Annotated in this window: 86 protein-coding genes, 4 tRNA genes and 1 pseudogene (2 of these 91 running past the window's edge); 57 read left to right on the forward strand and 34 right to left on the reverse strand. The window is 50.5% G+C overall.

Going from position 1 to position 115,343, the window contains the following annotated elements:
- Together Dvar_RS39470 and Dvar_RS39475 are read right to left on the reverse strand one after the other, a co-directional pair.
- On the reverse strand, nucleotides 1-1,043 hold the 5' portion of the coding sequence (locus tag Dvar_RS39470; protein ID WP_419658947.1) for a glycosyltransferase. The gene continues 208 nt to the left of window position 1, outside the view; the window shows 1,043 of its 1,251 coding nt (coding positions 1-1,043); its start codon is at nucleotides 1,041-1,043; its stop codon lies off the left edge, out of view.
- Nucleotides 1,040-1,702: a DUF5752 family protein gene (locus tag Dvar_RS39475; protein WP_419658948.1), complete on the reverse strand. Its 663-nt coding sequence runs from the start codon at nucleotides 1,700-1,702 to the stop codon at nucleotides 1,040-1,042. Before Dvar_RS39475 ends, Dvar_RS39470 begins: the two co-directional genes overlap by 4 nt.
- A 315-nt stretch (nucleotides 1,703-2,017) precedes the next feature.
- On the opposite strand from Dvar_RS39475, the gene treZ reads away from it, so the two are divergent.
- Genes treZ through malQ form a run of 4 tightly spaced genes read left to right on the forward strand, consistent with a single transcriptional unit; the run spans nucleotide 2,018 to nucleotide 10,607 of the window.
- Complete coding sequence (gene treZ, locus Dvar_RS39480) at nucleotides 2,018-3,889, forward strand: malto-oligosyltrehalose trehalohydrolase (protein ID WP_419658949.1); 1,872 nt, start codon at nucleotides 2,018-2,020, stop codon at nucleotides 3,887-3,889.
- Entirely contained in the window at nucleotides 3,886-6,315 is a 2,430-nt protein-coding gene (locus tag Dvar_RS39485; protein ID WP_419658950.1) for a DUF3536 domain-containing protein, read from the forward strand. The genes treZ and Dvar_RS39485 overlap by 4 nt, the downstream gene beginning before the upstream one ends.
- Before the next feature lie 3 nt (nucleotides 6,316-6,318).
- On the forward strand, nucleotides 6,319-9,114 hold the full coding sequence (treY, locus tag Dvar_RS39490; RefSeq protein WP_419658951.1) for a malto-oligosyltrehalose synthase: 2,796 nt from the start codon (nucleotides 6,319-6,321) through the stop codon (nucleotides 9,112-9,114).
- Complete coding sequence (malQ, locus tag Dvar_RS39495) at nucleotides 9,111-10,607, forward strand: 4-alpha-glucanotransferase (RefSeq protein ID WP_419658952.1); 1,497 nt, start codon at nucleotides 9,111-9,113, stop codon at nucleotides 10,605-10,607. The genes treY and malQ overlap by 4 nt, the downstream gene beginning before the upstream one ends.
- Nucleotides 10,608-10,761: 154 nt before the next feature.
- On the opposite strand, the gene Dvar_RS39500 is transcribed toward malQ, so the two are convergent.
- The 6 genes from Dvar_RS39500 to Dvar_RS39525 form a co-directional block, all read right to left on the reverse strand.
- Entirely contained in the window at nucleotides 10,762-11,979 is a 1,218-nt protein-coding gene (locus tag Dvar_RS39500; protein WP_419658953.1) for a hypothetical protein, read from the reverse strand.
- Nucleotides 11,980-12,089: 110 nt separating this feature from the next.
- Complete coding sequence (locus Dvar_RS39505) at nucleotides 12,090-13,121, reverse strand: hypothetical protein (protein WP_419658954.1); 1,032 nt, start codon at nucleotides 13,119-13,121, stop codon at nucleotides 12,090-12,092.
- Nucleotides 13,122-13,552: 431 nt separating this feature from the next.
- A complete protein-coding gene (locus Dvar_RS39510; protein WP_419658955.1) occupies nucleotides 13,553-15,157 on the reverse strand; it encodes a hypothetical protein in 1,605 nt (534 codons plus the stop codon).
- 698 nt (nucleotides 15,158-15,855) lie between these two features.
- Complete coding sequence (locus Dvar_RS39515; RefSeq protein ID WP_419658956.1) at nucleotides 15,856-16,857, reverse strand: GNAT family N-acetyltransferase; 1,002 nt, start codon at nucleotides 16,855-16,857, stop codon at nucleotides 15,856-15,858.
- Between the two features lie 12 nt (nucleotides 16,858-16,869).
- On the reverse strand, nucleotides 16,870-18,222 hold the full coding sequence (purB, locus tag Dvar_RS39520) for an adenylosuccinate lyase (protein ID WP_419658957.1): 1,353 nt from the start codon (nucleotides 18,220-18,222) through the stop codon (nucleotides 16,870-16,872).
- A gap of 161 nt (nucleotides 18,223-18,383) precedes the next feature.
- The gene (locus Dvar_RS39525; RefSeq protein WP_419658958.1) at nucleotides 18,384-20,876 is read right to left on the reverse strand and encodes an AAA family ATPase; all 2,493 of its coding nucleotides are present in this window, start codon (nucleotides 20,874-20,876) and stop codon (nucleotides 18,384-18,386) included.
- A gap of 187 nt (nucleotides 20,877-21,063) precedes the next feature.
- Here Dvar_RS39525 and Dvar_RS39530 point away from each other — a divergent pair, with 187 nt between their 5' ends.
- The 9 genes and pseudogenes from Dvar_RS39530 (at nucleotide 21,064) to Dvar_RS39570 (ending at nucleotide 33,021) form a co-directional block, all read left to right on the forward strand.
- Complete coding sequence (locus tag Dvar_RS39530) at nucleotides 21,064-21,954, forward strand: class I SAM-dependent methyltransferase (RefSeq protein ID WP_419658959.1); 891 nt, start codon at nucleotides 21,064-21,066, stop codon at nucleotides 21,952-21,954.
- A gap of 130 nt (nucleotides 21,955-22,084) precedes the next feature.
- Nucleotides 22,085-23,098 (forward strand): AmmeMemoRadiSam system radical SAM enzyme, encoded by a 1,014-nt coding sequence (amrS, locus tag Dvar_RS39535; RefSeq protein ID WP_419658960.1) that lies wholly within the window; start codon nucleotides 22,085-22,087, stop codon nucleotides 23,096-23,098.
- Nucleotides 23,095-24,069 (forward strand): serine/threonine-protein kinase, encoded by a 975-nt coding sequence (locus Dvar_RS39540; protein ID WP_419658961.1) that lies wholly within the window; start codon nucleotides 23,095-23,097, stop codon nucleotides 24,067-24,069. The genes amrS (Dvar_RS39535) and Dvar_RS39540 overlap by 4 nt, the downstream gene beginning before the upstream one ends.
- A gap of 7 nt (nucleotides 24,070-24,076) precedes the next feature.
- Nucleotides 24,077-26,458, forward strand: a complete 2,382-nt coding sequence (locus Dvar_RS39545; protein ID WP_419658962.1) for a hypothetical protein — start codon at nucleotides 24,077-24,079, stop codon at nucleotides 26,456-26,458.
- Nucleotides 26,459-26,477: 19 nt separating this feature from the next.
- Nucleotides 26,478-27,470 carry a 4Fe-4S dicluster domain-containing protein gene (locus Dvar_RS39550; RefSeq protein WP_419658963.1) on the forward strand — a complete coding sequence of 331 codons (993 nt, stop codon included), beginning with the start codon at nucleotides 26,478-26,480 and terminating at the stop codon, nucleotides 27,468-27,470.
- Complete coding sequence (locus Dvar_RS39555) at nucleotides 27,457-27,918, forward strand: FeS-binding protein (RefSeq protein ID WP_419658964.1); 462 nt, start codon at nucleotides 27,457-27,459, stop codon at nucleotides 27,916-27,918. Before Dvar_RS39550 ends, Dvar_RS39555 begins: the two co-directional genes overlap by 14 nt.
- A gap of 206 nt (nucleotides 27,919-28,124) precedes the next feature.
- Nucleotides 28,125-29,794: pseudogene (locus tag Dvar_RS39560) on the forward strand (putative Na+/H+ antiporter).
- A 48-nt stretch (nucleotides 29,795-29,842) separates the two neighbouring features.
- Entirely contained in the window at nucleotides 29,843-30,280 is a 438-nt protein-coding gene (locus tag Dvar_RS39565) for a phosphate-starvation-inducible PsiE family protein (protein ID WP_419658965.1), read from the forward strand.
- 50 nt (nucleotides 30,281-30,330) lie between these two features.
- On the forward strand, nucleotides 30,331-33,021 hold the full coding sequence (locus Dvar_RS39570; RefSeq protein ID WP_419658966.1) for a UPF0182 family protein: 2,691 nt from the start codon (nucleotides 30,331-30,333) through the stop codon (nucleotides 33,019-33,021).
- 97 nt (nucleotides 33,022-33,118) lie between these two features.
- On the opposite strand, the gene Dvar_RS39575 is transcribed toward Dvar_RS39570, so the two are convergent.
- Complete coding sequence (locus tag Dvar_RS39575) at nucleotides 33,119-33,328, reverse strand: hypothetical protein (protein WP_419658967.1); 210 nt, start codon at nucleotides 33,326-33,328, stop codon at nucleotides 33,119-33,121.
- Between Dvar_RS39575 and Dvar_RS39580 the strand changes: the two genes are divergently transcribed.
- The 8 genes from Dvar_RS39580 to mnhG are packed head-to-tail and all read left to right on the forward strand — an operon-like array spanning nucleotide 33,327 to nucleotide 39,893.
- A complete protein-coding gene (locus Dvar_RS39580; RefSeq protein WP_419658968.1) occupies nucleotides 33,327-34,157 on the forward strand; it encodes a universal stress protein in 831 nt (276 codons plus the stop codon). The genes Dvar_RS39575 and Dvar_RS39580 overlap by 2 nt on opposite strands.
- 7 nt (nucleotides 34,158-34,164) lie before the next feature.
- On the forward strand, nucleotides 34,165-36,429 hold the full coding sequence (mbhE, locus tag Dvar_RS39585; protein ID WP_419658969.1) for a hydrogen gas-evolving membrane-bound hydrogenase subunit E: 2,265 nt from the start codon (nucleotides 34,165-34,167) through the stop codon (nucleotides 36,427-36,429).
- A 4-nt stretch (nucleotides 36,430-36,433) separates the two neighbouring features.
- On the forward strand, nucleotides 36,434-36,844 hold the full coding sequence (locus Dvar_RS39590) for an MnhB domain-containing protein (RefSeq protein ID WP_419658970.1): 411 nt from the start codon (nucleotides 36,434-36,436) through the stop codon (nucleotides 36,842-36,844).
- Nucleotides 36,845-36,846: 2 nt separating this feature from the next.
- Nucleotides 36,847-37,233, forward strand: a complete 387-nt coding sequence (locus Dvar_RS39595; protein ID WP_419658971.1) for a Na+/H+ antiporter subunit C — start codon at nucleotides 36,847-36,849, stop codon at nucleotides 37,231-37,233.
- Entirely contained in the window at nucleotides 37,230-38,726 is a 1,497-nt protein-coding gene (locus Dvar_RS39600; protein WP_419658972.1) for a Na+/H+ antiporter subunit D, read from the forward strand. Before Dvar_RS39595 ends, Dvar_RS39600 begins: the two co-directional genes overlap by 4 nt.
- The gene (locus Dvar_RS39605) at nucleotides 38,723-39,196 is read left to right on the forward strand and encodes a Na+/H+ antiporter subunit E (RefSeq protein ID WP_419658973.1); all 474 of its coding nucleotides are present in this window, start codon (nucleotides 38,723-38,725) and stop codon (nucleotides 39,194-39,196) included. Before Dvar_RS39600 ends, Dvar_RS39605 begins: the two co-directional genes overlap by 4 nt.
- Entirely contained in the window at nucleotides 39,193-39,513 is a 321-nt protein-coding gene (locus Dvar_RS39610; protein WP_419658974.1) for a monovalent cation/H+ antiporter complex subunit F, read from the forward strand. The genes Dvar_RS39605 and Dvar_RS39610 overlap by 4 nt, the downstream gene beginning before the upstream one ends.
- Nucleotides 39,510-39,893, forward strand: a complete 384-nt coding sequence (mnhG, locus tag Dvar_RS39615; protein WP_419658975.1) for a monovalent cation/H(+) antiporter subunit G — start codon at nucleotides 39,510-39,512, stop codon at nucleotides 39,891-39,893. Before Dvar_RS39610 ends, mnhG begins: the two co-directional genes overlap by 4 nt.
- Here the strand turns inward: mnhG and Dvar_RS39620 are convergent.
- From Dvar_RS39620 to Dvar_RS39635, 4 genes are all read right to left on the reverse strand, one after another.
- Nucleotides 39,857-40,789, reverse strand: a complete 933-nt coding sequence (locus Dvar_RS39620) for a universal stress protein (protein ID WP_419658976.1) — start codon at nucleotides 40,787-40,789, stop codon at nucleotides 39,857-39,859. The genes mnhG and Dvar_RS39620 overlap by 37 nt on opposite strands.
- 166 nt (nucleotides 40,790-40,955) lie before the next feature.
- Entirely contained in the window at nucleotides 40,956-41,510 is a 555-nt protein-coding gene (locus Dvar_RS39625) for a LemA family protein (RefSeq protein ID WP_419658977.1), read from the reverse strand.
- A gap of 553 nt (nucleotides 41,511-42,063) precedes the next feature.
- Nucleotides 42,064-43,329, reverse strand: coding sequence for an NAD(P)/FAD-dependent oxidoreductase (locus Dvar_RS39630; protein WP_419658978.1), 1,266 nt, complete (start codon nucleotides 43,327-43,329; stop codon nucleotides 42,064-42,066).
- Between the two features lie 85 nt (nucleotides 43,330-43,414).
- The gene (locus Dvar_RS39635; protein ID WP_419658979.1) at nucleotides 43,415-43,912 is read right to left on the reverse strand and encodes a 4Fe-4S dicluster domain-containing protein; all 498 of its coding nucleotides are present in this window, start codon (nucleotides 43,910-43,912) and stop codon (nucleotides 43,415-43,417) included.
- Nucleotides 43,913-44,190: 278 nt separating this feature from the next.
- On the opposite strand from Dvar_RS39635, the gene Dvar_RS39640 reads away from it, so the two are divergent.
- The 5 genes from Dvar_RS39640 to Dvar_RS39660 all read left to right on the forward strand — a co-directional run bounded on the left by Dvar_RS39640 (nucleotide 44,191) and on the right by Dvar_RS39660 (nucleotide 48,153).
- Complete coding sequence (locus Dvar_RS39640) at nucleotides 44,191-44,469, forward strand: hypothetical protein (RefSeq protein ID WP_419658980.1); 279 nt, start codon at nucleotides 44,191-44,193, stop codon at nucleotides 44,467-44,469.
- A gap of 18 nt (nucleotides 44,470-44,487) precedes the next feature.
- The gene (locus tag Dvar_RS39645) at nucleotides 44,488-46,428 is read left to right on the forward strand and encodes an aldehyde ferredoxin oxidoreductase family protein (RefSeq protein ID WP_419658981.1); all 1,941 of its coding nucleotides are present in this window, start codon (nucleotides 44,488-44,490) and stop codon (nucleotides 46,426-46,428) included.
- A gap of 63 nt (nucleotides 46,429-46,491) precedes the next feature.
- On the forward strand, nucleotides 46,492-46,977 hold the full coding sequence (locus tag Dvar_RS39650; protein ID WP_419658982.1) for a 4Fe-4S dicluster domain-containing protein: 486 nt from the start codon (nucleotides 46,492-46,494) through the stop codon (nucleotides 46,975-46,977).
- 145 nt (nucleotides 46,978-47,122) lie between these two features.
- Complete coding sequence (locus Dvar_RS39655; protein WP_419658983.1) at nucleotides 47,123-47,884, forward strand: HesA/MoeB/ThiF family protein; 762 nt, start codon at nucleotides 47,123-47,125, stop codon at nucleotides 47,882-47,884.
- Complete coding sequence (locus Dvar_RS39660) at nucleotides 47,881-48,153, forward strand: MoaD/ThiS family protein (RefSeq protein ID WP_419658984.1); 273 nt, start codon at nucleotides 47,881-47,883, stop codon at nucleotides 48,151-48,153. Before Dvar_RS39655 ends, Dvar_RS39660 begins: the two co-directional genes overlap by 4 nt.
- Nucleotides 48,154-48,319: 166 nt before the next feature.
- Here the strand turns inward: Dvar_RS39660 and Dvar_RS39665 are convergent, their stop codons facing one another.
- Nucleotides 48,320-49,201 carry an SGNH/GDSL hydrolase family protein gene (locus Dvar_RS39665; RefSeq protein WP_419658985.1) on the reverse strand — a complete coding sequence of 294 codons (882 nt, stop codon included), beginning with the start codon at nucleotides 49,199-49,201 and terminating at the stop codon, nucleotides 48,320-48,322.
- A 274-nt stretch (nucleotides 49,202-49,475) separates the two neighbouring features.
- Here Dvar_RS39665 and Dvar_RS39670 point away from each other — a divergent pair, with 274 nt between their 5' ends.
- The 4 genes from Dvar_RS39670 to Dvar_RS39685 all read left to right on the forward strand — a co-directional run bounded on the left by Dvar_RS39670 (nucleotide 49,476) and on the right by Dvar_RS39685 (nucleotide 50,983).
- Nucleotides 49,476-49,787: a UPF0175 family protein gene (locus tag Dvar_RS39670; protein WP_419658986.1), complete on the forward strand. Its 312-nt coding sequence runs from the start codon at nucleotides 49,476-49,478 to the stop codon at nucleotides 49,785-49,787.
- A complete protein-coding gene (locus Dvar_RS39675; protein WP_419658987.1) occupies nucleotides 49,780-50,277 on the forward strand; it encodes a hypothetical protein in 498 nt (165 codons plus the stop codon). Before Dvar_RS39670 ends, Dvar_RS39675 begins: the two co-directional genes overlap by 8 nt.
- A gap of 278 nt (nucleotides 50,278-50,555) precedes the next feature.
- On the forward strand, nucleotides 50,556-50,762 hold the full coding sequence (locus Dvar_RS39680; RefSeq protein WP_419658988.1) for an addiction module protein: 207 nt from the start codon (nucleotides 50,556-50,558) through the stop codon (nucleotides 50,760-50,762).
- Nucleotides 50,759-50,983, forward strand: coding sequence for a hypothetical protein (locus tag Dvar_RS39685; RefSeq protein WP_419658989.1), 225 nt, complete (start codon nucleotides 50,759-50,761; stop codon nucleotides 50,981-50,983). The genes Dvar_RS39680 and Dvar_RS39685 overlap by 4 nt, the downstream gene beginning before the upstream one ends.
- A gap of 663 nt (nucleotides 50,984-51,646) precedes the next feature.
- Here the strand turns inward: Dvar_RS39685 and Dvar_RS39690 are convergent.
- The 7 genes from Dvar_RS39690 to Dvar_RS39720 form a co-directional block, all read right to left on the reverse strand.
- Nucleotides 51,647-51,724: transfer RNA gene (locus Dvar_RS39690), tRNA-Asp, on the reverse strand.
- Between the two features lie 21 nt (nucleotides 51,725-51,745).
- Nucleotides 51,746-51,821 (reverse strand) — tRNA-Val (locus Dvar_RS39695).
- Between the two features lie 102 nt (nucleotides 51,822-51,923).
- Nucleotides 51,924-54,362: an endopeptidase La gene (lon, locus tag Dvar_RS39700; RefSeq protein WP_419658990.1), complete on the reverse strand. Its 2,439-nt coding sequence runs from the start codon at nucleotides 54,360-54,362 to the stop codon at nucleotides 51,924-51,926.
- A 63-nt stretch (nucleotides 54,363-54,425) separates the two neighbouring features.
- On the reverse strand, nucleotides 54,426-55,670 hold the full coding sequence (clpX, locus tag Dvar_RS39705) for an ATP-dependent Clp protease ATP-binding subunit ClpX (protein ID WP_419658991.1): 1,245 nt from the start codon (nucleotides 55,668-55,670) through the stop codon (nucleotides 54,426-54,428).
- A 1-nt stretch (nucleotide 55,671) separates the two neighbouring features.
- Nucleotides 55,672-56,271 (reverse strand): ATP-dependent Clp endopeptidase proteolytic subunit ClpP, encoded by a 600-nt coding sequence (clpP, locus tag Dvar_RS39710; RefSeq protein ID WP_419664229.1) that lies wholly within the window; start codon nucleotides 56,269-56,271, stop codon nucleotides 55,672-55,674.
- A gap of 159 nt (nucleotides 56,272-56,430) precedes the next feature.
- Nucleotides 56,431-57,753 (reverse strand): trigger factor, encoded by a 1,323-nt coding sequence (gene tig / locus Dvar_RS39715; protein WP_419658992.1) that lies wholly within the window; start codon nucleotides 57,751-57,753, stop codon nucleotides 56,431-56,433.
- 251 nt (nucleotides 57,754-58,004) lie between these two features.
- Nucleotides 58,005-58,091 (reverse strand) — tRNA-Leu (locus tag Dvar_RS39720).
- Nucleotides 58,092-58,289: 198 nt separating this feature from the next.
- Here Dvar_RS39720 and Dvar_RS39725 point away from each other — a divergent pair.
- The 3 genes from Dvar_RS39725 (at nucleotide 58,290) to Dvar_RS39735 (ending at nucleotide 60,022) form a co-directional block, all read left to right on the forward strand.
- Nucleotides 58,290-58,991 (forward strand): N-acetylmuramoyl-L-alanine amidase family protein, encoded by a 702-nt coding sequence (locus Dvar_RS39725; RefSeq protein ID WP_419658993.1) that lies wholly within the window; start codon nucleotides 58,290-58,292, stop codon nucleotides 58,989-58,991.
- A 55-nt stretch (nucleotides 58,992-59,046) separates the two neighbouring features.
- Nucleotides 59,047-59,123: transfer RNA gene (locus tag Dvar_RS39730), tRNA-Pro, on the forward strand.
- Between the two features lie 647 nt (nucleotides 59,124-59,770).
- Nucleotides 59,771-60,022, forward strand: coding sequence for a hypothetical protein (locus Dvar_RS39735; protein ID WP_419658994.1), 252 nt, complete (start codon nucleotides 59,771-59,773; stop codon nucleotides 60,020-60,022).
- Nucleotides 60,023-60,173: 151 nt separating this feature from the next.
- On the opposite strand, the gene valS is transcribed toward Dvar_RS39735, so the two are convergent.
- Together valS and Dvar_RS39745 are read right to left on the reverse strand one after the other, a co-directional pair.
- The gene (gene valS, locus Dvar_RS39740) at nucleotides 60,174-62,744 is read right to left on the reverse strand and encodes a valine--tRNA ligase (RefSeq protein WP_419658995.1); all 2,571 of its coding nucleotides are present in this window, start codon (nucleotides 62,742-62,744) and stop codon (nucleotides 60,174-60,176) included.
- Nucleotides 62,745-63,012: 268 nt separating this feature from the next.
- Nucleotides 63,013-70,791 (reverse strand): SDR family NAD(P)-dependent oxidoreductase, encoded by a 7,779-nt coding sequence (locus tag Dvar_RS39745; RefSeq protein ID WP_419658996.1) that lies wholly within the window; start codon nucleotides 70,789-70,791, stop codon nucleotides 63,013-63,015.
- Between the two features lie 280 nt (nucleotides 70,792-71,071).
- On the opposite strand from Dvar_RS39745, the gene Dvar_RS39750 reads away from it, so the two are divergent.
- Nucleotides 71,072-72,685 carry a hypothetical protein gene (locus Dvar_RS39750; RefSeq protein WP_419658997.1) on the forward strand — a complete coding sequence of 538 codons (1,614 nt, stop codon included), beginning with the start codon at nucleotides 71,072-71,074 and terminating at the stop codon, nucleotides 72,683-72,685.
- Nucleotides 72,686-73,001: 316 nt separating this feature from the next.
- The gene (gene mobB, locus Dvar_RS39755; protein WP_419658998.1) at nucleotides 73,002-73,499 is read left to right on the forward strand and encodes a molybdopterin-guanine dinucleotide biosynthesis protein B; all 498 of its coding nucleotides are present in this window, start codon (nucleotides 73,002-73,004) and stop codon (nucleotides 73,497-73,499) included.
- 117 nt (nucleotides 73,500-73,616) lie between these two features.
- Here the strand turns inward: mobB and Dvar_RS39760 are convergent, their stop codons facing one another.
- Entirely contained in the window at nucleotides 73,617-73,823 is a 207-nt protein-coding gene (locus Dvar_RS39760; protein ID WP_419658999.1) for a hypothetical protein, read from the reverse strand.
- 397 nt (nucleotides 73,824-74,220) lie between these two features.
- Here Dvar_RS39760 and Dvar_RS39765 point away from each other — a divergent pair, with 397 nt between their 5' ends.
- From Dvar_RS39765 to Dvar_RS39790, 6 genes are all read left to right on the forward strand, one after another.
- Nucleotides 74,221-75,690, forward strand: a complete 1,470-nt coding sequence (locus Dvar_RS39765; protein WP_419659000.1) for a sensor histidine kinase — start codon at nucleotides 74,221-74,223, stop codon at nucleotides 75,688-75,690.
- 148 nt (nucleotides 75,691-75,838) lie between these two features.
- Nucleotides 75,839-76,468, forward strand: a complete 630-nt coding sequence (locus Dvar_RS39770; protein WP_419659001.1) for a hypothetical protein — start codon at nucleotides 75,839-75,841, stop codon at nucleotides 76,466-76,468.
- A 1-nt stretch (nucleotide 76,469) separates the two neighbouring features.
- Nucleotides 76,470-77,843, forward strand: coding sequence for a sigma-54-dependent transcriptional regulator (locus Dvar_RS39775; protein WP_419659002.1), 1,374 nt, complete (start codon nucleotides 76,470-76,472; stop codon nucleotides 77,841-77,843).
- Nucleotides 77,844-78,121: 278 nt separating this feature from the next.
- Nucleotides 78,122-78,733 carry an RNA polymerase sigma factor gene (locus Dvar_RS39780; RefSeq protein WP_419659003.1) on the forward strand — a complete coding sequence of 204 codons (612 nt, stop codon included), beginning with the start codon at nucleotides 78,122-78,124 and terminating at the stop codon, nucleotides 78,731-78,733.
- Nucleotides 78,720-79,064, forward strand: coding sequence for an anti-sigma factor family protein (locus tag Dvar_RS39785; RefSeq protein WP_419659004.1), 345 nt, complete (start codon nucleotides 78,720-78,722; stop codon nucleotides 79,062-79,064). The genes Dvar_RS39780 and Dvar_RS39785 overlap by 14 nt, the downstream gene beginning before the upstream one ends.
- A gap of 774 nt (nucleotides 79,065-79,838) precedes the next feature.
- A complete protein-coding gene (locus Dvar_RS39790) occupies nucleotides 79,839-81,752 on the forward strand; it encodes a response regulator (RefSeq protein WP_419659005.1) in 1,914 nt (637 codons plus the stop codon).
- A 139-nt stretch (nucleotides 81,753-81,891) separates the two neighbouring features.
- Here Dvar_RS39790 and amrS (Dvar_RS39795) read toward each other — a convergent pair whose 3' ends face one another.
- The 5 genes from amrS (Dvar_RS39795) to Dvar_RS39815 form a co-directional block, all read right to left on the reverse strand.
- Nucleotides 81,892-83,091: an AmmeMemoRadiSam system radical SAM enzyme gene (amrS, locus tag Dvar_RS39795; RefSeq protein WP_419659006.1), complete on the reverse strand. Its 1,200-nt coding sequence runs from the start codon at nucleotides 83,089-83,091 to the stop codon at nucleotides 81,892-81,894.
- The gene (locus Dvar_RS39800; protein ID WP_419659007.1) at nucleotides 83,078-85,180 is read right to left on the reverse strand and encodes a hypothetical protein; all 2,103 of its coding nucleotides are present in this window, start codon (nucleotides 85,178-85,180) and stop codon (nucleotides 83,078-83,080) included. The genes amrS (Dvar_RS39795) and Dvar_RS39800 overlap by 14 nt, the downstream gene beginning before the upstream one ends.
- Entirely contained in the window at nucleotides 85,161-86,660 is a 1,500-nt protein-coding gene (amrB, locus tag Dvar_RS39805; protein WP_419659008.1) for an AmmeMemoRadiSam system protein B, read from the reverse strand. The genes Dvar_RS39800 and amrB overlap by 20 nt, the downstream gene beginning before the upstream one ends.
- 452 nt (nucleotides 86,661-87,112) lie before the next feature.
- Nucleotides 87,113-87,448, reverse strand: a complete 336-nt coding sequence (locus Dvar_RS39810) for a hypothetical protein (RefSeq protein WP_419659009.1) — start codon at nucleotides 87,446-87,448, stop codon at nucleotides 87,113-87,115.
- A 706-nt stretch (nucleotides 87,449-88,154) separates the two neighbouring features.
- On the reverse strand, nucleotides 88,155-89,213 hold the full coding sequence (locus Dvar_RS39815) for a zinc-dependent alcohol dehydrogenase family protein (RefSeq protein ID WP_419659010.1): 1,059 nt from the start codon (nucleotides 89,211-89,213) through the stop codon (nucleotides 88,155-88,157).
- A 394-nt stretch (nucleotides 89,214-89,607) separates the two neighbouring features.
- Between Dvar_RS39815 and Dvar_RS39820 the strand changes: the two genes are divergently transcribed.
- From Dvar_RS39820 to Dvar_RS39895, 16 genes are all read left to right on the forward strand, one after another.
- Complete coding sequence (locus Dvar_RS39820) at nucleotides 89,608-90,081, forward strand: hypothetical protein (RefSeq protein WP_419659011.1); 474 nt, start codon at nucleotides 89,608-89,610, stop codon at nucleotides 90,079-90,081.
- Nucleotides 90,082-90,355: 274 nt separating this feature from the next.
- Entirely contained in the window at nucleotides 90,356-91,063 is a 708-nt protein-coding gene (locus tag Dvar_RS39825; RefSeq protein WP_419659012.1) for a methyltransferase domain-containing protein, read from the forward strand.
- Nucleotides 91,064-91,074: 11 nt separating this feature from the next.
- Nucleotides 91,075-92,235: a hypothetical protein gene (locus Dvar_RS39830; RefSeq protein WP_419659013.1), complete on the forward strand. Its 1,161-nt coding sequence runs from the start codon at nucleotides 91,075-91,077 to the stop codon at nucleotides 92,233-92,235.
- A 42-nt stretch (nucleotides 92,236-92,277) separates the two neighbouring features.
- Nucleotides 92,278-93,951, forward strand: coding sequence for a cytidylyltransferase domain-containing protein (locus tag Dvar_RS39835; protein WP_419659014.1), 1,674 nt, complete (start codon nucleotides 92,278-92,280; stop codon nucleotides 93,949-93,951).
- Nucleotides 93,941-94,990 (forward strand): N-acetylneuraminate synthase family protein, encoded by a 1,050-nt coding sequence (locus tag Dvar_RS39840; protein WP_419659015.1) that lies wholly within the window; start codon nucleotides 93,941-93,943, stop codon nucleotides 94,988-94,990. Before Dvar_RS39835 ends, Dvar_RS39840 begins: the two co-directional genes overlap by 11 nt.
- Nucleotides 94,980-95,795, forward strand: coding sequence for a glycosyltransferase family 2 protein (locus tag Dvar_RS39845; protein ID WP_419659016.1), 816 nt, complete (start codon nucleotides 94,980-94,982; stop codon nucleotides 95,793-95,795). The genes Dvar_RS39840 and Dvar_RS39845 overlap by 11 nt, the downstream gene beginning before the upstream one ends.
- A 453-nt stretch (nucleotides 95,796-96,248) precedes the next feature.
- Complete coding sequence (locus Dvar_RS39850; protein ID WP_419664230.1) at nucleotides 96,249-97,091, forward strand: O-antigen ligase family protein; 843 nt, start codon at nucleotides 96,249-96,251, stop codon at nucleotides 97,089-97,091.
- 1,267 nt (nucleotides 97,092-98,358) lie between these two features.
- On the forward strand, nucleotides 98,359-99,723 hold the full coding sequence (locus Dvar_RS39855; RefSeq protein WP_419659017.1) for an undecaprenyl-phosphate glucose phosphotransferase: 1,365 nt from the start codon (nucleotides 98,359-98,361) through the stop codon (nucleotides 99,721-99,723).
- A 21-nt stretch (nucleotides 99,724-99,744) separates the two neighbouring features.
- Entirely contained in the window at nucleotides 99,745-101,133 is a 1,389-nt protein-coding gene (locus Dvar_RS39860; protein WP_419659018.1) for an O-antigen ligase family protein, read from the forward strand.
- A gap of 18 nt (nucleotides 101,134-101,151) precedes the next feature.
- Complete coding sequence (locus Dvar_RS39865) at nucleotides 101,152-101,937, forward strand: tyrosine-protein phosphatase (RefSeq protein WP_419659019.1); 786 nt, start codon at nucleotides 101,152-101,154, stop codon at nucleotides 101,935-101,937.
- Complete coding sequence (locus tag Dvar_RS39870) at nucleotides 101,931-103,193, forward strand: hypothetical protein (protein ID WP_419659020.1); 1,263 nt, start codon at nucleotides 101,931-101,933, stop codon at nucleotides 103,191-103,193. The genes Dvar_RS39865 and Dvar_RS39870 overlap by 7 nt, the downstream gene beginning before the upstream one ends.
- A 145-nt stretch (nucleotides 103,194-103,338) precedes the next feature.
- Nucleotides 103,339-105,645, forward strand: coding sequence for a GumC family protein (locus Dvar_RS39875; protein ID WP_419659021.1), 2,307 nt, complete (start codon nucleotides 103,339-103,341; stop codon nucleotides 105,643-105,645).
- Between the two features lie 17 nt (nucleotides 105,646-105,662).
- Entirely contained in the window at nucleotides 105,663-106,268 is a 606-nt protein-coding gene (locus tag Dvar_RS39880; RefSeq protein ID WP_419659022.1) for a J domain-containing protein, read from the forward strand.
- A gap of 72 nt (nucleotides 106,269-106,340) precedes the next feature.
- Complete coding sequence (locus Dvar_RS39885) at nucleotides 106,341-107,102, forward strand: hypothetical protein (protein ID WP_419659023.1); 762 nt, start codon at nucleotides 106,341-106,343, stop codon at nucleotides 107,100-107,102.
- Nucleotides 107,103-107,184: 82 nt separating this feature from the next.
- Nucleotides 107,185-108,258, forward strand: a complete 1,074-nt coding sequence (locus Dvar_RS39890) for a polysaccharide biosynthesis/export family protein (protein ID WP_419659024.1) — start codon at nucleotides 107,185-107,187, stop codon at nucleotides 108,256-108,258.
- Between the two features lie 345 nt (nucleotides 108,259-108,603).
- Nucleotides 108,604-110,886, forward strand: coding sequence for an AAA family ATPase (locus tag Dvar_RS39895; protein WP_419659025.1), 2,283 nt, complete (start codon nucleotides 108,604-108,606; stop codon nucleotides 110,884-110,886).
- A gap of 154 nt (nucleotides 110,887-111,040) precedes the next feature.
- On the opposite strand, the gene Dvar_RS39900 is transcribed toward Dvar_RS39895, so the two are convergent.
- The 5 genes from Dvar_RS39900 to nifE form a co-directional block, all read right to left on the reverse strand.
- Complete coding sequence (locus tag Dvar_RS39900; protein WP_419659026.1) at nucleotides 111,041-111,295, reverse strand: hypothetical protein; 255 nt, start codon at nucleotides 111,293-111,295, stop codon at nucleotides 111,041-111,043.
- 326 nt (nucleotides 111,296-111,621) lie between these two features.
- Nucleotides 111,622-111,924 carry a (2Fe-2S) ferredoxin domain-containing protein gene (locus Dvar_RS39905; RefSeq protein ID WP_419659027.1) on the reverse strand — a complete coding sequence of 101 codons (303 nt, stop codon included), beginning with the start codon at nucleotides 111,922-111,924 and terminating at the stop codon, nucleotides 111,622-111,624.
- 40 nt (nucleotides 111,925-111,964) lie between these two features.
- Nucleotides 111,965-113,227, reverse strand: a complete 1,263-nt coding sequence (locus tag Dvar_RS39910; protein ID WP_419659028.1) for a radical SAM protein — start codon at nucleotides 113,225-113,227, stop codon at nucleotides 111,965-111,967.
- A 16-nt stretch (nucleotides 113,228-113,243) separates the two neighbouring features.
- Nucleotides 113,244-114,608, reverse strand: coding sequence for a nitrogenase component 1 (locus Dvar_RS39915; protein WP_419659029.1), 1,365 nt, complete (start codon nucleotides 114,606-114,608; stop codon nucleotides 113,244-113,246).
- A gap of 18 nt (nucleotides 114,609-114,626) precedes the next feature.
- Nucleotides 114,627-115,343, reverse strand: the 3' portion of a protein-coding gene (gene nifE, locus Dvar_RS39920) for a nitrogenase iron-molybdenum cofactor biosynthesis protein NifE (RefSeq protein ID WP_419659030.1). It continues 636 nt past the right edge of the window; only the last 717 of its 1,353 coding nucleotides appear in the window; the start codon falls outside the window, past its right edge; it ends in the stop codon at nucleotides 114,627-114,629.

A 115,343-nucleotide genomic window follows, 5' to 3' on the forward strand; every position in this document is an offset into this window, starting at 1 on the left:
CCGGTATAATGGTTGACGATCTGGATGCGAATGCCGCCGGCGTTGCCACCGATAACCGGTTTGCCCTTCCACATGGCCTCGGTAACGGTCAAGCCGAAGCCTTCTTTGATCGATTTTTGCAGGACGATATCGGAGATGCGTTGAATGGCATTGATGGTTCGATGCGCATCGGGGGGAAGCATCAGGATGTGGATATCCGGATCACCCTTGGCAGCCATTTTCACCTCGGCCAGCACCTCCTCGCCCTCCGGGTCGTCGGTGGCCGTACCACCGGCAAGGATCAGCTGCAGGGGGGGGCCGAAGGCCTTGGCCATCTGGTACGCCTGAATGACGCCGACCGGGTCTTTGAACCGGTCAAAACGGGAGATCTGCGAGATAACCGGCCGTTCAGGATCGATATGGTAATCCTTGTAAATGGCGTTGGTCTCTTCTTCGTCCAATTCAATGTTCTTATCGCTTAAGGGATCGATACTGGGCGGGATGATGTACATCGGGTGATTCATGGGTTGAGCAAAAGCAGGCAACGAGTAAATGCTGGCATCGTAGCCATTGATAAATTGCTGCAGGTACTTCCACACCGGCCGGTGGGGACGGCTCGCATCAATATGACAGCGCCAAATCCACTTTCCTTTTCGGTCATGGCACAGGTTCAAAAGCGGTACCGGCTGAGGATCGTGAATAACCACGATGTCACTGTCCTTCAACCGCGCCTGTAGCCGTTCAAAATTACGGGCATTGGTGGTTTCGTAATGTTGCAGAAGGTCGTCCGGGATCTCTTCGCGATCGCCCTGCAGAGCATTGTGCATTTTTTTTGTACACTGGAAGTACTGGGCATCTCCGGAAACCACCTCCCAACCGGCTCGGATTCCCAACTCCTGCTTCAACGGGATCAAGCGATGCAAGATTTCAGCCACCCCACCGCCTTCGCGGGTGGAATTGACATGGACGACGTTCATCCCCTCCAATGGTTCAGCCAATTGATAAAGATGGTCGATGACCTCGTTGCCGACAATGGCGGCATAGCGGGTGAGCATATCGGTCATGAGGCATTTCCCTTCGACAAGTATTGCTTGAGCACCCTTTCAAGTTCACTGCGCAACTCTAAAATGCTGTTAAAATACGGATCGATGGCCGCAATCTTGGCGGCACACGGGGCATACGGCGCCCCCCATCCCCACAGCCACTCGCTAAAGTCATCTCTTCCGCTTTCGGTCCGACGACGTGCATCGATGAGATGGTAGAAAAGGCTTCCCAAAGCGAGGCTCGGGATGATGTCACCCAACTGCTCCGGCGTTTGGGCCCGCTCGCGTGTATCGAAGATGACAATTTGGGAACGCATGAAAAAAAACGGCTTTTCTGCTTCGGTGTGGGGATCAAAATCATCTTCATCCATGCGCTCCTCCACCACGTCAATGATTCGCCGGTGCAGGTCGTCAATGGATTTAAATTCGGTGGGATTGAGAATGGACAACCGCTCGGCCAGGCGCCGGTCATGCAGGTCGTGGTAAGCCCAGGCGGCAAAATCGTTTTGGTACTCCGGATCGACAAATTGCGGCCGTAGCAGCCCTCCCCAGAAATGAAAATAGGTCACTGCTGGATCTTCTATTCTAAGCAACCGGTCCAACAGCTCACGAAGATTATGCGCCTTTTCTCCGATGGCGATGGCAATCAGGGCGCAATCCATGATGGCAAACGGATCCAATTTTCCTGTCCTTAAGTTTAAAGTTGAAAATACGTTTCGCGCGAAGGCAACAGCCGCAATATTGTACGGAATCAGACGTGTGCAACGAAGGTGCGTTTGCAACAGTACGGGGGGAATAGCTTTACAAATAAAAACAATATAATATGCTATATTAGCAAGATTCCGGGGATTGTCAACCTTTTGCTGCCGGAGAAGACGACCATGCCACGCCATCGACGTTGACTTTCAGGGGGTTGTGTGCTCCTAATAAATAGTGCTCATTCAGAGTATTATCGGTTGCGGGAAGAGATTTAAAAACCCGTGGAGGCTTACTCTATGAAACCGTCGCTGGGCGCCACGTATTTGGGTGATGGCCGCTGTCGGTTTGTTGTATGGGCGCCGCTGGCGCAAGCCGTGGACGTATGCATCATCTATCCAGCTGAGCGAATCGAAAGGCTGAATAAAAAAGAAAAAGGCTATCATCAGATTATCTTGAAGGGTATCGATCCGGCTGCTCGCTACCGCTATCGGCTGCATGTCAATCAGACGCCGGGAGTTCCACCCAAACCACTGGAGAGGCCCGACCCGGCCTCGCAATATCAGCCCGAGGGCGTTCACGGGCCTTCCCAGGTGGTCGACCCGGCCTTTGACTGGCAGGATGCGCATTGGTGCGGCATGCCACTTTCACGGTATATCATTTACGAACTGCATGTGGGCACCTTCAGCGATGCAGGCACGTTTGATGGCGTCACGGCGCAGTTGGATCGGCTGACTGAAATCGGCATCACCGCCGTGGAATTGATGCCCGTGGCCCAGTTTCCCGGGAACCGCAACTGGGGCTATGACGGCGCCTATCCCTTTGCCGCTCAGCATTCCTATGGCGGACCGCAGGGCCTCAAGCGGCTGGTTGACGCCTGCCATCGCAAGGGACTGGCGGTGGTGTTGGATGTGGTCTACAATCATCTGGGGCCGGAAGGCAATTACCTTGGCGACTTCGGCCCCTATTTTACCGACGTTTATCGATCGCCCTGGGGCCAGGCCATCAATTTCGACGGTCCCCACAGCGATGCAGTGCGCCGCTTTTTTATCGAAAATGCCCTCTACTGGGTCGGCGAATGTCATATCGATGCGCTCAGAATCGATGCCGTGCATGCCATTTTTGATTTCACAGCACGCCCTTTTTTGGAACAGCTTGCCCTGGCGGTTCACCGGGAAGGCAGGCGCTTGGATCGCCGCATCTACTGCATCGCCGAAAGCGCCCTCAACGATACCCGCATAATTCGCCCCCGCCAGTTGGGCGGCTTTGATCTGGACGCCCAGTGGAACGACGACTTTCACCATGCCCTGCACAGCCTGTTGACCGGCGAAAAATCGGGATATTATCAGGACTTCGGACGACTTTCGGATTTGGCCGCAAGCCTGCGCGATGGGTTTGTCTACTCGGGCCAGTACTCCGCCTTTCGCCGGCGCAGCCATGGCAACGCATCGCGGACCATTCCCGCCCGACAATTTGTTGTCTTTGCCCAGAACCACGACCAGATCGGCAATCGCATGCAAGGCGAGCGCCTGGCCCAACTGGTCGACTTCGAACGGCTCAAACTGGCCGCCGGCGTGGTGTTGCTGTCGCCTTTTATTCCGCTGCTTTTCATGGGCGAGGAATACGCGGAGGTGGCGCCGTTTCGGTACTTTATCAGTCACACCGATCCGGAACTGGTGGAAGCGGTGCGCCAGGGCCGGCGCCGGGAATTTGCCGCCTTCGGCTGGAAGGCGGATCCACCGGATCCCCAGGACGACGCCACCTTCCTGCAGGCAAAACTAACCCCCGCACTGTGCCGCAGGGGCCATCACCAGGTGTTGATGCGCTTTTACAGCGAACTGATCCGTCTTCGAACGGCCCATTCATGTCTGGCGCAACTGAGCAAAAGGCGGATGCGGGTTGTCGATGACGAGCAAAGAATGCTCATTTTAGTGCGACGGTGGACACGCATGACCGACGCCTGGATCATCTTTCATTTCGGTAGCGATCATCAATCCATAGCTGCCTCCATTTCCAAAGGCCGGTGGACAAAGGCATTGGATTCCGCGGAAAAACAGTGGCAGGGCCCGGGCAGCCCGGTGGCGGCCGAAATCGAATCAACCGGCACGGTCACCCTGTGCCGTCCACCAAGCTCTGTATTGGTTTTAACCCGGGAAAGAAATCACCCATGACACAGCGCTATATATGCTTCCACGGTCACTTTTACCAACCGCCGCGGGAAAACGCCTGGTTGGAATCCATCGAGCTTCAGGATTCGGCCTATCCCTATCACGACTGGAACACCCGTATCACCGCTGAGTGTTATGGGGCCAACGCCCGCTCGCGTATTTTGGACGATCAGGGCCGTATTGTCAGAATGGTGAACAACTATAGCAAAATGAGTTTTAATTTCGGCCCCACGTTGTTGTCCTGGATGGTGAACCATGCGCCGGACGTCTACCAAACCATTTTGCAAGCCGACATCAAAAGCCGCGAGCGGTTTTCAGGCCACGGCTCGGCAATCGCCCAGGCCTATAACCACATCATCCTGCCCCTGGCCAACCGCCGCGACAAATACACGCAGATTCTGTGGGGAATTCGGGATTTTGCCCATCGCTTTGGGCGCCGACCCGAAGGGATGTGGCTGCCGGAGAGCGCAGTGAACCGACAATCACTTGATATCATGGCCGAACTGGGCATTCGCTTCACGATCCTGAGCCCCCATCAAGCTGCCGCCGTGCGCCCCGTAGACGCCCCCCAGTGGCATGATGTCAGCGACGGAACCATCGATCCGACCATGCCCTATATCCAGCAGCTGGACGCCGGGCGCCGTATTGCCATTTTTTTCTACGACAGTCACCTCTCCCGGGCAGTGGCATTCGAACGCTTGCTGGGAAACGGTGAAGCATTTGCCAACCGTATCTTAAGCGCGTTTTCGGATGAACGGTCCCATCCCCAGCTGGTCAATCTGGCCACCGACGGTGAAAGTTACGGCCACCACCATCGATTCGGCGACATGGCCCTGGCCTATGCACTGGATTATATCGAAACCAACCAGCTGGCCCGCCTGACCAACTATGGTGCGTATCTGGCCGACCATCCACCATCCTGGGAGGTGGAGATCGTCGACAACACCTCATGGAGCTGCGTTCACGGGATAGCGCGCTGGTGCAGCGACTGCGGCTGCAATACCGGTCACCATCGGGAGTGGAACCAGGCGTGGCGCAAGCCGTTGCGCAAGGCCATGGATTGTCTCCGCGACACGCTTGAGTCCTCCTATACGGAAAAGGCGGGACAATATCTCAAGGATCCCTGGCAGGCGCGCGACGACTATATTGCGGTGGTCATGAATCGCACGCCGGATACCCTTGAGCGATTTTTCAAGCGTCATTCAGTGCAGCAGCTGATGCCGGCAAGCCGAACCACGATACTGAAGCTGCTGGAGATGCAGCGCTATCTGATGCTGATGTACACCAGTTGCGGATGGTTTTTTGACGATATTTCCGGTATCGAAACCGTGCAAGCCATTCAGTATGCCGGCCGCGCCATCCAGCTGTACAGCGACATTTTCAACGCCGATATTGAGACCCGGTTTCTTGAACAGCTGGAGCAGGCCAAAAGCAATATCGCCCATCACCGTGACGGCCGCCGGGTTTTTGAAAAATTCGTTAAACCCGCCATGGTCGACCTCAGAAAGGTGGCGGCCCATTATGCCATCAGCTCCCTGTTTGAAGACTATCCGCAACAGGCGGAAATCTTCTGTTATCAGGTATTGCGCAGGGACGTGCACAGCACCGAGGCCGGCAAGGCCAAGCTGGCCGTGGGGCGGGTGACCATCGTTTCCACCATCACCCAGGAGAGCGCCGGATTTTATTTTGGCGTCATGCATTTTGGAGACCATAACCTGGCCTGCGGCATCCGAGAATACATGGATGGTGAAAGCTATGGCCAGCTGTTGAATCAGATTTTCGACAGTTTTGCAAAAGCCGATTTTCCCGAGGTACTGCGGATCCAGGACCATTATTTTGAATCATCACGGTACTCACTGAAGTCCCTGTTTCGCGATGAACAGCGCAAGGTCCTGGATATTATCCTGAAAGCGACCGAGGACGACGCCCAATCCACATACCGGCATATCTTCGAGCATCATATTCCGCTGATGCGCTTTTTGAAAGATGCCCACAGTCCGCCCCCCAGAGCGCTTGCCGTGGCGGCCGAAATCGTCGTCAACAGTGAGCTGTGCCGCGAATTTGCCGACGATCATCTTGATGTTGAAACCATTCAGACCCTTTTGGCGGAGGCTCATCTGGCCGGCATCTCCCTGGACGCCGATACCCTTGAATATACCTTGCGAAAAAACCTCGAACGCATGGCTGAAATGTTTCAGTCCGATCCGCAGCAGCATGAACGCCTTGAAAAAATGGTGGCCGGGGTCGAGTTGGTGTACGCCCTGCCCTTTGACGTGAACCTGAGAAAGGTTCAGGATCTGCACTACGAATTAATCCAGACCACCTATCCGAGGTTCAAACAACATGCGCAACAGCAAGACCGCGCCGCCGGGCGGTGGGTCGCGGACTTCAAGAAGCTCAGCGACAAGCTGTTGATCCGGCTTGAATGAACCATGAACATCCCCCATGCCACATATCGCCTGCAATTCAATCCGCAATTCAGGTTTAGGCAGGCCGCAAAGATCGTTTCCTACCTGGCCGATTTGGGCGTTTCGCATGTTTACGCCTCCCCGGTGTTCAAGGCCAGGCAGGGCAGTGCCCACGGCTATGACGGGGTGGATCCCAATCAACTGAATCCCGAGCTGGGCACCGGGTCTGATTTTGAAGGTCTTCACCGGAAGCTGAAGCAGCGCCGCATCGGTTGGCTTCAGGATATCGTTCCCAACCACATGGCGTTTGACGGGGCCAACCGGATGCTGATGGATGTCCTGGAGCATGGCCCCCATTCGCCATACGCCGCTTTTTTCGACATTGGCTGGCATGGGCCGGGAAGCGCCACCCCTGAGCGGCTCATGGCACCGTTTTTGGGCCGCCGCTACGCCCAATGCCTGGAGGATGGTGAACTCAAATTAAGTTTCGATGCCTCTGGTTTTGCCGTCAACTACTACCAGCTTAGACTGCCGCTGAAGATTGAATCATACCTGATATTGCTGAAAGCGATCGCTGAACGCCTTGAATCCAAGGCTGGCGACAACCAAGTGGGTGATGCGCCCCTTGCCGATGTCATCAATTGCATTGAAGCCATTGACGCACGCTCAAACGCCGACACCCGCCGCCAGGAAACCCGGCGGGTGAAAAAGGCGCTGTTCGATCTATACGATGGCAATGGGAAAGTTCGGCAATGCATTGAACAGACCCTTTGGCACTACAGCCAGGGCCGGGACGCGGGCGGACGCGTTGATGATCTGGACCGGCTCCTGTCCGATCAGTTTTTTCGCCTGTGTCACTGGACGGTAGCCGGCCAGATAATCAACTACCGCCGGTTTTTCGACATTAACGAGCTGATTTGTTTGCGCCAGGAAAATCGGGCTGTATTCGATGGCACGCACGGGTTGATCAAACAGCTGGTGGATGACGGATATATCGATGGGGTACGGATCGATCACATCGATGGCCTGGCCGATCCCGCCGCATACCTCAGGCGGCTCAGGGCCCATCTGGGCGACATTTATATCGTTGTGGAAAAAATCCTTCAAGCGGAAGAATCGCTGCCCACCGGATGGCCGATTCAAGGCACGACCGGCTATGATTTTACCCAGCGGCTCAACGGATTGTTCTGTGCAACGGACAACGAAGCGATCTTTGACGACATTTACAACGCGTTCACCGGTCAGACGACCGACTTCGACCATCTATTGGTTGACTGCAAGCGACGGTTCCTGAAAGAACAGTTCGGCGGCGATCTGCACAACCTGGTCGATCGAATCCTTCACGCGGCCGGCCAACCCCGCAATGGCCGCCAACTGACACGTCAAGGGCTGATGCAAAGCCTGACGCAAATCCTGATCCGGTTCCCGGTATACCGGACCTATATTGATCAAAACGGGCCAAATGCGGCCGACCGTGCATGCATTCAAGCCGCCGTGGCATCGGCCCGGCAGGACAGCGCGTCACCGGCGCCTGAAATGACCTTTCTCAGCCAATTGCTCCTGGATGCCAATGTGAAACCAACCGGCATCGGCCCGGCGACGGATGTCGATCCGATCATCGTCAAATTCCAGCAACTGACAGCGCCATTGATGGCCAAAGGGCTCGAAGATACGGCCCTGTATATTTACAGCAGGCTGATTTCACTCAACGATGTGGGCGGTGACCCACGCCGTTTCGGGTGCCGCCCGCATGACTTCCATGCATTCATCAAAACCAGAGCCGACCGCTGGCCCCATACCATGAACAGTTCCGCAACCCACGATTCCAAACGGGGCGAAGACGTCAGGGCCCGCATCAATGTGTTATCCGAGATGCCCAAAGCGTGGCGGGACCATCTTTCCCGCTGGCACGGCTTGAATCAGGTGAAGAAAAATCGGATTGACGGCGCACCGGTCCCCGATCGAAATGAGGAGTATCTGCTGTACCAAACCCTTTTGGGCGCTTATCCGTTTGACAATCCGCCCGGCACCGCGTTTACGCAACGGATCAGCCGTTACATGGTCAAAGCCCTGCGCGAAGCAAAAATCCATTCATCCTGGATAAAGGTGAACGCGCCGTACGAGGACGCCGCTTGCGCTTTCATTGAAAAGATCCTGCACCCCACCGAGGACGGTTCGTTTCTGCAGGCATTTTTACCGTTTTGGAAAAAGGTTGCGTTTTACGGCATCTGGAACAGCCTTTCTCAAACCTTGCTTAAAATCACCGTTCCCGGTGTTCCCGATTTTTACCAGGGCACCGAGCTTTTCGATTTTAATCTGGTCGATCCGGACAACCGGCGACCGGTTGACGTTGATAAACGGAAACGATTGCTGGCGGACATGTTGAACCACTTTTCTTCCGATCCGTTGGGCCTGATCGAGGCGCTACTCACCCATCGAGATGACGGACGCATCAAGCTTTTTCTGATCGCCCGCGCCCTTCGCGCCCGAAAGAAACGCGCACGAGTGTATCAGGCAGGATCATATGTGCCGTTGGCGATCGCCGGCAGGTTCAAGGCGCACGTGATCGCCTTTGCCCGAATGCACGACGCCCGCTGCAGCATCACCGTGGTGCCTCGACTTTTGACCGGCCTGATCGAGGCGCATCAGTATCCGCTTGGCAGGCGTGTGTGGCAGGACACGGAAATCGTTTTTCCTTGCACAACGGCGCGGCGCTGGAAAAATAGTTTCACCGGTGAAATCGTCGAGGCCGCAACGTCCGTAAACGTCGGCCGGATTTTAAACCACTTTCCGTGTGCCTTGTTGGAGGATACCCAATGAATCTCAGATCGAGCGGCATCCTGATGCACCTGACATCGTTGCCCGGTCTTTTCGGAATCGGTGACATGGGACCACAGGCTTACCGGTTTGCCGATTTTTTGGCGCAAACCCACCAACGCTACTGGCAAATCCTGCCGCTGACGCCCATTGATCCGGATCACAACGGATCGCCCTATCACAGCCCATCGGCTTTTGCCGGCAATCCCCTGCTGATCAGTCCCGAGCGACTGGTCCAGGATGGGCTCTTGGATGCGGCCGATTTGGCTGCCGTGCCCGAGTTACCTGCCGACCGGGTGGATTTTTCAGCCGTCAACGCCTTTAAGGAGAAGCTGCTGGAGCGGGCCTATGATCGGTTTAAGGCCCGGGGCCGGGATGCGGAGTATGAGCGGTTTTGCCGTCGACATACCGGATGGCTGGATGATTTTGTTCTTTTCGATACGCTGAAATCCTATTACGGCAACGTGTCATGGGACCAGTGGCCCGTAAAAATACGCGACCGGGATGCCAAGGCATTATTGGCGGTTCAATCCGAGCTGGCCGAGCACCTGAACCTGCGTCGATTTGTGCAATATATCTTCTACAGTCAGTGGGCGGATTTGCGACGCTATTGCGGCCAAAAGCAGGTTCGGATCATCGGCGACATGCCGATCTACCTGCCCTACGAAAGCGCGGATGTCTGGCGGCACCCGCAATTTTTCAAACTGGGCAAGAACAAGCGGCCGAGGCGGGTTTCCGGCGTCCCCCCCGATTATTTCAGTGACACCGGTCAGCTGTGGGGGCATCCGGTGTACAATTGGGATGGGCTGCAAAAAAAAGACTATGCCTGGTGGATTCAACGCCTGGAACATCAGCTAGGCCTTTTTGATGTGCTGCGCATTGATCACTTTCGCGGATTGGTGGCCTATTGGGAGGTGTCCGCCGCGGCCAAAACCGCCGTCAATGGAAAATGGATGCCGGTGCCGGTTGATGACTTTTTCGGTAAAATAGCAAAGCACTTTGCCTACCTGCCGATCATTGCCGAAGATCTGGGAACCATCACCGCCGACGTCAGGGAAGTCATGTGCCGATATCGATTGCCCGGCATGCGCGTGCTGCTTTTTGCATTTGGTGAAGATTTCCCTGACGGCTCCTTTTTACCCCACAATCACATCAGACATTGTTTTGTCTACACCGGGACCCACGACAACAATACGGTCAGAGGCTGGTTTGAAAACGAAGCCGATAAAAAGGCGAAAAAGCGATGGCGCAGCTATATCGGCCGCAATGTATCAGCCGCCAACATCTCCTGGGAAATGATCCGCTTGGCCATGATGTCGGTGGCCGACACCGTTATTATCCCTATGCAGGACCTGCTCGGCCTGGGGGCCGACGCCCGCATGAACGACCCGTCAACCACTAAAGGAAACTGGCACTGGCGTCTGGAAAACGATGCGATTACCAAACCATTGACCCGCCGGTTGCGAAATATGACCGAAACCTACGGCCGATCGTAAGATGATGGATAGGATGCTCGTAGCTATATATCGGCAATATCAGGGGAAAGCCAAGATAGCTATGTGCAAAATTGACCCCAAACCCGGATTCAACATTCGGGTCTGGGGCAGCCAATTGACGATCGGTCCACACATTCCGGCAAAAGCGTTCCGGTCAGGGCTCGGATCCGTATGCACTAGCAAATTCAGCCAAACATCCCGAATCAAAATGAGCCGCGAAATCAGCCAGATCGATCCCATCGACATCGCCGTCGGGTTCAATGTCAAGGTCAGCGGCACCTGTTTCCTGAATTATTTTTGCATTCAACGCGCCATTGCCATAAATCTGCAACCCCTTATGAAGAGGAGTATAGGCGGTTTCCAAGCGTTCCTGCAATCTTTTGTCATACCGAGCAAGCTTAAAAAAACCATCACTTATGAAATTATTGCCGTCACCACTGCCATCGACATATTCAGCCAGCTGCTCCGAATCCGACCAGATGATATCGTTGAAGGTATTTATAAAACAGTCGATGTCCTGATCCGTCCATTCCACCCCCAAATCATGGGCTTCAACAATATAGGCCATCACATGATTACCATGGGATGTGTCCTGCCCCGGCCGCTGTGTGCTGTTCCATACCGAGGACCAGAAATAGTGGGTATTGCCCTCCTCTTCAGTGATCAACTGGCTTCTCAAAGAGGCGCCTTTAAAATTGGGCAGGCCGCCACTATTGATATTCTCGAAAATTTCCTTATACACCGGCTTGAATATTGAGTTCTCTGTGATATGCCAGAGTTCAAGTGATATATATGCCCAGTGAGCAGCCATATGCGTGCGGCATCGATATAAGTTTGCCACGCCGCGCGTATACCATTTCTCATAGATATGTTTTTCCAGAAAAGACAGGATACGATCATACTGATCTTTATAATCGGCATCATTGTATACATCGGGCGTTTCTTTCATTACGCGAAGCAGATGGGCCACATACCGCCAGCAAATGCTTTCAAACAGCGGGTACTCCCTTCCATCATCCCCTAATTCGCGGTGACTGTGATTTGCCCAGCCCAGGTAGGAATCCTTATACTGACTCCGCGAAAGAGAGGACGAGACCACAGCCGTGTCTATGAGATTGTTGATGTAGAACAAGGCCCGGTCAAGATATTCGAGGTTTCCGGTTGCCCGGAACATGGCGATATGGGCATCGATTCCATAAGACAAAAAATACTGCCGCCAACTGTCGCAGGAAAGGCTTCTCGTCTCATTAAGTTCATATACTGCCGCGGTTCGTGAAATGAAAAGATCTTCCCATTCCTGGACGCTCATCTGTGCAGAAGATGTACCCATCGAAAACAAAACGAACAAAACGGCCAGCCATATTTTAAACATGCTTCCCCTTCCCAAAAAGATAGAATACGCATAACAAGACAATCTTGTAAAAACTGGGTAACCCTTTATTCAGTGACGATCGGCCAACACATTCCAAAAAAACGTTCCGGTCAGGATCCAGACCCGTATGCGCGAGCCAATTCAGCCAGGCAAGCCGAATCAAAATGGACCGCGAAATCAGCCAGATCCATTCCATCGACATCACCGTCGGGTTCAATGTCCGTGCTGCAGGAAGAATTGGTGGTGATAAAAGCCATGGATGAGGGATCGTCCAGACCATCCTCGGCATCGGCAAATAGAGTCGGGTTTGCGTTTGCATCGAATACCTGGATTGTCTCTTGGGAACGATTGCTTACGTACAGCATCCCGTGGTTGTCAAAGGTCATGTCCAAAATACCCGACTCGACATTTTTATCATTAAAAACTGATACTTGTGTCTCATTGGTCACTTTGACGATGGCAGGTTTGTTGTAGGCGCTATTGGCCACATAGAGGTTGTCGCTTCCATCCATAGCCAGACCATATGGATTGTCGATGCCGTCTGCGCTGTCCACATAGGAAATGACCGTTCCGTCGGCAAAAATCTTATATACGGTGTCATTGACAAACGGATCCGACAGATAGAGGTTGCCGGCGCTATCAATTTCCAGATCTCCAATCCCTGTTTCAGGCAGCTCAAACAGCCGCACAAGTTCCGCCTCACCCGGCTGCTTGACAAAGATGTAGCCATTGTTTGCGATATGCAGTGCACCGGCGCTATCAAATACAAATGAGATATTTCCCGAACCAAAATCCTCATGGGTATAGGTATTGATTAAGGCACCGCTCGAGTCCACTTCTCTGATCTCAAAAATCTGATCCGACCAGCAGCTCACACTATAGAACAGGTGCCCGGATACGGAATCGAAAGCCACTCTTCTCATTCCGGTGATATTTTGTGTTTGGGGAATCAGCGTGCTCAACGATGTACCGTCGGAAGCGAATTCAACAATAAAGTCGTAACCGGCTGAGCCGGATGAGGGTTCGTTGATGATAAAAAGGTTATCGACATCGAAATCCGCATGAACCACCAAAGGAGCAAGTCCTGTCAAAAAGATAACACTGACAACAAAAATCAAGACCATTCTCAAATTCCGTTCCATAATTTCACCTTTTCTATTGGAAAATCGTCACAGCAAAGGGTGCCCAAATTCAACATATCGTTTCCTGTTGCAAATGGATTGCATTATTCCTCTACCAATTTATTCAATGTGTTTCAACGTATAGAACCATTCATCAGAAGGCGGTTCGTTTTTCCTCGTTGAATACGAATTGATACGAGGATCGTTTTTCGAGGTGGATAACCTGTTTAGGCAACACTGAATTTCAGCCTACCAATCAACTCAAAGAAAAAAGGGCCAAGCGGATAAGGCAAGGCCCTCAAAATTATTTCCGAAATTTTCAGACATCCCCCCTTCTTTACACAAACAACAACGTTGTTGGCAGGGGTGTCACCACATGTCCCCCCCAGGACCACGGAAACATTTGCCGGGCCTGTGAGGAGCCTGCGATCCAACCTACATCCGACAGCTTCTTATTGACACACATCCCTTCCTGCAGGCCAGCCGTATTCGGCACCAACACCCTGAACACAGGTCAAGCCGGCTTCACATTCTGCATCGCTGTCGCAGTCGCCCTCACCTTCTCCACACGGACAACTGATTGTACATGCATCTGGGCCGGGTACAAAAGCAGGACAGGCAGAGGCGGCCTCGCACACATCCCTTGATGCAGGCCAGCCGTAGTCGGCACCGACATCCTCAACACAGGTCAAGCCGGCTTCACAGTCCGCATCGCTGTCGCAGTCGCCTTCCCCTTCCCCGCACGGGCAATCGCTTGTACAGGCATCCGGGCCAGGTACGAAAGCGGGGCAGGCAGAGGGTAGATAGGCTTTGGCAAAATCATTGCAATCAGCGACAGTCTCCTTACCAATATTTAAAATATAGAGTAATTCTACGGTGTCGGAAAAATCCAGGCGGCTATCCCATGGCCAATACTCTTCAGCACCATTATTATCAAGTGGATTATAATAGTTAAATGCAGCAAACCAAGCACCACCACAAGTGGTGTGTGCTTTCGCACTGTCCATAAAATCTTCTATATCGTCTATACCATTGGTGTCATCTCTCATTATGACCAAACCAGCGGTATCGTTAATCTCGTTTCCATTCGCAATTATTAGATAATCAGTATTTTCTTTTACAAATTCCAAGTTACTATCTATGGTGTGCCTTTCATTAAAACCCTCTCTACCATCTGTCGGGCCATGCTGAACGAGATGTACCCTGGCCTTTGTCGTTGCGACCGTTATTGCATGGTCAGTATGCAACAGTTTAAGCACCTCAGCCGTAAAATCACTGGGGCCGCCTTCTTTTATCCATATATGGGCAGCGTTACCAAGCGTGCTTGCCCATATTGATGCCGTAGTCGAGACTGCGGGATTTAACCCGTCGTCAGTATACAATATGTGGGCATTTAGCCAATCAGCTCCCCAAGCGGCTATCATCACATCTTCCGATTCCTCTTGATAGAATTCGTGATAGTCATCCGAATTTTCGTATGGCTCCTCTGAATTATAGCCATAAGTGCCTGAGACAACATGCACGTTGGAACCAAGCCCATAATAGTCAATTAGGGTTAAATCGGCTGCCGCTGAATGGCCGTCATCTGGATCGGCTCTATGGTCGTAATGCAAGGAGATCAGATCACCTCGGCTCTTGTCGAATTGGTTGTCTACAGATGTAGTTGAAACGAAAAATGTAATCGTACTTTGGGCGAGAATATTGCTGCTACCATCCAAGGCGACGGCAGTTAGGGTATGCGTACCGGCATCGGGTGTCCATGAGTAATAATCGCCATTACCGTCATCCCCGGCCAGTGCATAAGGTGCGCCCCGCTCGGTATTGAAATCCTCGCCGTCCAGTTCAAAGCGCACCGTCTCCTGAGCCACATTTTGAGTAACTTCGGCGCGAATATTCAAGTTGCTGCCAACCTGCTGCAAATTAATGGAATCGCCTGTCTGTAACTGTTCAATGGTATTATCGCTGGACGCGTTGACCAGAAAAAAATCAATCGCGTAACAATGAGTAGAAGAAAAGAGGATCAGCGAACAACAAACAAACCGACAAAATTGTTTCATCAACTACTTTCCTTTCCTTAAGAAACGTCTTCTGTTGCGATTGTGATGTCCTCATCTTGATATTAGCGTTTAATGCATAAGCCCAACATCACATGGCCTTTAATTAGAGCAAGAAATCCTTAGTTTGATTACCAGATCCCCCAAATGAACGACAAAGAACAATTTTTCTTGATTACCCATTCGAGAATTTCAGTCTTAGTAAAACTACCCTATTCTGCCATATTTTGGCGATGATTCGTCATCGCATCTTTGTCTTTTTCAATGTGTTGGATAGAGATGTAAAAATTGAGGTTATCTACATAAGGTTAGCTTAAAAATATACAGAGGTATAACAGGGCTGAAATTGTGACAGGAAATACAGGAGAAGTTAATCAGACAGCGTGAAGATGAGTTCTCAAGACAGACATTGCCCTAATAAATATATTTTTGCGTATAACGTTCTTCTACTCCCTCCTTTCTCTCATGGTCAAGCAGTTTATACTTCCAACCATTCTCTTGTTATGTCAACATAGTTCTCATCATGTAATTTGTGAATCACCGACTATTGCGCCAATATTTCATTTTCAACTTTCTGTCAAGTTTTTTTTACAAGTCGCAATCCGCTTTCGAGCCACGTTCCGCCTTGTTATCGGGCCTGATCCAGACTTCTCAAACAGCCTCTTACCAAAGCCTATAAATGCGAGAAAATAAAAAACAGGCTAATGCGCTTTGCAAAAAAACATTTCGACATCCGGGCTCTGGGCCTGACGGGCCTGGTATTCCAGACGGCTTTCCTGGACAAATCCCAACTGGAAGTAAAGTTCTTTGAGACGGGGATTGTTGGTCAGCGAGATGAATCGCGTATAGCCTTTCTCACGCATCAGCGCCATGAATGATTTGACCGTATGCACGCCCACCCGCTGATTGCGAAAACGGGTGGAGATGGCCAGTGCCCCCAATTCGACGGTCTGCGCGTCAATGATCTTCTGCTCGATGCAGCCCACCACGATGCCGTCGATGGCGGTGACGAAAAAATGGTGCCGGTTGTTGCTCAGGTAGGACTTGGAACGGGGCTTTAAAAATCCCGAACGCTTATACATGGTCAAAATACGGTGAACGATGGCCACATCGTCGTCGGTCTGCACCTGGCGGAAGGTTTCCTCGAAGTTGTTGGCGATCAGGGTTCCGGAACCTTCCACGGTGAACAGCTCGTGCTTGATGGTGTGCTTGCCCGCCGGCAGTATATGCGCACGATCGCACTGACCGGCCTCGATCTTCTCACAGATACAGGCCAAAGCGCCTTTGAAATTCACATTGGCGATCAGGTCACCAACGTCCGCCAGGGTTTCCCGGGCCCGGCCGGTGGTAATGGCGTTGATTTTGTTGCCCCTGTCGTCAATTAGGTAGCGGCGCTCCAGAAAAATGACCTTGAACATGGATGCGCGATGATTCAGCACGGCATCGTAAAAATCGACTTCCGGGTTGATGCGCACAATCGCGGTGGTTGGTAGTCGTTGCCCTAAGGTTTTGACCAGCTTTTGATTGGCAAACCGGTTGGGCATGTTGTGCAGTAAGGTGGGCCGGGCATCATGGCGGACGAGAAATTTGATGTCGCCAATGATATCCTGAAAGTAATCACGCAAAATGCCCTCCCGGCAGGCGATGAAAATCTCCCGGCCGGCAAGGGCACGCGCGTATTCTTTCAGGTAGAGTTTGGGCATAAAATTAAAACTCTATACACCCGTATAATTCTCCGGTGTAATGGCCAACAGTTCGGTTTTTACCGCCTCACTCACATCCAGCCCCTTGATAAAGTCAGCAATCGCCTGCTGGTCGATGGCTGCATGGGTACGCGTGAGTGCCAGCAACGCCTCATACGGATTCGGGTAGCCTTCCCGGCGCAGGATGGTTTGAATGCCCTCGGCCACAACGGCCCAATTGTTTTGAAGGTCTTTTTTCAGTGCGTCATCGTTGAGGATCAATTTGTCCAATCCGCGCAGGAACGATTTGAATGCGATCAGGGTGTGGCCCAGCGGAACGCCAATGTTACGGGTCACGGTGGAATCGGTCAAATCGCGCTGCAACCGGGAAATGGGCAGCTTGGCCGACAGGTGCTCGAAAATGGCGTTGGCCATGCCCAGATTGCCTTCGGCATTTTCAAAATCAATGGGATTGACCTTGTGGGGCATGGTCGAGGAACCGATCTCACCTTTTTTGATTTTCTGTTTGAAATAATCCATGGAGATATAGGTCCACAGATCCCGGCACAGATCCAAAAGGATGGTGTTGATGCGTTTCACCCCGTCGCAAAAGGCCGCCAGGTGGTCGTAATGCTCAATCTGAGTGGTCACGCGCGAGCGGTGCAGCCCCAGCACGTCTCCCACCAGGTGATTGCCAAAGCCATGCCAGTCGATCTTGGGGTAAGCCACGTGGTGGGCATTGAAGTTTCCGGTGGCGCTGCCGAACTTGGCGGCAAAGGGAACGGCGGCCAGCAGTTTCATCTGCTCCTGGAGGCGATCGATAAACACGAAAATCTCCTTGCCCAGCCGGGTGGGTGAGGCGGGCTGGCCGTGGGTGCGGGCCAGCATGGAAACATCCTTCCAGGTTTGCGATTTGGCCGTCAGATCGGCCAGGACATCCTCCAGTACGGGCAGCATCACCTGATGCCAGGCCTCTTTGAGTGAAAGGGGCATGGCCGTATTATTGATATCCTGGGATGTCAAGCCAAAATGGATGAACTCCTTGTGGGCGGAAAGTCCCAGGGCATCGAATTTCTCCTTGATGAAATACTCTACCGCCTTGACATCATGGTTGGTGGTCCGCTCGATTTCCTTGATCCGGGCGGCATCCGCCATGCTGAACTGCTTTGATATATCACGCAGCTGATCAAACAACGCCGGATCGACACCGGTAAGTGGTGGCAATGGCAGCTGGCACAGGGCGATAAAATATTCGATTTCCACGTGGACCCGGTAGCGGATCAGCGCGCCTTCACTGAAGTAATCGGACAGAGCGGCAGTAGTCCGCCGGTAGCGGCCGTCTACTGGAGAAACCGCGGTAAGTGGGGTCAGGGTGTTATTATTCATACGAAAACCTCGTTCTTTGTTAAATTGATAGATGCCGATCGGCGGTTATAGAAAAACGGCAGGTTAATGTCAAATAGAGGTGGATAGGCTGAAGGCTGTTAGGGCTGTCGGCATGCAGTCTTTATTCAATCGCCCACCATCCTTAACTTAACACTTTAAACTTAAAACGTCTTTACCAACGCCTCCAACATCGTCTGCCGCCGGCTGGTATCCTGATTGTGGACCGCCATGGCCATGGCCTTGCGCGTTCCCACAAGAATCGCCAGCCGCCGGGCACGGGTCAGCCCGGTATAGATCAGGTTACGGAAAAGCATCTTGAAATGCTGGGTCAATACCGGAATGATCACAGTTTCAAATTCGCTGCCCTGGGATTTATGGATCGTGATGGCATAGGCCAGATCCAGCTCGACGATGTTGTCCCGCTGGTAGTCCACCTGCCGGCCATCCGGGTAAAAGGTGACCGTCAGGGTCAGCGCCTCGTTGTCAATGGCCGTGATCTGACCGATGTCGCCGTTGAACACCCCCAGATCGTAGTTGTTACGCCGGTGGATCACCCGATCGCCCGCACGGAAAACCCGCTCGCCCACCTGGAGTTGGGGGGTACCGGGCACGGATGGATTGGCACAATCCTGGATCATGGCATTGAGACTCACGGTGCCCAGGCTGCCCCGGGTCATGGGCGAAAGGATCTGGATCTCAGTGTCCCGGCCCACATATTTGGGAATCCATTCGATATACAGTTTACGGACAATGTCCGTTGCCGCCAATCCGTAGCGCAGGGACGACCAGGGATGCACTTTTTTCAGCACCGCCATCAGCTCGGCCACCCGGTTGTCCGCCTGCAACACCTGGTCCAGATCCACATGGTCGAATTGTTTGGGAATGGTCAGCTCGGTTTCATAAGGCACCACCGGTTCTTCGACACGAAATTCATAGGGGTTGTCCGGCGCCGGTTCAAGGGAAGCCTCTGTTTCCGGACGATTTTCAAAATGACGTTTCACCCGGGCCACGAAACCAAGCTGGGCCTGGGTGGCCTCGTCCGAATCCATAAAAAAACAGTCGGTTCCGTTGGTCCACACCACCGGTTTTTTAAACGGTGAATCGATGTGGGGCAGCTCGCCCTGGTTGATCTGGTGAGCATAGCGGATAATCAGGGATTGGGACGCCTGCCTGAATATCCGGGTCAGGCAAAAACAGGGGACCCTGCCCGAATCAATGATATCGCGCAGCACATTGCCGGCCCCCACCGAGGGCAGTTGATCGGCATCACCGATGAAAAGCACCTGGCAGCCGTCCGGTACAGCTTTTAGCAGGGCGGCGGTAAGGTTGATATCCAGCATGGAGCATTCATCGACAATGAGAAAATCCGCTTCCAGAGGGAATTCCGCATTGCGTTTGAACCCCTTCATCTGCCACTCCAGCAGCCGGTGAATGGTCTTGGATTCCCGGCCGATCACATCGCTCATGCGCTGGGCGGCCCGCCCGGTGGGCGCGGCCAACAGCACCCGGCAGGCCATGGCGTCCAGCAGCTTGACCAGCACCAACGTGGTGGTCGTCTTGCCCACCCCGGGCCCCCCGGTCAAAACGGCAAAAGACCGCCCCACGATGCCCTGGACAGCCGCCGCCTGCTCATCGCTCAAGGCAATCTGGTTGGCCCGGCAGAAATTGTCCATCCACCGCTCGACCCGCTGCATGTCAACGGGCAGTGTGCCGGCCATGGCCGCCACTTTGCGGGCCACGGCCAATTCATCGTAATACAGCGACTTGGCGTAGTAGCAGCGCTGGGCACGGTCATCATCCGCATTGAGTTCACGCACCATCAACTGTCCACTGGTTTCCATCTCGCCGAGCAGTTCGGGGATGCGCTGGCTGACGTCCAGTTCCAGCAGGTCATTGACCTGGGCCAAAATCTGGTCTTCGGTCAGATAGCAATGGCCAAACTCCCGACTGGCAGCCAGTACGTGGCTGATGCCGGCCATGATACGCTGCCGGCTGTCACGTGAGAGCCCGATGGACAGAGCGACTTTATCAGCAGAAAAGAAACCAATGCCGTAGAAATCCCGGGCCAGCCGGTATGGATCCTCGGTCACCCAGGCAATGGCATCGTCGCCATATTCCTTGTAAATACGAACGGCAAAGAGCGTACTGATCCCGTGGGATTGCAAAAACATCATCACATCACGGATAGCGCGGTGCTCGGTCCAGGCTTCACTGATCATGGACAGCTTTTTCTCGGCAATCCCCGGCACCTCCATGAGACGCTGAATATCATCCTCGAAGATATCAAGGGTTTGCTTGCCAAAATAACGGACAATTTTTTTGGCCGTTTTCGGACCGACGCCTTTGATCAGCCCCGACCCCAGGTACTTTTCCAAAGCGGCGCTGGTGGCCGGCCGATGCTCCACGGCATGGGTGGCGTTGAATTGCCGGCCGTATTTGGAATTGACGGTCCAGGCCCCCATAAATTCCATGGTGGCCCCGGCAAATACCTTGGTCTGATGAACGATCACCGTTTCCTGCTGATGGGGATTGTCAAAGGGCGACACCCGCAGCACCGTCCAACCGTTATCGGCATTGTGGAAGGTGACCCGATCCACGATGCCGCGTAGCCGTTCGGAAATTCTGCCGCTTTGATTGACAACGGGCCGCTGCATAGGTAAAGTGTAGCCTCCAATCCATAAATGATATGGGAATTCATACAATCAACTTGTAACCTGATGATCAAGTAATATATTTCCATAAGCTCAATTGATACGAAAATCGGTATGGTTTAAAAGGGATTCACCCGACTTTAAGCTTAGGGCTTGATAAACCCACCTGAATCGCATACACGGTATGGCTATGGGTTATGTATTCGATTTTCATGATGCCAAGCGTTACGACGAGTGGCTGCTAAAACGCAAAAACCGTCTGGCCGCCGATCTGGAAAGCCGCCTCATGATGGGGATGCTGGCTCCGGAAAAAGGGGAATCGGTGCTGGATATCGGTTGCGGAACGGGTGCATCGAGTATCCCTTTACTCGAGAGCGGACTGGATGTCACCGGCATCGACCCCTCACCCTATATGCTTGATATGATGTCCGAAACGCTAGGCAACCGCGTTTCCCTGTACCGAGGATATGCCGAGGATTTGCCTTTTGATGACAATTCATTCAACCATGCCTGCCTGTTTACCGCCCTTGAGTTCGTTGACGACCCCTCAAAAGCATTAGAGGAAGCCTTCCGGGTGGCCAAAGACCGAGTGTTCATCGGTGTGCTCAACCGGTATGCGTTAACCGGCATCGGCCGACGGGTGAAAGGCATTTTTACCCCCACCATTTACAATCGCGCCAACTTTTTCAGTGTTTGGGAAATCAAAAGCATGGCCCGTAAATTACTGGGGCCAGTACCGGTCCGCTGGCGCACCGTGTGTCAGTTTCCAGGTCCCTGGGGCGCCTGGATGAAGCAGTTGGAAGGCTCAGGAATCGTTCAGCGCTTTCCATTCGGTACCTTTGCCGGGATGGTGGTCACCCTGGTTCCCCGATTCCGCACCCGCCCGTTGGCCATCCGCTACAAGCCCAAAAAAGTCGGCCAGATTGCCGCCGGTGCAGCCGGATGCGGCGGGATGATGTCATCTATTCGTATTACCCATCTAACGTATCAGCAGCACTGGACGACGGCTCCCGTTGTTTTCCCATTGAACGACGCGCCGGTTTTCACTCACGCGTGTTGCCGGCAATCCGGTTCCATCTGATCCATACCGCCAACTGAATATAATATTGACAAGACACCCAAATATCTATTTGAATTAGATAGGTTATAAGCATTCAAATGCTGTCGTAAAAAATTCGCCCAACCATGTTAACCATAAGGAGCCTTTTCTCATGGAAGCGTGGCTCTACGAAACCATGCCCGATCAAAAGGTGCGCTGCCTGCTTTGCAGCCACCAATGCGTGATCGGCAACCACAAACGAGGAATCTGCGGGGTTCGCGAAAATTGCGATGGAGTGCTGGAAACCAAGGTTTACGGGCGCCTCATCGCCGCCGGCGACGACCCCATTGAAAAAAAACCGCTTTTTCACGTGTTGCCCGGCAGTCGTTCTTTTTCAATCGCCACGGTTGGCTGCAATTTCAAATGCCGCTTCTGCCAAAATGCCGATATTGCCCAAATGCCGGCGGACCGTGATGGAATGGTGGCTGGTGATCCGGGCACCCCCCAGCAGGTGGTGGCGGCCGCGAAGCAGCGGCAATGCGCGACCATTGCTTACACCTATACCGAACCCACGGTTTTTTTCGAATTTGCCTGTGACACCGCCGAACTTGCCCATGCCAACGGGATTAAAAACGTTTTCGTTACCAATGGATTCATGAGCGATGCGGCGTTGATGCGCATCCACCCGTTTTTGGACGCCGCCAATGTGGACCTGAAGGCATATACCGACGACTTTTATAAAAAACTGTGCGGGGCACGCCTGGCGCCGGTAAAGGCGACCCTCAGGCGAATGAAGGAATTGGGTATCTGGGTGGAAGTCACCACATTGGTGATTCCCGGCCTCAATGATGATCCGGATGAACTCGGCCAGCTGGCCGCGTTCATCGCCACGGCATTGGGCACCGAAACCCCCTGGCATGTCAGCCGGTTCCATCCCACCTACCGGCTTCTGGATCGCAAGGCGACGCCGGTGGAAACGCTCCTTAAGGCGAGAGATATCGGTATCGCGGCCGGGCTGAAATATGTCTATACAGGCAATATCCCCGGCCAGGGGGGGGAGGACACGCTTTGTCCGGGGTGTGGACAGACCGTTATCGCCCGGCGGGGGTTTCAGATTACGTCCAAACTTATGGAGGCGGGGCGTTGCCGCAACTGCGGGGCCACGATTGACGGTATCGGGATGTGAGAACACATCACGAACGCCGTGTGGGGCATGCTTTTGCCGAGGATCGGAAATTTTATAAATTGACCCCAACAAGCATCGGAAATATCAACCTGGACCACCTGGCCGGCCAGCAGGTGGGAACGTCCGTCTTAATCAAAAAAATCGGACATGGTGCCATGTCCGCCGTGTTCCTGGCATTCCAAAAATCGCTCAAGCGTCAGATTGCGGTCAAGATTTTGCCCAAATCGCTGCTTACCGAAAAATCAGCCGCGTTTTTTCAGCAGGAGGCCGAATCAGCGGCGATTCTGGCCCATCCAAACATCATTCCCATTTACGAAGTAGGTGAGACTGAAGACTTTCTCTTTTTCACCATGCAACTGGTCCAGGGAAACCCATTGTCCTACTATATCAGCCAGGCTCAAAAAAATATCGTGCCCTCCAAACGATTTCTGCCCCTTCCCACCATTATCTCGCTCATGCTGAAAGTTCTCGATGCCCTGGCCTATGCCCATGACAACGATATTATCCACCGGGATATCAAACCCGATAACGTCATGATCGAACACCATTCCAAACGCCCGCTGATTACGGATTTCGGTGTGGCCCGGGTATCCCGAACCAAGAGCAAATCCGATCACCTGCTGCTGGGGACCCCGATCTATATCGCACCGGAACAGATCCTGTCCGGAACCGTGGACGGTCGTGCCGACATGTACAGTGCGGCGGTGATGATGCTGGAAATGCTCATGGGCCGCCTCCCCTATCCGCCATACAAGACGGCCATGGATCTGCTTAAAATGAAGCTTTCCCTCAAAGACAGGATTTTTCAAAAGCGCCCGTCCGAGGTTCATCCCGTGGCCAACCGCGCTTTGGATGAAATCGTGTTCGATGCCCTGGCCTTTGAACCGGATGAACGGTACCCTTCATGCCGTGATTTCGCCAAGCAGTTGGAACACTATCAAAAGCAAATGATTCGTCCTTCACCCCGATGAGGAAACCATGCCATTAGATGCCGCCACCAAAAGACAACTCGCCCAGTTCGGTCGAACCATTGCCCTTTTATTCAACCGATCGATGATGTATCAGCCGGGCCATCCATTTGTGGAGCAGTCCATCGACATGTTCTATGCGGGTGCGCTGGAGTTGGTCGAAATAATTAATCCATTGGTATTTATTCTCAACCGCGAGGAGTTTTTCGTCGATGAAGAGCCCCTGGATCCCCGGCTCAATGTTTCCCGTCTGGTAAATGTTTTTAAAAACAATGGCATTCAATCCATTTCCATTGAGCCGGGTCTTGAGAAACGGGAAATCAAGGTTTTCCTCGAGGTATTCGTCAACATCAACCGCTATGGGCATGCCGAAGGGTTCAAAAAAGCCATTTTCGCCCGTGGCGTGACCAGTATCAAGGTCAACCATGTGCGCTACAAAAAAGTCACCGAAGATGACGAAATCGTCGCCCGGGATGCGCTCAAGGGCGTGACCCAGATGATGGCCGATGAGGATGAGGCCAAAAACCGCAAAATGTTCATGGACACCCTGCTGGAAAGCATCCTCACCGAGGAGTTTGCCAAGACCCTCAATATCGAATCCCTCATGTCCAATCCCGCTGCCGTTTCCAAAAATATGATTGAAGCCGACCTGGCCCATACCGCCGAAAGCGAAAAGGGCGTGGGTGGCGGCTCCGGTACCGTCCAGGAACCGGGAACCGGTGAGGCAGCGGGTGGCGGCTCCGGCATCGGTCAGGGACTGGGAACCGGTGAGGGAACGGGCGCGGGGGATGGGCGTGCCGGAAAAGCCTCAGGTCCGGCAGGAAAAGGCGAAGGCGGCAAAGCGGGCGGTGCTGGAGGTACCGGTGGGCCCGGCAACCTCTTGTTTCAGCAGTTGGAAGTCATGCGCATCGAGGTGGAAAAACACCTGGAAGGCAAAAGCGACGTGGCCCTGGCCGATCTGGCCGGAGCCGTCTTCGATATGAAAAAGCAGTTGCTGGAGGGCATCGAGGCCCAAAAGGCAATGGGCGTGGCCTACGAAAACGAAGCGGCAATCCTGGAAAATGCCAACGACCTCACCGACCGGGTGCTCCTTGAGTTGATCAAAGACGAATACCAGCAGGGCAAAATTACACCGTCCCGCATGGCCCAGATCATCCGTCGACTGCTGCCCGAAGCCGCCGAACTCAAACGCCTGCTGCCCAAAATCAAAACCGCCCTGATCGAAGAGGGCATGACCCACACCCAGTATCTGGAGCTGGTCCAGGAGCTCAGTAAGGAGCTTCAGAGCGAAAGCCTGGCCAATATTCTCCAGGAAAGTGGAGAAGAGATCGGCGTGGACGGCGATCAGTTGATCGCCGAATTCAAACAAAATCCGGAGCAAGCCGCCCAGCTGATTTATCTGGCCTCGGAAATTCGAAAAGGGACCGGTGATGATGACATGCTGGCCGACATCCTGGCCGGTTATGTGGAGCAGGTGGGCGGTCACATGGCCATGGACGAAGCCGAGGACAAGGATGATCCCGAGCATTTGAAGCAGGTGGTCGGCAGCATCGAATCCAAAATCGTCGGTCAGCTGAGCAAAATGAATGTGGGCGACGATGTCATCGTCAAACTCGAGGAGCGTCTCAACTCGCGCATGGACGCCATCATGGACCAGATGCGCAAAGAATGGCAGAAATCCCGTGGGCCAGATGGCGAAGGTGGTGGTCCAGCCAAGCCGCACAAATCACTCAGTGTGCTTCAGACCTTGGAGCAAAGCGTCAGCGAGCATGATGAACTCGGTGAAATTCTCAAGATTGTCCGTAAAAAGGTTGAATCCGGTGAGATCGATGAAAATGACTACAAGCGCATTCAAGATGAAATCTCCCACCAAAAGCAGCTGATCAAAGAGCGCGAGACAAACCGGGTCATGCCCACCGGGGTGATCAAGGCCAGCGCCATGGCGTTTATTCTGGAAAAAGAAATTGCCCGCGCCAACCGCTATGACTATTTTTTTTCCGCACTGGCCTTTTCCATGGTACACATTAAGCCTCGCAGAAAAGTCAAGGCCGGACTGATCACCAACGAAATCCTGATGGAGTCCGTGCTGGCCCTGTTGGCCGAAACATTCCGCGAAGTGGACATTGTCGGCCAACTGGGTAAAAATACCATTATAGCCGTTCTGCCGTTGATCCAACGAGACGATTCCAAAAAAGCCTTGAACCGGGTCATGAAAATTCTTCAAGAGAATCCCATCGATGTCCGGGGCATTCCCGTGGATTTCAGATTTGCCGGCATTGCCATTACTTTCGACGGCCAGCATACGCCGGATGTTAAAAGTTTCATCCGGGTATTGTCCAGCCGCCTGCAGGACATGGCCAGCCGACTCAAAAATATTCAATCTTTCATGTAAAGGGTGGGAAAGGTCGCTGATGACAAAACGAATATCCCGACGCACGTTTCTCAAGGCCGGTCTAGTTACCGCGACAGCAACGGCCACGGCCAGCATTCCCGTCCGATCGGCCGGCGCCGCGAACGCACAGTGGTGCACCCTTTTGGATCTTCAAAAATGCATTGCCTGCGGCGCCTGCGTCGACGCCTGCCGGGAGGTCAATGCAAAAAAGTTTCCGCAGCCCCAAGGTCCCATGCCCGACATGCTGCCCCGGGCCAAGGTTAAAGTCGCCGACTGGTCATCGGCTGAAAAACAAGCTGTCGACGACCGGTTGACCCCCTACAACTGGCTCTTTATCCAGCAGGCCTTCGGCAATTACAATGGTGAGGAATTTGAAATCAACATCCCCCGGCGCTGCATGCATTGCCGCAACGCCCCCTGCAGCAATCTGTGCCCTTTTGGCGCGGCCTATACCCGCTCGGATGGTATCGTGCGCATTCATCCGGACGTTTGCATGGGCGGGGCCAAGTGCAAGGCGGTCTGCCCCTGGCGTATCCCCGAGCGGCAGTCCGGTGTGGGGTTGCACCTGAATCTGCTGCCCCAGTATGCGGGCAACGGCGTCATGTACAAGTGCGATCGCTGCTACGATCGCATCGAGGCTGGTGAGCTGCCGGCCTGCGTGGAAGTCTGCCCCGAGGAGGTCCAGGAAATCGGTCCCCGGCCGGAAATCGTGGCCAAGGCCCATCGGCTGGCCAAAGAGATCGACGGGTTTATTTACGGCGAAACGGAAAACGGGGGCACCAATACCATTTACGTCTCACCGGTGCCCTTCGATGTTCTGAACCAGGCTATCGAAAAAGGCCCCGGCTCTCCTCACCTGAACGCCGTTGCCGACAGCATGGCCCCGGCCAACACCATGGCGATAGCGCTGGCCATCGCCCCGGTGGCCGGTGTGGCCGGTGCCCTGGCCCGATTTCTCAGTCTCGGCAAAGGCGATGATGGCGAGAAAGGAGGAGCCAATGCAGACGAGTAAACGACATCCTTTATTTAACGCACTTTACGCGCTGACCGCAATCGTGGCGCTGTTCACCGGTTTCGGCAACATGCCTTTGTACGGACGGTATTATATTGCCGACGTCCCCGGGCTGCAGTGGTCGGGCAATTTTTTCACCAACGTCAATGTTCATATCCTGGCCGGCAGCCTGCTGCTGTGCATCGGAATCTATTGTATGATGGTTTTCCGGCTGGTGAAAAACTCACCGGCAAAACGGTTGACCCGCTCCGGCAAAATCAGAGGCGCGTTGCTGGCCCTGACCCTGGCAACGGGAATCCTCATGGTAATTAAAAATCTGCCGGGGATTCAGTTCCCGTTCGAGATGCTGATGATCGCCAATTTTACCCATATGGGCGGGGCGATGCTGTTCATGCTCTCTGCCCTTGTGGCGTTGATTTTCAGAATGCCGTGGATTACAAGGCCTTGACTGAATAATGGCAACCCCATTCAATCGTAAGCGGTGTGCGACCCCGCACCCGAGACAGGATCGGCATCATGAATAAAACGCTCCAGAACGGTATTCTCCTTTTCTTTATAGCGCTTACCGTGGTCGGAGTCGTCTGTGCCGCCGGCGGTCCGCCTACGGACGCGCCGCCCTTTCCTCCCCGCCTGGATAACTATGGTGATGGTGACATGAACAGCATTACCGGCATCCTCAGCCACCGAATCCAGCAGCAGCCTTTTAACTTATTGGCATCCTTTATTTTTCTGTGCGCCATCATCCACACGTTTCTCACTGGCCGGTTCATGGTCATCGCCCACCGCTGGGCCCATGCGCATGAAGAAAAAATTAAAAAAGGGCTGGTTCCCAAAGAATCCGTGCACCACGGGGCCGAGCTCTTTCATTTTTTTGGAGAAGTGGAAGCCGTGTTTGGCATTTGGGCCGCCGCCCTGGTAGGCGTTATCGTGCTGTTTTTCGACTGGTCCACGGCAAAAAGCTATATTCTGTATCAAGTCAACTTCACCGAGCCCATGTTTGTCGTGGTCATCATGACCCTGGCCGCCACGCGGCCGATACTGCAGGTATCGGAAACACTCATGTGGAAGATCGCCGGGGTGTTGGGTGGCAGTCTGGCCGCCTGGTGGTGGTCGATCCTGACCATCGGCCCGATTTTGGGCTCGTTCATCACCGAGCCGGCGGCCATGACCATTGCCGCCATGCTGCTGTCCGAAAAATTTTACGCCCTCTCCCCGACCAAAAAATTCAAATACGCCACGCTGGGGCTGCTCTTCGTCAATATATCGGTGGGTGGCACCCTGACCAGTTATGCGGCACCGCCGGTATTGATGGTCGCCACGCCCTGGAAGTGGGACACGATATTCATGCTCAGCCACTTCGGCTGGAAGGCCGTATTGGGTATGCTGGGGGCCAACCTGGTCTATTTCCTGGCATTTCGGAATGAGCTGAAAGACCTGCAGGAAGCCTTTGCCCTGAACAATCTCAAAGACGAGATTCAGCAGCGCTATCTTAAACGGGCGGACATGGAAACCATGATGGACGACTGTATGAATCGCCTGGAAGGCCAGTTCCACTTCGTGGATGCCTTTAGAGACAAACTGAAGGAAGCCTCCCGGAATCTCACCCGGCGGTTGGAGGAAAGAGTGCTGACGGATCTTAAAGATAAAGGCGTCGATCCGGATCTGGCCCGCCGGGCATTTTCCGAACGCAATCAGGAAATTCAGCTGCGCCGTATGCGGCGCAGCCTTCCCGGCCTGCTGCCACCGGATGAACGCCCGCAATTCATCGATCCGGACTGGGACCGGCGGGATGATCCGGTACCGCTGTGGGTAACCCTGGTGCATATCGCCTTCATGGGCTGGACCATCGTCAACGCCCACTATCCGCCTTTTTTTATCCCGGGCCTGCTTTTTTTCTGGGGTTTGCCCAGGTGACATCGCCCTATCAGAACCGGCTTAATTTGAAACCAGCCCTGTTGGTGGGCTTTTTCCTCGGCGGGCTGGTCATCCACGGCGGCTTGCAGGGGTGGTGGATCGAGCCGGTATTGGGGAACCTGAGTGAAATCCCCCTCATGCTCGGCGCCACGGTATTGACCGCTTTCAACGACAACGCGGCAATCACCTTTCTCAGCACCCTGGTCCCTGGTTTCTCCGAGGGAATGAAATACGCCGTCGTGGCCGGCGCCGTTGCCGGCGGGGGACTGACCATCATTGCCAACGCCCCCAACCCGGCCGGCCTCAGTATTCTGAAGTCCCATTTCGACGAGGAGGTCTCGCCCGGCGGTATCTTTCTGGCGGCGCTGTTGCCTACGGCAGTGTTGTGGCTGACCTTTCTCATCCTTTAAATTGCCTTATGTTATCTGTCCAGCCACTTCGATTTGATGGAGGTCCATATGACCAAATGGTTGAGAACCTTTGAGCACCTGATCATCCGGTCGCTGATCTACATGATGGCTGTCATCATTCTGATTTCAACGATCGAGCTCGGCTATCTGCTGATCAAGGATATTGTCAGCCCGCCCGTGTTTTTTCTGGAAATTGACGAGCTGCTGGAGCTGTTCGGTTTCTTTCTGCTGATTTTAATCGGCATTGAATTGCTGGAAACCATCAAGGCTTATTTACAGGATAAAATCGTCCACTCGGAAATCGTCCTGGAGGTGGCCCTTATTGCCATCGCCCGCAAAGTGATAATATTGGACTTCAAGGAATACAACAGCACCGTAATCCTGGGTATCGCCGCACTGATCATCACGATATCGGCATCCTACTATATTATCCGACGCAAAATCAGAGTGGATCTGGCCAAGTGCCAACCGGTGAATGACAAGTAAATAACGATTCTAACTGTAACGATCGGCTTTAGGAAGGAGCCACACCCCATATGAAATCCTGGAAAAAGAAACTGCTCGTGACCGCCGCGATCCTTTTGGCCCTGGCTGTTGTCATGATACTGCTCAATTTTGTTTTCGTCGATTCCGTGGTCGATTTCTGGTGGTTCCAATCCCAGGGACTGAGTGTGTATATTCTCATGCGCTGGCTCTACCGCTACGCTGTGTTTGCCTTTTTTACGGTAATTTTTTTCGCTTTCTTTTACGTCAATTTCTGGATTGCGGCCCGGTTTGTGGGCTCCGCCGAAGTGGACCACGAGCCGGACAAAAAAGATCTGGTCAAGCGCATGTACCGTGGACTGCAGCGGTTCTACCTGCCCTTTTCCCTGATTTTGGCCCTGCCCATTGCCATCCCCATGTTTTCCAATTGGGAAAAGGCCCTGCTCTTTCTTTACAGCCGGTCCAGTGGCACGCTCGATCCGCTTTTCGGCAAAGATATCAGTTTCTACCTGTTCTCACTGCCGATTTATGATCTGCTCCAAAAGGAGATTCTCCTGGTTGCGGTCATTCTCTTTTTGGCGGTGCTGTTTCTCTACTGGTATGAACACCGCTTGCTGGCCTCCTCGGATACGTCGCTTCCGCAAGGCGCCCGGGTGCATGTCAATATACTGGCCCTGATCATCGTTGGCGTCTTGTGCTGGGGAGTTCTGCTCGAACGCTACGACCTGCTCTACGAAACCGTGAACCTTCCGGTTTTTTCCGGTCCCGGGTATGTTGAAATGCGAATCATCCTGCCGCTCATCTGGCTGACCGTAATCGCTCTGGCAGCAACGGGTATCGCCTTGCTGATTGCCGTAAACCGTAAAAAAGGCTGGAAAATCGTCGGGGTGTTCGCGCTGCTGTTTATTGTCATGTTCACGGCTAAAAACGCCCGCTTTTTTGCCGACACGGTCCGCAAATATGTCGTGGCCCCCAATCAGATCATTCGCGAGCAGCAGTATATCGGCGCCAGCATCCGTGCCACACTGGCGGCATTCGGCCTTGATGCGGTAAAAAAACTGGAATTCAAGACCTCATCGACACTGGCCTTCGATGCCAGTGATCCCGACCTGATTCGCCGGCTGCAGAACATTCCCGTCTGGGACCGCGAGATGCTGGGCAATGTCTACGAGGAACTGCAGGGCATCCGCACCTACTATTCCTTTCCTACCATCGACGTGGACCGCTACACGGTGGAGGATAGTTATCGGCAGGTCTATTTGGGCGCCCGGGAAATCGAGACCGGCAAACTCCCCCAGTCGGCCCAGAACTGGGTCAACACCCATCTTCAATACACCCATGGCCAGGGCGTGGCCATGATTCCGGCCGCCCAGGCCGGTGACGAGTTCATGACCTGGTTTATCAAGGATATCCCCCCCCGCTCCGATTATGGCCTGACCATTAACCAGTCAGCCATTTATTATGGGCTTGGCGACAAACCGTACGTACTGGCCCCCAATGACGCCGGAGAAATCGGCCAACCCATGGAAGATGAAGAAGCCATCGTCAATTACAAGGGCACCGGTGGCGTGTCCGTCAACTCGCTTCTCTGCAAAGGGCTGTTTGCCTATTATTTCAAAGACCGCAATATCTTTTTCACCACCAAAACCAATGCAAAAAGCCGGATCCTGTTCCGCCGCAACATCATTGATCAGGCGACGTATATCACGCCGTTCTTAAGGCTCGATCAGGACCCGTATATTGTCACCACACCGGATGGACTGTTCTGGATTCAGGATGCCTATACCACGGCCGACAATTATCCGCTGGCCCAGCCGGTCGAGGAAGGCTACAACTATATTCGCAACGCGGCCAAAATCGTTACCGATGCGTATAACGGCACGGTATCCTATTACATCGCCGACACCGGCGACCCGATCATCGATGCCTACCGCCGGATGTATCCCGGTGTTTTTAAGCCGCTTGCGGACATGCCGGAAGCCATCCGCAATCACATCCGTTACCCCAAGGACATTTTCCGGACCCAGGTGGCCATCTATGCCAGTTACCACCAGATGAACCCGGAGCGATTCTACCGCCAGGAAGATATATGGGAATTCTCCAAGTTGCCCCAGGGCCGGGAACTGGTGCCGGCCGATCCCTACCATCTGACCCTTGACCTGATCGAACCGGGCAAAGAGGAGTTTTTGCTGTTCATGCCCCTTTCTCCATTCGGTCGCGACAATCTGCGCGCCCTGATGATTGCCGGCAGTGACGGAGACAATTACGGCAAGCTTTTCACCTACCTGTTTCCACGCAACCAGCAGGTCTACGGCCCGGCGCAGATCCATAGCCTGGTCAACCAGGATGTAATCATTTCCGAACAGTTCACGCTGTGGAATCAGGAAGGCTCGGAAGTGATTCTGGGAAAAATGATCATCGAACCCACCAGTGGTTCGCTGTTGTATATTCAGCCGGTCTACCTGCAGGAAGCCGGTAAACTGAAAATTCCGCAGTTGAAACGGATGATCATGGCCCTGGAGGACGCCGTCGTCATGGCCCCCAGCCTCGAAGAGGCCGCCGTGAAACTGCAGGCCGAACTGGCCCGCAAATCCGCACGGCGGGTGCGGTCGATGCGGGGACCACAACCGGCCGAACCATCGGTCCAGGAGCCCGTCGACCCTGAAAAGACACCGGCAGTCGCCGCCCCTTCGCCCGAAAAGACACCGGCTAAAGAAGGCGCCGGCGAATCCACGGCCGATTGATCGCAAGGCAACGAAGGATTCCCCGCACCCCTGAGTGCTTGACATCACCGGGGAAAGAATCCAGACTGACAAAAGCAGTAGTTTCGGTTTGATGCCCTTATTTAGTGTCCATCCAGAAATAGGAAAATTTGGTCGAGATCAAGGCGCGAAGAAAAATTTTACCACAGGCATATAGTTGATATTCCGAGGATAAAATTTTTCGCGCAACGCCGATATCGGGCAAATTGGCCATTTCTGGATGGGGACTATTTACAAGCATGGCGGCAATCCCCAGCGACACCATGCCGCCGAAGGAGAGGTGAGCCATGATAAAAAGAATCCTGGTCGGCTTGGGAGGGACACCATTCACGACAGTCAGCACCCACTGCGCCACAAAGCTTGCCAAGCGTCACCAGGCGCAAACCACCGGAGTTACCGTGGTGGATATGACCAAGCTGGGCAAGTTGGGTCCGGTTCCGGCAGGCGCCGGTCACTATGCGCGGCGGATGCGGGCGCGCAGAACACAGGTCACCCGCGAGGGAATCGAAGCGGCCGTTGAAGCTTTCAAAAACAGCTGCAACGACCAGAATGTGGTCTGCCGGCGCATTGAATACGAACAGCAGGACCCCTTCACGGCCATGATCGCCGAGGCCCGCTACAACGACCTGACCATTTTCGGACTGCGCAGCATGTTCGACTACGGTTTTGTCTCCGACCCGAACAAGGCCATCATCAAGCTGGTCACCCAGGGGGTGAGGCCGATTTTGGCCGTGGCGGACACGTATCGCCCCGTTAAAAAGGTACTAATTGCCTACAGCGGCTCCATGGAGTCGGCCAAGGCCATCCGCCACTTCCTTCATCTCAAACCCTGGCCTGATGTCAAACTGCATATCGTCCATTTCGAGGAGGGGGCCGGCAGCGAACCGTTTCTGCTGGACCATGCCGCTGATTTCTGCAAGGCGCACGGGTTCGATGTCCGCACCGATCTGGTCAAGGGGCAGGCCCGCACCAATCTGATGCCCTTCGCCCAGGGCATCGATGCCGACCTGATCGTCATGGGCAACAGCGTGCACAAGACGCTGGTCAAGCAACTGCTGGGCGATACAGTGCTGGAAACCATCAAATCGGCGGATCGCCCCCTTTTCCTATCTCAATAAGATGGCCATGCCGACATCGCACACATCATCCTCCCATGACGGATCCGGCGGCCCAAGATTGCTGTGGGCCATTCTCCCGCTGATCCTTTTCATGGCCTTGTGCACCCTCTGGCCGCGGGTGATCCAGGGTGAGGTGTTCCTGATCAGCCGGCCCTGGATTACCGAGTTGGACCTTGCCTGGCGGTTTCGGCTGGACGGCCTGAGTCTGCTGTTCGCCCTGATCATCACCGGCGCCGGGTTCTTCGTGACCCTGTATGCCGCCGCCTACCTGCCCGGATCGTCGCAGACCGGTCGGTTTTTCGTTTTTCTGCAGGCCTTTATGCTGGCCATGCTGGGCATCGTGACGGCCGACAATCTGCTGCTGCTTTTCGTTTTCTGGGAAGCCACCACGGTGTTCTCCTTTCTGTTGATCGGTTTCGATCACGAGACCCAGGCGGCCCGTGACAGCGCCCGTCAGGCCCTGCTGGTCACCGGCGGGGGCGGTCTGGCGCTGTTGGTGGGAATCCTGTTGCTCAAAATCGCGGGGGTATCGCTCACCCTGAGCGACTGGATGACCGCTGGTAATCCGCTACACCGGCATCCGCTGTACACGCCGATTCTGATCCTCTTTCTCTTGGGCACCATGACCAAGTCCGCCCAGTTTCCCTTCCACTTCTGGCTGCCCAATGCCATGTGCGCCCCCACCCCCATCAGCGCCTTTCTGCACGCTGCCACCATGGTCAAGGCCGGCATCTATCTGTTGATGCGCCTGCATCCGCTCATGGGCGGCACGTCCTTGTGGATGTCCAGCCTGGTCATCATCGGCGGCATCACGGCCCTGTGGGGAGCGATCCAGGCCCTGTCGCCGTGTGATCTCAAACGTGTTCTGGCCTATACCACGATCATGGGCCTGGGCATCTTGACCATGTTCCTGGGCGGCAACAATGTCGCTTCACTGACCGCCGCGGCCACGTTTGTATTGGTTCACGCCCTTTACAAGGCGGCCCTGTTTCTGGCCGTGGGCAACCTCGACCACCAGGCCGGCACCCGGCATTGCGATCAATTGGGCGGGCTCTGGCGGGCCATGCCCATAACCGCCCTGGCCGTGGCCGCGGCCACCCTGTCCATGTCCGGGTTTCCGTTGTTTTTCGGCTTTATCGGCAAAGAAATCATGTACAAGGGCGCCCTGAGCGAAGAACTCTTCCCGGTTTTCGCCACAGGCATAACCCTGTTGGCCAACGCCCTGATGACCGCCGTGGCCGGTTTTTTACTGATCAGACCGTTTGCCGGCAAGCGTCCCTTGCCCCTGGCATCGGTCACCGAAGCGTCCTGGCCCCTGTTGGTAGGGCCCGCTGTCATGGGCGGATTGTGCCTGCTGTTCGGCCTGATTCCCGGCTGGGTCTCGCTTGCGATGATCGAGCCGGCGGTACAGGCCTTTCACAGGGGCGGCGAATCGGTCCGTTTGATCCTGTTTCACGGGGTCAACACGCCCCTTTTGCTCAGTATCGCCACCCTGACATTGGGGGCCGGGCTCTATGCCTTACGCCCCTCCCTGCAGCGCTGGATCACCGCGGCCACACGGCGACTGCCCCTCACCGGACAGCGCGCCTATGATGCGGCCCTGCATGGATTTGGCCGTGCCGCAGCCTGGACGACCGGACGGCTCCAAAGCGGCTCGCTGTACGGCTACCTGCTGACGATCATTGCCGTGTTCACCCTGACCACCATCGGTGTCTGGCAGAAAAACGGTGCGATCCTCGGCAGTATCCCCCTGCCGCGGCTACCCCTGTCCCAATGGATACTGGTATTTTTGATGGCCGCCGCCACCGCTGTGGTGCTCGCCACCCGTCACCGGGTGCTGTCGGTCTGCGCGCTGGGAATCGTCGGCTCCGGCGCGGCCCTGGTGTTTTTAATCTACGGCGCACCCGACCTGGCACTCACCCAGCTGCTGGTGGAAACCCTGACCCTCATTATTGTGTCCCTGATCCTGTGGCGACTGCCGCCCCTGGCCAAACCGACCAGACGGGCCGGGTGGACCAAAGCCGCCAATGCCCTGGTGGCCATTGCCAGTGGAACAGTGATCGCCCTGCTCTGTCTGGCCACGACCCGTGGCCCGATCGATTTGCAGCTGACCGAATTTTTTGAACACCACAGCTATCTGATCGCCCACGGCCGCAACATCGTCAATGTCATCCTGGTTGATTTCCGGGGCCTGGACACACTGGGTGAAATCACCGTCGTTGCCACGGCGGGACTGGCCGGGGCCGCCCTGATCGCCCGGCGAAGGAGGTAAAAGCATGGGATCGCATATCTTACGCGTGGCCACGCGCCTTTTGGTAGGCTTGATCCTGGTGTTTTCCGTTTACCTGCTCTTTCGCGGTCACAACGCCCCGGGCGGCGGGTTTGCCGCGGCCCTGGTGGCCGGAACCGGATTTTCCCTGTTCGCCATCACCGAAGGACCCCAGGCGGTCAGACAGGCCCTTTTCATCGATCCGCTGGTCTGCATGGCCTGGGGCCTGTTGCTGACCATCACATCAGGCGTGGTGGCCACCCTCGCCGGCCACCCGTTTTTGACCGGCCTGTGGTGGCCGGTTGGTTCCAGCGGTAGTGGCCCCGTGCTGGGATCGCCCATGCTCTTCGATATCGGCGTGTTTCTGGTGGTGCTCGGCGCCATCCTGACCCTGATGCTCCATCTGGAGGAAAGTTAAAAATGGAAACGGTATTGGCCCTTCTCGGCGGGGCGATGATCGCCGGCAGCGTCTACTTGATGCTGGACAAGAATCTGATCCGTTTCATTTTCGGACTCGTGCTGGCCAGCAACGCCGTCAATCTGTTGATCTTCGCCGCCGGCCGTCCGAACACGAGCCACCCCCCGCTGATTCCAGACGGCTCGTCAATCCCGGCCACGGCGATAGCCAACAGCCTGCCCCAGGCCCTGATCCTGACGGCCATCGTGATCGGCTTTGCCCTGCTGGTATTCGTCTTTATTCTCTTTTTCCGGGCCTATGACACGCTGGGAACCATCGATACGGATGCGCTGAATGACGCGGAGGGCATCGACAACAGCCGGATGCCTCAAGGAGAGCAAACCCCATGACCAACTGGCTGGCAGCCCCCATTATCATTCCCTTTGCTATGGCCGCCCTCTCCCTGCTGGGACGAGGCCGGCCACGGCTGCAAAGCGGGCTGGCCATGCTGGCCGCGGCCGTGCATCTGGCCCTGGGCGTCTTTCTGCTATACCACACACACACCTGCGGCATTACCGTCCTGCACGTGGGCAGCTGGCCGGCACCCTTCGGCATCGCCCTGGTAACCGATCATCTGAGCGCCCTGATGCTGCTGATCACCGGTGTGGTGTATCTTGCCGTGACGGTCTATTCCCGGGCGGATATCGATGCAACCGCAGTCTGGCGGGGATATTATCCCCTGCTTCACATTCTGGTTGGCGGCATCAGCGGTGCGTTTCTGACCGGCGACCTGTTCAATCTGTACGTCTGGTTTGAAGTCATGCTCATGGCATCCTTCGCCCTTCTGGTCCTCGGCCGGACCCGGGCGCAGCTGAGCGGCGGGGTCAAGTACGTGGTCATCAACCTTTTATCGACCCTGCTCTTTCTGACTGGTCTGGCGTTGATCTACGGGATGACCGGCACGCTGAACATGGCCCACCTGCACTTCAAGCTGCAGGCTACGGGTAACCCGGCCCTGGCCGCAACCGTGGCGGTCCTGTTTCTGACCGCCTTTGGCATCAAATCCGGCTTATTTCCTCTGTTCTTCTGGCTGCCGGCATCCTATCATACCCCACCGGTGGCAATTTCGGCGATCTTTTCGGGCCTGTTGACCAAAGTCGGCGTCTATACCCTGATCCGGACCTTCACCCTGATCTTTCCCTTTACGGACAACGGTCTGCGGGAACTGGTATTGGTGGCTGCCGCGCTGACAATGATCATCGGCGTGGTAGGTGCGGCAGCGCACGTCGAGGTGCGCCGTATCCTGTCGTTTCATATCATCAGCCAGGTCGGCTACATGGTGCTGGGACTGGGCCTTTTCACCCCCCTGGCCCTGGCCGGTGCGGTGTTCTACCTGCTGCATCACATTGTGGTCAAAACCAATCTGTTTTTGATCAGCGGGCTGCTGCGGCGATACGGCGGGTCCTTTGCTCTGGCTGATTTGGGGGGCGTTTACGGCGCACGGGGCTGGCTGGCCCTGCTGTTTTTCATCCCTGCCTTTTCCCTGGCCGGGTTTCCGCCGCTGTCCGGATTCTGGGCCAAAATGATCCTCATCCGAGCCAGCCTTGCAATCGGCCATTTCGTTCTGGCCGGCGTGGCCGCTGTGGTCGGCCTGTTGACGATCTATTCCATGACCAAAATCTGGAACGAAGCCTTCTGGAAACCAGCGCCGTCCGCTCAGGCCGTTGGTACCGCCCCTGAAGGCGGATCGGCCTGGCTGGTCGCGCCGGTGGTGGCCCTGGTGCTATTGACCGTTACCATCGGTCTGTTTCCGGATCCGCTGGTCGAGCTGGCAAGACAGGCCGCCGATGAGCTCCTCGATCCCGGCGCGTATGTGTATAGTGTGGTGGGGGATCTGCCATGAGCCTGTTTTTTATCAATACGTTTATCGCCCTGGCCTACATGGGGGTGCAGGGGTCATTCAGCCTGACCGGTTTTTTAGTCGGCTTTGCCCTCGGGTACCTGGCCCTGTGGGTCACCAAGCCCCTTTACGGCACCACCGGCTATTTTCATCGCGTTCCCAAAACAGTGCGCCTGGTCGGCTATTTTCTGGTCGAGTTGATCCACTCCAACCTGAAGGTGTTCTGGGATGTGATCACGCCCGGCCATATCAGTCGCCCGGGAATTGTTGGTGTTCCCCTGTCGGCCAAAACCGATATGGAAATCCTGCTGGTGGCCAATTTGATTTCGCTGACGCCAGGTACCTTGAGCATCGATCTGTCAGCAGACCGCCGCACCCTTTTCGTGCACGTCATGTTCCTGGATGATCCGGAGCGGTTTCGGGAAAGTATTAAAAACGGCATTGAACGCCGGGTATTGGAGGTGACCCGATGACGGTCGACCCAACTTTGATTCTTATGGCTGTCAGCCGCTTGTCACTGGTACTGCTGTTGATCAGCATCGTCCTGGCCTGCCTGCGGCTGGTGCGCGGTCCGCAGGCGGCCGACAGAGTGATCGCGCTGGACCTGGTTGCCGTACTGATCGTCGCCTTTCTGGCGGCCTATGCGATCAATACCGGCAACACGTCTTTTTTAGATGTGGCCATTGCCTATGCCCTGGTGGCCTTTCTGGGAACCGTGGCCCTGGCCCGGTTCCTGCTCCGCTCGTGCCGCCAGAAAAAAGATCGGCCATCGCCGGGGAGGCTGCCGTGAACGCCCTCATCGCCGCCACGCTGCTGCTCGTCGGCACCCTGTTCTGCCTGGTGGCGGCCGTAGGCATGCTGCGGCTCCCGGACACCCTCATCCGCATGCACGCCGCGACCAAAGCCGGCACCCTGGGCGCAGGGTTCATTCTCGCGGCCCAGGCCGTAGCCACCGGTGAACTGGGAACGACCCTGAAGGTCATCGCCGTGATTGTTTTTCTGCTGTTGACCGCACCGGTGGCGGCCCACCTGATTGGACGGGCCGCCTATCACCGCGGGATTCAATTGTACAAAGGTACATGGATAGACGAATTGGACATGGCAATGAAAAAAGATTGCGGTCAAACAGGCTCTCAGGGCACCACCCACAATGCCCCGCCGGAAAACTGATTGACCAGGTAACGGCTGACGCTGCCGGCAAAAAATTTCTTATTCATCCCGCGCCGGCCGACGATCAGGGTACCGAAGCCGCCCTTACGGTAGGTGTCCATAATAATCTTGCCGACCTTGAATCCTCCTTTGTGCACATCGATATGAATCTGCCGCTCGCTGATGCCGGCATCGGCAAACTTTTTCAGCGCGTGGGCATAAAACCGGTCAATGCAAGCCCTGTCCCCCTGCTCGATGACCGATTCAAGCTGCGAGCTATCGTTTTTCGAAAAATCGATCGGGCAAAAATCCGCCAACCGCGGTGCCACATGAAAAAAGGAAATGGTGATGTCGGAATTGCCGCTGAAGATGAATGCCAGATGGTCCACCGCCCGCAATGAACTACCGGATCCGTCGACGGCCACCATGACCCCCTTGGGCGGTGCCTTTTCGTCGATCACCCAAACGGGAAGCACTTCCGAGTTGTCCAGAACACTGGCGCTAACGCTGCCCATAAACACTTCCGCCAGACCGGATACGCCGCGCCGGCCGACAACGATGGCGTCGTAGAGCAGCGCCGTGCCGTATTCCAGAATGTCCTTGGCCGCGCCGAATTTCCGGGGCAATGTTATCGCCTGAACGTTTTCCTCGGCAATCCCCAGGGAAATCATCAGCGCCTTGTCCTTTTGCAGCAAGTCCTGGGCCGTTTGGTGGGCTTTCTTCTCCAACTTTTTTAGCTCGGCGTAGGCGCTGGGTTTGGTGCGGGCTTCGTCCATCAGGTATTGAGAAATGGTGGGCTGGACGTGAAAAAGGACAAATTTCATTTCACTCACCGACTCGCTCAAGCCGGCCACATAGCGCAGGGCATTTTCCGAATGCCGTGAGTCATCAACGGCGATCAGCACCTTTTTTTCCATGGCAAGTCCTCCTCCCTGAATTCGGTTTTGGGATAATTTTTATTTTACACTGAATCGGATTGGAGCCCAATGGATTTGTGGGCGATGCCGGCTGCGCCGGAAACTGAAAATTAAAAAATTATCAATAAATCTGGAATGTTATTAAAAACTTAAAAATAATCTCTCCCTAAACCCCAACCTTGGATACCGCCTGATCAGCAGGCTGGAGAATTTCGAAAAACGAAACGGTCTCAAAGGCGAGCCAGCGGGCCACAATGCTGCTTGGAAAGGTTTTGATGGCGACATTGAGGCTGCGAACCGTGCCATTGTAATAGCGGCGCGTCAGCTGAATCTGGTCTTCGATCTCGGCCAATTGATGCTGCAGTATTTGAAAATTCCGGTCAGCTTTTAGATCCGGATAATTTTCAACCAAAGTGAACAGACGGGCCAGGCCACTGGTCAGGGCATTTTCCACATCCTGTTTTTTTGGCAATTCATGGGTAAGCATGCTTTCTGAACGCAGTCGCGTAACCTGGTCCAAGAGTTCCGGCTGATCGCGTAAATAACGGTTGACGGTTTCGATCAGGTTGGGAATCAGGTCGGCACGGCGTGTCAATTGGGCATCGACCCCGCTCCAGCCTTCGTGAACCATGCTACGCAGGCGCACCAACTGGCGGTAAAGAAAAATGATCAATGCGGCTATCAGCAAAGAGGCGCTCAACAAGAAAAAGAAAAGGATCATGTGGGATTCCCTCTTTAGTGTTAACAACCTGTTATATCGTCACATGCACTAAGAATCTCAACTTCCATGGTATCGGAGAAGCTGAATAACCGGTTTTTGGCGTTCAATTTACCAAGACCTCACGAATAGCAGATTTCGCCGGGTCGTGGCCACGCTTTTCTTCACCCAGCCGATTAATAAAGAATTGGCCCCTTCCCAGCGTGTCTCCCTCAAAGCCCGTCCCAGCCCTGGCTCTGCATTGACCACCGATCATTTTGTAATCGGCGCAGAGATAATATCAGAGCCTCTTTTTTTCCAATCCCAATTTTTCGAAGGCCGACATGAGGTGAAAAATCGTAATCCTTTTAAATAATCGGCAAAGCCAAAGATACAACGCTGGACCTGTTGGATTAAGACGCGCCTTAAGCACGGTGGCGGATTTTTTTATTTGAGTGGAAGGCTGGGGACCAACACCATCGGCGCCAGATAGGCGGTCCTGGCTCTGGACGTCTGTGACCGCTTGCTGCCGCCGGTGGATGCCGGAGAATTGATTACGTTTTAGGTGGGATGTGTATCAAGCAGGCAGCCCCATCAGTTGTCCCATATGAATCTGGTGCCAGGCATGGGCGGCTCCGGTGGAAGGAAGCTGAGCGAGTTTTCTTCTCATTCGATTCATGTCGTCTTTTCTCCACATGGCACCAATGAAAAACCCGATGCTGTCGGCATATTTTCCGATGGCCTGCCCACCGACCACTTTGCCATCCAAAAGCACGACACGCAGATAATCGTCGCCGTTTTCGCGTTCGATCAATTCCTTATCCCCCAGGACGCAATCGGTGGCCCGCATGGTCTTACCAAAGGTAACCGCATGGGTATCAAAAAAATGGGCCCGGGCAAAGGCATAAGCCCCCAAATACTTGACCTGCTCACCAAGAATATTGCGGGCCACGATTTCACCCTGCTCGATGGCATTGTGCTTGAGCTGAAACATGGCCATCTCACCGGTGCAGGCATCGATGGTTTCGACGCAATCACCGCAGGCATAGATGTCGGGCACCGAGGTTTGCATATATCGATCGACCTGGATGCCGCGCTCCGTGGCGATGCCGGCGGTCCGGGCCAGGGCCACCCCGGGAACCACACCGGTGGCGACCACCACCGTGTCACACGGAATCTCGCGTTTGTCGGTCGTAACGCCGGTGACCGTCTGGTCCCCATTGATGCGCATGACTTTCTCGCCGGTATGGACATGAATACCGTAGGTTTCCATGGCGGCTTCGAGGCGTTTGGCGGTGACCTCGTCAAACAAGGCCGGTAGAATCCAGTCCAAAAGCTCGATAATCGTGACCTCATAGCCTTTTTTCTTTAATGCCTCGGCCGCTTCAATGCCGATGGCACCGGACCCGATCACCACCGCGCGGGTTCCGTGGTGCGAACGGAGCTTGAGGGTCTCATAGAACTGCTTGCAGCTGAATACGCCCTGGTTGCGGATACCGTCGATCGGCGGGATAAACAGATCCCCACCATGGGCCAGTACCAGCTTGTCATAGGATATGCTTGTTCCGTTTTCAGTGACGATCGTTTTAACGTCCGGTGAAATGGACGCCACCTTGCTGTTCACCATCAAGTCGATACGATTGTCAGTATAATCTTGCGCCAATTTCCTGAAAACCGACTGTTCCTCACAGTCTCCCCCTAAAAAATAGGGCAGCGAACAGGGATCGTATTCCGGCACATTTTCGGCAGAGACAATACAAACATCGGTTTTCCGGCAGCGTTTACGGATCGAAAAGGCCACCTGGTTACCCGCGATTCCATTTCCAACAATTACGATTTTCATAATTAAACCCGCCTTGTGTCTTTACCGTGAAGCTTGTGAATAAAATCAGTCAATCCCGAAAACAGGGGACAACCAATCCCCCCCCTTACCGGGAAGGAAAAATGGCTCGCGATCGCCCGGCCCGCGCTCTGAGCTTGTCGGTGGTGAGGGATTTACCCTTGACCAGCTTCAACGCACCCACTTCTTTGCAGGCCGTTACACACCACGGCTCCCCCGCATCGTCCATGCACATATCACAGGTCATGGTCTGCCCACTGAAAGGGTTCACCGCGGGGCTGCCCACCGGACAGATATAAACGCATGCCCGGCAGCCAATGCACACCGATGTATCGGTGACGACCGTACCATTGGCTAGCCGGATGCGGGCATTCATGGGACAGACCTTGATACAAGGCGCGTCGTCGCAGGCCATACACAGGATCGGTACGTCGAGCGCCTGATCCTCGTAGCGCATAATCCTGACGCGGGAAAGAGAGGGGTTGATGACGTTATGGTGCTTCATTGAACAGGCCAGCATGCACCGTTTGCATCCCGTACACCGTGCTGCATCGACCAGCAATTGTTCGCGTCTGTTTTCCATCATCGGTAGCCTTTTTTTTAATCATTATAAGGTGATTCACATGATCGATACCGATCATTACCACTCAGCGAGTCCTGAACAGAACCATAAAATTCATCATAATGAATTCAACTACCAAATCTATAATATGACCAATGGGCTGTGTCAATTGAATTTATGTCATTTTTAGTTATTTTTTATCCATTTTTACGAAAAACAACTTGACCTAATCAAAATCATAATATAATAAAATTCATCATAATGAATTTTTCGGACATCAACACCAACCGAAGGAGCAGCCCATGGCCACTGACACCGGCAAAACTTCCGCATCAGAATCGCTTCGCAAAACCCGAACGTATGGCAAGGTCAGATGCCACAATCCCAGCTGCATGGGGCGGCTTGAACCAGAGCCTGGCGCCCAGCAGATTTCCTGCCCGACCTGCGGTATGACCTACCGGCTTTTTTGGGTCACGCCCCAGCTGCCTCGAATCCGCGGTCCGGTCTGGGAGGTCAACCGCAAACTGGCCGAAGAAACGTTAGCCAAAAAATTACAAGCGTCCAAGGACGGTTCCAAATAAACAAGGAGGAAATGCGACATGGCACTGGATCGGAAAATTGCATATATCGATCTTACGACCGGCAAGATCGAGACCAAGCCCATTTCGTTGGAAGTCAGGAAAAAATTCATCGGTGGCCGCGGTCTTGACGCCTATCTGCTTTACAATCACGCCCCCAAAGGCTGTGATCCGTTAGGCCCCGAAAACCCACTGATCGTCAGCGGCGGCCTGTTGACCGCAACCTGTGCATCGGCAACGTCGAGAACGCATATCATGGCCAAGTCGCCGTTGACCAACCTCTTGGGCAGCTGCAACATGGGAGGATTCTTCGCTCCGGAGATGGCCTGGGCCGGCTTCCATCATCTGGTCATCACGGGCAAGGCCGAGAAACCGGTTTATCTGTGGATCCACAATGGTGAAATCGAAATCCGCGACGCATCCCATCTGTGGGGCAAAACCTGCACCGAGACCCAATGGGCGATTCGTGAAGATCATGACGACCAGGAAATCAAAAGCATGGTGATCGGTGCGGCCGGTGAAAACCTGGTAACCTACGCCTGCGTTATGACCGGCATCAAAAACTCGGGCGGCCGCTCGGGCATGGGCTGTGTGATGGGCTCCAAAAACCTCAAGGCGATTGCCTGCCGCGGCGACATGGACATCAAACTCGCCCATCCAATGGACGCCCTGGAGCACAACAAAAAATTCATCGAGCAGATCACCAGCGCCAAGGTCAACCAGACGCAAGGGACCCTGGGGACCCCTTTTATCTGGGGCGCGACCAACTGCTGGGGCGGCGTCCGCACCCGTAACTTTCAGTATAACCAGATGCTCTACGCCGATGAAATCGAGCCTGAAGCCATCGATGACATCGCCACGGAAACCATGGGGCCTCATCACATGGCAGGCTGCTTCGGCTGCCAGGTGCACTGCCGGGCAAAGTACAAAATCCAGACCGGTCCCTTGGCCGGAAAGTACGATGAGGGCCCTGAATACACCTCTCTGGGCGCCTTCGGTAGCGAACCCGACTGCAGAAAAGCCGAAACGGTTCTGTCTGCCAACCACCTGGTCGATCAGTACGGTGTCGATAACCTTGAGATCGGCAGCATCATCTCCTGGGCCATGGAACTTTACGAGCTGGGCATCCTGACCAATAAGGAAACCGAAGGGCTGGAACTCAAATTCGGTAACGACAAGGCCCTGATCCAGATGATCCATGAAATCTGCAACCGCAGCAGCTGGCTGGGTAACGTGCTCGCCGACGGCGGCATTCCGGCAGCAGAGAAAATCGGCAAGAATTCCTTTGATTATCTCATCCAGGTCAAAGGCATGAACAACCTGCACTCCGACGAGCGCGCCACACCGGCACTGGCCCTGAACATTGCCACGGCCTCCCGCGGTTCCGACCATTTGCGCAGCCGGCCGGCCATTGATCTTTATCATTTGCCGGAAAAAGTGCTGCGCAAAATTTACAGCAGCCCGATTCCCTATGACGGCCCCCTTTCCTCGGAGCATACCGAATACGTGGGCAAGCCATGGCAGGTGTTCTGGCAGGAGAACTGCTATATGGCCGTGGATTGCCTGGGCATTTGCAAATACCATACGCTATTTTTGGGCGCGACCCTGCCCAACTTCGAGGACTGGCCGGCGGTGATCTACTATAACACGGGTCTTGAGTTCACCCCTGAAGAGCTGTGGTATGCCGCCGAACGCTGCAACAACATGGAACGGCTCTTCAACTTGCGCGAAGGGCTCACCCGCAATGATCCGTACAAAGGCGATACGCTCAACCATCGCTATTTCGACGAACCCTGCCGGCGAGGCGCCCCGGACGTTGTGGGACGCTGCATTGATCGGGAAAAATTCAGCATCATGATCGATGAATTTTATGGTCATCACGGGTGGGACAAGGAAGGCGTCCCGACACCCGAAACGCTGGAGCGATTGGGACTGGATCAGGAACCTTCCCACCTGGTTTAAATAGCGCCCATCCGTAAATACTCTATTTATGGATGGACACTGAACGAATTGAAGGAGAAAACAATGGAAAAATTTCTCACGGTTAATGCTGATAAATGCACCGGCTGCCGGCTTTGCGAACAAGTCTGTTCCGTTGTGCATGAAGGCGTGTCCAACCCGGCGAAAAGCAGAATCCAAATCGTAAAGTGGGAAGATGAAGGGCGCTATATACCGATGATCTGCCAGCAGTGCGAGGATGCACCCTGCCAAAATGTCTGCCCGGTGGGTGCGATTTCCCGCGATAAAGATTTTGGTTTCTTGATGGTAAATCACGAGGTATGCATCGGTTGCCGCTCCTGCGTCAACATCTGCCCCTTTGGCGCCATGAATTACAATCGAAGCGCGCATCAAGTGTTTAAATGCGACCTGTGCGGCGGAGATCCCCAATGTGTCCGCTTTTGCGATGTGAAAGCGATTGATTTTGTGTCCGCCGATACCGTCGTCGCCCGCAAAAAACGTGAAGGTGCCCTGCGCCAGTCCGAGGCAAAAGGGCAGCCTGCCGGTGCCTGAGAACATCTATAGCGCCGCCACGGGCATTTTACCATAAACGAAAAATAGAAACCGGCTGAAACATAGAACGAAACGCGGGCGGCCTGGAGAGATATTCAGCCGCCCCGTGTCGTTTTGTTGGCGCCTTTCTATAAGAGACAAAGCCATGTCTGTCCGACTATCCCCGGAGGAGTGCAGTCGATATGAGCGGCAGATCGGCATCGATGAAATCGGTGAGGCAGGCCAGGCAAAGCTAAAGCAGGCCGCAGTATGTATCTGCGGTGCCGGCGGACTGGGCTCACCTGCGGCAATCTATCTGGCAGCCGCCGGTGTCGGCAGAATCACCCTCATTGATCATGACCGGGTCGCATTAGGCAATTTAAATCGTCAGATCCTCCACGGGGAAAGCGATATCGGCCGATTCAAGGTGGACTCCGCAAAAACAATGTTGGGCCAACTCAATTCGCATGTCATCGTCGACACCAAGCCCCAAATCATCACCCCGGAAAATGCAGTGGAATTGGTTGCCGGACACGATGTGATTGTTGATGCTCTGGACAATCTGGAAATCCGGTATATCCTCAACAAGGCCGCTTTGGATTTGAATATTCCGTTTATCCATGGTGCCGTAGGCGGATTCGAGGGCCGGGTCATGACGATTATTCCAGGCCGCAGTACCTGCCTGCGGTGTTTGTACCGCGGCCCCGTACAGCCGCCCCCGACCATCCCGGTCATTGGCGTGACAGCGGCCGTGATCGGTTCCCTTCAGGCAACTGAGGCCATTAAAACCATTACCGGCATTGGCGACCTGCTGACGGATCGATTGCTGATCTACGATGGTCTGAAGCCCACATTCAATATATTTAAATTACGTAAAAATCCCACTTGTGATCATTGCAAGAATTTTTATGGGAAGGTTTTATCATGAGCATTACTCTGCATCTTCATAAAACGCACCGACAATATACCGGCGGCGTCGAAACGCTTGAGATAGCGGGCAACACCATAGGCGAGTGCCTCGACAAATTGATCGAACGCTTTCCAGACATGCAGGGGGCCCTTTTTAAGGATGAGAAAAAACTGAAAAACCAGATTGAAATTTATCTGAACATGGAAAGCGCCTATCCGGATGAATTGAAAAGGCCTGTCAAGGATGGTGATGATGTATATGTTACTGTCATGCTGGCGGGAGGATAATCATCCGAAACAAATCCCCTATTCAGACCTAAAGATAGGTTTATCATGGCATATCCGAGTGGCGATTGAACGTTTTTAACCGCTACCAGATCCATTCGATAACCATCAAGTTTGGCTTCAGCTTCCCATTCGCCGGCCCACCCCATTAATTTTATGGGACCGCTGATTACCAATCTACCACCATGGTGGAAATCAGGCATCCCCCCCCTCCCCCGTCATCGGAATCAGAATCAGATGACGGTGAGACCAATGACGTCGCCCGTTCGGCGACCTCCTCGTGTGCCTCAGTCGTGGGATGGGTTGCGTCCCAGAACAAATAGCCGTCGTCGTTATCGAAATTATTGGTCTCCAGAGAATTGGGGCAAATCGAATCGACGTTGCTCAGACCGTAGTTTGCCGGGTTGGCGACGATGTCCTGGAACAGTGCGTAGATATCCAGGTAGTAGACCGTGATACCAGGATTCTCGGATTTAAAAACATCCACGTTATCCTTCAATTCTACATTATAATTTTCGGTCCACAATGTGGCCAGGGCAGCGGCGTTGGTATCTGCATTGATGGCCGGGATAGCACCCAGATCGGATAAGTTGAGGATGAGGATGGATTCGGCCCCAAAGGTGGCCAGGGCATCCAGGGCGATTTTGACATTGTCCGCGGATTGTTCATAATCTGAGCTGCCGCCAAGAAAATCGTTGCCACCAATCCAGATGGTAATCAAAGCGTTTTGGTCCAGGGTGCCGGCATTGATGTAGGCGGTGACCTGGTCGATCAGGTCACCGGTATTGGCCCCGCCGTAAGCATTGTTGATCAATGTTGCATCCAGATAATCCGCTTCAGCTAAATAGTCCACCCACACCAGACCGTTAGAAAAGCGCCCCTGATAGTATGTCTCGGCCGGACAAGCCGACGGATCATCGGCATAGAGATTTCCGTTATCGGAAAGGCTGTCACCAAACGCGACAATATGGTCAAAATTAGAAGCCAACGCGCAAATTGGCATAAAAAAGCAAAGCGCAAAAACGACTCCTGTTATTCGTCTGATTTTCATAATATCCCCTTTTGAAGCGTTGTATACTTACTGCCCCGATATAAATTCTCGGCCACAGTGATCAATGAACAACAATCTTAGCCCAGGAATAATCATCGTCAGTGAGAAAAGACTCAGAGTTGGTTATATATGCTAATTTTCACCTCTTGTGAATTTTTTTCTCAGCAATCAACAGAATAAATAACTATTTGCACGTAGAGCTTGACATGTCCCGAATGAACAACTAAAATTTTGTATATACGATGTTGTACATATATACAAATATAGGTGAAATATGCAAAGCTCAACCTTACACATTAAAATCCGGCCCAAAATTGCCAATGGACTAAAAATGCTGTCGAAAAAGCAGGATGTTTCTGTGGGAGAACTCGTCCGGAGGGCTATCCTTTCAAGCTATCAGCTAGATATGCTCGATTTGACCATAAAACAAAAAAGAGCGGTCGAGGCCTTTCAGGGAGGCTATATCAGCATTGGCAAGCTGGCAGAAGAGATGGGGATGAACATTTGGGATACCCAAAAATGGCTGAAAGACCACGAAATCAGGCAAAACAACGCCTTTATTGAAGATGATGTGAAAAATGCCTGAAATAAAATGGGTCTTTGATACCGTATCCCTCAGTAACTTTATCTTTTCCGATGCGGTCTTCATCCTTGAAAATCGCTATAAGAATAAGGCATGCATCACTAGGGAAGTATTCAATGAAATTTCCACAGGAATACCGGCCTATCCCAAATTGAAAATGATTGATACGTTGATAGACAGACAGATTTTTGAAATTGTCACACTTTCAAAGCCGGAACATCTAATTTTCCGGGAACTTGTTGGTAATTTGGGAAGAGGCGAAGCGTCCTGCATTGCATTCGCACAAAAAAGGTCCCTGATCGTTGTTACCGATGACAGAGCCGCGAGAAATGCATGTAACCAAAAAAATATTTCTTTAACCGGCACCGTCGGCATTTTAAAGGCAGCCATCATTGATGAACAGGTCACGCTCTCCCTGGCAAATGAAATACACCAAAAAATGGTAGATAGCGGATTCTATTCCCCGATTAGGAATTTGGCAGATATCATCTAACCCTCTTCGACATTTTTTTCAATTTTTTCGACTAATTCTTTTGTCCACGAAATCAAAGCGTGAATATTTAAGGGGTAAGGGGCGGTGGACCCGAATGGTTAGACAGCCTGACGGGTCCACCGCCTTGATGTGGAATATAGTTGACTGTATTCATTGATTAAATTTTTGATTGAAAACTAATTATTTTTCGATATGATTGATCCAACAGGGCCGATATTCAGCAAGGCATTCAATAATCAGTTTAGGCACAACCATTATGTTTTTATAGAGGTTATCCAATGAATATCGATGAGTTAAAAAAAATAAGTAGTGCTGAGCGCATCCAGAGAATGGAAGCCCTTTGGGATTCCATGCTCTATGAGGGCGGTGAAATTGATACTCCTGAATGGCACACACGTATATTGGAACAAAGGAAAAAAGCTATCACTGGTGGTAGCGCAAAATTCGTCCCAATATCAGAGCTTAAGGCGAGCCGGGGGCAATGAAGGTTAAAGATGTCTTAGTATTGCAAGAAGCCGTTGATGACTTGAATGAAGGAAAAGCCTTTTATGACCTTCAAGAACTTGGCGTAGGCAATTATTTTTGGAATTGCATAGTCGCTGATATTGAATCTTTGATCGTTTACGCTGATTCATTCCAAAAAGCTTGGCCTGTTCCAAATGTTTGCCAAAAGCTTTCCATATGCGATCTATTACGAAGTGGTTGAAAAGGTTGCTTATGTTGTTGCTATTTTGCCAATGCAAAAAGATCCGGCCTGGATTTCAAAACAGTTGGATGAGAGACGATAATCCGGATTTTATTCCCCCGATTTCGGAAGAAAATGGGTCAGTATAAAAATCAAAATAAATGCGAACTTTCTTCAATTCACTTACTTTTTCGCGTTCTTTCCATCTTTGAGTGAGAAACAGATGTTGTTAAATTGCGTATTCCGCTCCAAAGTGACCACCTGTTCCGCTGCATTGTGACCACTTGATCGGAGCGAAGCGACGCTGGTTTTTCCTACCTCTCAAACTTGGTTGATTTCGTCAAGGACGAGCGAATTTTTCGCATGGCTTCTCCTTTCAAATTGATTCTGTGGGCGTTGTGAATTCCTCCGATATACCTAAGCCCTAAAGCGTCACTCAACTTTTGGAAGCCATATCTTCCACCATTGGTATTTTTACGCTGTAACGCCATACAATAATCAATCGGCCAGCACTGTCGCATGGATGAACCCCAATCTTTTAACAGTTCAACCATATCCTTTTCAGACGATATCGAAAGAATTCTATTTTATCTCTTTTCCGGTGCGTTTGCTCTCCAGAATGTAGACGCTATAAGGCATGAAAAAATAAAAAAGCCTGTTACCGTATGGTAACAGGCTAAATAATGGCGGGAGCGACGAGACTCGAACTCGCGACCTCCGGCGTGACAGGCCGGCGTTCTAACCAAACTGAACTACGCCCCCGAAAGTGATGTCAGCAGTTGCTGGTAGGCGGAACAGGGCTTGAACCTGTGACCCCCGGCTTGTAAGGCCGGTGCTCTCCCAACTGAGCTATCCGCCCGAATTTTAAAAGATCCTTCTTTTACGACCCTCGAAAAGAAGAAGTCATAGCTATCAATTCACCCTGATAAAGTCAAGCCAAAAAATTGAGTTTCGCATTTTTTTAGTTGATTGACAGTTGGGCTTGATCGCTCCCGTTTTTCTCGACCGTAATCGGCATATCGTTATTGGTGAACAATCGCTCACCCTGGCCGAGCACCAAGGCATGTCCCAACACTTCATCCATATGTTCCACGCTAACGATTTTTATCTGACGGGTAACGACTTTCGGGATATCTTTCAGATCTTTCTCATTCTCCTTTGGAATGATGACCGTTTTAATCCCTCCCCGATGGGCCGCCAATAGCTTTTCCTTTAACCCACCGATGGGCAACACGCGGCCGCGCAGAGTAATCTCACCTGTCATGGCAACGTCGCGTCGCACGGGTCGACGCGTCAGTGCGGATACCAACGAGGTGCACATGGTAATCCCGGCCGAGGGACCGTCCTTGGGAATCGCACCTTCGGGGATGTGGATGTGAAGATCCAGTTCATCATAGAACTTTTTATCAATCCCCAAATTCTCGGCACGAGAACGGACAAAGCTCACCGCTGCCTGGGCAGACTCTTTCATCACCTCACCCAGCTTACCGGTAACATTAAGTTTGCCTTTACCGGGCATGGTCAGTGTTTCCACACAAAGCAGCTCGCCCCCTACCTGGGTCCAGGCCAATCCGGTTACCAAGCCGATTTGGTCATTTTCCTCTATCTGGCTGACTTTAAAGGGTGGGGGTCCCAACAGCGATGTAATCGTGTTAGCCGAAATGACGTGTTTTTTCTTCTCGTCTTCGTTCACAACTTTGCGAGCGATTTTTCGGCAAATTGACGATATTTCTCGCTCCAAGTTACGCACACCGGCTTCTCGGGTATACCGCTGAATAATGGTATAAATGGATGCCTTTGAGAATTGAATATCTTCCGGTTCAAGGCCATTGGCTGTAATTTGTTTCGGGATCAGAAACTCGTTGGCAATACTGAACTTCTCTAATTCCGTATACCCGGGCAAGCGAATGATCTCCATACGATCCTGCAAAGGCAGCGGTATATCCGGCAGAGTATTGGCCGTGGTGATAAAAAGGATTTCAGACAAATCGTAGTCCAAATCCAGGTAATGATCGTTGAAGCTGTAATTCTGCTCTGGATCCAGTACCTCAAGCAAGGCCGAGGATGGATCTCCACGAAAATCCATGCTCATTTTGTCCACTTCATCAAGACAAAAAACCGGATTGTTCACCCCTACTTTTTTAAGTGACTGAATAACCTTTCCCGGCATGGCACCGATATAGGTGCGCCGGTGCCCGCGAATTTCCGCCTCGTCTCTTACCCCGCCCAAAGAAAGGCGTACAAACTTTCGACCGGTGGCACGGGCAACGGATTTGGCCAGGGAGGTCTTGCCGACACCGGGCGGGCCCACCAGGCAGAGGATCGGTCCACGCAACTTTTTCACCAGGGTCTGGACAGCCAAATACTCGAGAATACGCTCTTTGGGTTTTTCCAACCCATAGTGGTCTTCATTCAGTATTTTTTCAGCATCAAGCAAATCATTGCGTATTTTGCTTCGGTTAAACCACGGCAGATTAATAATCCAGTCAATATAATTTCTGACCACCGTAGCTTCTGCTGACATGGGGGTCATGAGCTTGAGTTTTTTAAACTCCTGCCGGGACTTTGTCGACGCCTCTTTGGACATGCGCTTACGCTTGATCTTTTTTTCAAGCTCCTTAAGCTCATCGCCCATTTCGTCATCGGTTCCCATCTCCTTTTTGATGGCCCGCATCTGTTCATTCAAATAGTAATTCTTCTGGGTCTTTTCCATCTGCTCCTTGACCCGGCCCTTGATCCGCTGATCCATCTGGTAGACCTCTATCTCCAGTTTAATCAGCTTGACCAGAAGGGAAAGACGCTTGCCCAGGTCAATGGTTTCCAGAAGTTTCTGCTTGTTCTCGAGCTTGAAGGAAAAGTGCGAGGCGACCGAATCCGCCAATTTAGAAGGATCGGTAATCGCGGAAATTTTTGCCAACAGTTCTTTGGAAATACTCTTGTTGATACCGGCATATTCGCTGAAGCTGTCAGTAACCGCACGTATCAGGGCTTCCATCTCCACCGCATCTCCGGCAACGTCCGGCAGCAGGGAAAGCTCGACCTCAAAAAACTCGGTGTTGGTGATAAAACGATCGATCCGAGCCCTTTGCTTTCCCTCGATCAAGGCTTTGACGGTGCCGTCGGGAAGGCGCAAAAGCTGAAGCACGGTACCGATTACACCGACCTCGCAGATGTCCTTTTCCGCCGGGTTATCAATACCGGCATTACGCTGGGTGGATAAAAAGATGCGTTTGTCCTTGTTCATCGCGCTTGACAGCGCGCTGACGGACTTGTTCCGACCTACAAAAAGAGGTGCCACCATATGCGGGAACACAACAATGTCCCTGAGTGGCAGAAGGGGAAGGACATCCTGAGACGCTTCCCCTTCTTGATTTTTAAAAAATTTTGGAATGTTTACCATATATTCGAACTGCCCTCTCGGTTACGCTTGACCATCTATTCGACAAAATTGTGTGTTATCGCATCAAGCTTGTTTTTTAGATGGTTCGTAAAGCAGGATCGGCTCTTCTTTTTTCATCACCACTTCTTCACCAATAACACATTCTTTGACGTCTTCCTTGGAGGGGATATCGTACATGATATCCAGCATACACGACTCCAATATCGCACGTAGGCCACGTGCACCGGACTTTCTCTTCAACGCCTCATCGGCGATGGCGGAAAGCGCACTGTCGGTAAGACGCAAGTTTACGCCCTCTATTTCAAATAGTTTCTGATATTGTTTAATCAAGGCGTTTTTAGGCTCAGTAAGAATTCGTACCAAGCTTTCGGCACTGAGCTCGTCCAAGGTGGCGATTACCGGCAGACGTCCCAAAAACTCCGGAATCAAGCCAAATTTGATCAGATCCTCGGGTTGGACATGAAGCAGTGTTTCCCCCAAGCTACGCTCCGTTTCTTTCTTGACCTTGGCACCGAAGCCCATCAATTTGCTGCCCATCCGCCGATTGATGATCTGCTCCAACCCGTTAAAGGTACCGCCGCAGATAAAAAGGATATTGGAGGTGTCCACCTTGACAAAATCCTGCTGGGGATGTTTGCGGCCGCCTTTGGGGGGAACACTGGCCGTGGTCCCCTCAATAATTTTGAGCAGGGCCTGCTGCACACCTTCACCAGATACGTCCCGGGTAATGGATGGGTTATCGGACTTACTGGCAATTTTATCGATTTCGTCTATGTAAACGATACCCCGTTTGGCTTTTTCTACATCGTAATCCGCGTTTTGCAGCAACGAAAGGATGATATTTTCCACATCCTCGCCAACATAACCCGCTTCTGTGAGGCTGGTCGCGTCGGCAATCGTGAACGGCACATTAAGAAAACGCGCCAATGTTTGTGCTAGCAGTGTTTTCCCGCAGCCCGTCGGTCCGATCAGCAGGATGTTACTCTTTTGAATTTCCACATCGCTGGCGTTCACGCTCGAATCAAGGCGTTTATAGTGGTTATAAACCGCCACTGCCAAAATTTTCTTGGCCACATCCTGTTCGATCACATAATCGTCAAGCTTGGTTTTGATCTCCTGGGGGATCATCAGGTTTTCGAATTCACCGGCCTCTTTTTCATTTTCTTCCTCGATAATTTCACTGCACAGCTGAATGCACTCATCACAGATATAAACTGCCGGGCCGGCGATCAGTTTTTTGACCTCTTTCTGGTTTTTTCCACAGAAAGAACAGAAAAGATTGTCATTGTGTTCATCTTTTTTGGCCATGTCATGCCTCCGTGTCGGTTATTTTGTCCAGGTCATCGCGGTTGGTGATGACATGGTCAACGATTCCGTAGGATTTTGCCTCCACCCCGGACATGAAATTGTCCCGGTCCGTATCACTCTGGACATCTTTCATACTTTTCCCTGTGTGTCTGACCAGGATTTCATTCAACGCGTCTTTCATGCGCAGAATCTCTTTGGCCTGGATCTCGATATCCGATGCCTGCCCCTGGAACCCACCCATGGGTTGGTGAATCATGATCCGTGCATGGGGTAAGGCGTAACGTTTTTTATCGGAACCCGCTGCCAGCAATAAAGCCCCCATGCTGGCGGCCTGGCCAATGCATACTGTAGTCACATCTGGCTTAATGTACTGCATCGTATCATATACCGCCAACCCAGCTGTGACGACACCACCCGGAGAGTTGATGTAAAGGTTGATATCTTTGTCCGGGTCTTCTGATTCGAGGAACAGCATCTGGGCAATCAACAAGTTGGCAACATCATCGTTGATGGCGGTCCCCAAAAAGATGATACGATCTTTCAGAAGTCGCGAATAGATGTCGTAAGCCCGTTCTCCCCTGCTGGTTTGGTCGATGACCATCGGAATTAATGCCACTATCGAATCTCCTTTACATCATATTTAATATCTGTTGAGAATGCTGTAATGGATGGTTTAGGGTTGTTTTCCGGCAATGTTAAGATCCGGCATCAGCATGTTCGCCAAGCTCAAAAAAACCATCCATTAGTTGGAAAAAGCCCCTTATTCCGAGCTTTCCGAGGTCTCTTTCTCCGGTTCCACCATTTCAATCTCGTTTTTTTCCATTATAAGCTTAATGGCTTGTTTTTCAAGTAATGCATGTTTAAAAAGCTCGAGCTGCTCACCACTCTTTCCGTAAACGCCCTTGATCACATCGACCGGCTGATTGTAGTTGGCGGCCATTTCTTCAAACCCTTTTTCCAGGTCCTCGTCGGCCAATTCCATTTTTTCCTGTTCAACGATTTTACCTAAAATCAGTTGTCGACGCACCTGTTTTTCGGCGGTATCGCGATATTTTTCTTTCAGGCTTTCCTTTGATATCCCGGCTTCCTCAAAGGTCTTATTGTGATAGGAGAACGACCGTTCCGCATCGGCAACAATGTGGTCTAATTCATAATCTACCATGACATCGGGCACTTCGAACTCTGTTTTTTCCAATATCTGGCTGAATATCTGTTCGTTCAGTTCCTGTTCGGACCGTTTGGTGTACCCTTCCGTGAGGTTTTCCTTAATTTTTTGTCGGACCTCATCCATGGTGGAAAAGGGTCCTAGCTGCTTGGCCATCTCATCATCGATTTCCGGAAGCACCTCTTTACGGATTTCGTTGAGTTTGACTTTAAAATCAACGGTATGTCCAGCAATCTTTTTGTTAAAGTAATCATCGGGGAAGGTCACGGTCATTTCTTTTTCATCACCAGGATTCATCCCCTCCACACCCTTATCAAAATCCTCGGAGATATGGCCGTCCCCAAGCTTCATCACAAAATTTTCTGTTTTTTTGGTTTCTTCAAAAGGCTTGCCGTCCTTAAACCCCTCGTAATCCACTTGGACGAAATCACCGTTTTGGGCCGGACGCTGCTCGTCAATCGGTTCGCGTTTGGCAAGATTTTTTTGCATCATCTTGACCTGAACCTCGACCTCTTCGTCACTTGCTTTATAAAGATTTTTTTTCAGCGTCAGACCAGTGAAATCAATATCGGCAATTTCCGGTTGAACTTCAACTTCGGCATCAAAACAATAGTCTGCTTTGTCGGCCAATTCGGGTGGATCGACAACCGGAGAGCCAACAATCTTCAGTTGGGTTTCTTTCATGGCGTCGACATAAGCATCTTGAATCAATTTAGAAACGACATCGGCGTGTACATCCTTCTTATATAGACGTTCGAGTACGCCGCGGGGTGTTTTTCCAGGCCGAAAGCCTTTGACCTTGGCTGTTTTTTTCAGGGTTTTGTAAGCATCATCCAATGCACGGGTGACATCCGCTTCGGGAATTTCGATGTGCATTACTTTTTTTACTGAGCTGCGATCTTCAACGGTAACCTTCATATTCTTCCTTTCTACCCCCTGAATTAAGCACGTGGAAAAAACAGTGGCTACAAACCGACGCCGGCAACAACTTGATTCAGGTTAAAAATTAAGCGCCCTGACGCGACCAGGCATCAGGGCTCCTTTTGACCACAACCGGCATTATCATTAAGGCTGACCGTTTAGATTGAGTGTCCAAATGCCCATGAAACCCATAGGGGCATTTACATCCGGTCCGCTTGATCAACCTCAAAAAAATGCCGGAATAAATATGGTGCGAGAGGGGAGACTTGAACTCCCACTCTGTCGCCAGAGCTGGATCCTAAGTCCAGTGCGTCTACCAATTCCGCCACTCTCGCATAATTCACCAATAAAACTAACTTCATCTCACAACTTGACAATATTTGCAAATAAACTAAACTTTGCAAAAAAATCAAACGAAAAAAATAATATTCACAAATCGATCTGTCAAGGATTTCGCATTGTCTATCGTTCCATTCAGATTTTTTTTTAGCATTCGACTCGGTTTTTTATGTAAACCGGCCTGCCGTATCCTGATGACAACGCTCATTTTTCTTTTATCCACCCCCCAGCTTTGCACACCGGCCACAATCGTCCTTGATCCCGGTCACGGTGGCGATGACCTTGGAGCGAACAATGGAACCAATTATTCTGAAAGCCAATTCACATTTGCACTGGCCCAAAAGACGGCGCAACTGCTGGCCCCTGATCATCGGGTAGAAATGACCCGCAATTCGGATATAGCGGTATCAATCGCTGACCGGGCAGGCAGGGCCAACCATCTTAAGGCCGACTTGATGATCAGTCTCCATGCAGGTGTCACCCCTTACTGCGGTGAAGGCAAGGCGGCTGTTTATTTCCATGAAGACGAACGAATCGTTTTTCCAACCGGGATATCGGAATACAATCAGGCGGGTGAGTCAGAAGCCAATCAGACAGCCTGGGTTAAACTCCAGGCCCTGCACCAACATCAAAGCCAGTATCTGGCAACCCTGATCAAGCAAGCCTTGCTCGATGAAGGGGTATTTGACCAAATAGCCGTCCGGGGGGCGCCGCTGGCAGCCCTGATGGGTGCAGACCTCCCTGCGGTGTTGATTGAGGTTGGCTGTATGCACCCATCCACGGCGATATCTGCGTCCAAAATGGACCAAAAAATAGACAAATATGCCCAATCCATTGCAAATGCCGTCAATCTGGTCGTAACCAGGCTAACGCATGATGCCAAAGACGAAAAATAAGGGATATTCAGTGCTTGCACCTTAAATTAAACAGTGGTAATAGGGCAATCAAAATCGGGGCGTGGCGCAGTCTGGTAGCGCACCTGCTTTGGGAGCAGGGAGTCGGAGGTTCAAATCCTCTCGCCCCGACCAAATAGGGTAGACAAAACGGGAGTTTGGCACATCACCAAATTCCCGTTTTTATTTGTCACCCGCTTGTGAACAAGTATTAAGCCTTATTATGTTGCATGCTGCCGAAGGTCTCTGCGGCAAGCCTTTTCATACAGCCAGTTGATGAATCTGAGCAACGATATGTTCCTTGGTAAGCCGAACGTCCTCCAATGCTTTTTCCGGCCCCATCCGATCAATCTTAAAAGCGATGTATTCCGATATGATTTTATGTGCTCTGCCTCCCGGAATCATCAATCCACCTTCGTTCAGCAACGACATTATTGCAACCATAACATAGGCAAAAAAATCCGATCAGGTCGTTACAATGGGTAACCGTCCCATAAAATCGGATTTCCGGGGTGGGCTTACTTAGGATCGGAGATCCTTAGTGGAAATCTGATCCGCATAACTGTGGAAAAAAAGTAACAGTTGTGTGCTTTTCCCTTACATCAATCTGTAAAACAGATTGATATCAAAACTTATTTTTAAAAACCAAGCTTCGGCACAAAATATGCTTCAATTAGTAAACCAATGACACCAATAAAAAGAAAGGAATTGTCAAATAAAATCACCCGACCGGCAACAAACATAGCATATTGATGCTTCTTGCCTTAAGGAGGAAGTCAGCCATGGATAATGTCGAACTTGTTTGTATCGTTTGTAAAAAAGAAGATCGAGGCGGTGGTGTCTGGTCATATTACGATGCCCCATCGAGTTGGGAACAGGAAGACGGTTTATGCCCTGATTGTCGTCAAGAACTATTTCCTGAATTTGGCAAAGGCGATGGACGATACATCAAAAGCAGTTTTAAAGTGGGCAACATGCTGCGCTCTATTTTTCATCGATTTGGGTTGGGGATGGGGGTCAACTCAACCCACTGATTCATTCTCAACAGCTTTAATACACCGGCAAAAAAGCATCTCTCCATCCCGCCGGCGTTTGTGCGCTGTCTGCAGCACACCATCCACCGGCACAAATTTTAATATGTACCGGCGGATGTGCGTCATAATTATAACCTGGGATACCCAGCCCTTATTTCAAAACGATCTTCTTCACCCGGCACGTAATCCGGATGTCATCTAAAGCCGCTTCAATTTGTTCAAACTCGTAATCGCTGATGGTTACCGAATCCAGCGCATCCCGATAAAGCAGCTTGCGATCGGTTCGCAACTTGTTGATCCGGTGCATCACGGCTGCAACAGTGTTAAAACAATCTCTGTTTTTAATGTCAGCAAGCCGATCAAAATCCTGATCGCAGGGCCAGTCCGCCAGATGAATACTGGTGGTTTCCGTCGCTTCAGCTAAACCCCACGACCATGCCTCTTCGGTGATAAAGGGCAGCGCCGGCGCAAACAACCGCAATAACACACTCAACGCCTGGTGCAGTGTTGCAGCAGCAGATGCCCCCGATCCATCTCCCCCAACAGCGTTTATTAACCTGCCTTTGGCAAGTTCAATGTAAATATCGGTGAACCTTTTATAGAAAAAATCTTCGGTTTTCTTCAGCCCATCAGAAAAACGATAATGCTGGTAATCATCAGTAATGTCGTAAGTCACTGTTTTTAAATCAAGTAAAAATGAAATATCAACAGTCTCAGTGACTTGGCCCATCTTTTTAGGAAACGTGTACACAAACTTTGATGCATTGTAAATTTTGGTCACCAGTCGTTTCCCGGTTTTCATAACACTTTCATCAATTGCCGTATCCCTGCCGAGCCGGGCGTTTGCGGCCCAATACCGTACACCGTCGGCTGTATAATCTTTAAGAAACCGGTCCGGAGTAGCCGCATCGCCCTTACTTTTAGACATTTTCTTCCGGTCCGGATCCAAAACCCACCCGGATATCATACACCTTTTCCAAGGCAGCGCTTCATGGTGCAACAAAGCCTTGACAATTGTATAGAACGCCCAGGTCCGGATGATCTCATGGGACTGTGGTCGCACATCCATTGGAAGGCTGCTCTCTTCACGGTCACAATCAAATCGCCCGGAGATTTGTGGCGTCAAAGAACTGGTGAACCAGGTATCGAAAACATCGCTTTCAGCAGTGAACCCGCCTGGCTGATCCCGCATCTGTTCAAGGTATCCTGGCGGTGTGTCGAGGGTCGGGTCAACGGGAAGATCACTGGCTTCGGGCATCAACGGTGCTGAGTAGTCAACACCGCCCTGTTCATCAAGCCGGTACCAGACTGGAAACGGCACACCAAAAAACCGTTGACGACTGATACACCAATCATACTGCAGGTTTTCACACCAATTCAAATACCGCGCCTGCATATAATCCGGGAACCAGTCAATCGACTTCCCGGCGTCAATAAGCGTTTCCTTTTTATCAAGTATCTTCACGAACCATTGCCGGGTGGCCAGGTATTCCACCGGTTTTTTACCCTTTTCATAGTATTTTTCGGTATGCGGTATACCTTCATCAGTTTTGATGAGTGCAACAGCCCGGTTAGGATCAGAAAGGTCCGGCTCGGCCAGTTGACTGATGATCGTTTGCCTGGCCGCTGAAACGGTTTTTCCAGCAAGCTTTCCATAATAACGATTGGCAGCAGCTGGACTACCTGATTCCCAATTTTTACGACCAAAAACAATATTTCTGAACCGCCCCTGCTTGTTCAGGACCTGCCTCAAGGGAAGTTTTTCTTTTTGCCACCACTCGATATCAACCGCATCCCCAAAAGTGCATACCATCACGATGCCTGTGCCTTTGTCCGGGTCGACGGCTTCGGAAGGGAAAATCGGCACCGCGACACCGAAAAGCGGCGTCAAGGCTTTTTTACCGAACAAGTGACGGTAACGGATATCTTCTGGATGGGCGGTAACCCCCACACAGGCAGGAAGCAGTTCCGGCCGGGTAGTCGCGATAAAAAAAGGATCCTCACTGCCCATCAAAGAAAACCGGATGTGATAAAAATGGGCTATTTTTTCCCGGTCCTCAAGTTCTGCCTGGGCCACGGAGGTTTCAAAATCGACATCCCAGATGCTAGGGGCAAACCGTTGTTCAATATGCCCCTTTTTATAAAGATCCAAAAAGCTGAGCTGTGCCTGTCGAATCGCATTACCACCAATCGTCGAGTACTCAAGATCCCAGTCGCAGGAAAGCCCGCTTTTCATCCATACTGTTTTAAAGGCCGCCTCATCAATCGCTGTCAGCCGGCTGCACAATTCAATAAAATTTTTTCTGGAAATTTTTTCCGGCCGGCCCTTCCTGGTCCTGGCGGTTGCCTGGGCCGGCATATAATCAAAAATATAGTGCTTTCCCGGACTGCATTTCACATGATAATAGTTCTGTACACGCCTTTCCGTTGGAAGCCCGTTATCGTCCCACCCCATGGGATAAAATACATTTTTCCCGCGCATGCGCATGTAGCGCGCAAGGATATCTTTGTGCGTATAGCTGAACACATGACCAATATGCAACGTCCCGGAAACCGTCGGCGGCGGCGTATCAATGGAAAATACGCTCGATCTGGGTGCAGTCGCATCAAAACGATAAATCCCATTGGTCTGCCAGTACGCGTTCCATTTTTTTTCGCAAGCGTCGGCGTCATAGTGCCGGGCAAGCGATCCATGGCCAATCTCTTTTTTTTGTCCGGACATCTGGTCCTCCTTTCATTATGGACACGAACAAAAAAAAAGCCCGTATCCGGAGGATACAGGCTTTTGCGTTCAGTTCGGGTTGATGAAAGCTACAAGACTGCACCTCCTATTGAATACAGGCAGACGACGACACCGACGGTTTTATTGACCGTGTCTTTGTGTATTTCAAAATGAGTGCAGAGGTATGATTTCATCATTATTTATGGCATCCGTTGTTTGCCTTCCTTACCGATAAGTGTGGATTCATGTCAACATGTTTTCTGTCGGCCTAGCCGATGGCAGCCTCGAACGCCGCGCGCACCGTTGCAGGAAACGCCGTTGCCATGGGTTTGCCCTGGCCATCGCGTTTGACCCAAACGCCGCGATGCATGCCGTAGGCGATCTTCTCCCGGCTGTCGTCAGACGCCAGGCGGAAATAATCCACATGAAAGGTCACACTGCACTCACGCAGTTCCTTGACCGCCAGGGTGAGCAGGATCCGGTCGAAGGGCATAGCCTCGCGCAGGTGATCCACACGGCTTTCCAGCGCCAGCAGTTCGCCCTTTTCTCCGATACCGTGATAATAGTCAGGGATCAGGTCATAAAAAAAGCGGTCCCGAATCTGACCCTGCCATTCGTAATAGTTGGCGTAGTAGATATTGCCCACCAGGTTGGCTTGCGCCAGCCCGGTTTCAAAAATCTGTTCGCGCACAATCGGCTGCACCACAGGACCCGAAGGCGCCAGGTAAACGACCGGATCATTGTCGCCGTTAAAAAGGTGGATCAGGGATTCGGCCATGGGCTCAGGTGTATCCGGTGCCTCAAAGCGCGGGCACATATCCTCGATGAACTGGCCGTAATAGGCTGGATAGGGCGCCGCCTTGGCCACGCCCGGCCCCAAGATTTCCACCCAGGTGGTCTGCAGGCGGCAGAAGGCCAGCCGCTGATAGTCTCCACCGGCCATCATTTTTCGGAAATCGTAGGATAGGGTCATGGTGGCGTTTTCCGGTCCGCTGTTGTCGGAAACCCACATCAGAATTTCGATCTGATCGCTGGTACGCCCCTCACCCAGAATTTTCAGGTGCCCATAGTTGGTCACCCCGCCCCATTGCCCACTGGCAAATTGCTCGGCCATTTGGGATAGCACCGGCCAGGCCGAGGCCTCGCGGGTATGCCCCATCCATTTGATAAAGTTTGAAAAATAAATCGTTCGACTCAAATTTGCACTGGGTTTGAAGGTCACCGGCAAGCGCTGCACGAAAACCAGTTGTCCCTGGGGACCGCCTTCGATCATCTCAAAAGGCCTTGTCTGGTAAAGGGGTTCGTATCCCGGATAATCGGCAGTCAACAGGTGCTCGGGGACCCGCGGCACCACTTCATCGACAACCGTCACGGCAAAAATCATGGGCAGGCCCCAGGTCAGACGCACCGCCACAGTCAGAATTTGAATGGACGCGTCCGCATCCTGGCCACAGCGAAACAGCACCGCATCCCGATCTTTTCCGGCCAGCGTCAATTGGCCATCAGTATGGCCGCCGGCCCTGTCCAGGGTCTTCGCGGCCGCCAAAATACGCGTTCCGGCTTCGTCCAACGCCTCACCCTGATCGATCAGGCGGTCCAACAATGGCCGCCGCGCATCTCCCAACAGATGGTTCCAGTCTTTACGGTCACGGGCGTTGATGGTAGCCAGGCAGCATCCCACCGGCCCCGGTGCGCTCACACAAATGACGGTCCGGTCTTCATGGGTGATGGCCACATCCAGCACATGCTGCTCCACGCCGATAATTTCCGGTGTATCGTTTTCTTTCCACGTGATGTCGATGGTGGATGCCGGCAGGTCAAAGCGCTGGCTTGCGGCCGACAATACGCGCTCCAGCACAGGCCGCTGCATGGCTTGACGATCCGCTTGAGCATGCTCAGGCATACCGGGCAGGCAGGCCGACGCCAACACAGGCGCCGACACCGACAGGCGCCGGCAGGCATCTGAAACCACTTTTTGAATTAATTGATGATCGCGATCTTCGGGGAAAACCAAATCGCTGACCTGCGGATAATCATTATGGTGTTTGAGGATTCTCAGCCGGTAATCCTGCAATACGGCTCTGACGGCACCATTCTCACCGACCGCAGTCACCCGATAGATCAAGTCCCTATCCTTGCGGCCGATCTTTTCGGTTCGCACCGTGGCCGGTGAAGATGCGCTGAAGTACTCTGGAAACAAATCCAGCCGTCCGATGGACACGGGCAGGCTGGTATCCTGCGGCGCCAATAGGGCCGCACTTTGAAGCAATGCGTCGGCGAAAAAAGGATCGGCCAGGCACCAGTGGGTGGACGGCATGGAGGCAAACGCCGCTTTTGTCCGTTGCGCTTCTGGCGTCACCCGAGCGGTAATCGTGGCATGGCCTGATTTTTCTCCATGCTCACAAATTTCCCAAACGGATCCGATCCCCTGAAATCGCGGACCTTGGAAAAGCAATCCGGGCCGGTACAGATCGGTTTGCGGATCAAGGGGCAGTGGATCCGTTGCATGGCCGATCACTTCCGGTGCAATATCCTCCGCCCCACCAAAGACCAGGGTCGCAGAAAAGAAATCCGCTGTCACGCCGCTGCCTTTCTTGACAATGTGGGTATGCACCACGGCTTCTCCCCCGCGTTCGGCCTCGGCCAAAACAGCTCTGATTTTTATATCCGCCCCGGATTCCGGATCCACGGTAATGGGCCGCCGCAGCTGGATGTTGCGCAGCTGAACCCGCTTTACCATTGAGCAGCGTCCACACAGATAACTTGCGGCCTGAGCCATGGCCTCCAGACCGAAAACCGTGGGAAACAGGTAGGATCCCTGAAATTGATGGTCAATCAGATAAGGATCGGTGGCAAGGCTGAGATAAGCGGCAAAGACCGCCTCCACCCCGGGTGTCAGATGAACCCGTGTTTCCAGAAACCGGAACCCGCGAGGCTCGTCGGGAAGTGCCTGATGCCAAGTGTCCATTCCGTCAAGGCGAGCGGTGATCAACAGTTGTGAGCATCCCGGATCATGGGTGAAGACCTTGACGAAACGGCTTACCCCTTCATCCGTGGGAATGGCTGCAATGCCTTTTTCCTTTAGAAAGGCCACACTGCCCATACGCGCGCCCATGCCTTCGTCACGCCAGATGCTATAGGCCGCATTGGCGGTCCGCGTCTGGGAATGCGCGGCCGCAAACTCACGCAGGATAATGTCCATGGCCTCATTGGAAAAGCCATACCAACCATTGCCGGGCATGCCGGTTATGCCGATAATCGACCCGATCCCAACGATCAACTTGGGCGGCCGGGTTTCCAGGGCATCCAACAGGTGCAGCAACCCCAACACCTTGGGAGCGGTTTCGGCATATGCCTGCTCCACAGAAACCTGGCCGGTGATGCGCGGATGATTCATCCCGGCACCATGGATGATGCCGGTTACCGGTCCCAGTCGGTCGCCAACCGCCGCCAACATGCGATTTACCGCATCGCGGTCGGTCACATCACAGGCAAAATAATCGGCCACCAGCCCTAAGGCGGCGTATTTTTTCAAAAGGGACTGGATCTGATTGGCAGCATCATCCGCGTCTGCCCGGTCTGGACGAGGAGAACGCCCCACCAATGCCATACGCACGCCGGTCTGGCGGGCCACGGCCAGGGCGCAATGAGCCGTAATTCCTTTGGCACCACCGGTCACCACAATGACATCCTCGGTTGACCACTGAACATCTCTTTTTAAAAATGTGTTCGGTTGGACCAGCCGGGGAGAAAAGGTACGCCGCGTGCGGTCCAGATCATACCCCACGGCGGCAAAAGACTCACTGGTAATCATTTCCGCCAGCGTCTCCCAGGCAATGATCTCTGCCGACAGTGCCGGATTAAAGTCGATCACCCGGACCCGAAGATCGTCCCGTTCCATGTGCAGGCTGGCCCCCAGCGCCATGGCGGCGCAATGATTCAGGCGGGCATAGCGTGGCTGTCGTCCGAAAAATCCGCCGCCAAACTGGATCCAGGCCACGGTGGTACGTCGTCGTGGCGCGCTGGCCGCCGGCGGCACGCAGGTCACGCTGGCACGCATGTGGATCATACGCCGTAAAAGCTGCGACCGCCTGGTTTCCTGGTTGCCGTTTCTGGGTAAAATCACCGCCAAATGAGAATATCCCGAATCCTGGACGAATGCGTGGGCGTCCTTATCATCAAGGGGAACCACTTTGACGAGCGCCCCCCGCTGAAAAAACTGCTGGCCAAGCATTTTGGCCACATCCATGGTGTCATCGCTGTGCAGAATCAACACGCGCGCTTTTTGGAAATCGTTTTCCAGGCGCATGCCCCATGTATCGGGAAGCTGTGGATAAGGGGCCACGGTCAGGTCCATGACATAATTGCGGACCCAGGTCGTCCCGGCGTCAGTGTCCATGACCACAGGCTCGTCACGTTGATCTTTTACAATAATGCGTGCCAGGATTTCACTGATCTGGCGCAAGCTGCGCGAGCGTAGCGGCTCGATATCCAGATGGGCATTGATGCCTAAATCATCGGCAGCTGCCCGAAGCAGGGTATGCAGCTTCTCCACATTAATGTTAAGCCCCTGTTCCACCGGCAGGTCCGCATCCAGCAGATCATCGGGAAATCCGGTCACACGGGTGGCTTGACGCAATAGTTCAGCCAAAACATCTGCCGATGACATTTTCGCGGCCGCCGTGTGATCGTCCGCCTGTGAGCCGGCCGTGCCGGCCTGATCAAGGCTCAGCAGCCGGGCGGCCTCAGCCACCTCCTTCAGGGATGCATTGGCCAGCAACGCCGGATCCGGAAAGCTCACCTTGCAAGTGCTGGCAAAACGGGCAACCAGATCGGCGGCCTTGATGGAATCCAGATTCAAGTCGTCCAGCAGCCTGGATTCCCAAGCAAGGCTCTCTTTGGCAAACCCCGTTACATCGGATACCAGTTGAAACAGGATGTCATGGTCCGGCAGTGGTTGGTCCGCCGGCTCCTGCCGGTCGACATCATCTTGCCCTGGCCGGGCATCGGGATCCCAGAAGGCCAGGTCCGCCTGGACCACCCGGTTGAGAAATGCACCCCGGGAAGTCAAATAGCGACTCACCAGGGCGTCCGGCACACCGCTGAAAGCCTCGGCCAAAATCGGCCCCACCGCCTTCGCCATCACGCTGTCGTCCGTGCCATCCGATGATTCATCAGCCGTCAGGGTTTCGCAAGGATTGACCACAAAGGCCTTTTGCCCGGCCGGCACAAATGGCCGGATCAGCCGATTATCGAAAAGCATTTCCCAATGGATGGGCACACCGTAGGCGAACAAAGACGCCAGCGCACGGTTCAAATCAGAAGCACTGCCGGCACGCCCTTCCAAGGGTATGCAAGGCAGGCCGTCTTTACCCAGAATCGAGCGGACTAAATTACTCAATACGTGCCCCGGACCGATTTCAAGCAGAATATCACAATGGGCGGCCATATTTCTGGCCATGCGGATGAAATCAACTTGCGAGAGAATCTGGTGGGCAAAATATTGACTAAGCTGATTCTCCGGTTGAAGCAGGGCGCCATCCACACTGGAAACAATCGGGCAGGCGGTGGCTCCCAGGCGTCGCTGCAACAGTCTCACCTCTTCCACCTGGCGGGCAGCCGTCCCACAAAGCCGGCTGTGAAACGCACCCGATACGGCAAGCATCACGGCATTGACGCCATTTTCCCGGGCCAGGCGCTCGATGGCGTCGACAGCCATGGCTTCACCGGACAAGACTGTCTGACGGGGGCCATTGAGATTGGCCACGGTCACATAGCCATCCACCTGGGACATCAGTTCCAGGGCCTTGGCCTCATCACATTGCAGGCTGACCATGGCACCGGTCGGCCCGCCGGCCGCCGCCATCGCCTGTCCGCGACGGGCGGCAAAGGTGATCAACATGGTTTCATCAAACGCACCGGCGGCATAAAAGGCGCTCAGTTCTCCCAGACTGTGCCCCCCCACGATTTCAGGGTGAATGCCCAAACGGCTCAGAAACGCCATCCACAGCATCGAGGTCAGACAGATTGCCGGCTGAACATATTCCGTTTGCGCCATGACTGATCGCCAGCGCTCTCTTTCCTCCGGCCCGGGTGCACGATCAATATCCCGGAAAACCAGATGGCTCACCGGAATATCATTAATCTGAGCAGTGATGGCATCGGCCTTTTGCGCCATCTCCCGGGCCCAGGGGAAGCGCTGGGTCAACATGCGGCCCATGTTGAGCTGCTGGGATCCCTGGCCGGGAAACAGAAATCCCACACGGCAATTCACGCGGCCCCTTCCGATCCAAATGTCCGGCTCAATGGCCACGACCGGTCCGGATGGAGCTGGATCAAGCCCTTCCCGCACAGCTTTTTCCAGGTGGCTCAGGCGTCTGACCAAATCATCGGGATGGCCGGCAACCACTGCCGCCCTGACGGGCATATCCGGTGTCACCTGCCGGCTCAGGTCGGCCGACAGGTCAGCCATTTCGGCGATACTGGCGCCTTGGGCCATGTCAAGCAATGTGGCGATCTTTCCCAACATGGAGGCATCACTGTCCGTACCAAAGACAAACACCTCACTTTTCTGAGCATGTACCAACAGCGACGATTCATCCAGGGCCGGGCAAAGGCGGTCGTCCGGAGCGTCCCCAGAGGCAATCGTGATATGGCAGTTAATGCCGCCAAATCCCATGGAAGAGACACCGGCGACAACCCGCTTGTCGGCCTCGACCTGGCGACCCGAACGGACAGGGTAAAGTCGCCTGGCCACACGATCAAACACCTGGTGGGGCTCGTCGCAGCCTGCAGTGGGAGGAATAACGCGCCGATTGACCGCCATGACCGCCTTAATCAACCCGCCAATGCCTGACGCAGCCTTGGTATGACCGATAATGGATTTGAGGGATGTGATGCCGCAAGGCCGCAGCTGCCCCCGGGTAACCGGTGTCTTCCCCAGCACCTTGGCAATGGCCTCCAATTCAGTACGATCCCCAACGCTGGTGCCGGTACCATGACCTTCGATGAAGTCCACATCGGCAATATCGAAAGGCGCCCGGCCATAGGCCCTTTCAAGGGCCAGGGCCTGCCCGGCAACGCTGGGTGCCGTGATCGCCGTGCCGCCCCCATCCGAAGAAATCCCCCAGCCATGAATCACGGCATACACCCGGTTTCCGTCGCGTCGGGCCGCATCCAGGGGCTTGAGCACCATAAACCCGCATCCTTCGCCAGGAATGAACCCCTTGCCGCCACGATCGTACGGTTTCATGTCCCCATCGGACAAGGCTCTGGTTTTGGCAAAACCCACCAGTTCAAAAGGATCCAGACTAATGTCCACCCCGCCCACGATGGCCAGATCCAGGTCGCCGTCGAGAAGGCGTGACGCGGCGTGGGCCACGGCCAACAGCGATGACGAGCAGGCCCCGTCGACGGTGAAACCGCCGCCCATCAAGTTGAGATAATTGCAAATACGTCCGGCAATGGTGTTGGACAAGCCACCGGCCAGGCTATCCTCATCCACTGGCGGGAAAGCCGCCGTATACCGATCCTTGAGGGCCTGGGTAAGCAGTCTGATCTGGCCGTCGTCCAATCCCTGGCCTCGTGCAGCAATCCCCAGGGCCCGGCGCACAAACGGCCAGCGCAGCCGCATGGTGTTGGCCCGGGTCTGCTCACCGGTCAGCGTGTTGCCGATGATCACGCCGGTCTGACGCCCCGGCAGGCTATCCTGGGCATACCCCGCATCGGCAACCGCTGCCAGGCTGGTCTCCAAGGCCAGCCAATGCACAATATCGGTTGTCCGGGTAGTGGAAAACGGGATGCGCCGATCGGCCCAATCAAAATCAAACCCATCGATCAACGCCGCCTGACGAATATAGGTCTTATCGGGTGTTTTTTTGTCCGCGTCATAATAGTCCGCCAGCGGCAGGCGACAATCCGGCATACGCCGGAACTGTCGCCGCCTGGCCAGAACATTTTCCCACAACTCACAGGGTGTGGTAGCGTCAGGATATCGACAGGCCAATCCAATAACAGCGATGGACGGAGACGATGACCAGCGTGACATGCTCGCCCTTCCTTTCATGAAAATAAAATATTTTTAGGCAATTGAGATCAATTGGAGCACAGTCTGGAGGAACTGATAAAGACAGACACAAAAGAATATGAAAGTTTCATGCCAGGTAAATGAGTACTATGTTTTCGTTTGACAATACAATATGTTATTTTGACGGTTAGGAACAGTGTGATTTTAGCTGAATGCTAATGGCTAATTGCACAGCTTAAAATTAACCTCATTGGGTGTGAAAAGAAAAAAAAGCCTGACTACAAAAGAAGGAGAATCAACCATGCCCCCCCTTCGAACCTGTGTGTCACCAAAGGGACGCTTTGTTTATGGCGTTCACCGGCCGCAATTCACCGCGGATAATTTTCGTCAACAGGATCAACTCGCCGATTTGGGTGTATTACCGGACGGTTCAACCCACCGCAATACGGCAAACTTTCCCACCGGTCCGGTGCATGAACCAGCAGCCGACTGGATTTTCGAGGTACCCAATGCGTTCCCCTTCCGGGGAACCACGTACATCGGCAAGGCCTGGGCCGATGCCACGGCAGCCAGACCGGATCGCATTCACCTGCCGCAACCACCGGAGATCTCTTTTTTTTCAGACCATGACAACGAAAAGGCCGCCCACCAGGCGATTCACGCTCTGCCGCGGCCGCTGCAACTCGCTCTGGCAGTGACCTCCACCGACGCCAGGGACCTGTGCACGCTGGCGCATGCGGCCTGCACCTTCTGCGTTGACGAGGGCAACGGTCGCCCCTGGGGATTGGCCTATGAAAAGCGAAACGACGGTCACATACGGGCCGTGATCCATGACGAAGCATTGTTCGAGGCGGTCGCCAACAACCGTCACCTGCCCGACGACTATCAGCAGGCCATGGTTCTGCGCCCCGGTGCCCAGGGTGGAAGCGAGATTATGGGTGAGTGGTACCGGCCAAAGCCCCATAGTCATGTGTTCGAGTATTTACGACGCAACTCCTACATCCCCTGGGGCCATTATGCCGCCAACATGGCCAATGATGCCGTGCGATATCGGGTACAGGATCTTAATGAGCAGGACATGACCGGCATGCGCCACCTTTACTACCAGCGATCGTACACGCGCATGGCGGGTCTGGTAAACCTGAAACCGGCTGATCATGGACAGTCCCTGACCCAGGGTGAACTGGAGACGCTGAGAAAACAAATCATGGAGAAAATCAATCGTGGCCAACCGGTTGATTTCGACCGCACCCTGTGGGGATGGAACTACGGATTCGACTATGCGCCTTCCGGATATCGGCTGCATGCCTCGCATCAGCAGATTCATCAGCAATATGCACTGATTCCGTCAACCGTTCGTCTGCCGCACGGTGATGGTGGTCTGCCCGCTTATGCCTGTGGGGATCTGATCGGTGAGGTGGTCAAAACATTTCGCCGGGAAACCGGCTGTGGTTTTTTCGATTGCTACGAAAAGGCCATCAGAGAAAATTGCCGCATGGATGGAAACGCCACCGCCGAAAAAAGCCTGATTGTGTTTGAAGATGATCAGGTGCTGCTTTTTGTGCCCAAAGCCCAAACATCACAATGGGAACTGCATTTGATACCCAAAACACAAGTGGGCAACATATTCGAAGCCGACACTGTGCTGCGCCGAGCCCTGGACCGGTCCATTCTGATTGCCGTTCAAACCCTGGGCGCCCTGGGCGCCAGAATGATTACCAGCATCGAATACAACAAAGCCATTCAGAAAGGGGATGCCGATCAACGGCTGCTGATGGCGTTCATGCCCCGCCTGCCCGAATCCCCCGGTGCTTTCAGTGAAGCCCAGCTGCGTTTCATCAACGGTCATTATCCCGAAGATTTTGCATTGGCCTGCCGCCGTCATTTGCCAGACACACCACTGCAGGATCATTAACCCGTCGGCGTCCAGCAATTGTAATTATGCCATGTCGACCTTTCCGATTACGATAACGAGCACCGCATAGCTTAATAAGCACGAGCACGACGGGCATTGGCGTTTTTCGTGCTCGTGCGCGTAATTGTAATCGATCATCATTTTTTACTATCGATCGATGAAATTCCCGCTGAACACCTTCAAAATTGCAATTGCTTTGTGGCGACAAAGCAGCTTGACATTGACTATCGCGCAGATTAGCTTACTCCGGCACATATCGCTTTGGAAGCACTAACCATACAATCGTAAGGGCTGAATAAATTGAAAGGAGGCTGCGTTGCCGCCAGTACTCTCCATCGTGGGCAAGTCGAATTCCGGCAAAACCACACTCATCGAAAAAATTATCCCCGAACTCAAACGCCGGGGATATCGGGTCGGCATTGTCAAACACGCCCACCATGGTTTTGAAATGGACCAACGGGGCAAGGACAGTTATCGCCACCAACAGGCCGGTGCCGATGTGGTCATGGTCGCTTCACCGGGTCAGGTCGGAATGGTTAAAAAGTTCACCAGCGAACGCCTGGACGATCTGGTTCCTTTTTTCAGTGATATGGATATTCTGATCTCGGAAGGATTCAAACGTGACAACGCGCCGAAAATCGAGGTATTTCGCAAAGAACAACACGAACAGCCCGCCTGCTTGGCGGACGATACCTTAATGGCCGTGGTGTCCGATACATCACTCTCCGTATCGGTGCCTCAGTTTGCTCTAAATGATATCGATGGATTGACCGAATTTATTGTGACCCGATTCTTACATTCTGATGACAAATAAAGGCCAACCCGTTGACGCCTTGTTTTCACCAGACACGCTCAACGACGGATATGGGTCACCCGATGAATAAGGGGAAAGCTTTCCGAACCAATGGGAACGCGTTTCAATGCCAGGGCGTTATTGGCAATAGCCCCACTTGACCCTGTCGGTTGTCCCGATCATGGCGCCGCTATGATAGGTTGCGGAACCCAGACAGCGACGATCTACGCCGGATCTGCGTTCAGGAATACAGTTGGCATAGGTAAATTTGCGCCGCTCGATTGTCATTCGCCGGTCCAGCATTCCAGGAGTGAAATCAGATACATTGACTGCGTTTTTTTTCATCTTGTTCAACCTTGCTTTTAATTTTTGATCTTCCATTTGCATGTATAACAATTTCGGAAATTGAAGTTTTTCTGAGCAATGTATATGCCAACCTGTTAAAATCAAGAAATACAGTGCATCCCTCACATTTGCAGAAAAGTCAGCGATTCGCAAAGACAACCCCTGCACACCACAGTTACAGTTATTGCACATGATCAGGTGACATTTGATTTGCGATTCGGAATCTGTGCCTGCGGATGAAACGTTGTAGATGAGCACAAAGACAAGCAAGATGGGGTAATTATTTTTTGCCTGCGCCCCTAACTTGTGCTAACGAGTTCAGACCATAGCGGCCGGTCCCTATTGGCATGACCGATTGAGGCATGACAGACCCTCTTTTTGGAAAGCATTGCATCCCATGAAATTAAGATATGGCATCACCGGGAAACTACTGGTCTGGTTTCTTATTGTTATTGCGATCTTTTATGGAACGATCCTAGTCCTTTACATCAATGTCCAAGAGGTTGTCAGATTATCCGAATCCATTGTCGCCAAAAACTACGCGATCACCTCGGCGACCAAAAAAATGATGGAAAGCCTGCTGAGCATGGAGGAAAACAAGCAAAAATACCTCTTGCTCAAAAAGAACGACTATCTGACCTTTTTTAATAAAGCGCAGCGTGAATTCGAAGAAAATTTAACCCAGGTCATGCGCTTGACCGTCATGGGACATACAATTCCAAAGGGTTGGCAGACAATCAACGACGAATACGGTCGATATCCCAATGCAGCGGAGTTATCGGTGTATCTGGCCGACGAGGAAAGAGACCCACAAGTCGTTAATAAATTCTGGATTCCTGAATCGATGATCAATCGTTGGATCAGCAACATATCCGCGCAACGGTTGAAAAACGAACAGGAAATCGAACAGGCGACCCGAGAACTCAATCGCAAGGGACGGGCCTCTGCAAAAAACGGACTCGTCGGATTGGCGGTTTCAAGTGTGGTCGGTCTGCTGGGCCTGTTCTACCTGTCTTATTCTATGATCCGCCCTTTACGCGAATTAATGGAAGGGATCCGCAAAATTTCCTCAAACCGACTCAGCTCCCCCATTGTGGTTCGCAGCAAGGACGAATTTGGCGAATTGGCCCATGCATTCAATGAAATGTCCAACCATCTGCAAAAGGAAGAGCGCATGCGTTCGGATTTCATCTCCATGCTCAGCCATGAAATTCGAACGCCCCTGACCTCCATCCGCGAATCGGTCAATATGATTCGGGAAGAGGTGATGGGCCCCGTCAACCCCCGGCAAGAAAAATTCCTGGCCATCGCCAGCTCGGAAATCAGCCGAATCAGTGATCTGTTAAGTCATTTAATGCAAGCCTCCCGTCTGCAACCGGGCCTTTTGGACATGAACTTGGAACCTATTGATCCCCAAACCTTTGTTGCCGAATGCGTCAACAGCATCAAACTGGCCGCCGAGGCCAAACATATTAAACTGGTTCTGGAACCGGCCGATAGCGTTCCCATGATCAATGGTGATCATCGGCAGCTTCAGCAGGCCATGTTGAACTATTTGTCCAACGCGGTTAAATTTTCCGAACCCGATACCCAAATCGTGGTAGGGATCCGTCATGAGGCGTCAAAAAAGCGCATCTCTTTTCTGGTAACCGATAATGGCCCGGGAATTCTCGAAGAAGACCTTGGCTTGTTATTCAACAAATACTATCGCGGTCAGCGTGAACGCGAGCGGCTTGAAGGTGTCGGCCTGGGGCTCAGCATCGTAAAAAATATTGTCGAATCCCATCAGGGTACAGTATGGGTGAAAAGTGAAGTCGGCAAAGGCAGCACCTTTGGATTCACGCTACCGATAATGGAGGCCCCCTGACCGGGGTCCATCAGCTAAACAGCGATCAATGAATTTGCTTGAAATAATGCGCAATGGCGATTAATAAGGTAAGTTTGGATAGCGGCTACGGTGATCGAAGGCGTTGGGTTAAGTTGAGTTGAAAAACACCGTTTCGAATGGAAATCAAATGACAAGTACATGGCGTCAACATTACACATTGGGTATAATGCTCATGATGATCGGTCTCATGGCAGGCTGTACCCTATTTAACAAGCCCCTTGGCGATAACCCGTTGCCGCCCCCCTCGCCTTCCGATAACGGCCCCTTTGCATATGCACTTTCCATGTACCAAAGGGGAGACTACACCCAGGCAGCAAAGTTGTTCAACGCTCTTTCGCGCCCCAATACCGGCGATGATCAATACCTTAAAGCACAGTTGGGGGAAATTTGTTGTCGGCTGATGTTGTCCGCTTCTGCGGAAGATTTATCCACCGCCAAAAAAATGTGGAAAGATTTGAAGAATACCAGGGCTGGCGATATTTGGCGGGTGGAGCAGATCCTTTTCGACCCGTTGATGGACCGGTTATTGGTTTCGGTTGCAAAGCCAACGGTGATGACACCCGAGCCCCCCAAAAAACAAAACAAAACAGAGCTGACGGTCTTGAAAAAGAAAACAGCGCAGATCACCCAACTTCAACGTCAGCTGGATGCTGTCATGGCGGAAAACCAGATCCTGAAGCAAAAAATAAAGGCCCTGGAAGCCATAGATCAGAATATCCAAAAGAAAAAAACAGAGATGGCCGCGCCTAGTGAATGATATGACAAAAGATCAATCCCAATCCGTTCTTGTTGTTGATGACGACCATAATGTACTGGAAGTATTGGATGCCCGGCTGTCCAGTTGCGGTCTGAATGTGCTCAAAGCCGATAATGGTCACGAAGCACTTAAAATTTTAGGTAGCCGCAAAATCGATCTGGTTGTTTCCGACGTAAAAATGCCTTCCATGGATGGCATGACCCTGCTATCCGAAATTATTCGTCTTCAACCGGGCCTCCCAGTTGTTTTTCTAACCGCCTACGCCAATGTTCCCGATGCGGTCAAAGCGGTCAGATCCGGTGCCATCGACTATATTGAAAAACCTTTTGATGGAAAACGACTCACCGAAAAAATTCAGATGATGCTCCAGGAATCTGGAGAAACCGTATCGTTTGACGCCATCAGTCCACCATCGGAAGTAGAGATCAACGATCATACCAAAAGCCCGGCCATGAAAAACCTGCATGGTTTGGTCAAAAAAGTCGCCCGCAGCAATGTCAATGTCCTGATTCTCGGCGAAAGCGGGGTGGGCAAGGAGCGCATCGCCCACCAGATCCACCAGTTGGGATCGCGCCGGAACAACCCATTTGTCGTTGTCGATTGCGGTGCAACACCCGCCGGCCTGCTGGAAAGTGAGTTGTTCGGCCACGTCAAAGGGTCCTTTACCCACGCGGTCAATGACAAGAAAGGACTCATCGAAACCGCCGATACCGGAACCCTCTTTTTAGATGAGATCGGCAATATTTCCCACGAAATGCAAATCCGATTGCTGCGGTTTATCGAAGATCGGACCATACGCAGAATCGGCGGGCTGAAAGGCACCCCCGTGGATTGTCGCATTGTTGCCGCCACCAACGCCGATTTGGGTGAAGAGATCAAAGCCGGTCGTTTCCGTGAGGACCTGTTCTTTCGTCTCCGGGTCGTGACCTTGACAATTCCCCCGCTACGGGAACGAAAAGCGGACATCCCCTTTCTAGTCAACCACTTTGCGGAGCACTTCTGCCGTGAGCATGGTGTGGAAACGGTCAGTATTCCCCCAACAACCTTGGATTGGCTCTGTGACTATGCGTGGCCGGGAAATGTTCGCGAATTGAAAAACGCCATCGAGGGGGGAATTGTCCTTTGCAGAGACAATCAGCTCAGACCAGACGATTTTCATCTGGCGGGAATTACCGCAACAGGATTTGAATCGGTTGCCGATGATAGTTGCCTATCGTTGGAAGAAAGCGAAAAGAATACCATCCTGCGGGCGCTGGAACAAACCGGAGGGATTCAAAAAGAAGCTGCCGAAGTACTGGGGATCAGCCGGCGAGCGATTCATTATAAAATTAAAAAATATGGTATCGATGCAAGCAGTATAAAAGCCAGGCACTAATCCGCTGCCAAGACCGCCCTTTTTTGCCGGTTGTAAATTGTTATCCGTGAAGAGGCTTTTTCCTGTAACCGTTTTTTTTAAGCGGTCTCCATAATTTTACTGGAAAAACATCCTCCTTCGGATAACAAAGATGTCTAAGAAAAGGGAAAACATGAACAACATTCTGATTTTATTGGCAGTGATCGGCATATGGATTCTGCTTCAGGCTTATATCCTACCCAAACTGGGAATCAGTACATGAATGCGCGATGCCTGTCAGTTGACAAGCCAAAAAAGCAATGCCAAAGCGGCCGCAGAAAACGAAAAACAAAGATAAGGATACCGAGCTGATCCAGGCCATCAACAATGGCCGCCAAGATCTTTTTTATGAACTGGTCAATCGTTACCAAAAAAGCCTTTACAACTTCGGCTTGAGAATGTGCGACAATCCCAGTGATGCCGAAGACCTGGTCCAAGATACGTTTTTAAACGTTTTTCGGTATCTAAAGGGATTTCGTTTTGAAACCAAATTTAAAAACTGGCTTTACCGGGTGGCCACCAGTGCGTGTTTGAAAAAAAAACGGCGATCCAAATTTGCACCGGACAAGGAATTGTCTTTGGATACATTCCTACCCGGAGACGAATCCGCCGTCAGCATGGATACACCCCGCTGGGCGTCCCAACCGCTGGACCAATTGTTGGGAGATGAACTCGGTGATGTGATTCGCGATGCATTGATGGACCTGCCGGAAAAATACAGGCTGGTTATCGTTCTTCGTGACGTTGAAGGCTTCAGCACCCAAGAAACCGCGGAAATTCTGGGCCTGACCCCAACCAATATCAAAGTTCGCCTCCACCGGGCGCGACTGTTTCTCAGGGAAGCACTGAAAAACTACTATGAAAAAGAATGATTCCCATCATGATCACCAAAACTGCATAACTCTTTTTGAGAAGCTTTCTGAGTATATCGATCGTGAACTGGACGCCCCCACCTGCAAGGAAATTGAAGACCACATCAAAGCATGCAAACCATGTCAGGTGTGTCTCAAGACCCTCAAACAAACGGTCAATCTATGTCGCAACCTTGAACGCCATCAAGTACCGGAAGCCTTTTCCAACAGGTTAAAGGATGCCATCTCCGGATTGATTGAAAAACAATCGGACAACCGCTTTCCCCATTTTTTTTCAGATGATGCCGGCTCCTCCTATAATGCAAGCCGCATTGCCAATTCCAAAAAATAATCACCGTTGTCTATCGTTAGTGCACAGGCTTGGCAATTCTCACCAAAGCCCTGCCTGAAACAGTAGATACCACTTCGGCTGAAAGATCTGCTATTTTTTGAGAGTTCGTTCATATTTAGTTGACAAAACAGGACAATCTACATAAATTGTTTATTGCATACCTGTTGTATAATCAAAAGCATGAAATACGATTACTCAATGTGGGTTGGATTGTTTGTGGAATTGTCCGACAGGATTTGTCATTCTGGTATTCCGTTCAAGGATAATACTCATCCCTCCTCTGAGCCAAGAATGGACCTGTCACTGTTAGTTTGATTGCTGGGAATATTACAGGCCTCTTGTTCCTTTTGCGTATGCAATGTCATCAGACCATAGTGCCGTTTTTTCAATCGGCAAAATCCTTCGATCTCGTTAAAGCAAACATTAAATATAGCGAAATCGAGTGGGGTAGCCTCGGAATCGGGCTGCCTGTCGATTGTGATCGGTGTCGGCCACGCCGTCTTAAAACCCCACATTCGCCAGCAGGAAAGAAAAACACCACCGTCCAGGCTGCGATCAGGATAAAAAACACGCTTAAGATCCCTACCTTAAAGACCGATACTGATTTCTCGGAGGGTTGCACACATGCTTACCCTCAACCCGGATTGACGATCCCCATCAATACGACTCTAACACACCACCGACGTTCAGAATCAAAAGTGTCGCAGTGGTCGTTTAGGATACGGAAACGGAATACGCTTACGGCACTGCATTGAAGCCATTGAGGAGCGCTCCATGGAGAATCGCCCCCGAATATTAATCTGCGACGATGATCCACTGATGACCCAACGCATCAAAGCATTGTTGGGCCCCACCAAGTATCAGGTTCAAACAATCAGTGAGCCCCATCAGGCCCTTAACCTTATCCATACAGAATCACCCGATTTGGTCATCCTGGATGTAATGTTGCCGGGGATGACAGGTTTTGAACTCATTGATGCGATCGACCATAATCGTACTGATCCGGCGTTCATCCTGATCATCGGAGAAACCTCTATTGAGTCGGCCATAAAAGCCATCCGTAAAGGCGTCAGCGATTATCTACGCAAACCGTTTGAACCCGATGAATTGATTATTCGTGTGGAAAAGGTACTCAGGCAGCGGCAAATCGCCCATGACAACATGTGCATCGAAGCGGAAAAAGAGCAGCTGCAGGGTCAGTTACGCCAATCCCAGAAAATGGAAGCCATCGGCACCTTGGCCGGGGGAATCGCCCATGACTTCAACAACATCTTGAGTATTATTCTGGGAAACACCGAACTGGCTTTGGCTGATGAAACCAACAAACAAACCATGCGTCAAAATTTGAATCAAATTCTGACCGCTAGTCTCAGAGCACGGGAAATGATTCAGCAGTTGCTCAGCTTCAGCCGCAATGAAGAGTCCACCCACAAGCCACTCAATCTCAATCGCGTCCTTGAGGACTCGCTCAAACTCGTGCGCTCCTCTCTGCCCACGAATATTGCCATCGACCGTGATATTTGTGATTCTCAATGCACGATCATTGCCGATGCCACCCAAATTCATCAAATCATGCTCAACCTATGCACCAATGCCGCCCATGCCATGGGACCGGATGGTGGTGTGCTGACCGTTCGCTTGGAATCGGTTGTGCTGGAAAGCACCGCTTCGACGGATCACATTCATCTTGCCGCGGGTAACTACGCCCGGCTGGTGGTTGCCGATACCGGCCAAGGCATTGAAAAACATATCATTGATCGCATTTTCGATCCCTATTTCACTACCAAAGCAACCGGTAAGGGCACAGGCATGGGGCTATCCGTGGTGCACGGTATCGTCAAGGCAAGCGGCGGAGATATCCAGGCCTTCAGCCAGCCAGGCAAATTTACCGAATTTCAGATCTATCTGCCTCTGGTGGAGATGGGCGTTGAGTCCGGTCCCCCTCTTTTATCCCAACATCATATGCCAGGCGGGAAAGAACGGATTTTGCTCGTTGATGATGAAATCATGCTGGTAGAGATGATGCATAAGGTATTGGAGCAATTGGGTTACACGGTCAGCGCCTTTCACGATAGCAGTGATGCACTCAACGCATTCATCAAAGCCCCCCGTGCCTATGATATTTTGATTACGGACATGACCATGCCCGGCATGGCGGGAACGGGACTGGCAAAAGCCGTCAGAAAAGTGCGTCATGAACTGCCCATTATTCTTTGCACGGGGTATAATGAGCAGCTTTGTGATGAAAATTTAGATGCCCTGGGCATCAAGGCCCTGATCATGAAACCGGTTGGCATGCAGCAGTTGGCGGAAACCATTCGCACGGTACTGACAGCGGCAGCCACGGAACGCCGCGTGCATCCACGTTACATCGCGCCGGTGGGGACCCTTGTCATTTCAAGCAGCCATCCCCATGATCGCTTTAACCTGGTTGACATCGGTGCTGGCGGACTGGCCTATTATCATGCAATGGAAACGATCTTACCCCCCCAAAAGGACCAACTTTCCATTATGAGACCCAACGGTGAAATTTTCATCACCGATATGCATTGCCGGATCGTTTCCGATATTCCTCTGCCCCAGCCGGGACAGGCCCGCCGCAGTGTGTGTTTTGAAAACCTTTCCTTGTCCCAGAGAAAACGCATTAACCAGTTTATCCAAAATCATACCACAAGCTCGGTTAACTAGTGTCCGTCCAGAAATAGGCAAATTTGGTCGAGATCAAGGCGCCCGAAAAATTTAACCACAGGCATATGGTTGATATGCCGAGGATTAAATTTTTCGCGCAACGCCGATATCGGGCAAATTGGTCAATTATGGATGAACACTAACTAGTTGAATCCTTATCGGTTGATGGCCAAACCCCCGGGATGCGTGTCTGGCAAAAGCGGCAGCGTCCATCCCGGATGTGAAAGGTGGGGACATGATAGCCCTGACGCTCCACCAGCAACCGTTTGCAGTGATGACAATAGGTATGGTTGCCCGCATCTCCCGGCACATTTCCCAGGTACACATAATGGATACCTTCAGCCATGGCCAATTCCCGGAAGCGGATCAGGGTGGCCACCGGCGTGGGGGCCAACCGATCGAGCCGATACCGGGGAAAAAAACGCAGGAAATGCAAAGGGTGGTCAGGGCCCACATTTTCAAGAATCCAGCCGCACATGCGCCGGATCATCTCGTCGCTGTCCCCGTAACCGGGTACCACCAAATGGGTCATCTCAAAATGGACCCCTTGCCGGTGCAGGGTCACAAATGTGTTTAGCACCGGTTGCAACCGTCCACCATTGAGCCGCCGGTAAATCTCGTCACTGATGGATTTGAGGTTCACGTTGGCGCCGTTGATGACCCGGCACAGTGCGTCCAGCGGCTCCGGGTTGATATATCCATTGGAAATCCAAAGATTGTTCATTCCACGGGACTTGGCCAATGTGGCCGTATCGACCATGTATTCAAAAAACGTGGTCGGTTCGCTGTACGTGTAAGCAATGGATTGACAACCGCTCTGTTCAGCGGATTCGACCACGGCTTCGGGAAAAAGATCCAGATGACGGACATCTTCGGGACGCACCTGGGAAATCTCCCAGTTCTGGCAGTTGAGGCAACGGAAATTGCACCCGGCGGCAGCAATGGAAAAGGCCCGGGTCGTCGGTAAAAAATGGTACAAGGGCTTTTTCTCGATCGGATCGACGTTGGCCGAGCAGGCATTGCCGTAGGCCAGTGTATAAAGGGTGCCGTCCACATTGACCCGGCTGCGGCAGACACTGCGGTCTCCCGGCATTAGCCGGCAGCGGTTGGGGCAAAGTGTACACAGCACGGCGTTTTGGTCAAGCCGCTGGAAATACGTGGCGGGTTTGGACCATTTCCACAAGGTTGCAGGCGCGTCATTTTTAAAAATGGAGCCCTGAATGTCCGCTTTTTCGTCTGCCGACGGCCCGAAAAAAGGCCACCTTGCATGGCCAACGGCCGCGTGGCAAATGCAGCCGCCGGCCGCCAGTATAAATTGTCGCCTATTAATGGGGGTCATGGATCGATCCTGCAATTGAGAAGCTGATCAGCTTAATCAGTGCCAGCGTCAAGGTGGACCACAAGAGTCCCAGAAACGGGATCAGCACTAGGCTGACCAAAAGGACACCACCGGCCGCACCGACCAGATCGGCGGAAAAGCTGCTGGCCACAGCGGTGGCATCATTACCGGAAAGCGCCAGGGCAAGGGGAAATTGAAACCCGCAAAAAAAGGAGATCACCAAACCGAATCCATAAAGCACGCCGGCCGGCAGATACGACCGGGCAACGACCAACAGCCCGGCAAAAAAAAGCAGCAGCAGACAAAGCAACAGGTCGCCGGCCATCAATGCCCGCCGGTGCCCCCCGGCAATACGGCCGCCCACCCAGGCACCGGGCAGCAGTCCAGCCAGAAAAACCGTAACCAGCACGCCGATCTGTAGATAAATATAACCATAAAGCGCCTGGAAGGTAAAGATGGTGACCATCTCGGCACCGATATTGATGCACCCGGTGGTCATCAACACCCATTGGGGACGGCTGATGCGCAACAGGTAAACCAGGGATACCACGGCCAGAACCAGGGCAAAGCCCCAAGGGGATTCATCGTGCTGGGCAAACCAGTCGACAAAGGAAAGCCGCATCAGACGCGGAAACAGGTCCACGTTGAGCGGGACGCCGGCATCCACGGCCGCATTGAGCTCGCGGATGCGCTGGGCGGTGAAATCTCCCTCGAAATAGCGCCGGATATAATCGGTCTCAATCTTCTTTTTCTCGAGCAGCCGGGCAATGTCGGTGCGCACGGGCCGGTGCCGGCAAACAAAGATAAGCCGCTGCCCGGGCATCAGGCATACATGCTGGAAATATCTGCGGGCGGTGTTGGCCAGGGAGGACAGGGTCTGCCGCCGACGATCGGAGATATAGTTTTCCACCCCCTGGATGCCGAAACTAAGCACCCCGTCCGCTGCTAGATGCTGGTTCGCCAGGGCAAAAAACTCAGATGTAAAAAAACGGTTGACCTGATAGGTTTCCGGCTCCGGCAGACCAATCAGGATGGCATCGTATTGCATGGATGTTGACGCCAGATAAGCCCTGGCATCCTGGGCAATGATCTTCAAGCCGGCAAAGGATTCCAGCAGTCCGAAGCGCTGTTGGACCTTTGCCACCATCGGATCCAGTTCCACATAATCCACCCGCTCGGGTTGGTATTTGGCCACCTCGGCGGCCATGCCGCCCACGGCGGAGACCAGTAATAATCGCCGGGGGTGGTCAACCTGGGCCAGGGGCAAATGGACACACTGCTCGGCCAGAACAGGGTCATGGGAAAAAAGGCGGGGCACCCCATCGCTGAAAAGGGTTGCCTGGCCTTGGGATTCGACCACTTCGATGCGACCGTAACGGCTTTCCGCATAAAATACCCGCCGGCCCTCGCGAAAGGGCAACCAGCTCTCTTCCCAAACGCATCCGGCCGTCAGGACCATCATGGAGAGCAAGCCGGCAATGACGGTGGTCCGGCAAACAGCACCGTCCAGACGCCAAAGGGCCACCAACAGCGGTAGATGGACCGCCAACAGCAACTGAAACGGGGTCAGCCAATGGACCAGGACGAATGAAAACAGCGCCCCACCGGCCACATCCCCGGCATTATCGGCCATATAAATCCAATTTCCGGGGTAATCGGCCATGCGCTGCCTGACCACCATCAAGCTATAGGGGAGCACAAACCCCACCAACACGGCATAGGGCAGCATGGTAACGGCAACGAACCCCAGGGTCGGGTAAAATCCCACCGATGCCCCATGGATGAAGACCAGGTCCCGGAACCGGCGAATGGCAATGACCTGCCCCACACCAACCATGATCAGCAGCAGGGACAACAGGGTCAGCTTGTGCGCTGAAGGCGATCGCCGGCCGGTGCCCCAGGTTTTGGCCAGGGCCGTGCCGATGCCGCCATAGACCAGCCAGCAAAAAAAAATCAGGGCAATGACGATTTCATTGCCCTGGAATTGCGCCAGATACTCCCGCACCAGCACCAGCTGGACCGCCACGGAGGCGATTCCCGTGGCCACCACAACCGGCCGGATTCCCCCATCAGTGCGCGTCTTCTTCAAAATACTGCACCTGATAGATCTTTATCTTCAGATCGCCCTTGCGCCACTGGCCGCCCGACAGACCGGCTTTCATGCACAAATGGGTAAGGAATTGCTCCGGCCGGGGCAATTGATCCCATACCTGGGGCAAGAACGTGGCGCTGGCATACCCCTTTTTCAGGATCACGCCATCGATGCCGGGCCTCAATTTGGCCAGCAGGTCATCTGCATCGCGGTAAGCCAGATCAACCGGCTCGGTAAGCACGCTCACCTCGATATGCACCTGGTCCAACTCCTTTTGGCTGAGCGGTGAAAAGCGCGGGTCATGGAACGCCGCATTGATTGCATTGTCACGCACGCCAGTAACCAGCGGTTCGCTGGCCGACAGGCTGCCGATGCAGCCCCGAAGTTGATTGTCAATTTTAAGCGTCACAAAGGTCCCGCAACGGGCCTGCAGGGCGTGGTCTTCTAAAAGGGTTTCCAGGGGTTGGGCCTGTTTCGGCTCAACTTCGCGGCCAAATTGGCGGGCCAGGGTCTGCCGGGCCAGTTTTACCAGGACCGCGCCTTGCTCAGGGGTCAGGGGTTGACGGTTATCGTTTGGCTTGGACATTGATTTTTCTCCATAAAAAGCGACGGCGGCATATCCCACCACGGCATCCTTATCGCCGCTGGCATCGCCGCTATTACTGGTGTGCAGCACCATCGGTCGCCATTGTTGACTGCGGGCCAGCTCCAAAAGCACGCCAATTGGAAAGCGCCCGCAGGTACGGTTATCCTGATCAATAGACCAGTGTGGATCAAGGGCCAGAATCCGGCGCAGGGTCTGTTGGTCTCGCTTGATCGCCTCGGCCGCCGGTAAATAATGGGACATGTCGGCACTGACGACGAGCAGGGTCGATTCGTCTTGCATCAGGGGGCCAATCGCCCGGGCCATCTGCCGGGCATCGCAAGGTCCCAGCACCAGGGGAAGCAATTCGAATTGGGTCAGACGGGCCTGTAAAAAAGGCAGAATCACCTCGAGGCAGTGCTCCTGGCGATCCGATGCCACAACGGTTGCAAACAGATCCGGCCATCGATCCGTCAGCTGGCTGCTATCGCAAATCGGCACCTCCCCCAAAGGGGTTCGCCACCGGGAAGCAGGCGTCAGCGATGCATTGTTAAATCCCACCCGGTGATCCGGCCCCAGCAATACCACCCGCTTGAATCCGTCACGCGGAATGGCCAGGGCCGCGTGAGCCGCCGTGGCACCGGAATACACGTATCCGGCATGCGGCATGATCAGGGCCCGCAGACCTTGTCGCGGAACACGATTGGCGCTTTTTTGGCGAGCCGCCGTGATCAGGCCACGAACTGTTCGGTCCAGTTCTTTTTGTGATGCTGGATAGAACCGACCGGCCCAGACCGGGTTGCGGACATCAGTCCCGGCAGTACACGGTGGGGCGGTAAGACCTCCCAGGAGGATGGTCACAATCCCCAATAGAAGGTATCGGTAGGCGAACACGATGCCAACCTCTTCGTATTTGCTGGATGGGTGGGGACAACAATGCTGTTGTCATTCTTTGATAGGAGTACAATGGTGCAAAACCACATGTCAAGGGAATTGCCGCACAGCGGTAAGGGTTCGCGCAAAAATAAATTCACAAATTGTCAGTGTTCAGGCACCCGCTCAGCAAGGCGCGAAGACAAAGGAATATCAGGCATATTCCGTGTTTTCGCAACGCCGCTGAGCGGGATGGATGGGCCCTGAAAATGTGAAGTTATTTTTGCGCGAGCCCTAAGGCAACCCCTCAATGTCGCATTAAAAATCTGACCATTCTCAAAAAGGACCTGACTCGTCATGCTGGACTTGATCCGGTATCCAGGGCACTCTTAAATGGTTGAATCACGCTGGGAAAGTTTGATCGGGGATGATTACGGGGCGTTGGCGGATACTGCCGGATCGTCGGGGGATGGTCAATATGGGCCAATATGGGTTTCATCCTTTTGCCAATACCCAAGTAGGCTGTTCTCATTAGGATCGATACCAAAATAATAGCCCGGTGGGCTGATGCGCTTCATGATCGGCAGAATCCGGTTGCGAAAAAGCGATTCCTTGAATTCGTGTCCAGCCTGAGTCCGTCCCAGATAAACCATATCGTAAAGGGCCTCTTCGATCTTGGCGATTTCCCCTTGAATATCGGCACCCAATTCCATGGAATACAAAAACCCCAGGCAATTATCGATCAACACGCCGATATCCTGATCGAGGCTGCTGATCAGTTTGTAGCCGTTGGTGATAAATGGTCTCACGACTGGGGCTCCATTGGTCTGGTTCGATTGAAGGTGCTTTGGTTAAGATAAAAATGCCGAGCAATGTTATTAGTATCGGCAAATCCGCATTGAAGCTTTAGCCACAGGGCAATGCTTTGTAAAACTTTGATAATTATAGAATAAAATTATTTTTTTGTGAAGGATAGGATTCAATATGTAGTGGTTGGCCAGGCGTAGACCACTATGGCCTTGGGGTGGCGGTAGAAAATATTTACACCAGATTGCACCGGATTTATGTTTGCCAATCACTGACTACCCGCATCGCAGGTTGGGTGATGAAGCCCCCCAAAGGAGGCTGAGAAGCAGACCAATGAACATCGAACACTGAACGTCCAACTTCAAACATCGAAAATGGAATTCTATCGTTTGCTATCGCTGGTATCAGTTTTTATAAGCGAAAACAAATGAAACAACGCCTTTTTATTTATCAAACGGTGAAGCGAAGCGATCTCATCATTCGATGTTGGACGTTCGATGTTTGATGTCCAGAAAAGTATCTGCGGTATTATTGTCTCACCGGGAAAGTTCAAACCTTTTCGGGCCACTCGGGCATAGCCCGAGGTTTAATCAATGGCAATTATAGCGAAACCACCGATATTGGAAAAACGGGGAATTTATCGATAAGTACTGACTAATTCCTAATGAGATCATGGTATTTCTTTATTTTTCGAAAAAGGCGCAACGCCTACTTTAGGCAATTCATGTCGGGGTCCATAACCAGAACCTTCCCCCCCCGAATCTTGCGATTTTTCAGTTCCATAAGCGCTTGGTTGGCATCTTTTAAAGCAAAGGTTTGCACCTCGGGAATGATCGGAATCTGGTCAGCCAGTGTTAGAAAACAAGATACATCCGATCGGGCCACATTGGCGACACTTTTTATTTCTTTCTCGTGCCATAGGTGAGACGAGTAGTCCAGAGTCAACAAAACGTCACGGTCAAACGTTTCTTTGCGAATGGCATTGATTACCAGCCGTCCGCCCGGTTTGAGGTTCTCCATGGCGGCCACCACTGGGGTCCAGGCGGGTGTGGTATCAATGATGCAGTCCAAGGGCTGCGGTGCCCGGTCCTTTGTGTGCCCGGCCCAAACCGCCCCCAGACTGCGGGCAAACGCCTGTTCACCGGGACTGCGGGCGAACACATAGACAGGTGAGTTGGGAAACTGGTGTTTGACCATTTTAAGGACCAGATGGGCGGACGCCCCGAAACCGGTCAACCCCAACCGCTGTCCATCGTGCATCTGGCAAAGGGACATGGACCGGTAGCCAATGGCGCCGGCGCAAAGCAGCGGAGCGGCCTGCACATCGGAAAAACGATCCGGAATTGGAAAAGCAAAGGCCTGATTGACCGTCATGTATTCAGCATACCCACCATGGGCATCCCGTCCGGTAGCGGCAAACTCAGCGCACAAATTTTCCAGGCCGTCTCGGCAATAGTCGCATCGGCCACAAGCATGGTTGATCCAGGCCACGCCAACCCGTGCCCCCACAGGGAATCGATCTGCACCCGGACCCGTCGATTCCACCCGCCCCACGACCTCATGCCCCAAAATGACAGGGAAATGCGGCGGCGGGGTACGCCCCTCGATTTCGTCCAGTTCCGTATGACATACCCCACAGGCAGCGACCCGGATCAAGATTTCTTCTGGGCCGGGTGTGGGAATGGGAACCAATTGGTGGGTCAAGGGAGTGGAGGTCTGACGTAAATCATGGATACGTTCCAGCATCATGGCATTCATTGTTTGCATGGCAGCCAACCTGTTTTGTGTTGGAATGATTCAAAAAAACAAAAATGAATTGAACAATTGAGCCATAAGTGAATCCAACCATACTAAAGGGCGCCCGAATTCACCACCTTTTTTGGCAAAAGTTTAAAATTTTGCAATTTACAAACCGGCCCAATGTTGGATATGGTACAGGACTTTTAGGTAAAGAAGTTGGAGCACTTTTGAGGTTGCCGATTTCACCACGTCTTTTAAGGGTCAAACGCCCTCCCCCGGGGCGTCCAGAAAGGACGTATCGTGTTTAGATTTGGGGAAGTTCAGCAATCACTCAAAAATCAGTTCATACACATAATGGTAAAAATTTGTTCAAAGGGCTGCTGATCTTGCGCAGATTAGGTTCTTTGTTAGGGCCATGTCGATGTCTTCAATATTTCCTAAAGCCTTTTGCGGTCAAGTGGTTGATCAGGGCCAACGACTTGAAATAAAAATGATTGTACATCGTTTTTACAATCTATCCCGCAATAAGTGGCGGACTCCCCGACCATGCACGGTTCAGACACACAGCAAAAGACCGCTATGGCACAACTATTTAAACCAACACCATTATTTAGGAATCTTAATTTCATTTTTTTCGCAGTTGCGCGACCTCATCGTCTCTGAAATCAACCCGACCCAATTAGTTTGCCGGCTATTTTCCAGCTTGGCATGGCGTATGCTGGTAGAGTGCAACGATGATGGGCAGAAACGCAATTTGCAATTGATCATTAAACATCGGAAAAACGACCGGCGCTGGCGCATGGCTTGGGAGAATGAGCGCCTTTGGAAGGCCGTTAAGGATATCTATCTCTACCCACTTACAAAGAATGGCCAACAACTGTTGATGACGTTTTGATGAATCAAAACCAATTAATGCGGCAGAAAGACATAAAAGCTTTTAAATTACATATAGATATTAATCATTTCGATTGTAATCGAAAAGGCGGAGCTATTTTTTGCAAGGAAAAAATTTAAAAGAATGGCTTATAGGATAACAATGATTGTTAAAAAGACTGATATTTCATAGTAGTGAAGAATGCTTGAATGTTCAGTTGCCATTCATAAGTTAATTATTCTAATAATTATTAGAAGTTTAATAGTTTTGTTAAATATAAATTTGAAAAACTAGAATGAAAATTTCATTTGGAAAATCAGAAGAAGCTTGGCTTGGATTTGAGGACTATTTAATTAGAAATATCAGAAAATATGAAGTAAAAAGTATTTGTGAAATTGGTGGTGGAGCAAACCCTGTTTTAAATCAGATTATTATTAAAAAATTTAATTTAGATTACTCGATTTTAGATATTTCACAAGAAGAATTAGAAAAAGTTTCCGATGATTATGATAAGATTAAAAGAGATATTACTTCTACAAATTTTAATTTGAATAGGAAGTTTGATTTAATTATCAGCAAAATGCTGGCAGAACATATTTCAGATGCTAAACAGTTCCATAAAAATACTAAAACAATATTAAAGAAAAACGGTCTGGCTATTCACTTCTTCCCAACTCTTTACTCACCGCCTTTTTTATTAAACCTATTGATCCCAAATGATTTATCAAAAATTCTTTTAAATTTTTTTTCACCTCGAAATAATTTCTACTATCCAAAATTTCCTGCATATTATCAATTGTGTAGAGGGCCCATAAAGAGCCAGCTTAAAATTTTCAAAGATTTTGGTTATAAAATCATGGAGTATAAATATTTTTTTGGCCATGGATACTATGAAAAAATTAGATTTTTAAAAATTTTTCAAAGCTTAATTTTAAAATTTCTTCTTAAGCACCCTATCCCATTATTTTCAAGTTTTTCTTGGTTGTTATTGAAAAAAAAATAACCGTGTCTTAAATGAATAAAATTGGATTTAAAAAAAAAATTTTAGTAATTCCATCTAATCATGAGGAATGGGAGGATTTGAATTGGATAATAAATTTGAAAAAAAATCAAAGAAAATGCAGATTCTACATATATGATACTAGTTCTTTGTACATGGATTCAATTAAAATAAAGACTTCAGAAAAAATTTTTAAGTCAATTAACCCGTTTAGATCAGGATTTTATTATAGCTCTAAATTATTAAAATTTTTGATTACTTTACTAAACGCATGGAATATTATTAAAATTTGCCATCAACATAATATTGATATATTATTTTCTGCAACGCCATCAATATTTATTAGATTGTCTATATTGTTTTTAAAGAATTCTGTAAATCATATTTCATATTTACGATCCGCTTATCCAGTTATTGATGACTTATGGTCAGATTCTGAAAAAATGTATAAATACATTAGTAAATTTAATATTCCGCTTGCATCTTTCATTAATCCATATAGTTCAGATCTTTTTTTGGTTAGCGGTGAAGCCAACAGAGTTTTACTATTATATAAAGGTTTTCCCAAAAACCGAATAAAAATTATGGGCCCTGCAAAGCTTAATTCTTATAGAAAAAAAACTAAAAAAATTAATAAAAGCAATCAAATAACAATAATTTATGCAACTCAATCATTTAATCATCATAATGATAATATTGGTCACCATAGCCAGCTTGTATGTCTCGAGTCATTGTTAGAAGAATCCTATCTTTCTGACCATTCTATTAACTTTATCCTTCGCATCCATCCAAGAGATAAAATTTCTTTTTATAGCAGACTAATTGAAAAATACAAAGAATTTATATCAATAGAAAATTATAATATTGAATCTTTTTTAGAATCTGTATCAAGCCAGCGTATTTTAGTTTCTTCAACTTCTACATTATTATTCGAGTGGGGATATTTAGGAGGGAAAAGTTATAGCATAGGCACATCTGAATTCATCATAAAATATAGAAAATTTTTCGATAATGTTCACTTGAAACCATTTTCTAACGCAAAATATTTATTATATAGCATTGTAAATAATAAGAATTATATTTCTAAAAACTCAATCAATCAATTGATGTCAAATTCAAATAAAACTGAAAAATGGGATGATATTTTTGGGAAGCCACTATTAATCAAATCTTGAAATATTATTAATATTGAACATTCTAATATCCAATTTTTTAAAATGATTTATAATAAAACAATTCTTATAATTCCAGCACGTGGTGGATCTAAAAATATACCCAGAAAAAATCTAAGGCCTCTAAATGGAAAGCCATTAATATATTACACTATAAAATCAGCTCTCCAATCCAAACTGGTAGATCATGTAATCGTCTCAACTGAAGATAAAGAGATAGCTCTTTTTTCTAAACGTTTTGGTGCAGATGTCTTAAGCAGGCCTTCAAATCTTGCTATGGATGATGTTTCTCTTGATCCGGTAATTGTACATGCTGTCAATTATTATGAAAATTATTATAATTATAAATTATCATATATAATAACAATTCAACCAACATCTCCTTTGATTTCAAGCATTGATATTGATAATGTAATTACGAAATTGATAGAGGAATCAGCCGACACAGTGATAAGTGTTTGCGAGGACAAGCATCTTCGTTGGAAAGTTGACAAAGGAATAATAACTCCTGATTATCAAGAACGTGTCAACAGACAGTTTTTACCTGATCAATATAGAGAAACAGGGGCAATCATCGCTTGTAAAAGAAATGTATTGGAAACAGGCTCTAGAATTGGGAAAAAAGTTTCTTTATATATTATGGATTATGAAAAAAGTATTGATATAGATTCTTACAATGACCTATGGCTATGTGAATTAATTCTTAAGCGTAAATTGATTGTAATTGTAGTGACTGGTAACGCTGATGTTGGAATGGGACACACTTATAGAACTTTAATGCTAGCAAATGAGCTAATTAATCATAAAATAATATTTGTCTGTGATTCTACTGATTATTTAGCCGTAAATTATATTTCTCAGTTCAATTATGAAGTTAAAACTGCTGCCCCAAACCAGTTGATAGAAGTAATTCTGAAACAAAAACCAGATATGGTAATTAATGACATTCTAGATACAAGTAATGAATACATCATTAATCTAAAAAATAAAGTACGTACTGTAATTAATTTCGAAGATTTGGGCGAAGGTGCTGAAAAAGCTGATTTAGTAATAAATTCACTATATCCTAATAAAAGTCCTCAAAAAAATATGTTATTTGGTCCCAAATACTTTATTCTCCGAGATGAATTCATTCATATAAAAAATAGAAATAGATCAGCAAAAGTTAAAAATATTTTTATTAGCTTTGGGGGTGTTGACAAAGAAGATTTCACCGTCAGGATTCTCAAATTGGTAAGCGAATTAACCAAAACAAAAAACATTTCAATATATGTTGTTGTCGGCCCAGGATATCAGTATCTTGAAAATCTCAAGTTTTTTGCTCTAAATTCAAATCACCCTTCAATAAAAATTATACTTGAGACTAACAAAATAAGCGAATATATGAATGCCTCAGATATTGGAATTACATCTGCTGGAAGAACAGCATTAGAACTATATAGCTTAAAAATTTTAACAATTGTAATACCGCAAAATTTTAGAGAGACGCAACACACGTTCATTACAAATATAAATGGTTTCATCAGTTTAGGCGATTATAAAAATTTCAATGATAATACCTTTTGCGAAACGTTTTCGAAAATTCTTGTTGATCCAAATTATAGAAGTAAAATAATTGGAAAAATGGATAAAATAAATTTACGTTTAGGAAAATATAGAGTAATGGAAATAATTAACTCATTACTTCAGAACAAATTTGAGTATAATTATGGCTCATAGCTTTTTTGATTTTGTGAGATCTAATGCACCATATATCATTGTGGATATTGGTGTTAACCATGAGGGCTCGATTAACATAGCTAAAAGATTGATAAAAGAGGCCTATTTAGCAGGAGCAAACGCGGTAAAATTTCAAAGTTATAAAGCAGAAAAGCTTGCGTCTGTTTATAGTCCTGCTTATTGGGATACTAAAAAAGAAAAATCAAAAAGCCAATTCGAACTGTTCAAGAAGTATGACAATTTTGGGGAAAATGAATACAATCACCTTGCAAGCTACTGTAATAAAATGGGAATTAATTTTCTATCAACCCCGTTCGACCTTGATGCTGTGGATTATTTATCTCATCTTGTACCAGCATTCAAAATAGCGTCTGCTGACATTACAAATGTTCCATTACTGCGAAAAGTTGCCTTAACTGGAAAACCTTTAATTATTTCTACTGGGGCATCAACAATTGATGAAATCAGTATTGCAAAAAATATTATCTATGATTGTGGTAATCAAAATATAGCATTATTGCACTGCATTCTTAATTATCCGACCGATTATTCAAATGCTCAGCTATGCCAAATTAAAGTTTTACAAAATGCCTTTCCAGATTGTTTAATTGGTTATTCAGACCATATCATACCTGATTATAGTTTATCTTCTTTAGAGGTTGCTTTTTTCCTTGGCGCTTGCATTATTGAGAAGCATTTTACTTTTGATAAATCACTTCCTGGAAATGATCATTATCATGCTATCGATATGCATGACTTATTACGGTTTAAAAAAAAAATATTTAAATATAAAACACTATTAGGCAATGGAAAAAAGAACCTTCGGTTGGAAGAACCAGCCCGTATGAATGCGCGAAGAAGTATCTACGCCTCCCGGATAATTAAAGAAGGAGAGATATTATCTGATACAAATTTAATTGCAAAACGACCTGGCTATGGGATTAGTCCCTTATTTTGGGATCAAATAATTGGTAAAAAGGCAGTTAAATTTATTGATGTAGATAAACCTCTCAAATGGGATGATATAGTTGATAGCTAATATAATGAGAATGTCTGTTATTATATTAACTTGGAATGAAAAAAAACTTTTAAGAGAATGCATACTTTCACTTGAAGCATGTATAGATTATTCCAAAGATGAAGTGATAGTAATCGATAATGGTTCAGTTGATAATACTAAAAACATGGTTAATCAGAATTTTCCTTATATACGATACCTAAATCTTTATAAAAATTATGGAATAAGTAAAGCTAGAAATATAGGCATAAAAATTTCTAAAGGTCGTTATGTAATGAGTTTAGATTGTGATACTGTTTTACCAAAGATGTCAAATGACATCGGAAGTATCATTGAAGAAATCTTAAGCCAGCATCCAGATATCGGATTATTTTCTTTTAGGCTTGTTAATCCTAATGGCACATTTCAAACTAATGTTAGACGCTTTCCCTTCATTTTGCAGCCAATTATTAGCAGATTAAAATTTTTAAGAAAATTTAACTTTATATGTTATATTAACGATCATCATCTTTATAAAGATATTAATTTTGATAAAAAACTGATTTTCGATGTTGATTATGCATTAGGTGCAAATCATATTTTTCGTAAAAAAACCGCCCTTAGGATTGGCTGTTACAATGAAAGAATATTCTTTGGCCCTGAGGATGTTGAATTTTGTTTACGAATTAAAAGATCTGGGATGCGAGTATGTTTAATAAATAGCATACACATTAAACATCTACATAGAAGAAGGACAAGACGACTGAATCATATTGCTATTAAACATTTTATTAGTTATTATAAATTATTTATTGATGAGAAAACAATTACATATATTCATATATAATCTACTTATTTCATTTTTTTTCTAATTCTCAGCATGTGTCCTCTCTATTTTATCTTTATAATTTTTTGTTTATCATTGTTTATTTTAGGCTTAAAAGATTATAAGCTAATATCCGCTTCAATTCTGTTCTCATTGCTAAACATACCTAATTTTTCACCTTATTATTTCACTTTGGTACTTAGCTTTTTATCTTTTATTTTTTTCTTTGGATATAACACTAAAAATGATTATTTTAAACATTTTTCGATAGTATCTTTTTTAATTATAATTTTCATAATATCACTTAACATTTTAGCTTCTTCAAGAAACCATCAACTTGATGAATTACTTACTACTATTGGAAAATTTTTACAGGCCTATTTTATAATATGCACTCTATTAGCAGTAGTTAAGATTAAAGGATTCAAAAGTACTTTTTTTACATTATGTCTTATTTTCTCAATTTCAATTATTATGGGGTACATTCAATTATTTAACTTGTCGTACCTTTTAAATATCGACTATCCTTTCTATGCACGATTTTCCTTTCTTGCTATTCCTGATTCAAATTACTCAGGTTTATATCTGATCTTTTTTTTATGCATTTTATCATATTTATGTCAAATTCAAAAAATAGATAATTTCATTTTTTTCAATTTTTTAATCTGTTTGATTTCGATTATACTTACTTTATCGCGTACCACTTTTGTTGTTTTTTTTGTTATATTTTTTTTGCATTTTTATATGTCAATTTTACACAATCCTACATTTCATACTTCAAATTATTTTAGAATTTTTTTCTTTTTTGTATTAGCTCTTTTCTGCATTTTTATTTCTATTAAATTGTTTTTTTATGACTTCTTAAAGCCATATATCAATGACTACATTAGGTATACTTCTGATCTAAACTCATCAAGACTTACTGGGGAAATTGATACTTTTAAATTGCGTATTGAAATTTGGGGACATGTCTTAAACAATCTTTCTATTCTTGATACGATTATAGGTAAAGGTGACATTGATATACCTCAATGGAATCACTATATCAGTGGAAATAATATTACCTTGCACAACTTACCAATAACATTACTCGTTAAATATGGTATTATAGCACCCATAATTTACATTTTTTTCATTTTAAAAATCACTTTAAAAAAAATAACAAAAATCAACAATTTACAATACTTAATCATGATAATTGGCATTGGATATTTTTTATTTACTTTAACAATCTCAGATGAAGTAGGTTTTTTTTTATTGATTATGATCGGTTTTAACTTTCTCATTCACACTAATAAAAGCACCAACCTTGCTTAGTTCATATAAAAAATCTTTGTTTAATATTTTATTAAAGGCTTTTATTTTATTAAGTAAATTTTTTTTTATTTCTTCATTAGCCAATCATTATTCAACCGTCGAAATAGGACAGTACTGCCTTTTCTTAAGCAGCGTTATGATAGGAACTTTACTGATTGGATTCGATTTTTATTCATTCAACACTCGAGAAATTATTTCACTAAAACCAATTAAAATTATCGATGCTATTAGAGATCAATTAGCATTTCATTTACTTTCGTATCTAATCTCAGTTCCTTTCCTTTTTCTGTTTTTTAATTTGGATATTATTCCAAAAGCATTAATACTTTGGTTTATTGTTATTTTATTTTCAGAACATATATGCACAGAACTTCATCGTTTTCTAATAATATTTCGCCAACCAATTTCTGCCAATATAAACCAATTTCTGCGAAGCTCGTTATGGATGTTGATAATTACTCTACTGCTAATTTTTGATTTTCGTGTGAATATGTTATCGTTTATATTTTGTAGTTGGCTATTCGGAAACCTTATTTGTTTTATTTTTTCAATTTACTCTTTAAGATCACTTCCCTGGAAATTCTTCTTTAATAAGAAAATTGATTTTTATAGAATTTTAAATGGATTAAAATCACTTTTGCCTATATATATATCTTCTATTTTTCTAAAAATTGTTGAATACTCTGATCGTTTCTTTATTAACTATTATAGCCATAGCTCGTCGTTAGGAATTTATTTTTTTTTCGCCAGTATCACAAATGTCATTCAGTCCTTTACCTATGCGGGAGTTATATCAATTTTTTTACCGCAAATACTTAATGCTTATCAATCTCAAGAAAAATTTACATATAAAATATTAATTCTAAAAATGTTAAAAGGAACTTTTATTATTTGTCTTTTCATCAGTATAATTTTGGTAATTTTCATTTTACCTTTTTTGAATTTTATCAATGGACAGATCTATATCCAAAATATCAAATTGTTCTATCTTATGCTTTTCTCTAATTCCATAATTTCAATTGGTTTAATACCACATTTTCTTCTGTACTCTCAAAACAAAGATTACCCTATAATGTATAGCTCTCTTCTATCTGGGCTATCAATCATTTTGCTTCATATAGTTTTCATTCCAAAATTTGGCATTTTTGGTGCTGTTTTTTCTAACATCATTGGCGCTTCTACAACCATACTTATAAAATTTGGATTTATTAAAACCAAAAAGCTATACGTTTAATTTGCATTGAAATTCATTTTAATGAGGTCATATATGGAATACGGAAACTCAAGAATTTTATTCATTCTTGATTTATTAATAATTTTTTTATTCTTTTTCGCTATTTTTAGATTGAACAATGCACCTTCAGGCATCCTAATTAAACATAATATCATTATGATTATTATTGTTATTCTATGGTTCTTAATTTGCGTCAATTCAGATGTACTTCGAATAAACAGCTTGTCCAATATTATCAAAATTTTTAAAGATACTTTAATTGCCTATTCTGTTCTCAGTTCTTTAGTCATTTCAATTGTTTTATTTGTTAATATATTTGGATCATACGATAAGCTTATTATTTACTCTTTATTTTTTAGTTTTCTATTATCATTAACAACCCGACTCGTTTACTTCCTTATTGCAAAATATCTCCATATTTACGGATGTTACCAAAAATCCGTTCTTATCATTGGCAATGGCCAGGTAAAGGATCAGCTCATAAATAAATTTATGAGCTCTCCTGAATTAGGCATTCATATTAGTTGCATATTAACAGATGATGATCATAATCTTTGTGCTCTCTCCCCTTCTAATGTAGACCAAATTGATCAGTATTATTCTTATATGAGCAATTATCATTTTGACGAAGTTTTTATTGTTGGCCAATTTAATGATACAAATACCTTGCAATATGTTATTAAGCTTTGCGAGCTAAAAGGCATTAGGTTTTATATTTTCCCCGATTATTTTGAACTTATTAAACAATGGACCATTATCAATAGCATTGGAAACTTACCTGTAATTGCAGTCCGTAATGAACCACTCAATATTCTCGGCAACCGTATTATTAAAAGATCTTTTGATATACTTGTATCTATACTTTGTCTAATTGTGTTTTCTCCTCTTTTTCTTATAATTTCTATAGCCATTAAACTCTCTTCACCTGGTCCGATTTTGTTCTTTCAGGAACGAATAGGAAATAATAACGTGAAATTCACTCTTTGCAAATTCAGGAGTATGCTTGATCAGCCACTCCACGATTCAGATACAATTTGGACAACTTCTAGTGATAGTAGGATTACACCAATTGGTAGAATACTTAGAAAAACGAATCTTGATGAACTGCCTCAACTTTGGAACGTACTTGTCGGTGACATGAGTATTGTTGGTCCTCGTCCTGAGCGCGAATATTTTGTAGAAAAATTTAGCCAGGAAATTCCAAATTACAGAGTACGCCACCTCGTAAAATCAGGGATAACAGGTTTGGCTCAAGCAAACGGGTGGCGCGGAAATACTTCAATTAAAAAAAGGATTGAATGTGATATTTACTACTTGGAGCATTGGAGCCTCTGGTTAGACCTCAAAATTATTCTATTGACCTTTTTTAGCAAGGATGCGTGGAAAAACGCCATATAAGTCTGTTTTGTGCTAACTCCATTGAAAAAAACATCTAACGTCGCCATTTTTTTCATTATTTCAACGGTTCCCATCCCCTTTGCCGCGGTTCAGCCATGGGTGTGGTCTTTCTATGCCATGCTGATGATCATCGCCTTTATTACCGGCGTGGGAATCAAAGGGCACCCGGCTGACAGCCATAACAAGTATGCAAAAATGGGAATGGCCGTTTTTTTTATCTGGGCACTGTTTTTGTGTATGCCGATCCCATTTTCGCTGCTATCCATACTGAGTCCGGTGCGTGCTGAAAAACTGGCCAAGGCTTGGGAACTCATCGGCAGCGTCGCCTCCTATCAGGCAATTAGTTATTCTCAACAAGATGCCTTGGCCTGGTGGACCTTCTTACTTAGCCTGATGCTTTTTTACCTGGTAATCCGAAAACTGTGTGAGGATAAAAAAACGCTCAAGCAGATCGTTGTAATCATGATTGCCATTGGCCTTGTAGAGTCGTTTTACGGAATAGTTCAGGCATTGATTCCATCCATGGGTGTGCTCTGGGTGGATTATATCCAGGCCTATCTGGGATCAGCCCGGGGGACGTTTATCAATCGCAATAATTTTGCCGGATTTCTCGAAATGGTCTGGCCGCTTGCTTTGGGTCTGACCCTTTCCATGACCGGCCGAATCCATTCCATAAAAATGGTACTGCATTCTGACAGGCTCAATCGCCAGGCACTGATGGCCCTTTGTATTATCGTTTTCCTGCTGACTTTGATTCTCACCCGTTCCCGTGCCGGGATTCTTTGCGGCATGGTCGGATTTATCGCCTTTTTTTTAATGGCCCGGCCGGGAATGCGAAAAAAATCGAAACAGTTTCAGGTCATGCTGGGCGGGATTGTGCTCTTCCTTGCTATTTACACCATGATCATTGACATCAGACCGGTCATCCAGCGGTTTTTCACCATCGCCAGTGATGGGAGTTCAAGATTAAATATCTGGCGCGACAGCCTCATGATCATCCGCGATCACCCGCTGGGTATCGGTTTGTACAACTACGGGAATGTCATTGAAATATATAATCAAACAGGGCCCTACAATAAAACCATTGGTTATGCTCACAACGATTATCTCCAGCTTTTAATCGAAACCGGGTGGATCGGCTTTTTGGCTCTGGCAGGTGCCATGCTGTTCTTTCTGGCCAATGCTGTTCGGCGCATCAGGGATATCAATTTCCGCAAAGATCCCTTTCGATTTTACCTGGCTGTGGGTGCCTTCAGCGGCATTGCGTCCATCGGCGTGCATTGTCTGTTTGATTTCAACCTGCAGATTCCGGCCAATTGTGTCTACTTCGTGGTTCTTTTGGCCATTTTAAATGCCTGCACTCAATCCGGCCAGCCGGGAAATACTCAAACATTAACCAAAGTGAATTGAGCGAAATGAAGCCGGTCCATGATTGATCCGCACTGCCACATCCTACATGCCCTGGACGATGGCCCGAAAAAAGTCAAAGAGAGTATCCAGTTAGCCCAGGCACTGTCAAAAGCCGGCTATCGGATGGTGGTGGCCACCCCCCACATGATTCCCGGAACGGTGTGGATGCCTTCAATCGAGGACATCACCGCTCAGATCACACGCTTGAATCAAGCCATGCAGATTGCCGGCTTGTATCTCAAAATTCTTCCCGGCATGGAGATTGCTTTGGATCCCCAAATCCTCAATTTATTGGATTCCGGTTGTCTGCTGCCCCTGGGAGGCTCCAGTTGCCTGTTGATCGAACCCCCCTTCCAGCAGCTTCCGCCGAAATGGCATAACATTCTGTTCACGATTCTGGCCAAGGGACACAGAATTTTATTGGCCCATCCTGAACGATGTGCCCATCTGGCTGCCAGACCGGACCTGGTAGAAGAACTGATCAATGCCGGTATCTATCTGCAGGTCAATTGGGGCAGTTTTCTTGGCCACTATGGCCGCTTGGCCAAACGCACCGCCAAGATGTTAGCTGTCAATGGTGTGATCCATTGTCTGGCCACTGACAGTCATCATGCACAAAGCGCTCTGTTTGGTGAAATTCAGATGGCGGCAAGAAACCTGGCTGCCATCATCGGCAAGGACAACCTTCGACGATTGACCATGGAAAACCCCATGAATGTGCTACGCGACCGGGTAATCCACCCCATGACCATCACCGATGTGATGATGAACAAAAATAAAAAACGGTGGTGGCAGTTGTGGTAGCAAAAACAGCCCCTTTACAACACGCCCAACGATCCGGTGCCTGGCCGTTAAAGCGCCTTTTGGGGCATGGACTACTGAGCATCATCCTGATCGTGCTGGGCAGCTGGACAATCTACTATACATTGCCGCTCAGATCGATTCGCCTAAATGAGCTGGAGTATTCCCAGCAGGCCTCCCAACGATTCATAGGGTATCCTGACGCGCAGCATGCCTATGGCATGCACGCCTGGATCGACCAGCAGCCGGAAAAGGCGGCTGGTTATTTCCGCCAGGCGGTTTCCCGAAATGTCCTGTTCATTGATGCATGGTTGCGCCTGGCTGAAATACAAGCCGCCATGGGGCATGATGCCAGCGCCAAAGCCATTTTAACCTTTGTGGCCGGAATGACGGATCAAGTCCTGCGCTGGAAATGGCCCCAAATGGTGCTGGCCAGCCAACTGGGCATGGACGCAAGATTCTATCGCAACGCCAACGATCTTTTAACACGCCGTACATTGCAGCAGGATACGCTTCAGTTGCTGCATACCCGCCTGGACGGTAATGCTTCCGCCGTTCTTGACGTCCTGGCCCAACAAAACCTGACGGCCTATCTTGAATGGTTGATGCGCTGGGGAATGGCGGAAGAAAGCCTCGTGATCTGGCAGGCCATAACCGCAAACGCGCCAGTAGAAACCACACTTGCCCGGCGATATGCTCATTTCCTGCTCGGTCGCAAACACATCGATGAGTCGGTGGATATTTGGCGGCAATATACCGGCAGTATCGACCTGACCAATCCGGGATTTGAGAACAACATTACCAACCAGGGATTTGGTTGGCGGTTCTGGGTTGAAAAAGAGGGCAACTGGGAATTAAAAAGAGTTTATTCTGAAAGTAAAGAAGGCAACTATGCCATTCGGCTGAAATTCAACGGCAAGGCAAACATCGCGTTCCACCATTTGTATCAAATTCTGGCTGTCACCCCCGATGTTTCTTATCGTCTCACCTATGCCTGGAAATCCAGAGGAATCACCACTGATCAGAACCCATTTGTGGAAATCGTGGGCTATGGCACGTGTCGCATCCACGAGGCCGGAACAATGATGGCCGGCACCCATGCCTGGCAAGATGATTCCATCGTTTTTACCGCGCCTGCCGGCTGCCGGGCCGTGGTGGTTCGCCTGCGGCGTAAAGTCAGTATGCGCTTTGATTCGAAAATCAGGGGCAAGATATGGATCGATGATTTTCGGTTGGAAAAAGTCGACGCCGAGTCATGAAAAAACCGCTACCGCAAAACGGCGCTTTTACCCGTAAAACCGCCAAACTACGATCATTGCGTAATCTATTACTCATCCATAAATGACCAGTTGACCTGTTTCTGGACTGACCCAACCCAAGAAGTAAAAAGAACGAGGACTGCATATGACCGATGATCAAACCCAGCTGATGGATGAAAAAAATAATAAACCATTGGCAACCAATGGTGACCGCCATGTTTCCACACCCAATGGGCAACAGCCGTATCCTGAATGGCAGGAGGCCGAAGAGATTCAACTGCGTGACTACCTTGATGTCATCCTCCGCCGCAAATGGCTGATCGCCACCGTACTGGCCCTGGTTTTTTTGTCGACCCTGATTTTCACGCTGGCGGCAACAAGGATTTACGAAGCATCGGCGGTGATCGAAGTCAGCCAGGAAAACCCCAATGTGACCAGCTTTCAGGAAATCATGGGATCGGAGATTCAAGCCCGGGAATTCTATGAAACCCAGGTCGAACTTCTCGGCAGCCGGGCAATCATCGATCGGCTGATCGACAAGCTCGATCTGGCATCCCACCCGGTGATCAAAAAAGTTGTTTTCGGTGAGGGGCGGGCCGGAATCCTTTGGACAATCCGGCGGGCCCTGAAATCCATGGCCGGGTTGTTCCGTGGCCAGCGTCAAGATGCGGTAACCGATGACATTGCCGCCCAACAGCAAATCGCCGAATACCTGTCAGAAAACCTGACCGTGACACCAAGCCGCAAATCCATGCTGATCAGTGTGGCCTTTCGCTCCCCGGATCGCCGATTCTCTCAATTGGTGGTCAACAATTTGATCGAAGATTACATCAACTGGAAAATGGAGTTGAAGGTCGAAGCCTCGGGCATTGCCCGGGATTTTTTGATGATGCAGATGGATCGGGCCAAAATCAACCTTGAAAAGGCCGAAGAACGCCTCAATGCGTTCGCCAAGCATGCGGGCATTGTATCCCTGGATGCCAAAATAAACAGCATCTACCGGCACCTGGAAGAACTCAATTCGGCATTTGCCATGGCAGAAGCCGACATGATTGCCAAGGAAGCCATCTATAGCCAGGCACTCAAGGAGGGACACAGCAATCTGCCCCAGGTTCTGTCGAGCGATCTGATTGCCAGCCTGAAAAATCGGTATGCCGAGCTCAGTGCCAGTTATGAGGAACTGAAAACCACCTTTCACGATGATTATCCCAGAGTCCAGACGCTCAAAGCGCGTATGGATAACATCGCCGATTTGATCAAGGCCCACGAAGAGGGTATTTTTCTCTCCATTGCCAATGAATATGAATCGGCCAAGGAAGTGGTCAGTTCCATGGAAAAACGCATTGAAAAACAAAAGGAGGCGGTGCTGGACCTCAATGACCGCGCCACGCAGTATTCAATCATGGAACGTGAAGTGGAAACCAACAAAGCCATCTACCAGAGCCTGCTCCAGCGCGCCAAGGAAATTGAATCCATGGCCGGAGTGACGGCCAGTAATATCCAGATCGTCAATCGTGCGGCCCTGCCCCTTTTGGCAGTCAAGCCGAATGTCAAACTCAATCTGCTGCTGTCCATCGTGCTGGGCCTTCTCGGTGGTATGGGGTGTGCTTTCCTGGCCGAATATTTTTCCGATACGCTGACCCATCCCGGCGAAATTACCGACCGTTTCAATATCCCGCTTTTGGGAACCATCCCCCAGGCCAGACCCGACAAACACGGGCTGGAAAACGCATTTTTACGCCATCCACGGTCGGCGTTTTCAGAGGCGATCCGCTCGGCGCGCGTGTCGGTACAACTTTCCGGCTCGGGCAAACGGTCCAAATGCTTTCTCATCACCAGCACGCTACCCAGTGAAGGCAAAACCACGCTGGCCATCAATCTGGCTCTCAGCTTCGCTGCAGCAGGCGAAAAAACGGTCATCATCGACGTGGATTTACGCAAACCCCGGCTGCACCAGGTGTTCAATCTGACCCAACGGGTCAATGGCGACGGGATCACCAGTTTTCTGGCCGGCGTCACCAGCCAGATTGAAATTTTCAATGACCGTGGCAAACGCCTGAGCATTATCCCATCAGGCCCGGTTCCGCCGAACCCTGCCGAGTTGCTGGCATCCAAGCGTTTCCAGAACCTGTTGAAGAAACTGACCGAAAGCTATGATCGGATTATCCTGGATGGACCGCCGCACATCGGTTTTGCAGACACCCTAATATTATCGAAACAAGTCGGAGGTATTGTTTTGGTAAGCAGTATCGGTGAATCCAGCCGCGAGGCCATCGGCCAGTTCAAAAAGTCGATTTCCAACGTGAATGGGATCATTCTTGGTTGCGTGGTCAACAAAATGGATTTCAACCGTAACTATGGCTATTCCGGCTACTACAAAGCCTATCAGTCCTACTCCAATTACGGACTGGAGAATGAAGATACGCATGCAATTCCACATCGCGCATCGTAATCCCCACAATCTAACAAATGACGACGCATGAAAAGCGGCTGACGCGTCTTATCCGCCGGGTAAACATACGGCAAGACACGCCGGCGCTGATCATGATCATTGCCGCCGATGCCAATCACCTGTGGGCCTGCCGAGCGATTGTTGATCCAACAGCCGGATCCGATGGCGTTTCGCCCCCGGTGCTCAAGCGGATTTGCTCTCAATATGGTTGGCAGCCGAGCGATCTGAAAAAAAAACTCTTGCCAGCGGCAAAAGCCCTGGGCATCATCCCTGCTGTCCATGCGTGCGACTATTATCAGTTAATAGGGGTAAAGGAAAAGGCCACGCCCCATGAAATCAAAAAAGCGTTCCGCCAGCGGGCCTTCAGCGTTCACCCTGACACCGCATCAAATTCGTCAGTCAGTGCTGAATCGTTCCAGGAACTGCTGGATGCGTATCGGACCTTGCATGATCCGTTGCTCAGAAAGGTTTACGATGCCAACCGCCAGCGGCGATGGCGGGAAAACCCTGTCCGCCTGAAACCTGCCGCTGAGCCTGCATCTGTTCATCAATGGTACTTGGGCGGCCTCACAATAATATTCATCATTTTGTTATTTTTAGCAATTTTCATAAACGAGGGTTAACCGGTGACGGTTCGGCAATGATCCATTGGCCGATCTTGGAACAGGCACTCATTTTTTTAAGGAGGGATTTAGATGGATTGGTTCAGAAAAAAAGGAACTTGGATCAAGGGGCTTTCAATCTGGCTAACCGTTTTCATGATCGGACAGAGCGTCACGGCATTGGCCGGCGTGGATCGCATTTATCCCACCGACAAAGCAACACTCTGGCGAGGTGATCAAAAAATCGGGGTTTACACCCAAGAAGCGCCGCTGCCGGAAGGAGCCATTATTTCGACTGACGGTCGATGTGCCATCAAGCTGGATGATCTGTATCTTGTTGCCGAGGATCAAAGCGTTTTTTCCGTTAGCACAACCGGCCGACAGCGAATTTTATTTGTCAAACAAGGGGTCATCTATTTTAAAACAGCCGTCATCAGGCAAGCGCTTGCCTTTGTTACCCCCGACGGCCAGATTGACGTCCAGCAGATCCGCCTTAATGCCGCTTCTGGAGACCCGTCGCTCAAAGGGTATGTATCGGTGACGGACAACCAGAGTGAATTGGGTGTTGCCGAAGGTGGGGCCATGGATGTATTTACTGATGACGGCCTCACGACCATTCATGCCGGCAATAAGATTATTCTTGCCCAGGCCGACATGGACATTGGATTGCCTGAGGATCAGGAACCACCGGCCAAACAACCGGAGGAGCCGAAAAAAGGGTGGTCAACCCGCAAAAAGATCATCGTCGGCGCAGTGGGTGTGGGCGCGCTTGCCGGCCTCCTGATCGCTGTGGGTGGCGGTGGTGGTGGCGGCGGCGGTGGCGGCGGGGATAATGTCAGTCCGTCTTCACCCTAGCCTTTGGGGAAGGCTAAAGATGATCAAGATCGTATCAGTTCAAAAATGCCCCCTTTATAGGGGGGCTTTAAAAGGATTTTTCATGGGCAACAATTCCCCCCGGACGGATCTGCCGGGACGGCTGCTGCACTCACTTGGCGCAGCAGCCCTTTCGACATGGATGGTAATGATCGCAGTGTTGTGGCTTAGCGCCTGTTCGACAGCGCCCCACCCAACAATCGCCAAAGCCGAACGGGCCAAGCAGGACTCAGCCAAGCAGGAACCGGCCGCAGACTATCGGTTGGAAGACGACGAAATCAGAAAAATGAACACCATGATTTTCTCCCAGGCACAAACCCATAGTGATCCGGGGGAGTATCTTCTTGGCGAGGGAGATCTTCTGCATATCACCGTTTTTGAAGCCGAAGAGTTGGAAACAACGGTTCGCGTGAGTTCGCGTGGGTTTATTGCCCTGCCACTGATTGAAACGGTAACGGTCAAGGGCCTTACCGCCTTGGAAGCCGAAGAAAAAATCGAAGCACTGTACAGCCAGCGGTATATTAAAGACCCTCATGTCTCCATTTTTGTCGAGGAACATGTCAGCCAGCGGATCACCCTGGTGGGACAATTTAAAAATCCCGGCACTTACGACTACCCGAGCAAACAGCGACTTCTGGATGTAATTGCCATCGGAGGCGGTTTAAGCGAAAGAGCCGGACAGATCGCCCAGGTCCGTAAAGCCCGTTCGGTCAAGGGACGCCCCGGTTCGTTCATGGTTGATCTGGACCAATTGATTACCCAAGGAAATGTCGGACTGAATATTGAAATCAACGGCGGTGATGTCATTTTCATTCCCGAGGCGGGTGTGTTTTTTGTGGACGGCGCCGTCAAACATCCCGGTGCCTATGCCATTAAACACCAGACAAGTGTCCAGGAAGCCCTGGTAGAGGCCGGTGGGTTCGAATATTGGGCGGCCAAAGACAAACTCAAACTGGTACGCATGGCGGAAAACGGAACCCGCGAAATCATCGATCTGGACCTTGAACAACCCGGCGTCGCGGAAATGGACATCAGCGACCGTGACATTCTGGTGGTCGAGGAACGGGGGGGCGCCGGTCTGATGCGGGGATTCAGCGTCTCGATTCTGGGAACCGGATTCAGTTATTGGGGCCGGTAATGGTACGCTGTTACCATCGACTGATGATCGAGGTAATTTGAATCCCTCCTAAAAAGGCAGTCCCGCTACTTAAAAAGGACTGTTATTCGCGTCTGTTCGATCTCCCGGTAACAAAAGCAACGAATCGTTTTTGACTCTTGCCGGTTTTGTTGTATAAGGAACACTGGATAAACGAAAAAAACGGAAAGCCATTGCGCAAATTTGGCACTTTTTCCATATACCCATTTATTTTTAGGGTTTAGGCCATCGCATCAATTGCCGATATATAATTATCATGGCAATGGATTCGGTAACCATTCATCGGTCGTTACCGGGCAATGACCGGAAGCTGTTAAAGATTGACGTATGTATTTTAAGCACTATCAATTGACCAAAAAACCCTTCGGTTTAACGCCTGGACCTGATTTTTTCTGGTTCAGCGAAAAGCACAAGGAAGCCCTGGCAACCTTGAGGTACGGGATTCTTGGCGATCTCGGCTTCCTCTTGCTCACCGGAGAGGTCGGCGTGGGCAAAACCGCGTTGATTCACCGGTTGCTCTCGTCGCTGGATTCATCAACCATTGTTGCCCACATCACCGATCCAGGGTTGAGCATCAATGATTTTTTCAAGTTGCTTGCCGTCGAATTCGGCATCGACACCCCATTTAACAGCAAGGGTGAGTTTCTGATCATCCTGGAACGGTTTCTTCATCAGGCTTATCAGGAAAAGAAAAAAGTATTGCTGATCGTGGATGAAGCGCAACGGGTGAACAGCGCTCTACTGGATCAAATACGGGTACTGTCCAACATTGAGCTGAACGATCACAAGCTGATCAATATCTTTTTCATTGGTCAACCAGAATTCAAAAAAATCTTAAAGACCAATAGTAACAGGCCAATCCGTCAGCGTATTGCCATCTATTATCATGTTCAACCATTGGATGAGCTTGAAACCGGTCAATACATTGAGCACCGCCTGGAAATCGCCGGGGCGAAAAGAAAGATATTCATGCCCGATGCCATTCATGAGATCCACAGGATCTCCCAGGGCTATCCCCGGGCAATCAATATTCTGTGTGATCATGCCCTGTTAACGGGGTATGCGGCCGGAAAACAAACCATTGATGCAAAAATCGCCAGGGAATGTGAAAACGAATTAAACATCGATGTGGACGATGATTTTTCCCAATCCATCCCCCAATCGATACCCAAATTGATGCCCCCACCGTTGCCCAAATCGGTGCCCGAATCAAGGCCTGCCGCGAAGCCGACCCCGCCTCCGCTCAACTTCGATATCCGCTCCAAACCCAAACCTGCGCCGGCGCCTGCCCCCGAGCCTGCTGCGCCACCCCAAAAATCAAAGGTATGGGTCTATCCTGTGATCATTATGGCTGCAATCGCCATGGTTGCCGTGGCCGGTTATTATTTTCTGGGCTTTGGTCCCAGTGATTCCCCCACCAAGCAGGACTCGACCGGTACAATCAATTATAGGCTATCGGATCCGTCGGCGAATAAAAATGCAAGCCCTTCTTCATCGCCAGAATCCGGCAACGCGCTTGCCCAAAGCAACTCAAGCATGGAAACCAACATCACGTTGAGACCGGAGCAGCCGGCAGTCGAAACACCGCCAGAACCTGCTGAAACAATACCAAATGGTGCCGGGCCTGCGACCCAACCGGACCCCACCCCAGCAGCACCGGAAAGATCCACAGCTGCGAAGAAAAATCACGCGATCGCGGATCAGCCCTCCTCCAGAGAGGACGCGTCAACCTCAGATCAGGCAAGTGCCGGAACAGATGTCGCAAACACGAGTAGCAGTGATAAAACAGAAGAAAAAAAACCTGTTCCTGATGTTGCGGCGGTTTCTCCGCAGACAGTGAATAAACCAACGGTGATGGAGCAACCGGAAACGACACCTAAAGATACCGTCTCGCCGGTCGGCGAACCTGCTGAACAATCAGATAAGCCGTCGTCGTCTTTCCCCCCTTTGCAGTCTCCGGCAAAGGACACAGCGGTTCCCTCACCACCGGCTGCACCAGCCACGCCGCCGGCTGCCGAACCACGCGTGGCAGCCCCGTCGCAGGCAATCGTCGAGACCCCTTCGGTGTCGACACCAACGCAAAGCATTGAAAATCCGGCGTCATCAATCGAAGACGCCTCACCGCCAAAGGACCTTGCACCACCTACACAGGCCGAACCGGCAATGCCGGCGACAGCCGCCCTGCAGCCCCAGGACACCCAAACCCAACCTGCAGCGGCCAAGCCAACGGTGGACGATGCGCTGAGAGGTCGGGTACGCACTTTTGTTCAAGAGTACTGCAACACCTATTCAGCAAAAAACCTGAATTCGTTAGCGGATTTTTTTACCGCCGATGCCACGGAAAACGGGAAATCCTTCGCCTCCTTATTACCCAAATATCGGAGAAATTTCACATTTATCGATACCATCTACTATCGCATCGAAGTGCAACAAGTGAAATATGAAGCGGACGGAAAGACATTGAAGGCAGATGGCACGTTTTTCCTTCGATGGCTGCCACCAGATAAAAAATGGAGGGAAAACGCAGGCAAAATTACCATGCGCCTTCAAAAAGAGGACTCTTCATTTCTGGTCAATCGCCTTGATTATCAGAGCAACCGTTCTAACTAAAAAAACGGGCTCACCGTAAAACTGTATCGCAAGGTCTAAATAAAAAAACGGCCGGGAGGTTTATCCCCCGGCCGTTTGCTTTTGTTGCTCAATTCTTTTTTCCATGACTTTCCCCACCAGGCTGCCCAAAAAGCTCAGTTTTCAAACAGACAATTCAGGCCGCCAGGGGAATATGGGTCGCCACGATACTGCGAATTTTCTCACTCATGATCAACATGTCTTGAAGTTGGTTTTCCGTTAATGCCATTTGAAAGGACGCGTTCGGATCAAACAAATTCAAAGCATTGTCAATGGATTGCACCTGTTCGATCAGTTCCTTGGGTACGTCCGAAAAGGCCGCCACTTCCTGAATCATGTGAGAAAGTGTACTATGTTGGGGGATGGCATTGTGGTAGCAAAAAATCCACATAAGGAATTTCTCGACGCTAAGGCATAAAATGTGATAAATCATGGTACCGGTAAATACCGAACGACGACGATATCCACGTTTTGCGGTCTCAAGATAGCTGTTGCCCGCATCGAAATAACTTGCGCAACCACTCTTGTTGATGATCCACCCCCCTTTTTATGGTTAATCCCAACAAGGCAACATTGGGGATAGAGACGCGATTGGTTTTTCCTAATTCAAGCGATTAGCCGTTAGCTATAAGCGATTAGCAAAAAAATCAAAGAATTGCTGATAAATGCTTAACTCATAAGGGCTAATGGCTAAAAGCTAATCGCCCACTTGGGTTCTTATATGGTATAAGACTCCGCCACCTCACCATCTTCCAGCGCATCAAGGATTTCGTCAACGACATCTTCGCTGTCCACATTGCCATACCAATGACCAGAAGGATAAATCACCATCACCGGACCATGGTCACAGGCCTTCATGCAGCCAGTGCTGGTGATCTGGGCATTTAAGCCGCGGTCTATAATTTCATTTTCGATATAAGGCAACAGGTCCATCGACCCTTTTTTCTTGCATACGCCCTTACCATCGCCATCGGCACGAAAACTGGCACAGACAAAAATATGATGTTCTGGTTTTTCCATTTGTCATTCCTCTCTTTGTTTAACAATCCATGTCTCTATTTTAACCGCAGCACAGCCCAGCCATCGGATGCTGCTTGTTGCATGCCTTGATATCGCGTCGGACCATGAAGTTCGTGCTGTGACCTTCAAACACGGCCTCGGCGGCTTCTTCGATCATTCCGTCCAGTTCAAGGACATCGATCTTTTTCTTTTTGAGCACCATACGGGGATTATCGCCGATACCGGCAACGAGCAATGCCCGGCAGTCACTGAGCATCTGGCCAAGATCCTCCCAGCGCTGCATGCCGCTGCCCGGTTCGGGCGTCTTGCGGGTTTCGACAAAGTAAATTTCCCCATTGTCCCGCCGTCCATAGATGTACAGTTCTTCGGCTTTGCCGAGTTTCTGATTGACCAGCACGCCTTCCTGGCTGGCAACGGCCACATAGGGGCGCGTTTCCCCGCAGATTACGGGAAGCTCGGCGCATTCCTGCAGCTTTTCATTGATCGCGCATCCGTTTTCCTCACCCAAAATTCCCACGGCATCGGCCCGGCAGCGTTTGCAATGATACATTTGGGGAATATGCTGGGCCGCCTTCTTACGAATCTTAACCACGCTTTCTTTGGACGGTTCTTCAATATGCGCAAACTTAGCCCCCTTATTGGGGAAAAAGGGAATACAGTTGAGAATATCCACCTTCAGCTCAGCCATCTTCTCAGCAACGGCTTCGATGTGGTCTTCATTGATTCCCGGCACGATAATCGTGTTGACCTTGGTGGTCACGTTCTTTTCCTTGAGGCGGATGATGGCCTCGAGCTGCTTTTCCAGCAAAACCTCGAAACCGGCTTTGGGAGCCAGCACCCGCTTGCCATGGCGAACAAAAGAATAAAGTTTAGACCCGATTTCCGGATCGATGGCATTTAAGGTAATGGTTACATGGCTGACATTCATTTCAGCCAGTTCATCGATGTACGGTCCAATACCCAGTCCGTTGGTGGCCAGGCAAAGAATCATTTCGGGGTATTTTTCCCTTACCAGCCGAAGTGTTTCCATGGTTTCATCAGGGTTGGCAAACGGGTCGCCCGGGCCGGCGATCCCCACGACCGAAATATTTTTAACTTCCTCAAGAACATAGTCGAGATAGGCCATGGCCTGATGCGGGCTCAGCACTGCACTGGTGACCCCGGGCCGGCTTTCGTTGACACAGTCGTATTTTCTATCGCAATAATTACATTGAATATTGCATCGGGGTGCTACGGGAAGGTGTACTCTTCCATAAACCCCTCTCATCTTGGCATTGAAACACGGGTGGTTGGCTAAATCCATTTTTCTCTCCTGTTGCTTACATGTAAAAATAACCGACAGGCGATGAATCCTGCCTGGAGGCAATAATCGTGTTGGTGATGGTGTCAAACAGCTGCTGGGCACCGCGGTATCCCACATGGACGACTCTCGCCCCCCCCATGCGATCATGAATCGGAAAGCCGATACGAATAAGCGGCTTTTTCATGGCCCGTGCGATCTTGTATCCTTTGCTGTTGCCGATCAGAAAATCAGGATTGACTTTCTTGGCCACCTCGCCGATCTCGACGAAATCAACACCTTCTTTGACCTGGATCTGTTTGGCGTCAAAATCGTCGATAACTTGACGGAGTTTCGCCTCAAGATGGCCGCTTTTCCCGCCTGATGCGCAAAGGGCCGGGACAACGCCGATTTCCGATAAAAAGGATGCCATGCCGATCACCAGGTCTTCCTCACCATAAACAACAGCCCGCGCCTCAAAAACATACTTGTGTCCATCCGCGTAGGCATCGACCAGACGCGCCCTTTCGAGTGCATATTTCTCCGGCATGGGCTTGCCGGTGATCTGTGAGATCCGATCGAAAAGAACGTCCGTCTCACTGATGCCAATGGGCAGACCGATACGATGATTGGGAATCTCAAATCGATCGGTCAGCAGTTGACCGGCACTTTTGGTTTCAGCCAAAACCCGACCCAATTCGATGCTCGCCAATGCATCTCCCATGGCCTTGATTTTTTCAATGGGCGTCCCCCCTTGGGGGATCTTATGGTATTCGGTCCACATGGGGCCATCCAGGGTTTGCGAGTAATCGGGAAGCATGTTGAACGGGATATCGTAGTCAGAAAGAATCTCTTGAAAATGGCGATAATCCGCCGGCGACAGCATACCGGGGAAAAAATTGATTCCCGCGGCCTGGCTGCTTTGCTTTTCGGCCACGGTATCCACCGTAGCCCTCACCGCAGCATGAAATCCGTCAATATGGGTTCCCGAGTAGCTGGGTGTAGAGACAGAGACAATCACCGTGTCATTTTCTTCAGGGTTATTCTTGGCATAGTCCTTCAGAATCATGGGAACATCATCGCCAATGGTTTCACTCAGGCAGGTCGTTCCGATACCGATCATTGCCGGATGATACTGCTGAATGATGTTGTCCACAGCCAGTTTCAAGTTGGCGCCGCCACCGAAAACAGCGGTTTCTTCAGAAAAGTTTGAGGAGGCAATGTCGATCGGCTCGTTATAGTGACTGATCAGGTATCGACGGATGTAGGTAGAGCACCCCTGGGATCCATGAAGGAGCGGCATGGTGTTTTCAATTCCCCGGAAAACCAGTGACGCACCCAAAGGGCTGCAAAGCTTACATGCATTGCTGGTGGCTTTGTATTCTTCTTTCTGCTGGGTTTTCATTTCAGTCACCTCGATTGACTATGCTTTTCTGTTTGGTGCAAATTTCCAGACCGGGCTGGAAACCGATGCATACACTTCTTTGGCGAAATTGATCATGCCGCTGTATCCGGCCAGGGAGAGCTTTCGCTCGTGGTTGTGATCGCAAAAACCGATTCCCAATTTGAACGCCATGGGCCGTTCCTTGACACCGCCGACGAAAAGCGAGACCCCCTTTTCAATGCAGTATTTGGAAAGCTCAACGGGATTGGCGTCATCCACAATCACTGTTCCGTCGTCACACATGTCTCTGAGGACCTCGTAATCCTCCTTGGTTCCGGTTTGTGACCCCACCAGCGCCACATCCATTCCCACCGTCCGCAGGGCCTTGACCATGGAAAAGGCCTTGAACGCCCCGCCCACATAAATGGCGGCCTTCTTGCCCTGAAGTTTTCTCTTGTATTGTTTAAGCACTGGATAAATCTTCTTGACTTCCTCTCGCACCAATGCCTGGGTCCGTTGCATGATTTCGGGGTTGGTATCCTGAAAATGTTCGGCCACATCATAAAGGGCCTTGGACATATCTTCGATTCCAAAATAGGATACCCGAATATAAGGTATCCCGTATTTTTCCTGCATGTGCTGCGCCAGGTGCATCATCGATCCTGAGCATTGCACCACGTTAATGGCCGCGCCATGGGAGCGTTTGATGTTCTCCACCCGGCCGTCCCCGGTGAAAACCGACACCACCTCCAGGCC

It is taken from the genome of Desulfosarcina variabilis str. Montpellier, from assembly GCF_048565275.1.
Classification (GTDB): domain Bacteria; phylum Desulfobacterota; class Desulfobacteria; order Desulfobacterales; family Desulfosarcinaceae; genus Desulfosarcina; species Desulfosarcina variabilis.

Bases quoted from the DNA above. Each gene is read 5' to 3' on its own strand.
- Dvar_RS39515 (WP_419658956.1), bottom strand. From the start codon at position 16,857: ATGCCCAAACTCTACCTGAAAGAATACGCGCGTGCCCTTGCCGGCCGG.
- Dvar_RS39505 (WP_419658954.1), bottom strand. From the start codon at position 13,121: ATGGAACGGAATTTGAGAATGGTCTTGATTTTTGTTGTCAGTGTTATC.
- Dvar_RS39765 (WP_419659000.1), top strand. From the start codon at position 74,221: ATGAAATTAAGATATGGCATCACCGGGAAACTACTGGTCTGGTTTCTT.
- Dvar_RS39680 (WP_419658988.1), top strand. From the start codon at position 50,556: ATGAATATCGATGAGTTAAAAAAAATAAGTAGTGCTGAGCGCATCCAG.
- Dvar_RS39500 (WP_419658953.1), bottom strand. From the start codon at position 11,979: ATGTTTAAAATATGGCTGGCCGTTTTGTTCGTTTTGTTTTCGATGGGT.
- Dvar_RS39555 (WP_419658964.1), top strand. From the start codon at position 27,457: ATGCAGACGAGTAAACGACATCCTTTATTTAACGCACTTTACGCGCTG.
- Dvar_RS39670 (WP_419658986.1), top strand. From the start codon at position 49,476: ATGCAAAGCTCAACCTTACACATTAAAATCCGGCCCAAAATTGCCAAT.
- Dvar_RS39665 (WP_419658985.1), bottom strand. From the start codon at position 49,201: ATGAAAATCAGACGAATAACAGGAGTCGTTTTTGCGCTTTGCTTTTTT.
- Dvar_RS39685 (WP_419658989.1), top strand. From the start codon at position 50,759: ATGAAGGTTAAAGATGTCTTAGTATTGCAAGAAGCCGTTGATGACTTG.
- amrS (WP_419659006.1), bottom strand. From the start codon at position 83,091: ATGACCCCCATTAATAGGCGACAATTTATACTGGCGGCCGGCGGCTGC.
- Dvar_RS39900 (WP_419659026.1), bottom strand. From the start codon at position 111,295: ATGTGGATTTTTTGCTACCACAATGCCATCCCCCAACATAGTACACTT.
- Dvar_RS39570 (WP_419658966.1), top strand. From the start codon at position 30,331: ATGAAATCCTGGAAAAAGAAACTGCTCGTGACCGCCGCGATCCTTTTG.
- valS (WP_419658995.1), bottom strand. From the start codon at position 62,744: ATGTCCGGACAAAAAAAAGAGATTGGCCATGGATCGCTTGCCCGGCAC.
- amrS (WP_419658960.1), top strand. From the start codon at position 22,085: ATGGAAGCGTGGCTCTACGAAACCATGCCCGATCAAAAGGTGCGCTGC.
- Dvar_RS39675 (WP_419658987.1), top strand. From the start codon at position 49,780: ATGCCTGAAATAAAATGGGTCTTTGATACCGTATCCCTCAGTAACTTT.
- Dvar_RS39645 (WP_419658981.1), top strand. From the start codon at position 44,488: ATGGCACTGGATCGGAAAATTGCATATATCGATCTTACGACCGGCAAG.
- Dvar_RS39830 (WP_419659013.1), top strand. From the start codon at position 91,075: ATGAATAAAATTGGATTTAAAAAAAAAATTTTAGTAATTCCATCTAAT.
- Dvar_RS39605 (WP_419658973.1), top strand. From the start codon at position 38,723: ATGAGCCTGTTTTTTATCAATACGTTTATCGCCCTGGCCTACATGGGG.
- Dvar_RS39550 (WP_419658963.1), top strand. From the start codon at position 26,478: ATGACAAAACGAATATCCCGACGCACGTTTCTCAAGGCCGGTCTAGTT.
- Dvar_RS39815 (WP_419659010.1), bottom strand. From the start codon at position 89,213: ATGCAAACAATGAATGCCATGATGCTGGAACGTATCCATGATTTACGT.
- Dvar_RS39565 (WP_419658965.1), top strand. From the start codon at position 29,843: ATGACCAAATGGTTGAGAACCTTTGAGCACCTGATCATCCGGTCGCTG.
- treY (WP_419658951.1), top strand. From the start codon at position 6,319: ATGAACATCCCCCATGCCACATATCGCCTGCAATTCAATCCGCAATTC.
- Dvar_RS39660 (WP_419658984.1), top strand. From the start codon at position 47,881: ATGAGCATTACTCTGCATCTTCATAAAACGCACCGACAATATACCGGC.
- Dvar_RS39510 (WP_419658955.1), bottom strand. From the start codon at position 15,157: ATGAAACAATTTTGTCGGTTTGTTTGTTGTTCGCTGATCCTCTTTTCT.
- Dvar_RS39485 (WP_419658950.1), top strand. From the start codon at position 3,886: ATGACACAGCGCTATATATGCTTCCACGGTCACTTTTACCAACCGCCG.
- Dvar_RS39590 (WP_419658970.1), top strand. From the start codon at position 36,434: ATGGGATCGCATATCTTACGCGTGGCCACGCGCCTTTTGGTAGGCTTG.
- Dvar_RS39835 (WP_419659014.1), top strand. From the start codon at position 92,278: ATGATTTATAATAAAACAATTCTTATAATTCCAGCACGTGGTGGATCT.
- Dvar_RS39855 (WP_419659017.1), top strand. From the start codon at position 98,359: ATGGAATACGGAAACTCAAGAATTTTATTCATTCTTGATTTATTAATA.
- Dvar_RS39885 (WP_419659023.1), top strand. From the start codon at position 106,341: ATGGATTGGTTCAGAAAAAAAGGAACTTGGATCAAGGGGCTTTCAATC.
- Dvar_RS39600 (WP_419658972.1), top strand. From the start codon at position 37,230: ATGACCAACTGGCTGGCAGCCCCCATTATCATTCCCTTTGCTATGGCC.
- Dvar_RS39525 (WP_419658958.1), bottom strand. From the start codon at position 20,876: ATGCAGCGGCCCGTTGTCAATCAAAGCGGCAGAATTTCCGAACGGCTA.
- Dvar_RS39840 (WP_419659015.1), top strand. From the start codon at position 93,941: ATGGCTCATAGCTTTTTTGATTTTGTGAGATCTAATGCACCATATATC.
- Dvar_RS39770 (WP_419659001.1), top strand. From the start codon at position 75,839: ATGACAAGTACATGGCGTCAACATTACACATTGGGTATAATGCTCATG.
- Dvar_RS39750 (WP_419658997.1), top strand. From the start codon at position 71,072: ATGCCCCCCCTTCGAACCTGTGTGTCACCAAAGGGACGCTTTGTTTAT.
- Dvar_RS39865 (WP_419659019.1), top strand. From the start codon at position 101,152: ATGATTGATCCGCACTGCCACATCCTACATGCCCTGGACGATGGCCCG.
- treZ (WP_419658949.1), top strand. From the start codon at position 2,018: ATGAAACCGTCGCTGGGCGCCACGTATTTGGGTGATGGCCGCTGTCGG.
- mbhE (WP_419658969.1), top strand. From the start codon at position 34,165: ATGCCGACATCGCACACATCATCCTCCCATGACGGATCCGGCGGCCCA.
- Dvar_RS39635 (WP_419658979.1), bottom strand. From the start codon at position 43,912: ATGATGGAAAACAGACGCGAACAATTGCTGGTCGATGCAGCACGGTGT.
- Dvar_RS39760 (WP_419658999.1), bottom strand. From the start codon at position 73,823: ATGAAAAAAAACGCAGTCAATGTATCTGATTTCACTCCTGGAATGCTG.
- Dvar_RS39595 (WP_419658971.1), top strand. From the start codon at position 36,847: ATGGAAACGGTATTGGCCCTTCTCGGCGGGGCGATGATCGCCGGCAGC.
- Dvar_RS39895 (WP_419659025.1), top strand. From the start codon at position 108,604: ATGTATTTTAAGCACTATCAATTGACCAAAAAACCCTTCGGTTTAACG.
- Dvar_RS39745 (WP_419658996.1), bottom strand. From the start codon at position 70,791: ATGTCACGCTGGTCATCGTCTCCGTCCATCGCTGTTATTGGATTGGCC.
- Dvar_RS39890 (WP_419659024.1), top strand. From the start codon at position 107,185: ATGGGCAACAATTCCCCCCGGACGGATCTGCCGGGACGGCTGCTGCAC.
- clpX (WP_419658991.1), bottom strand. From the start codon at position 55,670: ATGGCCAAAAAAGATGAACACAATGACAATCTTTTCTGTTCTTTCTGT.
- Dvar_RS39630 (WP_419658978.1), bottom strand. From the start codon at position 43,329: ATGAAAATCGTAATTGTTGGAAATGGAATCGCGGGTAACCAGGTGGCC.
- Dvar_RS39915 (WP_419659029.1), bottom strand. From the start codon at position 114,608: ATGAAAACCCAGCAGAAAGAAGAATACAAAGCCACCAGCAATGCATGT.
- tig (WP_419658992.1), bottom strand. From the start codon at position 57,753: ATGAAGGTTACCGTTGAAGATCGCAGCTCAGTAAAAAAAGTAATGCAC.
- Dvar_RS39880 (WP_419659022.1), top strand. From the start codon at position 105,663: ATGACGACGCATGAAAAGCGGCTGACGCGTCTTATCCGCCGGGTAAAC.
- malQ (WP_419658952.1), top strand. From the start codon at position 9,111: ATGAATCTCAGATCGAGCGGCATCCTGATGCACCTGACATCGTTGCCC.
- Dvar_RS39545 (WP_419658962.1), top strand. From the start codon at position 24,077: ATGCCATTAGATGCCGCCACCAAAAGACAACTCGCCCAGTTCGGTCGA.
- Dvar_RS39575 (WP_419658967.1), bottom strand. From the start codon at position 33,328: ATGGCTCACCTCTCCTTCGGCGGCATGGTGTCGCTGGGGATTGCCGCC.
- Dvar_RS39785 (WP_419659004.1), top strand. From the start codon at position 78,720: ATGAAAAAGAATGATTCCCATCATGATCACCAAAACTGCATAACTCTT.
- Dvar_RS39825 (WP_419659012.1), top strand. From the start codon at position 90,356: ATGAAAATTTCATTTGGAAAATCAGAAGAAGCTTGGCTTGGATTTGAG.
- Dvar_RS39640 (WP_419658980.1), top strand. From the start codon at position 44,191: ATGGCCACTGACACCGGCAAAACTTCCGCATCAGAATCGCTTCGCAAA.
- Dvar_RS39650 (WP_419658982.1), top strand. From the start codon at position 46,492: ATGGAAAAATTTCTCACGGTTAATGCTGATAAATGCACCGGCTGCCGG.
- Dvar_RS39735 (WP_419658994.1), top strand. From the start codon at position 59,771: ATGGATAATGTCGAACTTGTTTGTATCGTTTGTAAAAAAGAAGATCGA.
- Dvar_RS39905 (WP_419659027.1), bottom strand. From the start codon at position 111,924: ATGGAAAAACCAGAACATCATATTTTTGTCTGTGCCAGTTTTCGTGCC.
- Dvar_RS39875 (WP_419659021.1), top strand. From the start codon at position 103,339: ATGACCGATGATCAAACCCAGCTGATGGATGAAAAAAATAATAAACCA.
- Dvar_RS39580 (WP_419658968.1), top strand. From the start codon at position 33,327: ATGATAAAAAGAATCCTGGTCGGCTTGGGAGGGACACCATTCACGACA.
- Dvar_RS39850 (WP_419664230.1), top strand. From the start codon at position 96,249: ATGGGGTACATTCAATTATTTAACTTGTCGTACCTTTTAAATATCGAC.
- purB (WP_419658957.1), bottom strand. From the start codon at position 18,222: ATGAATAATAACACCCTGACCCCACTTACCGCGGTTTCTCCAGTAGAC.
- Dvar_RS39610 (WP_419658974.1), top strand. From the start codon at position 39,193: ATGACGGTCGACCCAACTTTGATTCTTATGGCTGTCAGCCGCTTGTCA.
- Dvar_RS39910 (WP_419659028.1), bottom strand. From the start codon at position 113,227: ATGGATTTAGCCAACCACCCGTGTTTCAATGCCAAGATGAGAGGGGTT.
- Dvar_RS39725 (WP_419658993.1), top strand. From the start codon at position 58,290: ATGACAACGCTCATTTTTCTTTTATCCACCCCCCAGCTTTGCACACCG.
- Dvar_RS39655 (WP_419658983.1), top strand. From the start codon at position 47,123: ATGTCTGTCCGACTATCCCCGGAGGAGTGCAGTCGATATGAGCGGCAG.
- Dvar_RS39820 (WP_419659011.1), top strand. From the start codon at position 89,608: ATGTCTTCAATATTTCCTAAAGCCTTTTGCGGTCAAGTGGTTGATCAG.
- lon (WP_419658990.1), bottom strand. From the start codon at position 54,362: ATGGTAAACATTCCAAAATTTTTTAAAAATCAAGAAGGGGAAGCGTCT.
- Dvar_RS39625 (WP_419658977.1), bottom strand. From the start codon at position 41,510: ATGATCCTTTTCTTTTTCTTGTTGAGCGCCTCTTTGCTGATAGCCGCA.
- Dvar_RS39790 (WP_419659005.1), top strand. From the start codon at position 79,839: ATGGAGAATCGCCCCCGAATATTAATCTGCGACGATGATCCACTGATG.
- Dvar_RS39530 (WP_419658959.1), top strand. From the start codon at position 21,064: ATGGGTTATGTATTCGATTTTCATGATGCCAAGCGTTACGACGAGTGG.
- Dvar_RS39775 (WP_419659002.1), top strand. From the start codon at position 76,470: ATGACAAAAGATCAATCCCAATCCGTTCTTGTTGTTGATGACGACCAT.
- Dvar_RS39780 (WP_419659003.1), top strand. From the start codon at position 78,122: ATGCCAAAGCGGCCGCAGAAAACGAAAAACAAAGATAAGGATACCGAG.
- Dvar_RS39620 (WP_419658976.1), bottom strand. From the start codon at position 40,789: ATGGAAAAAAAGGTGCTGATCGCCGTTGATGACTCACGGCATTCGGAA.
- clpP (WP_419664229.1), bottom strand. From the start codon at position 56,271: ATGGTCATCGACCAAACCAGCAGGGGAGAACGGGCTTACGACATCTAT.